94 protein-coding genes and 3 tRNA genes are annotated in these 92,053 nt (G+C 69.9%); 37 read left to right on the forward strand and 60 right to left on the reverse strand.

Annotation, left to right across the window (positions count from 1 at the left end; translation table 11 throughout):
* Window positions 1–378: 378 nt before the first annotated feature.
* Window positions 379–1,140, reverse strand: coding sequence for a TetR/AcrR family transcriptional regulator (locus CQ047_RS09845; RefSeq protein WP_105674726.1), 762 nt, complete (start codon window positions 1,138–1,140; stop codon window positions 379–381).
* Window positions 1,141–1,215: 75 nt separating this feature from the next.
* On the opposite strand from CQ047_RS09845, the gene CQ047_RS09850 reads away from it, so the two are divergent.
* The 4 genes from CQ047_RS09850 to hrpB all read left to right on the forward strand — a co-directional run bounded on the left by CQ047_RS09850 (window position 1,216) and on the right by hrpB (window position 6,518).
* Window positions 1,216–1,611, forward strand: coding sequence for a VOC family protein (locus tag CQ047_RS09850; RefSeq protein ID WP_105674728.1), 396 nt, complete (start codon window positions 1,216–1,218; stop codon window positions 1,609–1,611).
* A gap of 69 nt (window positions 1,612–1,680) precedes the next feature.
* Window positions 1,681–2,109: a MarR family winged helix-turn-helix transcriptional regulator gene (locus CQ047_RS09855; RefSeq protein WP_105674730.1), complete on the forward strand. Its 429-nt coding sequence runs from the start codon at window positions 1,681–1,683 to the stop codon at window positions 2,107–2,109.
* A 187-nt stretch (window positions 2,110–2,296) separates the two neighbouring features.
* Complete coding sequence (locus CQ047_RS09860; protein WP_105674732.1) at window positions 2,297–3,877, forward strand: SPFH domain-containing protein; 1,581 nt, start codon at window positions 2,297–2,299, stop codon at window positions 3,875–3,877.
* Between the two features lie 85 nt (window positions 3,878–3,962).
* Window positions 3,963–6,518, forward strand: coding sequence for an ATP-dependent helicase HrpB (gene hrpB / locus CQ047_RS09865; protein ID WP_105674734.1), 2,556 nt, complete (start codon window positions 3,963–3,965; stop codon window positions 6,516–6,518).
* A gap of 13 nt (window positions 6,519–6,531) precedes the next feature.
* Here the strand turns inward: hrpB and CQ047_RS09870 are convergent, their stop codons facing one another.
* The 5 genes from CQ047_RS09870 to CQ047_RS09890 all read right to left on the reverse strand — a co-directional run bounded on the left by CQ047_RS09870 (window position 6,532) and on the right by CQ047_RS09890 (window position 11,188).
* Window positions 6,532–7,266 carry an ABC transporter permease gene (locus CQ047_RS09870; RefSeq protein ID WP_181155897.1) on the reverse strand — a complete coding sequence of 245 codons (735 nt, stop codon included), beginning with the start codon at window positions 7,264–7,266 and terminating at the stop codon, window positions 6,532–6,534.
* Complete coding sequence (locus tag CQ047_RS09875; RefSeq protein ID WP_219844608.1) at window positions 7,263–8,024, reverse strand: ABC transporter ATP-binding protein; 762 nt, start codon at window positions 8,022–8,024, stop codon at window positions 7,263–7,265. The genes CQ047_RS09870 and CQ047_RS09875 overlap by 4 nt, the downstream gene beginning before the upstream one ends.
* 127 nt (window positions 8,025–8,151) lie before the next feature.
* Window positions 8,152–8,748, reverse strand: a complete 597-nt coding sequence (locus CQ047_RS09880; RefSeq protein ID WP_105674738.1) for a TetR family transcriptional regulator — start codon at window positions 8,746–8,748, stop codon at window positions 8,152–8,154.
* Window positions 8,749–8,881: 133 nt separating this feature from the next.
* Window positions 8,882–9,637: an AAA family ATPase gene (locus CQ047_RS09885; RefSeq protein WP_105674740.1), complete on the reverse strand. Its 756-nt coding sequence runs from the start codon at window positions 9,635–9,637 to the stop codon at window positions 8,882–8,884.
* 54 nt (window positions 9,638–9,691) lie between these two features.
* On the reverse strand, window positions 9,692–11,188 hold the full coding sequence (locus tag CQ047_RS09890) for an L-serine ammonia-lyase, iron-sulfur-dependent, subunit alpha (protein WP_105674742.1): 1,497 nt from the start codon (window positions 11,186–11,188) through the stop codon (window positions 9,692–9,694).
* Between the two features lie 174 nt (window positions 11,189–11,362).
* On the opposite strand from CQ047_RS09890, the gene CQ047_RS09895 reads away from it, so the two are divergent.
* Window positions 11,363–11,920, forward strand: a complete 558-nt coding sequence (locus CQ047_RS09895; RefSeq protein WP_105674744.1) for a Dps family protein — start codon at window positions 11,363–11,365, stop codon at window positions 11,918–11,920.
* Window positions 11,921–11,978: 58 nt separating this feature from the next.
* Window positions 11,979–12,281, forward strand: a complete 303-nt coding sequence (locus CQ047_RS09900) for a hypothetical protein (protein WP_105674746.1) — start codon at window positions 11,979–11,981, stop codon at window positions 12,279–12,281.
* Between the two features lie 18 nt (window positions 12,282–12,299).
* Here the strand turns inward: CQ047_RS09900 and CQ047_RS09905 are convergent, their stop codons facing one another.
* Entirely contained in the window at window positions 12,300–12,647 is a 348-nt protein-coding gene (locus CQ047_RS09905; RefSeq protein WP_105674748.1) for an ATP-dependent DNA ligase, read from the reverse strand.
* Window positions 12,648–12,725: 78 nt separating this feature from the next.
* Between CQ047_RS09905 and CQ047_RS09910 the strand changes: the two genes are divergently transcribed.
* The 3 genes from CQ047_RS09910 (at window position 12,726) to CQ047_RS09920 (ending at window position 14,125) form a co-directional block, all read left to right on the forward strand.
* Entirely contained in the window at window positions 12,726–13,058 is a 333-nt protein-coding gene (locus tag CQ047_RS09910) for a hypothetical protein (RefSeq protein ID WP_105674750.1), read from the forward strand.
* Between the two features lie 69 nt (window positions 13,059–13,127).
* A complete protein-coding gene (locus CQ047_RS09915) occupies window positions 13,128–13,643 on the forward strand; it encodes an FHA domain-containing protein (protein WP_105674752.1) in 516 nt (171 codons plus the stop codon).
* A gap of 68 nt (window positions 13,644–13,711) precedes the next feature.
* Entirely contained in the window at window positions 13,712–14,125 is a 414-nt protein-coding gene (locus CQ047_RS09920) for a CBS domain-containing protein (RefSeq protein ID WP_105674754.1), read from the forward strand.
* Window positions 14,126–14,222: 97 nt separating this feature from the next.
* On the opposite strand, the gene CQ047_RS09925 is transcribed toward CQ047_RS09920, so the two are convergent.
* Complete coding sequence (locus CQ047_RS09925; protein WP_105674889.1) at window positions 14,223–15,953, reverse strand: L-aspartate oxidase; 1,731 nt, start codon at window positions 15,951–15,953, stop codon at window positions 14,223–14,225.
* A gap of 77 nt (window positions 15,954–16,030) precedes the next feature.
* Here CQ047_RS09925 and CQ047_RS09930 point away from each other — a divergent pair, with 77 nt between their 5' ends.
* Entirely contained in the window at window positions 16,031–16,960 is a 930-nt protein-coding gene (locus tag CQ047_RS09930) for a LysR family transcriptional regulator (RefSeq protein ID WP_105674891.1), read from the forward strand.
* Window positions 16,961–17,136: 176 nt separating this feature from the next.
* On the opposite strand, the gene CQ047_RS09935 is transcribed toward CQ047_RS09930, so the two are convergent.
* From CQ047_RS09935 to CQ047_RS09970, 8 genes are all read right to left on the reverse strand, one after another.
* On the reverse strand, window positions 17,137–20,490 hold the full coding sequence (locus tag CQ047_RS09935) for an ATP-binding protein (protein ID WP_105674893.1): 3,354 nt from the start codon (window positions 20,488–20,490) through the stop codon (window positions 17,137–17,139).
* Window positions 20,487–21,149 carry a DUF4194 domain-containing protein gene (locus CQ047_RS09940; protein WP_105674756.1) on the reverse strand — a complete coding sequence of 221 codons (663 nt, stop codon included), beginning with the start codon at window positions 21,147–21,149 and terminating at the stop codon, window positions 20,487–20,489. The genes CQ047_RS09935 and CQ047_RS09940 overlap by 4 nt, the downstream gene beginning before the upstream one ends.
* Entirely contained in the window at window positions 21,142–22,605 is a 1,464-nt protein-coding gene (locus CQ047_RS09945; RefSeq protein WP_105674758.1) for a DUF3375 domain-containing protein, read from the reverse strand. Before CQ047_RS09945 ends, CQ047_RS09940 begins: the two co-directional genes overlap by 8 nt.
* Before the next feature lie 40 nt (window positions 22,606–22,645).
* Window positions 22,646–22,885 (reverse strand): toxin, encoded by a 240-nt coding sequence (locus tag CQ047_RS09950; RefSeq protein ID WP_105674760.1) that lies wholly within the window; start codon window positions 22,883–22,885, stop codon window positions 22,646–22,648.
* Window positions 22,882–23,145, reverse strand: a complete 264-nt coding sequence (locus tag CQ047_RS09955) for a ribbon-helix-helix protein, CopG family (RefSeq protein WP_105674762.1) — start codon at window positions 23,143–23,145, stop codon at window positions 22,882–22,884. Before CQ047_RS09955 ends, CQ047_RS09950 begins: the two co-directional genes overlap by 4 nt.
* Before the next feature lie 91 nt (window positions 23,146–23,236).
* Entirely contained in the window at window positions 23,237–23,533 is a 297-nt protein-coding gene (locus tag CQ047_RS09960) for a hypothetical protein (RefSeq protein WP_105674764.1), read from the reverse strand.
* Window positions 23,534–23,679: 146 nt separating this feature from the next.
* Window positions 23,680–23,752 (reverse strand) — tRNA-Arg (locus CQ047_RS09965).
* 64 nt (window positions 23,753–23,816) lie between these two features.
* Complete coding sequence (locus CQ047_RS09970; RefSeq protein WP_105674766.1) at window positions 23,817–24,434, reverse strand: asparagine synthase; 618 nt, start codon at window positions 24,432–24,434, stop codon at window positions 23,817–23,819.
* A gap of 134 nt (window positions 24,435–24,568) precedes the next feature.
* Between CQ047_RS09970 and CQ047_RS09975 the strand changes: the two genes are divergently transcribed.
* Window positions 24,569–25,408 carry an SDR family oxidoreductase gene (locus CQ047_RS09975; RefSeq protein WP_105674768.1) on the forward strand — a complete coding sequence of 280 codons (840 nt, stop codon included), beginning with the start codon at window positions 24,569–24,571 and terminating at the stop codon, window positions 25,406–25,408.
* 1 nt (window position 25,409) lies between these two features.
* Here the strand turns inward: CQ047_RS09975 and CQ047_RS09980 are convergent, their stop codons facing one another.
* The 9 genes from CQ047_RS09980 to CQ047_RS10020 all read right to left on the reverse strand — a co-directional run bounded on the left by CQ047_RS09980 (window position 25,410) and on the right by CQ047_RS10020 (window position 33,522).
* Entirely contained in the window at window positions 25,410–26,267 is an 858-nt protein-coding gene (locus CQ047_RS09980; protein ID WP_258132584.1) for a hypothetical protein, read from the reverse strand.
* 5 nt (window positions 26,268–26,272) lie between these two features.
* Window positions 26,273–26,518 carry a hypothetical protein gene (locus tag CQ047_RS09985; protein WP_146114312.1) on the reverse strand — a complete coding sequence of 82 codons (246 nt, stop codon included), beginning with the start codon at window positions 26,516–26,518 and terminating at the stop codon, window positions 26,273–26,275.
* 74 nt (window positions 26,519–26,592) lie between these two features.
* Complete coding sequence (locus tag CQ047_RS09990; RefSeq protein ID WP_105674774.1) at window positions 26,593–28,830, reverse strand: cation-translocating P-type ATPase; 2,238 nt, start codon at window positions 28,828–28,830, stop codon at window positions 26,593–26,595.
* A gap of 9 nt (window positions 28,831–28,839) precedes the next feature.
* Window positions 28,840–29,049 (reverse strand): heavy-metal-associated domain-containing protein, encoded by a 210-nt coding sequence (locus tag CQ047_RS09995; protein ID WP_181155899.1) that lies wholly within the window; start codon window positions 29,047–29,049, stop codon window positions 28,840–28,842.
* Between the two features lie 103 nt (window positions 29,050–29,152).
* Window positions 29,153–29,809, reverse strand: a complete 657-nt coding sequence (locus tag CQ047_RS10000; RefSeq protein ID WP_105674776.1) for a GntR family transcriptional regulator — start codon at window positions 29,807–29,809, stop codon at window positions 29,153–29,155.
* A gap of 131 nt (window positions 29,810–29,940) precedes the next feature.
* Window positions 29,941–30,582, reverse strand: a complete 642-nt coding sequence (locus tag CQ047_RS10005) for an NADPH-dependent F420 reductase (RefSeq protein WP_105674778.1) — start codon at window positions 30,580–30,582, stop codon at window positions 29,941–29,943.
* Between the two features lie 38 nt (window positions 30,583–30,620).
* Complete coding sequence (locus CQ047_RS10010; RefSeq protein WP_105674780.1) at window positions 30,621–31,550, reverse strand: GNAT family N-acetyltransferase; 930 nt, start codon at window positions 31,548–31,550, stop codon at window positions 30,621–30,623.
* A gap of 56 nt (window positions 31,551–31,606) precedes the next feature.
* On the reverse strand, window positions 31,607–32,131 hold the full coding sequence (locus CQ047_RS10015; RefSeq protein ID WP_105674782.1) for a hypothetical protein: 525 nt from the start codon (window positions 32,129–32,131) through the stop codon (window positions 31,607–31,609).
* A 152-nt stretch (window positions 32,132–32,283) separates the two neighbouring features.
* Complete coding sequence (locus CQ047_RS10020) at window positions 32,284–33,522, reverse strand: low temperature requirement protein A (protein WP_219844609.1); 1,239 nt, start codon at window positions 33,520–33,522, stop codon at window positions 32,284–32,286.
* Between the two features lie 254 nt (window positions 33,523–33,776).
* Between CQ047_RS10020 and CQ047_RS10025 the strand changes: the two genes are divergently transcribed.
* On the forward strand, window positions 33,777–34,127 hold the full coding sequence (locus CQ047_RS10025) for a hypothetical protein (protein WP_105674783.1): 351 nt from the start codon (window positions 33,777–33,779) through the stop codon (window positions 34,125–34,127).
* A gap of 67 nt (window positions 34,128–34,194) precedes the next feature.
* Here the strand turns inward: CQ047_RS10025 and sufU are convergent, their stop codons facing one another.
* Both sufU and CQ047_RS10035 read right to left on the reverse strand, forming a co-directional pair.
* On the reverse strand, window positions 34,195–34,629 hold the full coding sequence (gene sufU / locus CQ047_RS10030; RefSeq protein ID WP_105674785.1) for a Fe-S cluster assembly sulfur transfer protein SufU: 435 nt from the start codon (window positions 34,627–34,629) through the stop codon (window positions 34,195–34,197).
* Window positions 34,626–35,918, reverse strand: coding sequence for an aminotransferase class V-fold PLP-dependent enzyme (locus CQ047_RS10035; protein ID WP_105674787.1), 1,293 nt, complete (start codon window positions 35,916–35,918; stop codon window positions 34,626–34,628). The genes sufU and CQ047_RS10035 overlap by 4 nt, the downstream gene beginning before the upstream one ends.
* A gap of 126 nt (window positions 35,919–36,044) precedes the next feature.
* On the opposite strand from CQ047_RS10035, the gene CQ047_RS10040 reads away from it, so the two are divergent.
* The 3 genes from CQ047_RS10040 to CQ047_RS10050 all read left to right on the forward strand — a co-directional run bounded on the left by CQ047_RS10040 (window position 36,045) and on the right by CQ047_RS10050 (window position 38,139).
* Window positions 36,045–36,926: an RNA polymerase sigma-70 factor gene (locus tag CQ047_RS10040; RefSeq protein WP_105674789.1), complete on the forward strand. Its 882-nt coding sequence runs from the start codon at window positions 36,045–36,047 to the stop codon at window positions 36,924–36,926.
* Window positions 36,923–37,306 carry a hypothetical protein gene (locus tag CQ047_RS10045; RefSeq protein WP_146114313.1) on the forward strand — a complete coding sequence of 128 codons (384 nt, stop codon included), beginning with the start codon at window positions 36,923–36,925 and terminating at the stop codon, window positions 37,304–37,306. Before CQ047_RS10040 ends, CQ047_RS10045 begins: the two co-directional genes overlap by 4 nt.
* Window positions 37,307–37,383: 77 nt before the next feature.
* Complete coding sequence (locus tag CQ047_RS10050) at window positions 37,384–38,139, forward strand: SDR family oxidoreductase (RefSeq protein ID WP_105674793.1); 756 nt, start codon at window positions 37,384–37,386, stop codon at window positions 38,137–38,139.
* Window positions 38,140–38,146: 7 nt separating this feature from the next.
* On the opposite strand, the gene CQ047_RS10055 is transcribed toward CQ047_RS10050, so the two are convergent.
* Entirely contained in the window at window positions 38,147–38,527 is a 381-nt protein-coding gene (locus CQ047_RS10055; RefSeq protein ID WP_105674795.1) for a helix-turn-helix domain-containing protein, read from the reverse strand.
* 87 nt (window positions 38,528–38,614) lie between these two features.
* On the opposite strand from CQ047_RS10055, the gene CQ047_RS10060 reads away from it, so the two are divergent.
* The 8 genes from CQ047_RS10060 (at window position 38,615) to CQ047_RS10095 (ending at window position 47,711) form a co-directional block, all read left to right on the forward strand.
* Window positions 38,615–39,007: a nuclear transport factor 2 family protein gene (locus CQ047_RS10060; protein ID WP_105674797.1), complete on the forward strand. Its 393-nt coding sequence runs from the start codon at window positions 38,615–38,617 to the stop codon at window positions 39,005–39,007.
* Between the two features lie 71 nt (window positions 39,008–39,078).
* Window positions 39,079–39,726 (forward strand): LysE family translocator, encoded by a 648-nt coding sequence (locus CQ047_RS10065; RefSeq protein WP_105674799.1) that lies wholly within the window; start codon window positions 39,079–39,081, stop codon window positions 39,724–39,726.
* Window positions 39,727–39,827: 101 nt separating this feature from the next.
* Entirely contained in the window at window positions 39,828–41,300 is a 1,473-nt protein-coding gene (locus CQ047_RS10070) for a pyridoxal-dependent decarboxylase (RefSeq protein WP_181155900.1), read from the forward strand.
* Window positions 41,297–42,625, forward strand: a complete 1,329-nt coding sequence (locus CQ047_RS10075) for a lysine N(6)-hydroxylase/L-ornithine N(5)-oxygenase family protein (protein WP_105674801.1) — start codon at window positions 41,297–41,299, stop codon at window positions 42,623–42,625. The genes CQ047_RS10070 and CQ047_RS10075 overlap by 4 nt, the downstream gene beginning before the upstream one ends.
* Window positions 42,622–43,203, forward strand: coding sequence for a GNAT family N-acetyltransferase (locus CQ047_RS10080; protein ID WP_105674803.1), 582 nt, complete (start codon window positions 42,622–42,624; stop codon window positions 43,201–43,203). The genes CQ047_RS10075 and CQ047_RS10080 overlap by 4 nt, the downstream gene beginning before the upstream one ends.
* A complete protein-coding gene (locus CQ047_RS10085) occupies window positions 43,200–44,990 on the forward strand; it encodes an IucA/IucC family siderophore biosynthesis protein (RefSeq protein ID WP_105674805.1) in 1,791 nt (596 codons plus the stop codon). The genes CQ047_RS10080 and CQ047_RS10085 overlap by 4 nt, the downstream gene beginning before the upstream one ends.
* A 4-nt stretch (window positions 44,991–44,994) precedes the next feature.
* A complete protein-coding gene (locus CQ047_RS10090; protein ID WP_105674807.1) occupies window positions 44,995–47,097 on the forward strand; it encodes a penicillin acylase family protein in 2,103 nt (700 codons plus the stop codon).
* Window positions 47,094–47,711, forward strand: coding sequence for a GNAT family N-acetyltransferase (locus CQ047_RS10095; RefSeq protein ID WP_105674809.1), 618 nt, complete (start codon window positions 47,094–47,096; stop codon window positions 47,709–47,711). The genes CQ047_RS10090 and CQ047_RS10095 overlap by 4 nt, the downstream gene beginning before the upstream one ends.
* Window positions 47,712–47,717: 6 nt before the next feature.
* Here CQ047_RS10095 and CQ047_RS10100 read toward each other — a convergent pair whose 3' ends face one another.
* Window positions 47,718–48,581, reverse strand: coding sequence for an AraC family transcriptional regulator (locus tag CQ047_RS10100; RefSeq protein WP_105674811.1), 864 nt, complete (start codon window positions 48,579–48,581; stop codon window positions 47,718–47,720).
* Window positions 48,582–48,706: 125 nt separating this feature from the next.
* Between CQ047_RS10100 and CQ047_RS10105 the strand changes: the two genes are divergently transcribed.
* On the forward strand, window positions 48,707–49,642 hold the full coding sequence (locus CQ047_RS10105; protein WP_105674813.1) for an NAD(P)-dependent oxidoreductase: 936 nt from the start codon (window positions 48,707–48,709) through the stop codon (window positions 49,640–49,642).
* A 130-nt stretch (window positions 49,643–49,772) separates the two neighbouring features.
* Window positions 49,773–50,594 (forward strand): hypothetical protein, encoded by an 822-nt coding sequence (locus tag CQ047_RS10110; protein ID WP_105674815.1) that lies wholly within the window; start codon window positions 49,773–49,775, stop codon window positions 50,592–50,594.
* Window positions 50,595–50,598: 4 nt separating this feature from the next.
* On the opposite strand, the gene CQ047_RS10115 is transcribed toward CQ047_RS10110, so the two are convergent.
* The 3 genes from CQ047_RS10115 to CQ047_RS10125 all read right to left on the reverse strand — a co-directional run bounded on the left by CQ047_RS10115 (window position 50,599) and on the right by CQ047_RS10125 (window position 53,028).
* The gene (locus CQ047_RS10115; protein WP_105674817.1) at window positions 50,599–50,736 is read right to left on the reverse strand and encodes a methionine/alanine import family NSS transporter small subunit; all 138 of its coding nucleotides are present in this window, start codon (window positions 50,734–50,736) and stop codon (window positions 50,599–50,601) included.
* Window positions 50,733–52,349: a sodium-dependent transporter gene (locus CQ047_RS10120; protein ID WP_105674819.1), complete on the reverse strand. Its 1,617-nt coding sequence runs from the start codon at window positions 52,347–52,349 to the stop codon at window positions 50,733–50,735. The genes CQ047_RS10115 and CQ047_RS10120 overlap by 4 nt, the downstream gene beginning before the upstream one ends.
* 76 nt (window positions 52,350–52,425) lie before the next feature.
* Window positions 52,426–53,028, reverse strand: coding sequence for a TetR/AcrR family transcriptional regulator C-terminal domain-containing protein (locus CQ047_RS10125; protein WP_105674821.1), 603 nt, complete (start codon window positions 53,026–53,028; stop codon window positions 52,426–52,428).
* Window positions 53,029–53,219: 191 nt separating this feature from the next.
* Here CQ047_RS10125 and CQ047_RS10130 point away from each other — a divergent pair, with 191 nt between their 5' ends.
* The 3 genes from CQ047_RS10130 to CQ047_RS10140 all read left to right on the forward strand — a co-directional run bounded on the left by CQ047_RS10130 (window position 53,220) and on the right by CQ047_RS10140 (window position 56,555).
* Window positions 53,220–54,470 carry an MFS transporter gene (locus CQ047_RS10130; RefSeq protein WP_105674823.1) on the forward strand — a complete coding sequence of 417 codons (1,251 nt, stop codon included), beginning with the start codon at window positions 53,220–53,222 and terminating at the stop codon, window positions 54,468–54,470.
* Window positions 54,467–56,098, forward strand: a complete 1,632-nt coding sequence (locus tag CQ047_RS10135) for an amidohydrolase (RefSeq protein ID WP_105674825.1) — start codon at window positions 54,467–54,469, stop codon at window positions 56,096–56,098. The genes CQ047_RS10130 and CQ047_RS10135 overlap by 4 nt, the downstream gene beginning before the upstream one ends.
* Before the next feature lie 61 nt (window positions 56,099–56,159).
* Complete coding sequence (locus CQ047_RS10140) at window positions 56,160–56,555, forward strand: VOC family protein (protein WP_105674827.1); 396 nt, start codon at window positions 56,160–56,162, stop codon at window positions 56,553–56,555.
* A gap of 9 nt (window positions 56,556–56,564) precedes the next feature.
* On the opposite strand, the gene ppsA is transcribed toward CQ047_RS10140, so the two are convergent.
* The 4 genes from ppsA to CQ047_RS10160 form a co-directional block, all read right to left on the reverse strand.
* Window positions 56,565–58,940: a phosphoenolpyruvate synthase gene (gene ppsA / locus CQ047_RS10145; protein WP_105674829.1), complete on the reverse strand. Its 2,376-nt coding sequence runs from the start codon at window positions 58,938–58,940 to the stop codon at window positions 56,565–56,567.
* A 125-nt stretch (window positions 58,941–59,065) separates the two neighbouring features.
* Window positions 59,066–59,917 (reverse strand): pyruvate, water dikinase regulatory protein, encoded by an 852-nt coding sequence (locus tag CQ047_RS10150; protein WP_105674831.1) that lies wholly within the window; start codon window positions 59,915–59,917, stop codon window positions 59,066–59,068.
* 233 nt (window positions 59,918–60,150) lie between these two features.
* Window positions 60,151–60,663, reverse strand: coding sequence for a GNAT family N-acetyltransferase (locus CQ047_RS10155; protein ID WP_105674834.1), 513 nt, complete (start codon window positions 60,661–60,663; stop codon window positions 60,151–60,153).
* Between the two features lie 161 nt (window positions 60,664–60,824).
* Window positions 60,825–60,913: transfer RNA gene (locus CQ047_RS10160), tRNA-Ser, on the reverse strand.
* Between the two features lie 174 nt (window positions 60,914–61,087).
* On the opposite strand from CQ047_RS10160, the gene CQ047_RS10165 reads away from it, so the two are divergent.
* A complete protein-coding gene (locus CQ047_RS10165; RefSeq protein WP_105674836.1) occupies window positions 61,088–61,930 on the forward strand; it encodes a peptidoglycan-binding protein in 843 nt (280 codons plus the stop codon).
* 105 nt (window positions 61,931–62,035) lie between these two features.
* Here CQ047_RS10165 and CQ047_RS10170 read toward each other — a convergent pair whose 3' ends face one another.
* Window positions 62,036–64,324 (reverse strand): glycoside hydrolase family 3 C-terminal domain-containing protein, encoded by a 2,289-nt coding sequence (locus tag CQ047_RS10170; RefSeq protein ID WP_105674838.1) that lies wholly within the window; start codon window positions 64,322–64,324, stop codon window positions 62,036–62,038.
* A gap of 95 nt (window positions 64,325–64,419) precedes the next feature.
* Between CQ047_RS10170 and CQ047_RS10175 the strand changes: the two genes are divergently transcribed.
* Window positions 64,420–64,992 carry a TetR/AcrR family transcriptional regulator gene (locus CQ047_RS10175; RefSeq protein WP_105674840.1) on the forward strand — a complete coding sequence of 191 codons (573 nt, stop codon included), beginning with the start codon at window positions 64,420–64,422 and terminating at the stop codon, window positions 64,990–64,992.
* Between the two features lie 114 nt (window positions 64,993–65,106).
* Here the strand turns inward: CQ047_RS10175 and CQ047_RS18685 are convergent, their stop codons facing one another.
* The 6 genes from CQ047_RS18685 to serS form a co-directional block, all read right to left on the reverse strand.
* Window positions 65,107–65,592 (reverse strand): hypothetical protein, encoded by a 486-nt coding sequence (locus CQ047_RS18685; protein WP_146114314.1) that lies wholly within the window; start codon window positions 65,590–65,592, stop codon window positions 65,107–65,109.
* A gap of 110 nt (window positions 65,593–65,702) precedes the next feature.
* A complete protein-coding gene (locus CQ047_RS10180; RefSeq protein ID WP_181155901.1) occupies window positions 65,703–66,170 on the reverse strand; it encodes a peptidoglycan-binding protein in 468 nt (155 codons plus the stop codon).
* Between the two features lie 146 nt (window positions 66,171–66,316).
* Complete coding sequence (locus tag CQ047_RS10185) at window positions 66,317–67,564, reverse strand: LCP family protein (protein WP_105674844.1); 1,248 nt, start codon at window positions 67,562–67,564, stop codon at window positions 66,317–66,319.
* Window positions 67,565–67,731: 167 nt separating this feature from the next.
* Window positions 67,732–67,816 (reverse strand) — tRNA-Ser (locus CQ047_RS10190).
* A 42-nt stretch (window positions 67,817–67,858) separates the two neighbouring features.
* Window positions 67,859–68,680 (reverse strand): HAD family hydrolase, encoded by an 822-nt coding sequence (locus CQ047_RS10195; protein WP_105674845.1) that lies wholly within the window; start codon window positions 68,678–68,680, stop codon window positions 67,859–67,861.
* Complete coding sequence (gene serS, locus CQ047_RS10200; RefSeq protein WP_105674847.1) at window positions 68,677–69,948, reverse strand: serine--tRNA ligase; 1,272 nt, start codon at window positions 69,946–69,948, stop codon at window positions 68,677–68,679. The genes CQ047_RS10195 and serS overlap by 4 nt, the downstream gene beginning before the upstream one ends.
* Before the next feature lie 113 nt (window positions 69,949–70,061).
* On the opposite strand from serS, the gene CQ047_RS10205 reads away from it, so the two are divergent.
* Window positions 70,062–70,442: a nuclear transport factor 2 family protein gene (locus CQ047_RS10205; RefSeq protein WP_105674849.1), complete on the forward strand. Its 381-nt coding sequence runs from the start codon at window positions 70,062–70,064 to the stop codon at window positions 70,440–70,442.
* Window positions 70,443–70,474: 32 nt separating this feature from the next.
* On the opposite strand, the gene CQ047_RS10210 is transcribed toward CQ047_RS10205, so the two are convergent.
* On the reverse strand, window positions 70,475–70,990 hold the full coding sequence (locus CQ047_RS10210) for an RNA polymerase sigma factor (protein ID WP_105674851.1): 516 nt from the start codon (window positions 70,988–70,990) through the stop codon (window positions 70,475–70,477).
* Between the two features lie 62 nt (window positions 70,991–71,052).
* Between CQ047_RS10210 and CQ047_RS10215 the strand changes: the two genes are divergently transcribed.
* Entirely contained in the window at window positions 71,053–72,051 is a 999-nt protein-coding gene (locus CQ047_RS10215; protein ID WP_105674853.1) for a diacylglycerol kinase family protein, read from the forward strand.
* Between the two features lie 73 nt (window positions 72,052–72,124).
* Here the strand turns inward: CQ047_RS10215 and CQ047_RS10220 are convergent, their stop codons facing one another.
* The 3 genes from CQ047_RS10220 to CQ047_RS18855 form a co-directional block, all read right to left on the reverse strand.
* Entirely contained in the window at window positions 72,125–72,862 is a 738-nt protein-coding gene (locus tag CQ047_RS10220) for a hypothetical protein (RefSeq protein ID WP_105674855.1), read from the reverse strand.
* 66 nt (window positions 72,863–72,928) lie between these two features.
* Complete coding sequence (gene cls / locus CQ047_RS10225) at window positions 72,929–74,389, reverse strand: cardiolipin synthase (protein ID WP_105674857.1); 1,461 nt, start codon at window positions 74,387–74,389, stop codon at window positions 72,929–72,931.
* Between the two features lie 98 nt (window positions 74,390–74,487).
* Window positions 74,488–74,661, reverse strand: coding sequence for a hypothetical protein (locus CQ047_RS18855; RefSeq protein WP_181155902.1), 174 nt, complete (start codon window positions 74,659–74,661; stop codon window positions 74,488–74,490).
* A gap of 112 nt (window positions 74,662–74,773) precedes the next feature.
* Between CQ047_RS18855 and CQ047_RS10230 the strand changes: the two genes are divergently transcribed.
* Window positions 74,774–75,889 carry a DUF4192 family protein gene (locus CQ047_RS10230; protein WP_105674859.1) on the forward strand — a complete coding sequence of 372 codons (1,116 nt, stop codon included), beginning with the start codon at window positions 74,774–74,776 and terminating at the stop codon, window positions 75,887–75,889.
* Here CQ047_RS10230 and lysS read toward each other — a convergent pair.
* Window positions 75,882–77,408 (reverse strand): lysine--tRNA ligase, encoded by a 1,527-nt coding sequence (lysS, locus tag CQ047_RS10235; RefSeq protein WP_105674861.1) that lies wholly within the window; start codon window positions 77,406–77,408, stop codon window positions 75,882–75,884. The two genes, CQ047_RS10230 and lysS, sit on opposite strands and share 8 nt — an antisense overlap.
* An 80-nt stretch (window positions 77,409–77,488) precedes the next feature.
* Here lysS and CQ047_RS10240 point away from each other — a divergent pair, with 80 nt between their 5' ends.
* Window positions 77,489–79,345: a DUF2207 domain-containing protein gene (locus CQ047_RS10240; RefSeq protein ID WP_105674863.1), complete on the forward strand. Its 1,857-nt coding sequence runs from the start codon at window positions 77,489–77,491 to the stop codon at window positions 79,343–79,345.
* Window positions 79,346–79,492: 147 nt separating this feature from the next.
* On the opposite strand, the gene CQ047_RS10245 is transcribed toward CQ047_RS10240, so the two are convergent.
* The 10 genes from CQ047_RS10245 to hpt all read right to left on the reverse strand — a co-directional run bounded on the left by CQ047_RS10245 (window position 79,493) and on the right by hpt (window position 88,298).
* The gene (locus CQ047_RS10245; RefSeq protein ID WP_105674865.1) at window positions 79,493–80,197 is read right to left on the reverse strand and encodes a DUF2520 domain-containing protein; all 705 of its coding nucleotides are present in this window, start codon (window positions 80,195–80,197) and stop codon (window positions 79,493–79,495) included.
* Window positions 80,190–82,280, reverse strand: a complete 2,091-nt coding sequence (locus CQ047_RS19190; protein WP_308737044.1) for a PH domain-containing protein — start codon at window positions 82,278–82,280, stop codon at window positions 80,190–80,192. The genes CQ047_RS10245 and CQ047_RS19190 overlap by 8 nt, the downstream gene beginning before the upstream one ends.
* Window positions 82,277–82,873 carry a PH domain-containing protein gene (locus tag CQ047_RS10255; protein WP_105674867.1) on the reverse strand — a complete coding sequence of 199 codons (597 nt, stop codon included), beginning with the start codon at window positions 82,871–82,873 and terminating at the stop codon, window positions 82,277–82,279. The genes CQ047_RS19190 and CQ047_RS10255 overlap by 4 nt, the downstream gene beginning before the upstream one ends.
* A complete protein-coding gene (locus CQ047_RS10260; RefSeq protein ID WP_105674869.1) occupies window positions 82,809–83,306 on the reverse strand; it encodes a DUF3180 domain-containing protein in 498 nt (165 codons plus the stop codon). Before CQ047_RS10260 ends, CQ047_RS10255 begins: the two co-directional genes overlap by 65 nt.
* A complete protein-coding gene (gene folK / locus CQ047_RS10265; protein ID WP_105674871.1) occupies window positions 83,303–83,842 on the reverse strand; it encodes a 2-amino-4-hydroxy-6-hydroxymethyldihydropteridine diphosphokinase in 540 nt (179 codons plus the stop codon). Before folK ends, CQ047_RS10260 begins: the two co-directional genes overlap by 4 nt.
* Window positions 83,839–84,234, reverse strand: coding sequence for a dihydroneopterin aldolase (gene folB / locus CQ047_RS10270; protein WP_105674873.1), 396 nt, complete (start codon window positions 84,232–84,234; stop codon window positions 83,839–83,841). Before folB ends, folK begins: the two co-directional genes overlap by 4 nt.
* A 6-nt stretch (window positions 84,235–84,240) precedes the next feature.
* Window positions 84,241–85,038: a dihydropteroate synthase gene (gene folP, locus CQ047_RS10275; protein WP_105674875.1), complete on the reverse strand. Its 798-nt coding sequence runs from the start codon at window positions 85,036–85,038 to the stop codon at window positions 84,241–84,243.
* Window positions 85,035–85,625, reverse strand: coding sequence for a GTP cyclohydrolase I (gene folE, locus CQ047_RS10280; protein WP_105674901.1), 591 nt, complete (start codon window positions 85,623–85,625; stop codon window positions 85,035–85,037). Before folE ends, folP begins: the two co-directional genes overlap by 4 nt.
* Window positions 85,626–85,627: 2 nt before the next feature.
* Window positions 85,628–87,628 (reverse strand): ATP-dependent zinc metalloprotease FtsH, encoded by a 2,001-nt coding sequence (gene ftsH / locus CQ047_RS10285; protein WP_105674877.1) that lies wholly within the window; start codon window positions 87,626–87,628, stop codon window positions 85,628–85,630.
* Window positions 87,629–87,746: 118 nt separating this feature from the next.
* Complete coding sequence (gene hpt, locus CQ047_RS10290) at window positions 87,747–88,298, reverse strand: hypoxanthine phosphoribosyltransferase (RefSeq protein ID WP_105674879.1); 552 nt, start codon at window positions 88,296–88,298, stop codon at window positions 87,747–87,749.
* A 193-nt stretch (window positions 88,299–88,491) separates the two neighbouring features.
* On the opposite strand from hpt, the gene CQ047_RS10295 reads away from it, so the two are divergent.
* Entirely contained in the window at window positions 88,492–89,079 is a 588-nt protein-coding gene (locus CQ047_RS10295; protein WP_105674881.1) for a DUF937 domain-containing protein, read from the forward strand.
* A gap of 125 nt (window positions 89,080–89,204) precedes the next feature.
* On the opposite strand, the gene tilS is transcribed toward CQ047_RS10295, so the two are convergent.
* A complete protein-coding gene (gene tilS / locus CQ047_RS10300) occupies window positions 89,205–90,197 on the reverse strand; it encodes a tRNA lysidine(34) synthetase TilS (RefSeq protein WP_105674883.1) in 993 nt (330 codons plus the stop codon).
* 76 nt (window positions 90,198–90,273) lie between these two features.
* On the opposite strand from tilS, the gene CQ047_RS10305 reads away from it, so the two are divergent.
* Both CQ047_RS10305 and CQ047_RS10310 read left to right on the forward strand, forming a co-directional pair.
* Window positions 90,274–90,936 carry a TMEM175 family protein gene (locus CQ047_RS10305; protein ID WP_223587154.1) on the forward strand — a complete coding sequence of 221 codons (663 nt, stop codon included), beginning with the start codon at window positions 90,274–90,276 and terminating at the stop codon, window positions 90,934–90,936.
* An 87-nt stretch (window positions 90,937–91,023) separates the two neighbouring features.
* Entirely contained in the window at window positions 91,024–91,515 is a 492-nt protein-coding gene (locus CQ047_RS10310) for an inorganic diphosphatase (protein WP_060926386.1), read from the forward strand.
* 111 nt (window positions 91,516–91,626) lie between these two features.
* On the opposite strand, the gene CQ047_RS10315 is transcribed toward CQ047_RS10310, so the two are convergent.
* The coding region (locus tag CQ047_RS10315) for a M23 family metallopeptidase (RefSeq protein ID WP_146114315.1) at window positions 91,627–92,053 on the reverse strand (427 nt) is incomplete at its 5' end.

Consider the following 92,053-nt stretch of genomic DNA (forward strand, 5'->3'; position numbering starts at 1 on the left):
ACTCACGGTAGGTTGAACGAGGTGTATCAAAGGTCCGCCTGCTGGCAACATGCGCCCGGCGACGGGTCCACCGCTGCGACACGCCCTGGCGGACGACAACCTCAACGAGAACGTGCCACGTCAGTGCGACGACATGCCAACTCGGCGAGACCGTGCCTTTCCCGGTGAGATCGGACAGCCCTCACCTCTCACAGATTTCCGTGATCAAACCGTTGCATTCGTTACCTCGCCGTTATAGAGTGATCGCACGGTGAATGTTTGCTGTGGCATCCACCTCATGTGATTGCAGGACCTCTTGGTGCAAGGGACAAGGGCCGGTCGGAAGCCTCTCCGATCGGCCCTTACTGCGTCCGGTCACGCCGCGACGGATCCGCCTCGTCAGCCGGCGTCGATGAGCGCAGCGAGTCCGTCGAGTGTCCGCGTGAGACCGAACCGCCAGGCCCGCCCGGCATCCCACGCGCTCCCCTGCGCCTCACCCGCGGCCGCTCCGATGCGCGCAGCCCGGGGATAGACCGCGGGGTCGAACGCACGTGCGAGCAGGGGCTGGTTGGCGGCCCACCACTCGGCGTCGGTGAGGGCCGTGTCGGTCGTCGCGCGATCGGCGTCGTGAGCCGCGCGACAGTGCGACTGCACGAACCCGAGCAGGTAGGCGAGAGCCGCATCGACGTCGACGTCGGAGAGACCGGCACCGTCGAACGCCGACAGCTCGTGCTCGTACTTCGCCATCACGCCGGGTCCAAGCGGAGGGCGGCTGAGCGCGGCGACCTCGGTCAGCCACGGATGCGCGGCCAGCAGCATCCGGTTGGACTCCGCCACCGCCTCGAGCCGCTCGCGCCACGACTGCGCACCCCAGTCCGGACGCTCCATCGACAGGTAGAGGGCGTCGACCATGAGGTCGAGCAGCTCCGGCTTTCCGGGGACGTAGGTGTACACCGACATCGTCGACACCCCGACCCGTTCGGCGACGGCGCGCATCGTGACGGCCGCGAGCCCTTCGTCGTCGGCGAGAGCCAGCGCCGCCGCGACGATCTTCGCCGCGGTGATCGACCGGGCCGGCCCCTTGCGCGGTTCGATCGGCTGACCCCACAGGAGGGCGAGCGTCCTGCTCGGCTCACCGGATCCGGTGCGTTCTGACGTCACGGGAATGATCTTGCCACGTCTGCGTTGTACCAGCTACATTGTACGCCGTACAACGTTACCGAAAGGGAGATCCCCATGCAGATCACCTCGTCCGCTCTCTCGCTCAACGTCCCCGACGTCGAGGCCTCCGCCGCCTGGGCGCAGAAGCACCTGGGCTTCTCGGTCGCCATGTCGGCCGACGGGTTCAGCTCCCTCAGCCACCCGCAGGCCGGCTTCCACCTCATCTACCTGCGCACCGGACTCTCCACCTTCAGGCCCGCATCGCAGGCGGGATCGGCATCCGGCCTGCTCGTCGTCTTCACCGTCGACGACATCGACGCGGACTACGCGCGGCTGCGCGAGACGGGCGTCGACATCGTGACACCCATCGAGACCGAGCCGTGGGGAGAGCGTTATTTCCAGATGGCCGACCCGAACGGCGTGATCTATCAGCTCGTGCAGTGGATGACTCCCGAGCACGACCAGGGCTGACCGACCGGGCCGGCCGGACCCTTCCGGTCGGCCCCGCCCGTGTCGGCGGCTCCCAGTACGCTGTTCTCCATGACCGATCGCAAACTCGCTCTCGAGGCATGGGAGAGCCTGTTCCGCGCGCAGCACGAACTGTTCGACGAGATGGTCCAGGACTTCGACGACGCCCACCTCACCCAGGCCGAGTACGACGTGCTGCTCACGGTCACCCGCTCCCCCGAGATGACCTCGCGGCTGCGCGACGTCACGGGCAACATGCTGATCAGTCAGCCCAGCGTCTCCCGTCTGGTGGACCGCATGGTCACCCGCGGGCTCATCGCCAAGTGCCCCGACCCCGACGACGGCCGCGGAGCCCTCATCAGGGCGACGGATGCCGGCGCCAGGGCGTTCCGCGCCCTCGCGACGGTGCACGGCCGCTCGATCGCCGACCGCATGTCGCGCCTCGACGACGACGAGCTCCGCACCCTCCGCGACCTCGCCGAGAAGCTGCGCCGGCGCTGACCTCCTGAGCCGCGCGCACCCGCACGCTTCTTCTCGCCGAACGCCCGACCTCTCGCCGAACGCGCGACGCTTAGACTGAACGACCCTTCAGCGGCCCCCGCGCATTTCTGGCAGGGTGGAACCGAGTGCCGACATCTCCGCGTCGGCATCGCAGACCACCCCCGAGGGGGGCAAAGGGAGGTCATCCATGGAGATCGCCGGAATCGTCGGCATCCTCATCATCGTCGGGATCGCGGTCGTCATCGTCGTCGTCCTGCTCCTGATTCTGCTGCTGTTCGCACGCAGCTGGATCAAGGTCGCCAGGGCTGACGAGGCTCTCGTCATCTCCGGGCGCAAACAGAAGGTGCAACGCGCCATCATCTCGGCCGACGGATCGAGCCGCGCCGAGATGGAGGAGTCCCCCGTCACGGTCATCGTGAACGGCAAGTCGCTCGTCAACCCGATCACGCAGCGCCACGAGATCATCTCCCTGCGCTCGCGGCAGGTGTCGCTCAACGCCGAGGCGCAGTCGCTCGACAGCGTCACCCTCAACGTCGATGGCGTCGCGATCGTGAAGATCGGCTCCGACCCGCTGTACGTGCGCCGCGCCGCCGAGCGCTTCGCCTCGCAGGACAAGGCGATCGAGCAGTTCACCACCGAGCAGCTCGAGGGCGCCCTGCGCGGCATCGTCGCCACGCTCTCGGTCGTCGAGCTCATGCGCGAGCGCAAGAAGTTCTCCGACCAGATCGCCGCCGACGTCTCGCAGGAGCTCGCCGAGCAGGGCCTCATCCTCGACTCGTTCCAGATCAAGGGCATCACCGACAAGGTCGGCTACATCCAGTCGCTGGGCGCCCCCGAGATCCAGGCGAAGCGACAGGCTGCGGAGATCTCGCAGACCAACGCCGACCGTGCGATCAACCAGAAGAACATCGCCAACCAGGAAGCGAACCTGATCGAGCAGACCGCGCTCGACACCAACACCGCGAACGCGAACGCCGGAATCGGCCGGGCCCGCGCCGAGGCCGAGCAGGCCGAGAACCTCACGCGCGCGCAGACCGAGCAGGCGGTGCTCCAGCAGCAGGCCGAGAACAAGCAGGCCCAGCTGGACGCCGACGTCAAGCGCGTCGCCGACGCGCAGCGGTACGAGGCGGAGACCCGCGCACAGGCCGAGCTGTACACGCGCGAGCGTGCGGCGGAGGCCGCGGCGATCGAGCAGGTCAAGCAGGCAGAGGCCCGCACCCGCATCGCCGAGCAGCAGGCCCAGGCCGACCAGGCGAAGGCCGCCGGTGAGGCTGCGGCCGCGATCGCCCGTGCGACCGGTGAGGCCGACGCGCTGCGCGCCCAGGCCGAGGCGGAGTCCCAGGCTCGTCGCCTGCGCGCCAACGCCGAGGCCGACGCGATCCGCGCCGAGGGTGAGGCGCGCGCGGCAGCCGTCGAGGCCGAGGCGAAGGCCATCGCGTCGAACCAGGACGCGTTCCTCTCGCAGCGCGTGCTCGAGACCCTCCCCGCGATCATGGCCGAGTTCGCAAAGGGCTACGCCACGATCGGCAACGTGTCGATCATCGGCGGTTCCGGAGACGGCGCATCGGATCTCGTCGGCGCCGACAGCGCCAAGGCGCTGAAGTCGGTCTTCGACAGCGTCAGCGCGGCGACCGGACTCGACCTCGCGTCGATCATCCAGGGTCAGGCCGTCGGACGCGGGATCGGCGCCGGCGTCGCCGCGGCCGCCCCCGCGCCCGCCAAGCGCGAGCCGAAGCCGACCACTCCTCCGCCTCCCGCAGCGGAGTAGTCGAGCAGACACGCAGAAGAGCGGATGCCGCGGCCGGTTCGGTCGCGGCATCCGTCGTCTTCCCGGCGATGCCTAGACTCGGAGGATGACGGAGACGCGCGACTTCGACCTCGCCGCTCTCGGCGCAGGTCTTTCGTTTTCCGCCGGTCTTCCTGCCGTCTCCTCCGCTCTCGACGAGAGCACCGCGGTGGTCGTCAGCGCCCCTCCCGGCACCGGTAAGACCACGCTCGTGCCGCCGCTGCTGGCGAACCGCTCCGCGGGGCGCGTGATCGTCACCCAGCCGCGCCGGGTCGCCGCCCGCTCCGCCGCCCGACGGCTCGCACAGCTCGACGGCACGGCCCTCGGCGGCCGAGTCGGGTTCACGGTGCGCGGCGAGCGCCAGGCCGGGCGGGACACGCGCGTCGAGTTCGTCACCGCCGGAGTGCTGCTGCGGCGGATGCTGGACGACCCCGGCCTCGACGGCGTCGACGCCGTGATCATCGACGAGGTGCACGAGCGCGCGCTGGAGACGGACCTCCTGATCGGCCTGCTCTCCGAGGTCCGCGAGCTCCGAGACGACCTCGTGCTCGTCGCCATGTCGGCCACGCTCGACGCCAACCGCATCGCCGCGGTCATCGGAGCGGACGCCGCGCCCGCACCGGTGGTCGATCACGACGTCCCCGCCTTCCCCCTCACCGAGCGCTGGGCTCCGAGCCCGACCCCGCGTCTCGACGATCGCGGGGTGACATGGGCCTTCCTCGATCACGTCGCACGCACCACTGCATCCGCGGCTCGGGACCTGACCCGTGACGACTCGACAGCCGACGTGCTGGTGTTCGCCCCCGGCGCCCGCGAGGTGTCCGAGATCGCTCGACGCCTCAGAGACGCCGGTGGCGGGTTCGACGTGCGGGAGCTGCACGGGCAGCTGCGCGCGAGCGAGCAGGATGCCGTGATCCGCGGTCGCCGCCCGGAGGAGCCGCCGCGCATCATCGTCACCACCTCGCTCGCGGAGTCCTCGCTCACGGTTCCCGGTGTGCGTCTCGTCGTCGACAGCTGCCTGTCCCGCCATCCGCAGCGCGACGCCTCGCGCGGGATGACCGGACTTGTCACGGCGGCGGCATCCAGGGCGACCTGCGTGCAGCGCGCCGGACGCGCGAACCGCCAGGGCCCGGGGACCGTGATCCGCTGCGTCGACGAACGCACGTACGCGGCAGCTCCCGCTCGCCCGGCCCCGGAGATCGCGACGAGCGATCTCGCCGATGCCGCGCTGCTGCTCAGCTGCTGGGGCGCGCCGGGCGGGTCGGGCCTGCGTCTGATCGACCCGCCGCCCGCCGATGCTCTGGACGATGCGCTGTCCGTGCTGCGCGGGCTCGGCGCGATCGACGACGACGGCCGCGCCACCGACGACGGCCGCGCGCTCGCCCGCATCCCGGCCGATCCGCGGCTCGCCCGCGCCCTCCGCGACGGCGGCCCCCTGGTCGGCGGCCGGCTCGCCGCCGAGGTCGTCGCGCTGCTGGGCGGCGACGTGCGCATCGCGGACTCCGACGTCGCCAGGGCGCTCATCGACCTCCGCGGAGCCCGCGGTCCGGAGGCCCGGAGGTGGAGCAACGACGTAGATCGCCTGCAGCGTCTGGTCGCCCCGGCGCCTGATGCCCGCTCCGGACTCGACGGCGCCGGACTCGTCGTCGCCCTGGCCTTCCCCGAGCGGATCGCCCGCCGCGTCGAGCGGACGGCCGAGGGCGCGACGTACCTGCTGGCATCCGGCACCCGCGCCGGGCTGCGCGGCCCCCTGGCATCGGCCGAGTGGCTGGCTGTGGCCGACGTCACGCGCGCGACCGGACGCGCAGCCGCGGGATCCGGCGCCATCGTGCGATCCGCCGCCGTGCTCAGCGAACAGCAGCGTGACGAGGCCGCGAGCCATCTGCTGACCGACCGCGTCGAGGCGGAGTTCGTCGGCGGTCGGGTGCAGGCCCGCCGCGAACGCCGCGTCGGAGCGATCGTGCTCTCCTCCTCCCCGGTGCGCGCGTCGGCGGAGGCCGGGCGCGAGGCGGTCCGTCGGGCGATCGGACGAGACGGTCTGAGCATGTTCACCTGGTCGGATGCCGCCGACGGACTGCGCCGCCGCCTGGCGCTGCTGCATCGCGAGTGCGGGTCGCCCTGGCCTGCCGTCTCCGACGCCGCTCTGCTCGCCACGCTCGACGGGTGGTTCGCGCCGGAGCTCGACGCCTTGGCCGGCGGCGCCCCGACCGCGAGAGTGGACCTGGCCCCCGCCCTCCGCCGCCTGCTGCCCTGGCCGGAGGCCGCGCGGCTGGATGAACTCGCGCCGGAGCGTCTCGAGGTGCCTACCGGATCCCGCATCCGCATCGCCTACCCGCCCATCGACGACCCCGGCGCACGTCCCGTCGTCGCCGTGAAGCTGCAGGAGTGCTTCGGATGGGCCGAGACCCCGCGGCTCGCCGACGGCAGGGTTCCCGTGCTCTTCCACCTGCTCTCCCCCGCCGGACGCCCGCTCGCGGTGACCGACGACCTCGCGTCGTTCTGGTCCGGTCCCTATGCGCAGGTGCGTGCGGAGATGCGCGGGCGCTATCCCAAGCATCCGTGGCCCGAAGACCCGTGGGATGCCGCGCCGACCAGGCATACCAAGAACCGCGCCGCGCGGTGAGACCGCCGGGGCCTCAGCGCGTGCGCCGCCGCAACGTCAGCGCCGCCAGCACCAGCGCGCCCACCGCGAATGCCGCGACCACGAGCAGCGGCCCGTACACGTCCCACCCCTCGTCACCGGCCGTGACCGCGCCGATCGCATCGATCGCATAGCTCAACGGCAGCCAGTCCGAGATCGCGTGCAGCACGTCGGGCATCTGATCCCTCGGCATGAAGAGTCCACCGAGGATGATCTGCGGGAACACGAGCAGCGGCATGAACTGCACCGCCTGGAACTCCGTCTGCGCGAAGGCGCTCGCGAGCAGTCCGAGCGCGGTACCGAGCAGTGCGTCGACCACGGCGACGAGTCCGAGCTGCCACAGCGGACCCTCGACGTCGAGTCCGCACACCCCGACCGCGAACGACACCGTGATCACGGCCTGCAGCACCGCCATGAGACCGAACGCGAGCGCGTAGCCGAGGATGAAGTCGGCCTTGCCGAGGGGCGTCGTCATGAGCCTCTCGAGGGTGCCCGACCGACGCTCCCGCAGCGTCGTGATCGAGGTGATCAGGAACATCACGATGAACGGGAACAGCGCGAGGATCGCCCCGCCGAAGCGGTCGAAGACGCCGTCCTGGTCGCTGAACAGCCAGGCGAACAGCCCGACCAGCAGGCTCGGCGCGATCAGCATCAGCGCGATGGAGCGCGGATCGTGTCGCAGCTGCCCGAGCACGCGGGCGGCGGTGGCGAGCATCCGTCGGCCGTTCACTCCGACACCTCCCTGCGGCTGCGGCGACCCGACCCGTGGGCTGCACGGTCCCTCTCGATCAGGGCGAGGAACGCGGCCTCCGGATCGGACGTTCCGGTGTCGTCAAGCAGCGCCCGCGGGGTCGTGTCGGCGATGATGCGGCCGTCTCGCATGAGCAGCAGCCGGTCGCAGCGCAGCGCCTCGTCCATGACGTGACTCGACACGATCATCGTCACGCCGCGATCGGCCAGTGCGCGGAACAGACCCCAGAGCTCGGCCCGGAGGACGGGGTCGAGGCCCACGGTCGGCTCGTCCAGCACGACGAGCTCCGGAGCGCCGATCAGCGCCATCGCGAGAGACACCCGCGTGGACTGCCCACCACTGAGGGACTCGACGAGCTGCCCCGCCTGATCGCGGAGACCGACCTCGTCGATGACGCGGTCGACGTCTCCCTTCGGCGCCCTCAGCAGCGCCGCGAGGTACGACAGGTTCTGCCGCACGGTCAGATCCCCGTAGACCGCGGCCCCCTGCGTCCCATAGGCGACGCGGTTCCGAAGGCGTGCCGAGCCACCGGCCGCGCCGAGCACGGAGACCTCACCCGAGGCGATCCGCTGCACGCCGACGATCGATCTCATCAGCGTCGTCTTGCCGCACCCCGACGGACCGAGGAGCCCCGTGATCTCTCCGCGCGGGATCGTCAGGTCGATGCCGTCGAACACGCGCGTCCGCCCCCGCCGCACCCGCAGCTGAGTGATCTCGACCGCCGAGTTATTCATCATGTGATGAATTATGCGCTCGGGCGCCGCCGAGGTCAATGGATGTCGTCGACAACGGCGCGGGGCCACAGCATCCGCTCACTGCCGGAAGGGATAGCCAAGAGAGGGGGATGCCGCGGCATCCGTCGCGTCAGTCGAAGAGGTACCGCTGCACCGTCGGTGCGACCCTGGCGACGAGCTCGTCGATCGGCGCCGCCGTCAGCGCGGGGAGCTTCACGACGTAGCGGGCGATGAGGAGCCCCGCCACCTGGGAGGCGACGAGGCTGGCGCGCAGCTGCGCATCGTCGACGCCGAGGGTCTTGGCGATGCGTCCGATCAGCTCGCGCGAGAGGAACCCCGCCAGCAGCGGCGTCGTGAGCTTGCTGCCGATCGCGGTGCGGATGAGCATGACCCCGCGGCGGCGGATCTCCGGCTGTTCGAACGAGTCCAGCAGGTAGCGGATGAGCCGCTCCCCCACCTCGTCCTGCGGGCCGGCGAGGATCGCGGGCACGTCGATGTCGGGCCGGAGCGGGATGCCGACGGCCTCGGCGAACAGATCGGCCTTGGTGCCGAAGTAGTGGTGCACGAGCGCGGAGTCCACCCCGGCGCGCGCGGCGATCGACCGGATCGTGGAGCCGTCGTATCCGTGCTCGCCGAACTCGTCGACCGCCGCCCCGATGATCCGCTCCCGCGAGTCCGTTCCTCCGCGGGGTCGCCCGCGGCGCCGCGGCGCTCTCGACTCGGTCATGCTCGACAGCCTACGACCCCGGTCACCGCGCTCCACCGCCCCGCCGTCGGCACCTGCGTTCAGGTGACCGCGCCCCGCCGTCGGCACCTGCGCTCAGGTGACCGCGCCCCGCGGCCCGCCGCCGCGCATGCGCTCAGGCGAGGAGGTGCCGCAGGTAGCGCTCCGGCGAGTCGAGGAACGACCGCCAGTGGTTCACGAGCTCGAGGTCGTTCCACGCGGCGGGGCGGATGCCCCAGTCACCGACCTCGAGGATCTGCGCACCGGGCAGGGCGGCGAGCACCGGCGAGTGCGTGGCGCACAGCACCTGACCGCCATCGTCGACGATGCGCTGGAGCACGGCGATGAGCGCGAGCGTCGACCGGAACGACAGCGCCGCCTCGGGCTCGTCGAGACAGTAGAAGCCGGGCTCGTCGAAGCGGCTCTCCAGGATCGCGAGGAACGACTCGCCGTGGCTCATCTCATGGAACGGGACGTCGGGACCCCTCGTCGACGGATTCTCTTCGAGGTACGTGTAGAACGAGTGCATCGTCTCGGCCCGCAGGAAGAAGCCCCAGCGGTTGGCCCCCACGCCGCGCTGCAGTCGGATCCAGTCCGACAGCGGCGACTCGGTCGGGCGGGTGCTGTGCATGGCCTGACGGGAACCACCCTCGGGCGAGAGCCCGTAGGCCACGGCGACCCCCTCGACGATGGTCGACTTGCCGCTGCCGTTCTCGCCCACCAGGAACGTCACTCCTGGAGCGAGGTCGATGCCGTCACGCAGCACCTGCGCGACGGCGGGGATGCTGGTCGGCCACTGCCGGCTCGGCGCCGGAGCGTCGTCGGCGGGGCGCACCGCCACCACCGGCTGCTCGCGGCGACGCCTGCTGCCGGCCTTCCAGATCGACTCCATGCCACCTCCTCCGAGGAGGCTACCCGGAGCCGCTGACATGAGACGGGGACGCCGTCAGCACTCGATGACGTTGACCGCGAGGCCGCCTTCGCTGGTCTCCTTGTACTTCGTCGACATGTCGAGTCCGGTCTGGCGCATGGTCTCGACGACGGCATCCAGGGAGACGTAGTGGCTGCCGTCGCCGCGCAGGGCGAGGCGGGTCGCGGTGACGGCGGTCGACGCCGCGATCGCGTTGCGCTCGATGCAGGGGATCTGCACGAGGCCCCCGATGGGGTCGCACGTGAGCCCGAGATGGTGCTCCATCGCGATCTCCGCGGCGTTCTCGATCTGCCGGTTGGTGCCGCCCATGACGGCGGTGAGCCCGCCGGCGGCCATGGCGCACGCCGATCCGACCTCGGCCTGGCATCCGCCCTCCGCTCCGGAGATCGACGCGTTCGCCTTGAACAGCGACCCCAGAGCGGTCGCGGTGAGCAGGAAGCGGCGGATGCCACGGCGGCGGTTCGCCTCGGCGACGGCGGCAGGGTCTTCGATCGCGCCGACCGCGACGAGCGACGCCTCCGCGCCGAAGCCGAGCAGGGCGCTGCCGACGAGCTCGCCGTAGGGGGTCACCGCGTTGCCCGCGCCGAGACCCGAGTCAGCGAGGAAGCGCCACCAGTACATCGCGACGGCGGGCAGGATGCCTGCCGCACCGTTCGTCGGGGCCGTGACCACGCGTCCGCCGGCGGCGTTCTCCTCGTTCACCGCGAGAGCGAAGGCGCCCAGCCATTCGCCCGGGAGCTCCCGGTGGCCGTCGGCCTCCGAGGCGTCGAGCTGCGCGCGGATCGTCCCAGCGCGACGCTTCACCTTGAGGATGCCGGGGAGGACGCCGTCGGCGTGCAGCCCTGCGTCGACGCATGCGGCCATCGCGTCCCAGATCGCGTCCAGCCCCGCGGCGACCTCCTCCTCGCTGCGCATGGCGGTCTCGTTGAGACGCGCGAGCTCGGCGATCGTGAGCCCGTTCTCGTCGCACAGCGCGAGGAGGGACGCGGCATCCGCATACGAGTACGGCAGGGCGGCGGTGGAGAGCTTCGCCTCCTCGCCGTCGCGGCGGATGAAGCCGCCGCCGATCGAGTAGTAGGTCTCCTCCGCGACGGTGCCGCCGTCGGCATCCCAGGCCGTGATGGTCATGGCGTTCGGGTGACCAGGGAGGCGCGTGCGGGGCGCGAAGACGATGTCGTCCTTGCTGAACGCCACCTCGTGCGTGCCGTTCAGGCGGAGCGACGCCCCCGCGGGGAAGTCGGTCCACGCCGAGCGGACGTCGGCGGGGTCGCAGGTCTCCGGGGCGAGTCCGCGGAGACCGGCGACGACGGCATCCGGCGTCCCGTGACCGATGCCGGTGGCGCCGAGCGAGCCGTAGAGCGTGCTGCCGACCCTGGTGACGCGGTCGATCGCGTCGGTCGCTCCGAGCCGCCCGGCGAACTCGAGAGCCGCCCGCATCGGGCCGACCGTATGGGAGCTCGAGGGCCCCACTCCGATGGAGAACAGGTCGAAGGCCGAGACGTACGCAGTCACCGTCTCAGCCTACGCCCCGTGCCCTCGGCGGCGGCGTGTCTCCGCGATCCCGACGCGCGTGTACCTCCCCCGGTCGACGCGCGCAAGGCCGTTCCTCTCACCGGCATCCGCACCTAGCGTGAGCCGTTCACGGACGACGAGACGACAGACCACCACGAAGGGACGGCGACGCACATGAGCGCTGCAGACATCAAAAAGACCGGCAAGACCGCGACGAGATCGCCGCGGTCGTCCACCGCGCGGCGCACGGTGAAGGAGGGAGCCGAGTCGGCGTTCACCGCCTCGGCCGCGCTGACGGACGACCTCCAGCGCGTCCTCGTCGATCTCATCGAGCTCGCGAGCCAGGGCAAGCAGCTGCACTGGAACGTCGTCGGCAGGAACTTCCGCGACACGCACCTGCAGCTCGACGAGATCATCGATGCGGCGCGCGGCTTCGCCGACACGATCGCCGAGCGGATGCGGGCGCTGCACGCGCTCCCCGACGGGAGGAGCGCCGTCGTGGCGAAGAGCACCACGCTCGCCGACGCGCCGCAGGGGGAGATCCTCACCAGCGACGCCATCGATCTGATGACCGCCCGGCTCGACGCGGTCGCCGCGACCTGCCGCGATGTGCACGACGAGGTCGACGAGGAGGATCCGACGAGCGCCGACATGCTGCACGCGATCCTCGAGAGGGTCGAGCAGCTCTCCTGGATGGTCAGCGCGGAGAACCGCACTCCGAAGACGAAGTGACGACGTGCCGGCGGCGGCTGTCACCCGCCGCCTCCGGGCATCGGCGATACTGGGCGGTATGGGCAGGCTGAAGTACGACGGCACCTCGGGGCCGATCCCGATCGACGATGTCACTCTCGCGCACGTGAAGATCGTCATCTCGACGAAGCTGCGGCGCCAGGAGAGCTTCATGCTCACCTGGAGCCCGGAGGGCGACGGGCCGGACGCGCGCATGACCATCTGGATCCATCCGGCGATCCCCCTGCAGTTCGGCTACGACCATGCCGAGATCCCCGCGCTGGATCCGTCGCGCGTGACGGCCATGATGAATCGGCTCAACGCCTCGGGCGAGCTCAACCTCGATCAGCTCGATCTCCCCTGACCCCGCGCCCGCTGCGCCTCAGATCGGCGGAGTGACCGGCACCTCGCCCGACCCCGGCTCCGAGCCGGCCTCCGCAGGCTCCGGCACCAGGTAGAGGCCGCTCGGCGCGTTGGCGGTGAACGCGAGAGCCTCGATCCAGGCCCGGTTGATCGACGGCTGCCTGCTGCCGAAGTACTTGAACACCAGGGCGCTGCCCGGCTGGATCCACACGGTCGTCCGCCCGCCGCCCACGCTCGCGTCCTCACGCCAGCTGAACGGGAACGGCTCGCCCCGACGCAGCTTCGCCGTGATCACCAGCTGAAGGTGCGTGAGGGCGCGATCCTCGATCTCGGTCTTCACATCGCCCTCGTAGACGAACTTGCCCATCCGCTGTTCTCCTCGACTCGATGACAGAGGCCCGACGAATGCTGTCGGACCAAACCCTCTCTGCGTAGCGTAGAACGCATGGGCATGTTCTATTACGGCAACGCCGACGATCCGATCCACATCGACGACCTCGCCCTGGCGCACCTCAAGGTGGTCGTGGCGACCAAGCTCCGTCGCAACGAGAGCTTCACCCTGTCGTGGGCGCACCCGGAGGGCGACGTCCCCGGTCGCTCGACGATCTGGCTGCATCCGTCGATCCCGCTGCGGTTCGTGTTCGACGATCCCACTCCCCCTCCGCTGCAGCCGGAGTGGATCGCGGCGATGGCGAACTCCGCGAACTCCTCCGGCGGGATCGTCCTCGTCACGGCCGACATGATCTCCAGCGAAGACGGGATCACTGCGGAGGACTGAAGTCAACCCCCTGCGCCACAGCATCCGCGCCTGCCTAGCCTGAGGGCCGACACGGAGGAGGTGCGGTCCATGGACGCACGAGACGACCGCGGTGCAGACGACGCCGGCATTCCCGACGACGAGGGGTACGTTCCCACGACCACCCACGCGGAGTGGGGAGCAGGGTCGCCGCGCCTGCGCATCACCCGCGACGACGACCGCGCCGAGTACGCGATCGAGTCCGACCTGGTGCGGATCGGCTCGGCCGACGACAGCGACCTGCGCCTCGCCGACACCGAGCCGCTGCACGCCACCATCACGCACGACGAGCGCGACGAGTACGTCCTCGAGCTGCACGGGGAGGGCGAGATGAACGCGAGCCCCGGCACGGATGCCACGCACGGAGGCGCCCGCACGGAGACGCTCCGCACCGGAGCCCGGTTCACCGCCGGACCGTGGACCCTCGTGTTCGCCCGCGAGGAGTTCGCCGACCACGGACGCCCGTATGGAGGGCGAGAGGGCGGCGAGTACTCCGATCAGCCCGTGCAGCCCCCGCGGCCGGACTACTCGGACGGCCCGCAGCGGGAGCCGCGCACCGACGCCTGACACGGCATCCGCGGATCACGGCGCATCGCAGGACATCAGGACGAACGATCGAGACGAGAGGGAAGACGATGACCACCGCACGAGAGATCATGACCCCCAGCCCGCGCTGCATCGGCGAGAACGACTCGCTGCAGATCGCCGCGACACTGATGGCGCAGCTGGATGTCGGCGCGCTGCCGATCTGCGGGGAGGACAGCAGGCTGAAGGGGATGCTCACCGACCGCGACATCGTCGTCGGCGCGATCGCCGCAGGCCTCGACCCGGACACCACGCCCGCCGGTGCGCTCGCCAAGGGCAAGCCCGTGACGGTCGCCGCCGACGATGACGTGCGTGTGGCCCTCGACCTCATGCGGGAGCATCAGATCCGCCGTCTTCCCGTGATCGAGGATCACCTGCTGGTCGGCATCCTGAGCCAGGCGGACGTGGCGCTGTCGCTGTCGGCGGCCGCGACCGGCGCGACCGTCGCCGACATCAGCCGCTGACGTCTCGCCCGCTCCGAGCTCGCTCCGGTCGCGAAAGATCCCGCTCCGGGGGTACCTGAGCGGGATCTTTCGCGACGGGAGCTGGCGGCGCGCTGGACTACTCGACGAGCTTGCCCTTCGTGTCGACCTCGCGCATCAGCTCGGCGATCTCGGCGGGGATCGGCGGGATCTCCTCGCGCGTGATGCCGTCGCGAGGGCTCCAGACGAGGTTGACCTGCAGCGTCGGGTCGGTGTCGGGGAAGTCGCTGCGGTTGTGGCATCCGCGGGTCTCGCGACGCTCCAGCGCGGCCTCCAACGTCGCGCGCGCCGCCAGCGCCGAGGCCTTGAGGTCGAAGGCGTGAGCGAGGTCCTGGAACCCGGCGATGTCGGGGTGGATGCCGACGTCCTCCATGCGCCCCTCGATGAGGTCGAGCTCCGCGAGTCCGGTGCGGAGCCCCTCCTCCGAGCGGACCACCCCGGCGTAGGCGGTCATGGTGTCGCGGATCGCGCGCTGCAGGGCGCGCACGTTCTCCCGCCCGTCCGCGGCGAGGAGGTCGTCGATCTCGGCCCGGGCCTGCGCCACGGCATCCGCCGAGCGGCGCTGGGCGTCGAGGCCTGCGGCGTGCGCCATCGCGGCCTGTCCAACGATCCGCCCGTACACGAGCAGCTCGATGAGCGAGTTGCCGCCGAGGCGGTTCGCTCCGTGCAGACCGCTGGAGGCCTCGCCGATCGCGTACAGCCCGTCGACGTCGGTCTGGTGATCCTCCGGCCGCACCCACACGCCGCCCATGGAGTAGTGGGCCGTCGGGGCGATCTCGATCGGGTCGGTCGTGATGTCGAGCATCTGCAGCTCCATCATCGTCTGGTAGACCCGGGGCAGCCTCGTCATGATCGTCTCGCGGGGCAGGTGCGAGACGTCGAGCCAGACGCCGCCGTTCTCGGTGCCCCGCCCCTCGGCGATCTCGGTGTACGCGGCGAGCGCGACACGGTCGCGGGTGGACAGCTCCATCCGCTCCGGGTCGTACTTCGGCATGAAGCGCTCGCCGAGCGCGTTGCGCAGGACACCGCCCTCGCCGCGGGCGGCCTCGGAGATGAGGGTGCCCGCCGCGTTCTCCGGCTCGATGATGCCGGACGGATGGAACTGCACGAGCTCGGGGTCGCGCAGCCGTGCGCCCGCGTCGACCGCGAGACGGAAGGAGTCTCCGGTGTTCTCGTCGCGGCGGGAGGAGGTGCGGCGCCAGATGCGGTTGTGTCCACCGGCGGCGAGGATCACGGCATCCGCGTGGATCAGGTACCGCGTGCCGTCGGCCTGGTCGAATCCGTAGGCGCCGAACACGACGTTGTCGCGCACGAGGAGCCGCGTGATGTAGACGCCGTCGAGGATCGGCACGTCGAGCTGCTCGGCCCGCCGCACGAGGGTGCGCTGGATCTCGAGGCCCGTGTAGTCGCCGGCGAAGGCGGTGCGTCGGAAGGTGTGCGCGCCGAAGAAGCGCTGCGAGATGCGCCCGTCGTCTTCACGGGCGAAGTCCATGCCCCAGCGCTCGAGGTCGCGGATGCCGCGCTCGGCGCCCTGGGTCACGATCTCGACCGTGTGCGGGTTGGCGAGCAGGTAGCTCTCCGTGATGGTGTCGGCGGCGTGCTGCTGCCAGCTGTCCTCGGCATCCATCGTGCCGAGGGCCGCGTTGATGCCGCCGGCGGCGAGCGATGTGTGCGCGTCGTTCCGCGGTCGTTTGCCGACGGCGACGACGTCGACGCCGTGCTCGGCGATCTCGATCGCCGCTCGCAGCCCCGATCCGCCCGTGCCGATGACGAGGACGGTGGTGGAGATCTGACGTTCGCGTGTGCTCATGTCGGCCACGCTAGTTAGGGTTGCCTAATAACTCCAATGCATAGTTCGAGTCAGAATCATGCGGCTAAGCTATGGCCATGAACCTGGAGCAGCTGCGCGGTTTCGTGGAGGTGGCCCGGCTCGGGCACTTCACCAGAGCCTCCGAGAGCCTGCACCTGGCGCAGCCCTCGCTGAGCCGGCAGATCTCCACTCTCGAGCGCGAGCTCGGGGCCGAGCTGTTCCACCGGGCACGCGGACACATCGCCCTCACCGCCGCCGGAGAGACCCTGCTCCCCCGGGCGCAGCGGATGCTCGCCGAGGCCGACGCCATCCGCGAGGAGATGGGCGAGCTGGCCGGGCTCCGCCGCGGACGCGTGCGCCTCGGGGCTCCGCCGACCCTGTGCATCAGCCTCGTCGCCGAGGCCCTCAGCGCGTTCCACTCCTCCTACCCCGACGTCGACCTCCATCTCACCGAGAGCGGCTCCCGCCTGCTCGTCGAGCAGCTGGCGGTAGGCGCTGTCGACATCGCCCTCATCACCGAGTCGACGGCGCAGCCCGTCCCGGGGGTGAGCCTCACCCGCACCCCCCTGCTCGCCGAGGAGCTGGTGGTCGTGTCATCCGCCGCCCATCCCCCGATCGCCGAGGACGCGGTGATCGACATCCACCGGCTGTCCACGCTGCCGCTCATCGTGTTCGACGACAGCTACTCCCTGCGGACGACGACGGATGCCGCCTTCCGCGCCGCCGACCTCACCCCGAACGTCGTGCTGGAGGGGGCGGAGATGGATGCCGTGCTCCGCTTCGTCGAGCGCGGAGTCGGCGTCGCCGTCGTGCCCGCCATGGTGCTGCTCGATCGACCCGAGCTGCGGTCGGTCCGCTTCGCGCACCCCTCGATGACGCGCACGATCAGCCTCGCCCACCGCTCGGATGTGACCCCTGCGCTCGCGGTGGCGGCGATGCGCCACGCGATCATCTCCACGGCGACCGAGGTCGCCCGCCGCGACCCCGCCATCACGAGCCTGCTCTAGCCGTCGCGGCCGTGCGGTCGGTGGGCCCGCACGGCCCGCTGTCCCGGCATCCGCGCACCCAGGCGCCCAATCGTCGCGAACGGCGGGTCCTCTCGCGGAGAATCCGCCATCCTCGACGACTCGACACCCCTCACGAGGCGCCCCTCGCCCGAGAGGCTTCAGCGCGAAACCCGGGGTCAGGCGTCTTCCGGGAGCCCGACCTTCGCCTTGGCCCAGGAGCGGCCCCTGGTGTCCTTGAGGATGTCGTACTCGACGTCGACGTGCGGCTCGATCGCGCTGTACTTGTCGTTCGGCGCGCCGATGACGAGCTGGAACCCGAGCCCGCGCCAGGCGCCGATCGCCCGCTTCGTGAAGTGCGCGTCGGCCTTGATGAGCGCCTCGTCCATGAACACCGGCGCGTAACGAGGACGCGGGGCGCCGGCGTCGCCGAGCTGGTAACGCAGCGCGGCGCCGACGATGAACGCCACGAGCTCCTGCGACTCGCCTCCGGACTTCTCCCCGATGTGGTCGTAGAGGGCGACGTGCTCTCGCGTGACGGCGTGGATGCGCTCGGCGCTCACCCGCACGTGGTTGCGCACGTCGATGAGCTCCGCGAAGTCCGGAGCGGTGCGCCGCATCCGCCCGATGAGACGGCTCATCCTGCGGTAGACGGCATCGCGCTCGGCATCCGTGGAGGCGGCCTCGATCAGCTGCCTGACCTCGCGGAGCTCCCTGAGGAATCGCTTGCGCGCCTCGGACTGGTTCTCCCGCGGCGCGATCTGCAGCCGGTGATCGTCGTCGTAGAAGGGCAGCTCGGCCATGATCCGGTTGATCGGCTCGATGCGGTCCTTGATCTCGCGACGGGAACGGGCGAGCGTGGAGTCGAGGCTCGTGAGGTCGTTGCCGGAGAGCTTGAGGAGACTGTCCCGCCACTCGATCTCGAGCTCGTGCAACCCGTTGGTCTGCAGCGCCTCCAGGATGCTCTCGAACTCCGCGACCGACTCGTCGGGGTCGGGGAGGATCGTGAGGTCGTTCCAGCGCTCCAGGAAGCCCGTCATGAGCCGGCGCATGCTCTCGCGCTGCTCGTCGTAGGCCTCCGCGGCGGCACGACGATCCTCGAGCAGACGCTGAGCGGCGGTGCGCAGGGCGGTGTCGAGGTGCGCGAGCCGCTGCGCGGCGGTCGGGCTCGCCGCGTCGACGAGCAGGAACCGGGAGTCGAGGAAGGACGCATGGCCGTCTTCCAGCGCGATGCCGCCGGCGTCGGCAGCATCGATGACGCTCTGGCAGGCGTCGACCTCGTCCGTGACCTGAGCCCAGTGCGCCTGCGCCTGCTCCAGGTCGCTCGTCAGCCGAGCCTCCTCCTGGCGGAGACGACCGGCGCGGACCTTCAGCTCATCGGCCTGCCGCGTGAGCTGCGCGATCTCGGGGTTGCCCTCGGTGACCTCCGCCTCGACGGCGAGCCAGCGCGTGCGCTCCGCCTCGACCGCGGCGACGTCGATCTGCTCCCAGGTGAGATCCTCGATCCTCGCGAACGCCTTCGAGCGCGCCTCGATCCGGTCGAGCGCGGTCTCGGCATCCTGCGCCGCCGACGCCGCATCCTCGTACCGGGAGGCGAGCTCCTGCAATTGCTCGTCGAGCTCGCGCAGCCGACGATCGTTCGTGAAGCCGAGCAGGTTGCCGCGGCCCTGCCCGCCGTGCGCGCCGCGGCTGCCCTGCGACACCTGCCCGGTGATCGTGAGCGCCTTCTGGTGGTCGCCGAGCTGCGTCGAGGAGTCGACGCAGGCGTACCCGAAGCGCTCCTGCAGACGCTGCTGCAGCCATCCGGTGAACGGGCTCTTCTGGTGGTCGAGGCGACCGGGGAGCGTCTTCGCGTCTGCGGCGCGCAGCTCGGCCAGCCCGGTGTGCACGCCCTCGTAGTTCAGCCGCTCCGGAGTGCGGATGCCGTTGATCGCCGCGCGGAAGCCGTCGAGCTGAGCGACGTCGATCAGGAGGGTCCTCGCGAAGCCGCCGAGGGCGAGGTTGAACGCCTCGCGCCAGGGCTCGAACTCGGTGCGCACCTCGACGAGCTCGCCGACGAAGGGCAGCTCGCTCGGATCGAGCCCGGCCGCCTCCGCCAGCATGTTGCGGGACTCGTCCAGGTGCGCGGGGATGCTGCTGCGCATCCGGCTCGTGCGGTCCCGCTCACCCTGCGCACGATCCAGCTCGGACTTCGCCGCGCGACGCGCGGTCTCGGCGTCGGCGAACTCGGCACGCAGGTCCCGCACCGACGTGCCGGGCCCCGCGCTGCGAGCTCCCTTCACGAGAGCCTCGAAGTCCGCCGCAGACGACACGTCGGCGCCGAGCTCCTTCGCGACGAGGTCGAAGCGCTCGCGCTCGCGGCGCACCTCCTCCAGGCGACGCTCGGCGACCCTGAGCTCACGCTGCGCCGTCTCCAGCCGGTCTCCGCCCGACTGGCGCAGCACGTCGAGAAGACCCTCGCGCTCCACGTCAGCCGCCTCGACGAGCGCGCGCTTCTCCCGGACGGAGAGCTGCAGCGAACGCGTGCGGTCGCCCAGCTCCGTCTCGACCTCGCGCAGCAGACCGAGGCGACGCTCGGCGATCCACAGTGCGGCGAGAGACGACGGCTCGGAGAACACGCCCACCTCGTCGATCACGCGCACGCGCTCTGCTGCCGCCGCGATCCGCTCCTTGATGCCGCGGATCGGCTCGAGCGCGCTCACCTGCTGCTTCGCGGTGAGCATGCGCGTCCGCGTGCTCTCGAGTTCGTCGAAGTGCGCGACCACGGCATCCGCCGTCGCCATCGTCTCCGGCTCTTCGAGCACGAGCTTCTTGTAGAGGTCGTCGACCGTGGTGATCTGCTGACCAGCCTGGATCCGCGCGAGGAGGCTGATCGCCTTCGCACCGGAGCCCGCGGCGCCGATGCCGAGCACGGCGTGCAGGCGCGCGGAGAACTCGCGATCGGTGGCGAGGGTCTCCAGCCCGGCGTCGCGGACGGCGGCGTCGGAGAGGCGCTGCGCCGCGGCCTGCTCCAGCCGCGCCAGATCGAACGGGCCGTTCACGGTGGCGCGCACGCGGACGGTGTCTTCGAGGACGCGCGCGTCGGCGGGGATGTACCACGCCCGCACCGCCGTGAACCGGGTCCCGTCGTGGTCGAGCCACGTCGTCGCGATCGCGCTCCAGGTGTCTTCGCCGTCTCCGCGGAGGACCCGCAGCTTCGTGCCGTCCTCCGTGCGGGACTCGTCGATCTTGCCTCGGCCGTAGGACAGGATGTTCCGCTGCTCGTCTCCGCGCGGGCGTCCGGTGACGCCGCCGTTCGATGCGCCGTTGAAGGGCGTCGTGTGCGGCATCATGAGCGCGATGTAGGCGTCCATCAGCGTGGACTTGCCCGATCCCGATCCACCGCAGAGCAGGGTCGCGTAGGGCGAGAACCGCACGCGGTGCGGTCCGCCGTCGTATCCGCCCCAGTTGATCAGCTGCAGGTCTTCGGCGACCCACTGCTGCCCCCGCGAACCGGCGGGGATGAGCCCGAAGAGCGTGTCCACCATCGTCATCGCGCGACGACCTCCTGCGATCGCAGCCATTCTCGAAGCTCCTTGAGCGTCTCCGCGCTGAGGACGACCTCGACGAGGGCGCTGATCCGGTAGCGCCCGCTGGTCTCCTCGTGCACGATGCCCTCTCGGTCGAGGCGGTCCAGGGCGTTCCTGATCGCCTTCTGCTGCCTGGCCGTGCTGCCCTCGACCTCGGTGAAGTAGCTCAGCACGGTCTGCTCGACGTCTTCGACATCGATGCGGACGGACGCCTCGCCCGCGGCCGACTCGCGCTGGTAGACCGTGCGCAGATGCACGAGCACCAGGGTCTCGGCGCGCGAGTACGGGGTGTCCTTGAGGAGGACGGGCATGTCGATCTCGTCGGAACGCAGCTGCTGCTTGTAGGCGAAACCGCGGCCGTGGTCGACGACCAGACGGAGGTACAGGTCGTTCAGGCGCGACTCGATCACCTGCTGGTGGTCGAGCAGCAGCGTCCACTCCCGGCGGTTGCGCTCGGCGGCGATGAACCGGCGCTGGAGGATGTGCACGAGCACCCGTCGGATCTCGGGATCGAGCGTTCCGCGGTCGCCCGGGAAGTGCTCCTCGATGTCGTCTTCCATCGCGATCGGGGAGATGAACGGATCATCGACCGGCGCCGCCGTCTCGAAGTCTTCGTCAGTCATGTGCTTCTTCCTTCGTGGTGCGCGCCGTGACCGCACCGAACGCGAACCGTCGCGTGGTGCCGTCCGGACGCAGGGCGACGACCACCGACACGTCGTCGCCCTCGCTCATGCCGTTGCGGTGGGCGATCTCGAGGAGGCCGAGGAGGTCGACGGGGCGACGGGTGTCGTCTGCGGCGTGCGCGAACGCCGTGCCGAGGTCGAACTCCTCCCCGAGGCCGGCGACGTACTCCTCCAGCTCCGCGTACCGCGGCCCGCCCCAGGCCCTGGTGTCGGCGTCGACGAACTCGACGTCGACGGCATCCGCGAGCGGAGCCGGCGCTCCGGGCGGGCGGACATCGCTCGAGGTCTGCCGGAGGTGGCCGAGATCGACGAGCGGCATGCTGCGCACCGGCTCGGCGACGGACCCCGCACCGCTCCATGCGTGGAGGCCGGCGATGACGTCGCGCAGAAGGTCGTCGATCTGGCGGTCCCGCAGGGGGTCGTAGGTCTTCACCTGTCCTGTGATGACGTGGGATGCGCGGCGCTGCGCCGCCAGCACCTCCTCGACGCCCAGCTCGACCCGTCGGCCGATCGCGTCGAGCTCGGCGCGACGGCTCCCGTCGAGCATCCGCGCGAACGGCTGCCGGAGCAGGGTGTGGAGCTGGTCATTGAGCGCGTCGATGCGCTCCGGGTCGCCGATCAGCCGCAGCGCGCCGGAGAAGGCGCGCCCCTCGGGGGTCGACTGCATGACGTCCTGCGCACGCTGCAGGTACTCGCGGAGCACCTCGCCCGTCGGCCGTTCGTCACGGCGCAGATGGGCAACGACGTCGCGCTGCATCGCCTTGAGCGACTCCGCCACGCGGGTGAAGTCGGCCGGCAGCTCGCGCGCCAGGTGGAGGACGTTCTCAGCCTCTTCGAGCAGTTCCTCGTCGTCGAGGGGGTCGGCATGGCCGGACTCCTCGATCCGCGCGATCTCCGCGTCGAGCAGGGCCCGCTCCTCGTGGAGGCGGGCGAGACGACGTGCGGGGTCGGCCTCGGCACTGTCGGCCAGGTGCTCGACAGCCTCGAGGAGGGTCCGCACACGGGAGTTGGAGACGCGAGTGCGTCCGCCGCCCGTTCGCCCGGCGATCTCCAGCGCCTCCACCGCGTGTGCGGAGAGACGGTACACCTCGACGTCGTCGTCGATCTGCTGCACGAGCCAGCCCAGGCGGACCCAGTGCCGGCACACGTCGCGACCGCTGCCCGCAGGAACCCGGCGGTCGTCTTCGTCGTAGCCCGCCGCCCTCAGCTCATCGAGCACCTCGGTCAGCTCGGCATGGGCTTCGGCGATCGGGACGGAGGCGCGATCCGCCGTGAACAGGATCGAGAGGGAGGCGACGACGAACGGCGCGAATCGGCCGTGGAGAAGGTCGAGGGTCGGCGTGCTGAACGCCGTGACAGCGCGGGAGTACGCGGCCTCGGCTCGGGATGCAGTCACACCTTCGAGATTATCCTGAGCGGCGGACGGCGACCGCACCTCACGGAAGCAGGTCGAGCATCTGAGGCCGCGCCTTCATCGCGTGAATGACGAGTTCATTGCCGCTGTCGAATACGAGGACCACGGTTTCCAGCAGTCTCCCCTGGGTATCGAACCCGAGCCTCAGCTGGCGGGATGGCGTGTCCTCGTCAAGATCTTCGATCCACAGAGGCCAGGATGCCGCCTGCCGCGCGTCGCCCTCCAAGATGCCGTGCTTGCGCGCCGAATCGTGGATGTTCACGCAGCGTATGCGGCGAGCGCAGCCCGAATCAGCTCAGACCGAGTCGTGTGGTGCCGTGCCGCACTCGCATCCAGCTCAGCGAGCTCCTCGCTCGTCAACCGTAGCGCGACGACCTGCGACGGTTCAGCCCCCCGGCCGGGTCGTCCCCGCCCGCGCTTCTTCAGCTCGGCGACGTCATACCCGGCTTCTGCTTCTGCGGCCCAGTCGGAGATCTGCTGCTCTGTGACGGGAGCCCCGTTGATCGTCTCACCTGCGCTCATAAGATAAGCGTAATACGAAACTCACGCGTGAACCAGACCCGCCACTGCCACCTGCAGGCCCCGGCGACAGAACAGTCGGCAGTGCGAGCGACTACCGCTCTTCCCCTGATGCGGGCGCTCTCTCCCGGGCGAACTGACGCGTCACCTCCACGGTGCCGAAGACGAGGGTCAGCACGAAGATGAGATCGAAGATCACGGCGACGACCGTGAATGAGATCCTCTCCGTGTCCGTCTGAGCGATCTCGCCGAACGACCCCAACACGGCGACGACGGTGAAGCACGCGGCGATCGCGCCGAGAGGCACAAGAGTCACGACTCCCCACACGATGCGTCGCGCCGCCGTGCGCGGCGGTCGGCGCAGACCCGCATGGAAGAGACCGGAGGACACGCTGCCGATACTATCGGCCGTCCTCTGTCGGATGACGGCCGCAGACGGCGCTCCCGCCGCTCGAACCGTGGGACTCACAGCGCCCGTTAACGCAGAAACGGCCCCCGCCGAAGCGGAAGCCGTCTCATCACTGTCTCAACACAGTGTGCGCCCGAAGGGACTCGAACCCCTAACCTTCTGATCCGTAGTCAGATGCTCTATCCATTGAGCTACGGGCGCCCAGCCCGCTCAGCGGGCCGTGGAACAGCCTACAACAGTCTCCGCCGGAAAGCGAAACGGGGCCTCAGTCGCCCTTCGACGCCCCCTTGGAGGCCTTCGCGGACTCCTTCTCGGCCGCCTTCTGCTGCTTCTTCCTGCGCTTCTCCTTGGCCCGCTGCTCCGAGGACAGCGCCTGCAGATCGACGAGCCTCAGCGCCTGCATCCGCGCCTCGCGCATGCGCTCGTAGTCCGGGTCCTGGTCGGGGCGCATGCCCTCCACCTTGAGGCGACGATCGAGGTTGTGGCGCACGTCGGCCCACGCGGCCTTGCGTGCCTCCTCGACGATCACGCCGAGCTCTTCGGGGTCTTCCATCATCTCGCGCAGCTTCGCGGCGACGCCGTGCGACTGCTTGGCTCTGCGCTTGAGGTTGCGCACATCGCGATCGCGATAGTCATGGGTGCCGACCGGGTCGGAATGACGGCCGCGAGCACGCTTGCGGAGGGCGTTCAGCGCCTTCTCCGACTCCTCGGCCTCCTCGGCCATCGCGCGGAGGGCCTCACGGGTGTCGGCGATGTACTTCTCGGTGTCGAACACGCCGTCCTCGGCGATCGTCCCGACGAGGATGTGGTTCTTCACGGCGAGGCGCGCGGCAGAGGTCGCGATCGCGACGCCCTCAGCGATGGCATCCGCAGTTCGTCCCACCGCAACCTCCTCTCTCACGAGCGTAGCGGTTCCCCTCCCCCGGCTGGTCGGTCAGAATGGATCACGATCAGGAACTCCCCGCCTGCGACGAAGCACGAGGGCGCACACCCGGAAACGCGCCAGGAGGAGGATGCATGCAGCGTCTCGCCCTTGCCGGAAGCACGACCGTCATCACCGGCGCCGCCAGCGGGATGGGCGCCGACATCGCGCGCCTGCTGGCCGCCTCCGGCGCGCATCTCGCGCTCATCGACCACAACGCGGAGGCGCTGGATGCCGTCGCCGTCGAACTCGCCGGCACGACCGTCACCACGCACGTCGTCGATCTCCGCGACGACGACGCCGTGCTCGCGGCATCCGCCGACATCGTCGACGCCCACCCTCGGATCAACGCGCTGATCACCTGCGCCGGATCGTCGATGCTCGGCAGCCTCGAGCAGCTGACGATGGAGGAGATGCGCTGGCTCGTCGACGTGAACCTCTGGGGCACGGTGTCGATCACGAAGGCCCTGCTGCCGGCGCTCAGGGCGGCGCCGGCCGCGCACATCACGCATCTCGCCAGCGTGTACGCACTGGCAGCGCCGGCGGGGCGCATCCCGTACTCGCTGAGCAAGTTCGCCGTCCGCGGTTTCTCCGAGGCCCTGCGGCACGAACTGGAGGGCACGTCGGTCACCGTCGGGGCGGTGTACCCCGCTGGCGTCCGCACGGGCATCATCCTGCACGGTCGCTATGCGGCCGCGATCGACCCGGCGGTGGCGGCGAGGGCGGCCTCGGCGCAGGCGGCCATGTACCACACCGAGCCTGCGGATGCCGCGGCGCAGATCGTCCGCGCGACCGAGCGGCGCCGCGCGCGCACGATGGTGGGCAGGGAGGCCGGGCTCATCGACGTGCTCGTGCGCCTCGCGCCGCGCTCCTACTGGAAGGCGATGCGGCGGCCGCTCCGCGAGGCGATCGACACGACGACCCCGATCTCCTGACTCAGCGGACCGCGCCGACCCAGATCCCCGACGCCCAGGCCTGCTGGTCGGCGTCGCATCCGACCGCTCCGGGGAAGCCGCGGACTGCGGCCATGCAGTTCGCGAGGAACTCCGGGTCGCTGCCGAACATGGTCTGATACGTCGATGACGAGGTCAGCGCACCCCACACCTGGAACTGGTAGATGTGCGCGAGTTCGTGCGCCATGGCCCAGTTCAAGCGGTCGGCGCTCCAGCCGACGATGCCGGCGCTGTACTTGATGTAGCCGTTGCTGTTGGCGCACGCCGCCGCGCTCCCGCCCGCGCACGAGGTCGACTCGTACAGACCGACCCCGGCACCGCCGACCCGGTCGAGCGCCGCGCGCACCCGCGCATAGCCGTCCGGCCCGCTCGACGACCATGCCGGCCCCCCTGGTCCGCTCCGGGCCGACTGGGCCGCCTGCCACGTCGCCACGTCGCCCGTCACCTTCGCCGTGAGCGCATGCACCGTGGCGGTCGCGGCCTGCACGACCGCGGGGTCCTTGCGCTCGGCCAGCACGGACTGCTGCGCCGACAGCGCCGAGGCCCTGGTCGCCGAGGTGTCGATCTTGCCCTCAGCGCCGCTCAGCGCCGAGGTCAGCGCGGCGACCTCCGTGGTGAACGCGGGCCTGACGGCGAGCACGGCCGCCCTGTCCGCAGCATCCTTCTCCGCGGCATCGATCAACCCGTGCAGGTGGTCGGAGCGCCCCTGGGCGTCGTCCAGCGACGCCACGACGGCTCGCAGCTGGGCGACGGTCTCCGCCCGCTCCGCATCGAGGGCGTTCGCCCGTCCGACGACGCCCGCGGCGACGACGACCGCGAGGGCCGCCGTGACCGCCAGCATCCGCCTCACTGCAGGAACCCCGTGACGTCGGAGAGCTGCGCGTCCTGCTCGGCGATCTGCGACTGCAGAGCCGCCAGCTTCTCGGACAGCCCGTGGTTCGCGGCCCGCAGCTCGGCGACCTCCCCGCGAGCATCCTCGACGGCGGTCTTGGCCTCCTGCAGAGCCGCTACGCGCTGCTGATCCGCGGACACGACGACGACTCCGCCGCCGATCACCAGCAGCCCCCCGACGACCACCGCGATACTCCGCATCTCGCTCCCCAGAACGCATGACTTCCGGAAAGAATCCGTGTAGCGCTAAATATAGCTCCGCGCCTGGGGCGCTCCTAGACCGTTCTCATCCCGGGCGCGGCGCTGCGGAACCGACGCAGCCGGAGGCTGTTCAGCACCACGAACACGCTGGAGAACGCCATGGCGGCACCCGCGAGCATCGGGTTGAGCAGACCGAGAGCCGCGAGCGGGAGCGCCGCGACGTTGTACGCGAGCGCCCAGAACAGGTTGCCGCGGATCGTGCCCAGCGTGCGGCGCGCGAGCCGGATGGCGTCGACCGCTCCCCACAGGTCGCCCCGCACGAGCGTCAGATCGGATGCCTCGATGGCGGCGTCCGTTCCCGTTCCCATGGCGATGCCGAGGTCGGACGAGGCGAGAGCCGCGGCGTCGTTCACGCCGTCGCCCACCATCGCGACGACCCTGCCCTGCGCCTGCAGCGCGGCGACCTCGGCGACCTTGCCCTCGGGGAGCACGCCGGCGCGCACCTCGTCGATGCCCACCTGTGCGGCGACCTGCCTCGCGGCCGTCTCGTTGTCGCCCGTGAGCAGCACGGGGGTGAGGCCGAGGCCCCGCAGAGCCGCGATCGCGTCGGCGCTGCTGGGCCTGACCTGATCGGCGACGACGAGGATGCCGCGCACCGCACCGTCCCACGCGACGGCCACGGCCGTGCGCGCCTCGGACTCCGCACGCCCGAACGCCGCGGCGAGATCGGCCGGGAGATGCAGCGCCCAGTCGGCGAGCAGCGACGGGCGCCCCGCGATCACGGCGTGCGTGTCGACGACCCCCGAGACCCCTCGACCCTGCGCGTTCTGGAAGTCGGACACGGAGGGGAGGTCGCCGAACTGCTCGACCGCAGCGCGCACGATGGCCTGCCCGATCGGGTGCTCGGATGCCTCCTCGACGGCGGCCGCCAGCCGCAGCAGCTGCAGACGGTCTTCGCCGGCTGCGGGGACGACATCGAGCAGGGTCATGCGTCCGCTGGTCACCGTGCCGGTCTTGTCGAGCACGATCGTGTCGACTCGGCGCGTGGACTCCAGCACCTCGGGGCCCTTGATGAGCACGCCGAGCTGGGCTCCTCGCCCCGTGCCGACGAGGAGCGCCATGGGCGTCGCGAGACCGAGCGCACAGGGGCACGCGATGATGAGGACGGCGACGGCGGCGGTGAACGCCGCAGCGGCACCGCCTCCTGCGAGGAGCCACACGGCGAGGGTCACCGCGGCGATCGCGAACACGATCGGCACGAACACGGCCGACAGGCGATCGGCGAGGCGCTGCGCCTCCGCCTTGCCCGACTGCGCCTCCTCGACGAGCTGCGCCATGCGAGCAAGCTGCGTGTCGGAGCCGATGCGCGTGGCCGTGACGAGCAGGCGGCCGCCCACGTTGACCGTGGCGCCGGTGACAGTGTCGCCCGGCGTCACCTCGACGGGGACCGACTCGCCGGTGAGCGTCGAGGCGTCCACGGCCGACGAGCCGTCCCGCACGATGCCGTCGGTTGCGATCTTCTCACCAGGGCGCACGACGAACACGTCTCCGACGAGGAGCTGAGACAGCGGCATCCGCGTCTCGACACCGTCTCGGAGGATCGCGACGTCCTTCGCACCCAGCTCTCCGAGTGCCCGCAGGGCGGCGCCCGCGCGGCGCTTCGACCGCTGCTCGAGGAACCTCCCGAGCAGCAGGAACATCGTCACTCCGGCGGCGACCTCGAGGTAGATGCTGCCGAGCCCGTCGCCGCGCTCGATCGTGAACCGGAACGGGTGGGTCATCCCCCACATGCCCGCAGTGCCGAAGAACAGCGCGTACAGCGACCAGAGGTAGGCGGCTGTGACGCCGACCGAGATCAGGGTGTCCATCGTCACGGCGCGGTGGCGGGCGTTCAGCCAGGTCGCGCGGTGGAAGGGCCAGGCGGCCCAGGTGACGACGGGGGTGGCCAGCACGAGCGACGCCCACTGCCAGCCGGGGAACTGCAGCGGCTCGACCATCGCGAGGACGATCACGGGGATCGCCAGCGCCGCGGCGACGATCAGGCGCAGACGCAGGAGCCGATACGCGGCATCGGGCTCACCGTCTTCCTCCTCCCGCGGGAGCGCGGCGGAGTAGCCGGTGCGCACGACCTCGGAGATGAGGTCGTCGACGTCGATGCCCGGAGCGGCCTCGACGTGCGCCTTCTCGGTCGCATAGTTGACGGATGCCGTGACCCCGTCGATGCGATTGAGCCGCTTCTCGATGCGCGACGCGCACGACGCGCACGTCATGCCGCCGATCTCGAGATCGTAGGTCGCTCCTGCGCCTGCCATGATCGCCCCTCAGGCGCGCGCGGCGCGGTAGCCGGCCTCGTCGACCGCGGCCAGGACGGCCGCGTCATCGAGCGCGGAATCGGAGGTCACGACGAGCGTGCCCGATGCGGCGCTGACCTCGATGCCCGTCACTCCGTCGAGCTTGGCGACCTCGCTCCGCACCGAGCCCTCGCAGTGCCCGCAGGTCATCCCGGTGACGGCGTAGGTGGTGGTGTTCATGATGTGCTTCCTCTCGGCAGTGTCCCGAAGGTCGGAACCTATACCCCCTAGGGGTATCTGCCTATCGACAACGATACGCCCGAACCGGCTATTCCCGCAAAGCTCAGATCGCGTAAGCGACGTTCCCGAGACGCGCCTCTGCGGCCGCCTGGCCGGACGCCAGATGCTCCGGAACGAGTCGCCGGAGAGCCTCGACGTCACGCGCAGCCACCGCGTCGAGGAGGACCCGGTGCTCTTCGGCCATGGCCAGCAGATCGTCGTGCTGACCGAACAGCCACCTCAGACGCGTGACGAAGACCCCGATGAGCTCGGCGAGCATCGAGTTGCCTGCGAGGTCGGCGGCGACGCCGTGGAAGTGCGCTGCCGCGATGCGGGCGGCCTCGGCGTCGCCCGTCTGCGCCGCGAGGAGCTCGGTCTCGTAGGCGGCGCGCAGCCGGGAGAGCCCCTCGTCGTCGTGGCGCTGCGCCGCGAAGACGAAGATCAGGGTCTCGATGGCCTCACGGACCTCGCCGAACTCCTGGATGTCCTGGTGGGTGAACTCGCGCACCACGGCCCACGTGCGCGGCCTCGAGACGACGATCCCCTCGGCGACCAGAGCACGGATCGCCTCGCGGACAGGCAGCCGCGAGACGTCGAGCTCGGCGGCGATGTCGCGTTCCACGAGCCGTGCTCCCGGCACCCGCCGCCCCAGGATGATGTCGTCGCGCAGCACGCTCGCCACTCGCACCGACTCGAGTTCGCCGGCCCCCGCCTCCGTCATGCTCGAATTCTCTCACCATGCGGAAGCCGACAGCAATCTGGTATTCCAACGGCACGCATGGATCTCCCGCCCGGACACGAAGAAGGGGAGCGGATGCCGCAGCATCCGCTCCCCTTCGCGCCGCCGCCCGCTCAGGGCAGGCGGTTCGCGATCGCCAGGTTCGCCCGCAGCTCATCGGCGTTCTGCCGGACGACATACGCCGGACGGTCGCGCTCGACCCGCCAGGACTCGCTGAGCGGACCGACATTCACCGCGTCGAATCCGATCTCGTCGTAGAAGCGCGTGACGAAGGCGACCGCCTCCGCGTCGTCTCCGGCCACGGCGAGCGCACGGCGGTTCTCCGAGCCCGCCGGAGCGCCGTCGGACGTGATGTCCGCCGCGAAGATGTGGTTGAAGGCCTTCACGACCTTCGACGTCGGCAGGTGCCGCTGGACGATCTCGGATGTCGTCGTCTCACCCTTGTCGAGCGCCTCGATGCGCCCGTCGCGCTCGAAGTAGTAGTTGTTGGTGTCGAGCACGACCTTGCCGGCGAGAGGCTCGACGGGGATCTGGTCGATGGCGCGCAGCGGCACCGTCACGACGACCGCGTCACCCGCCTCGCCCGCTTCGACCGCCGTTCCGGCCTTCGCACGCGGACCGAGCTCCGCGACGAGGTCGGCCAGCGTCTCAGGTCCCCGCGAGTTGGCGATCACGACGTCGTACCCGTGAGCCACCGCGACGCGCGCGATCTGACTGCCGATGTGTCCTGCACCGATGATTCCGAGAGTTGTCATGCAGGGGGAAACCTCGCGCCCCTCCACGTATTCCCGTCTCAGAGATCAAGGAAATACGACTCCTCGACGCGTCGGTACCCCAGCCGCTCGTAGAGCTCGATCGCGCCGGTGTTGAAGCCGAAGACGTGCAGTCCGACCGAGTCGGCCCCGAACGCCCGAGCCTCCCGCTCGACGGCGAGCATGAGCGCCCGCCCGTATCCCCTGCGCCGCTGGTCGGCCGCCACCTCGATGTCGAGCACGAAGGCGTGCGGGCGGTCATCACGCAGGCGCGCGCCGATCCACAGGACCCCGACCTCGACCCCGTCGACGGATGCCGTGAAGAACGACTGGCCCGCCGAGTCGAGCCCGTCGGGGAGCTCGAGCTGCATCTGGCGGTGGGACTCGGCGACCGCTTCCTCGGGGGTGTAGCGCCCGGAGTCGACGAGGTCGCCGGCGAACGCCGCCTCCGAGGCGTCCGCGTATCCGGGGAAGCGCTCGGCCGTCATCGGCGCGACCACGACGTCGTCTTCGGCTGCGCGCTCTGGCAGGGGTTCGAGGACCATCTGGATCGAGGCGAGGGCGAATCCCCTCCCGGCGATGAGGGCGTGGCCGGCCTCGTCCTGCGGAAAGAGCCCGGTGCTGAGCCGTGTGGCGCCCTGCTGACGGGCGATGGCCACGATCTCCGCGAACAGCTCGTCAGCGGAGAACACGTCCTCGACCGCGAGCTCGAGGACGAAGAGCTTCTCCCCCGCCAGCGCCAGCCACAGCGTGCCGAGCTCGCGAGCGCCCTCGGTGATGACGAGGACGCGGGCGGCCGGCGAGTCGACGCCCTCGGGGAGCACCTCCGCGAACACGCGCGCGGCGTACTCGACGGCATCCGCTCCGACCCGGTAGCCCGAACGCCGGGAGCGCTCCACGAGCCGCGCCTCGGCAGCAGCGCTCCACTCGTCGAACCGGTCGGCGGGCAGAGGAGCGAGCTGGATCGACATGACTCCATCATGTCGTCTGTCAGCCGTCTTCGGTCCCCGTGCCGGTCGGGCGTCGGCTACCGATTGACGAGCGGGTTCCCGATGGCGGGAACCTCCACCATCTCACCCTTGGTCACGGAGTCCGCGTACCCGCCATCGGCGTTCTTCTCCGAGAGGATCAGCACCACGCCTCGGATCCGCTTCGTCGTCGACTTCACGACGATGCGCGGCTCGGTGTACCCACCGCCTCCGTGCGTGTAGAAGGTGCAGCCGTTGTCGTCGGACGAGATCTTGACCTTCTTGCTCGTGCCGTCGGTGAAGAAGATCTTCGCGTCGAGCTGCGCGTTCTCACCGTCGCCCTTGCCCAGGACCGGGCAGTTGTCGGTGACCGCGTTGTAGACCCGGAAGGAGTACGCGCTCGTCCACTGGAGGTATCCCCACGCAGTGGCCTTGCCGTCCGGCGACTTCTCGAAGGTCGTCTCCACACGGAAGCTCGTCTTGATCTCGCTGGCCGAGGCCGGCGCCACGATCCCCAGCGACAGGATGCCTCCGAGCGCGAGCCCTGCGGCGACGATCCTCGCCGTTCGTGCGCGTTCCTTCATGTCTTCCCCCTCATGCGTGTGACGACCCGACGAATCGCGAGCCCGAGCCCCATCATCCGCTCAGAAGATCGCCGCGTCGATGGGGAGGAGTGCCCATCGGGAGTCACTCCCGTTCGCGATGAGTGACGTGGCTGTCGTGCGCGCTCCGGACGTCAGCTCGACGCGCGAGCCCCCTCCTCCACCACCGCGGCGAGCTGCGCGTCGAGCGTGCGCCACGCCCCCAGTTCGAAGGAGAGCACGATCGTGACCGGGGAGATCACGACGACCAGCAGGCACGCCCACAGCGGCCAGCCGATGGCCGCGAGGAGCACGGCGACGACGGGAAGAGCGATCACCGTCGCCTGCAGCGGAGTGTTCGTCGGCATCGCGGAGACCAGCCAGGCGTGCAGCAGGTAGAGCGTGACCATGAAGATCAGCACGGGCACCGCGATCGAGGAGATCGCGACGAGGGTGCTCACGTGGTAGTGCTCGTCGTAGACGTAGCCGATGACGTGCAGCCCCGCGCCGACCGCGGCGATCGCCGCGAACAGCAGGATGTGCCCATACCCCCATACGAGAGCCTTCGACCGGCGGACCGCAAGGATGGGCGCGCTCGGCACGAGGAAGTAGACCCACCACAGCGCGAACGCCATCAGGACGCCGAGGCCGACGACCATGATCGACGAGACCGTCCAGCCCTCCGCCGCCGTGATCGACTGCGCCGCCGCGAGGGTGCCGAAGACCGTCTCCCCGAGAGCGATGATCGTGAGCAGGGCGTACCGCTCGGCGATGTGGTGCGGATGCCACGGCGTCGCTCCGCCCCCGTAGTGGGCGCCCTTCGCCTCCGCGAGGATCGGGCTCGACCAGTCGATCGCGAGCACCACGATCGCGGCGAGGACGAAGCCCAGCGGATCGAGCGGGAGGAAGATCAGCAGCACCCATCCGATCTGCGCGATGCCGATCGACACGGCGTAGGTCTTCGCGACCGCGCGGTACTTCGGGTTGCCCTGGGCCGCTCTGAGCCACTGCGCGATCACGGCGACGCGCATCACCACGTAGCCGGCGACCATGACCTCGTTCTGCACGGGCTGCCCGCGCTCGATCGACGCGAACATCGTCGGCAGGCCGATCGCGAGCACGATCACTCCCGCCATCTGCACCATCGTGAGCACGCGGAACAGCCAGTCGTCCGTGTCGAACGCCGACGCGAACCAGGAGTAGTTGATCCAGGCCCAGATGATCGCGACCATCGCGAACGCGAACGCGCCGATCCCGGCGAGGATGTCGCCGTGAGCGATGGACGATGCGAGCGCGTTGCCCGCGACGCCGAAGGCCGCGACGAAGGTGAGGTCGAACAGCAGCTCCAGCGGCGTCGCCGCGCGATGCGACTCGGTGGAGTCGCGCCCCGTCATGCGCCTCAGACCGTGTCGGTAGTAGCTCGGTGTGGACAAGATGAAACCCCCAGATGCCCCAGTGTGTGGGAACACGATACTGCGACTCCGGACGCCGGGTCACACGGAGCCGCGCTGTCCAGTCCGCCGCAGGGCGCGGGTAGGCGAACTGGCCTGCATCGCCACCCCCTCGTCCACCCACTACCTGACTACCATCGGTCACAGACTGACCAGCATCAGTCTTAGGAGACCACGAAGAAGAGGATTGAACACACATGGGCGTTTCCGTCTACTACTCGCTTGCCCGTGAACGCCCGCTCACGCCCGACGAAGCGCATGCTCTCAACACCGCATTCGACGGTGCGACACTGCCGAGCGGCACCGAGCCGCTGGCGTTCTACGAAGAACCCGAGACCGTCGTGAGCACCGACGACTGGGAGCTTTCCGGCTCGAGCAAGCTCCCGTCCAACCACTTCACAGCGCCGCGTGCGGTCAAGAAGTTGCTACGAGGTCTTTCCGCCGCCAGGCGCGCCGTCCCGGACGCCGACTGGTCAGTGCAGCTCGACGACGAACCAGTGGCATGGAACACCGAGACCACGGAGTACGACCTCAACCCCTCACGCTGACGAACGCGCACCCTCTGCGACGTCGATGCGGTGCCGGGGAAGAGGCTCCCGTATCATGTCCGGCTCCTCAGCTCTTGGCGAGTGCATCCTCCGCGGCGACCCAGGCGAGCATCGCGCACTTGACCCTGGCGACGTACTTCGAGACGCCGCCGAGCGCCGCGGCGTCGCCGAGCAGCTCCTCGTCGGGGAGGATCTTTCCGCGGGAGCGCATCGCCTCGCGGAAGGAGGCGATGCGCGTCTCCAGGTCGTCGACCGTCAGCCCCTCGGCGAGCTCGGACAGCAGGGACGCGGATGCCTGCGAGATCGCGCAGCCGTGCCCCTCCCAGGCGATCGCCTCGACCGAGCCGTCGGCTGCCCGATGCACCTGCAGGGTGATCTCGTCGCCGCAGGTGGGGTTGAGCTGGTGCGACTGCGCCGCGATCTCGCCGCGCAGCCCGAAGCCGTGCGGGGTGCGCGAATGGTCGAGGATCAGCTCCTGGTACAGGTTCTGCAGGTCGCTCATGCGCCCCTCCGGAAGAAATCGATGGCGCCGGCCGCGCCCGCGATGACGGCGTCGATCTCGGCATCCGTCGTGTAGAGATAGGTGCTCGCCCTCGTCGACGAGGTGATGCCGAGGCGGCGGTGCAGCGGCTGCGCGCAGTGGTGGCCCACGCGCACCGCGATGCCGAGGTCGTCGAGGTACTGCCCGACATCGTGCGAGTGGATGCCGGCCACGTCGAAGCTCGCGAGACCCACGCGCGGCAGGTCGATCCCGGCGCCGAGGACGCGCACGCCCTCGATCGCGCTCAGCCCCTCGACGAGACGCGCACCGAAGGCGGCCTCGTGCGCGGCGATGCGATCCATGCCCACCTCGGAGAGGTAGTCGACGGCCGCGGCGAGCGCGATCGCCTGCGAGACGCGCTGCGTGCCGGCCTCGAAGCGCTGCGGCGGCGGCAGGTACTCGGCCTCGGTCGTCGTGACCGTCGTGATCATGGAGCCGCCGGTGAGGAACGGGGGCATGGCCTCCAGCAGCTCCCGACGTCCGTACAGCGCGCCGATGCCGGTCGGCCCGAGCATCTTGTGCCCGGAGAGCACGGCGAAGTCGACGTCGAGCGCCTTCACGTCGAGCGGCAGGTGGGGCGCCGACTGGCAGGCGTCGAGGAGCACGAGCGCGCCGACGGCCCTGGCGAGCACGACGAGCCTGTCCACGGGGTTGATCACGCCGAGCACGTTCGAGACGTGTGTGAAGGCGACGATCCTCGTGCGCTCGGTGATGAGCTCGGCGGCGACATCGAGCCGCAGCGCGCCGTCGTCGTCGAGCGGGACGACCTTGAGCGTCGCTCCCGTGCGCGCGGCGAGCTCCTGCCACGGGATGAGGTTGGCGTGGTGCTCCATCTCGGTCGTGACGATCTCATCGCCCGCCCGCAGGCGCACGCGCTCCGCGGCCGCTCCCCCGCGTCCGAGCGAGGCGTTCGAGATCGAGTACGCGACGAGGTTGATCGCCTCGGTGGCGTTGGAGGTCCACACGATCTCGTCGTCGGAGGCCCCGACGAACCGGGCCACGGTGGCGCGGGCGTCTTCGAACAGCTCCGTCGCCTCGGCCGCGAGGGTGTGCGCGCCGCGGTGCACGGCGGAGTTCATGGTCGACGCGAACTCGCGCTCCGCGTCGAGCACCGCGAACGGCCGTTGCGAGGTCGCTCCGGAGTCGAGGTAGGCGAGCGGGTGCCCGTTCACCTCGGACTGCAGAATCGGGAAGTCGGCGCGCAGTCGCTGCACCTCGGCCTCGGTCAGCGGGGCGATCGATCCGGTCATCCTTCTAGCTTCTCACCTGGCGCTGTGTGCGAGGGTCGTGTCACGGATGCCGGGAGTATCCGGTCAGAGCTGACGAGGAGTGCGCACGACCGGCGGGCGTACCCTGGATCGACGAAACGAGGGGCGATGGCGGAGGGCGATCTGGACGAGGCCGTCACCGTGTTCGACGCCCAGCGACGGCGACTGTTCGGCATCGCGTATCGGATGCTGGGGACGGTGGCCGACGCCGAGGATATGGTGCAGGAGACCTGGATCCGCTGGCAGGGCGCCGATCGCTCCGGCATCCGGGAGCCGGGGGCGTTCCTCGCGACGATCATCACCAGGCTCTCGATCAACGCCCTGCAGTCGGCGCACGCGCGTCGGGAGACGTACATCGGACCGTGGCTGCCCGAACCGGTGAACACGGACGACGACCCGACTCTCGGGGCCGAGACGGGCGAGGCGCTGCAGTACGCCGTGCTGATCCTGCTCGAGAAGCTCAGCCCGACCGAGCGGGCGGCCTATGTGCTGCGGGAGGCGTTCGACTACCCGTATCCGCGCATCGCGGAGATCATCGCGACGTCCGCCGTCAACGCGCGTCAGCTGGTGAGCAGGGCGCGCGCCCACCTCTCCTCCGCCCGGAGGACGACGGCGAGCGCGCACGAGCAGCGCCGTCTGCTCGAGGCCTTCGTCACGGCCGCCCAGCGCGGCGACGTGGACGCGCTGGAGAGCCTTCTCGCGGAAGACGTCGTGAGCCGCACCGACGGCAACGGCGCGAAGCTCGCCGCACGCATCCCCGTCGCGGGACGCAGCAGGGTGGCGGCGTTCATCGCCGCGTTCTCCGGGCACTTCTGGACCGGCAAGCGGGTCGGCTGGGTCGAGGTGAACGGCCAGCCTGCCGCCACCCTCGCCGTCGACGGCGATGTCACCACCCTCGTGACGATCACGGCGGGCCCCGATGGCATCGAGCAGCTGCTCTGGGTCATGGCCCCCGACAAGCTCCGCAACGCGGAGCCGACCAGGGCATGACCTCACGGCGAACTCCGGCGTGGTGGCGGCGTCGCAGCCGGGACGCACCGGATGCCGAGTTGATGCAGAACTTGGCGACGGCTATCGGTGACGGCGACGCGACGAGCATCCGAGACCTGCTCGCCGCCGACGTCACCCTGATCGTGGACGACGGTCCGACGGGGACAGGCGGGGAGATCGCCGGCCGCGACGCTGTGGCGGGCGCGCTGCTCGTCTGCTCGACGGACGTCGCCGTCGTCGGGATCAACGGAGCGCCGGGGCTCGTCGCGCGCCGAGACGGACGGGCCGTGGCGGCCGTGTGCGCGTCGGCTCGACGCGGTCTTCTCGTATCGGTGTGGTCGGTGCGCGATCCGGAGAAGCTGCGACGATTGCGCGGCTGAACCTGTCACACCCGCGGGCGGCATCCGGTCACAGCTGGGGAGCGCACCATTCGGTGCGTCGCAGAGAAAGGCTGGACATGGCAAAGATCGTCGTCATCGGGGGCACAGGACTCATCGGGTCCAAGGTCGTCTCGAAGCTCACCGCGCACGGCCACGAGGCGGTCGCCGCCTCTCCGGGCACCGGCGTCGACTCGATCACCGGCGAGGGGCTCGCCGAGGCGCTGGACGGCGCCGACGTGGTCGTCGACGTCACGAACTCCCCGTCGTTCGAGAAGGATGCGGTGCGGGAGTTCTTCACGACCTCGACCGCGAACCTCCTCGCCGCGGAGAAGGCCGCGGGGGTCGGCCACCACGTCGCCCTGACCATCGTCGGCACCGACCGTCCGCAGGACATCGACTACTTCCACGCGAAGGCGGCGCAGGAGGCCCTCATCGCCGAATCGGGGGTCCCGTACTCGTTCGTGCACGCGACGCAGTTCTTCGAGTTCATCGGCAGCATCGCGGCCACCGTCGCGGCGGGCGCCGAGGTGCGGCTGCCCGGCGCGCTGATCCAGCCCATCGCGGCGGAGGACGTCGCGACGGCCGTCGCCCGCACCGCCGTCGGAGCCCCGTTGAACGGCGGCATCGAGATCGCGGGCCCTGAGGTGTTCCCGATGGACGAGTTCATCCGTCGAGGGCTCGCGTTCCGCGGAGACGACCGCGTCGTCGTGCAGGATCCGGATGCGCAGTACTTCGGGGCGCACATCGAGGAGCGCACCCTGCTCCCCGTCGAAGGCGCGCAGATCTTCCCGACGACGCTCGCGGAGTGGCTGCCGGAGAACCCGCCGCGCTGATCGCGGCTCAGCGGTCGCCGAGCACCCGCTCGTCGACCGCTTCGTCGTAGCGGTCCTGCGCCGCGAGCACGTCGTCGACGTGCGACTCCGCCCACACCTGCAGCGCCTGCAGCGGCTCGTGGAGGGTCGCGCCCAGCGGGGTGAGCGCGTAGCGGACGTGGCCGTCGTCGTCGGTCGTCCGCTCGATCATCCCGTCGCGCTCCAGCGCCCGCAGCGTATCGACGAGCACCTTCTTCGCGATGCCCTCGACCCGTCGATGAAGCTCGCCGAACCGCAGCGGCTGCTCGTGCAGGAGCACGACGATCATGGCCGTCCACTTGTTGGCGATGCGCGCGAGCGAGGTGCGAGAGGGGCATCGGGCCGAGAAGACGGTCCAGTCGGTGGGCATCCGCCGCTCCGTTCGGTGACGTTGAGGTGACCAGCCCTCGCTGGAGAAGCTGGATGCCCAGAGTAACGGGCCACAGGGAGGTTCATCATGTCGGCAATCGACGTCGTCGGACAGTACGGGGCGGCCATGGCCGCCGGAGACATGGAGGCGCTCGCAGCGACCTTCGGGGCGGATGCCGTGTGGCATCAGCCGGGATCGAACCAGCTGTCGGGAGATCACGTCGGTCCCGCGGCCATCGTCGCCCACCTGGGCCGGTTCATGCAGCTCAGCGGCGGGACGTTCGCCCTGGAGCCGGAATCGGTGACGGAGAGCGGCGACCTCGTCTCCATGACCGTGCGGTTCCGCGCGCGACGCGACGGGCAGGACGACCTCGATCAGCACGGCGTCGACGTGTTCCGCGTCGCGGGCGACCGGATCGTCGAGGTGTGGTTGATGAGCGAGGACCAGGCCGCGGAAGACCGCTTCTGGGACGCAGCCTGACCGAGAGCGGGCGGCCGATCGGGCCGCCCGCTCTCTCCCCCGAACGACGCGAGAGGCTCTAGGCTCTCCTCATGTTCAGCGCCGAGACCCTCACGAGCTTCATCATCGCGGCGTTCATCATGGTCGTCATCCCGGGGCCCACGGTGCTGTTCACGATCGGACGCGCGATGGCGCTCGGCCGACTCGGCGGCTTCCTCAGCATCCTGGGCACCGCGCTCGGGTCGCTGCTCCTGGTCGGCGCCGTCGCTCTCGGCGTCGGGACGATCATCGCCCAGTCGGTCGTGTTGTTCACGATCGTCAAGGTGCTCGGCGCCGGCTACCTCGTGTTCCTCGGCATCCAGGCGATCAGGCATCGGAAGGATGCGGCGGGCGCCATCACCGGCGTGCAGCCGCGGAGGTCGAAGATCCGCGTGCTCGTCGAGGGCTTCGTGGTCGGAGTGAGCAACCCCAAGTCGATCGCGTTCTTCCTCGCGATCCTTCCGCAGTTCGTCGATCTGCACACGGGCTCGGTGCCTCTCCAGCTCTTCGTGCTCGGTGCGATCACCGTCGCGATCGGGGTCTCCTGCGATGCGATCTGGGTGCTGCTCGCGAGCGCGGCCCGCGACTGGTTCGGCCGCTCTCCGCGCCGACTCGAGGCGATGGGCGCCACGGGAGGCGGCCTCATGATCGCCCTCGGGGCCTTCCTCCTGGTGTGGAGCGAGAAGCCCGCGACCACCTGAGCGCTCGCGTCCTCGTCGTCGCCGTCAGTGTGCGACGATTTATGACTGCGTCCATAAACTTCCTTATGTAGGATAGGCAATCCTAACTAAGGAGTCGATTCGTGCCTGAGCTGCTCACCTCGTCCACCGCCGATGTCTACCGCTCGCTGATCGCCCGCACCACCTCGCGGGTCGCCGACAGATTCGCCGAGACCGCGCAGCCCGCGTCGGGTGCATCCCGCGTCGAACTGCAACAGCTCGTGGATGCCGTCGAACTCACCGGATCGGGCATCGGCACCCCCTCCGCGATCCGGGAGATCGACGAGCTGTTCCTCGCCCACGCGGTGTGGTTCCACCACCCGATGTACGCGGCCCACCTGAACTGCCCCGTCGCGCTCCCCGCCGTCGCGGCGGAGTCGGTCCTCGCGGCCGTGAACACCTCGGTCGACACCTACGACCAGTCCGCCGTCGGCACGCTGATGGAACGGCGCCTCATCGAACTCGCGACCGGCTGGGCCGGGTTCTCCGCGGGCGACGGGGTCTTCACCTCCGGCGGCACCCAGTCGAACCTGCACGCCCTCTTCCTCGCGAGGGAGGCCGCGCTGGCCGTGCTCTCCTCCCCCCGCTCCGAGGCGATCCCGCGACTGGTCGTCTTCGCCACGGCATCCAGCCACTTCAGCGTCGGCAAGTCCGCGTTGCTGCTCGGACTCGCGGAAGACGCGGTGATCGAGGTCGCCGACGACGGTGAGGGACGGATGCTGCCCTCCGCCCTCGACGCTGCCCTCACCGCGGCGAGCGCCGCCGACCGCGTGCCGATGGCGGTCGTCGCGACGGCCGGGACCACCGACCGCGGCGTCATCGACCCGCTCGCGCTCCTCGCCGACGTCTGCGAGACCCACGGCGTGTGGATGCACGTGGATGCCGCGTACGGCGGCGGCCTGCTCGTCTCGCCGCGTCGCCGGCACCTGCTCGACGGCATCGAGCGGGCGCGGTCGGTGACCGTGGACTTCCACAAGAGCTTCTTCCAGCCGGTGTCGTCGAGCGCGATCCTCGTCAGCGAGCCGCGCGATCTCGCCGCCGGCGCATGGCACGCCGACTATCTGAACCCCGTCGAGAACGAGGAGCCCAACCAGGTCGACAAGTCCCTGCAGACGACGCGCCGCTTCGACGCGCTGAAGCTGTGGGTGACGCTCCGCGCGATGGGCGCCGACGGCGTCGGCGCCCTCTTCGACGAGGTGATCGACCTCGCGGCATCCGTCGGGGATCTCGTCGAGGCCGACCCCGACCTCGAGCTCGTCGGTCGCACGCAGCTGAGCACGGTGCTCTTCCGCGTCCGCCCGGACGGTGCCAGCCCGGCTGCGCAGGACGCGCTCGTCGCCGGTGTGCGCCGCGTGCTGTTCGAGTCCGGCCGCGCGCTCGTCGCGAAGACCGTGATCGACGGCCGCCCCTGCCTGAAGCTCACCCTGCTGAATCCCGAGACCACCCTCGACGACGTGCGGGCGATCCTCGGCATGGTGAAGGATGCCGCGGCGGCGCTCGCGGGGATGTCCGCCGATCTCGACGTCGCCCTCGTCGGAGCGGAGGCATCGGCATGAGCGCGCACGTGCACGACATCGTCGGCGTCGGCATCGGCCCCTTCAACCTCGGCCTGGCGTGCCTGGCGGATCCGCTCGGGCTGGACGCCGTGTTCCTCGACCGCGCCGACGGCTTCCGGTGGCACCACGGCATGATGATCGAGGGCGCGACGATCCAGGTGCCGTTCCTCGCCGATCTCGTGACGATGGCCGACCCGACCTCGCCGTTCTCCTTCCTCAACTGGCTGAAGCAGTCGGGCAGGCTGTACCCCTTCTACATCCGCGAGAGCTTCTACGCACTGCGCGCCGAGTACGACGCCTACTGCCGCTGGGCGGCCGCACAGCTCCCCCAGCTGCAGTGGAACAACGAGGTCGTCGCCGTCGAGCACGATGCGGCCGACGATGTCTACGTCGTCCGCGCGATGCGCACCGACACGGGCGAGGAGCGCACGCTGCGCGCCAGGCACGTCGTCGTCGGCGTAGGGACCAGGCCCCGGGTGCCGCAGGCGCTGCGCGACGTCTCGGGTCATGCCGTGCACAGCTCGGAGTACCTGGAGAACCGCGACGCGCTCAGGGCCACCGACTCGATCACGGTCGTGGGCAGCGGCCAGTCCGCAGCCGAGATCTACCGCGACCTTCTGGAGGGCGCCCGCGACGGCGGATACCGGCTGGACTGGATCACCCGTTCGCCGCGGTTCTTCCCGATGGAGTACACGAAGCTCACGCTGGAGATGACCTCCCCCGAGTACACCGACCACTTCCACTCGCTCCCCATCGCCCTGCGTCAGCACCTGGGGCGCGAGCAGCGGAGCCTGTACAAGGGCATCTCCGCCGACCTCATCGACGACATCTACGACACCCTCTACCGGCTCAGCGCCGACGGGCCGGTGCCGACCACGCTGCTCACCGACACCGAGGTGACGGCGGCGTCGTGGGACGGCACCCGGCACCACCTCACGCTGCAGCACGGACAGCTCGGCGAGGAGCACGAGCGGGAAACCGCGTCGCTGGTGCTCGCGACCGGATACTCGGCCGAGACGCCGCCGTTCCTCTCCGGCATCGCGGACCGCCTCGACTGGGATGCGCTGGGCAGGCTCGACGTCGCACGCGACTACAGCGTCGACGGCGGCCGCGGGCGCGTCTTCGTGCAGAACGGCGAGGAGCACACCCACGGCCTCACCGCGCCCGACCTCGGCTTCGGGGCGTGGCGCAACTCGTCGATCCTCGCCTCGATCACGGGGCGCGAGGTCTACCCGATCGAGCGCCGCATCGCGTTCCAGGACTTCGGCATCCCCGCGGATGCCGGACGCGCGCCGGCGCTCCACGCGGGGGAGGTCGCACGATGAGCGTCGCGACGGACCTCGACATCACCCTGATCCCCGCCGACCCGCGGCGCGACGCCGTCGTGCTGCAGAGCTGGCTGTCCGATCCGCACTCCGCGTTCTGGGGGATGACCGCTCTGGATGCCGCGCAGGTCGAGGAGTACCTCGCCTCCGTGACGACCGCGCCGGGACAGCAGGCCTGGCTGGGGCTGATCGACGGTGCACCCGCGTTCTACGCCGAGACCTACGACCCCGCCCGCGTGCTGCTGACCGAGGTGCACGTGGCGGCGCCGGGAGACCTCGGCATGCACGTCCTCATCTCCCCGCCTGGAGCCGTCACGCGGCACGGTCTGACCGACGCCGTGTTCGCCGCGGTCATGACGTGGTGCTTCGACGGACTCGGTGCGACGCGGGTGGTGGTCGAGCCCGACGTCCGCAACGAGAGGATCCGTGCGAAGAACGTGCGGGCCGGCTTCCAGGAGCTCGGCGAGGTCGTCGTCGACGAGGGCGGTCACCTCAAGGCCGCGATGCTGTCCACCTGCACGCGGGAGGCCTTCGCGGCATCCGCGCTCACCCGCCTCGATCGAGAGGAGCGCGCATGATCGCGCCCGCCGACCATCTGACCCCCGACGCCCTCGAGCGCGCGCAGCGCCACCTCGTGGCGAAGGCCATCGCGGAGTTCGCCCACGAGCGGCTCATCTCCCCGGAGCGCCGCGACGACGGCGGCTGGCGCCTCACGGTTCCCCTGGGCGACGCCGAGTACCTGTTCGACGCCGTCCGTGCAGAGCTCGACCACTGGATTGTGGATGAGGACAGCATCCGCCGTCTCGTCCGCGGGACGGCGACGGATCTCGACGCCCAGCAGCTGATCCTGGAGCTGCAGCCGCAGCTGGGCCTCTCCGACGAGCTGCTGCCGCTCTACCTCGAGGAGATCGCCTCCACGCTGGCCGGCTCGATGTTCAAGATCGCGCAGGGCGGTCCGACGGCGGATGCTCTGGCCGACGCCGACTTCCAGACCGTCGAGGCGGCGATGACCGAGGGCCACCCCGGGTTCGTCGCCAACAACGGGCGCATCGGCTTCGGCGTCTCCGACCATGCGGCGTTCGCCCCGGAGGCAGGACGCCCGTTCCGTCTGGTGTGGACGGCCGCGCGCCGCTCCTCCTCTCACCTCGCGCTCGGCGCCGGGATCGATGAGGAGCAGCTGCTGTCGGGCGAGCTGAGCGCCGCGGAGCGCGACCGGTTCGCAACGCGTCTGCGCGACCTCGGCGAGGACCCGGCGGACTTCCACCTGCTGCCGGTGCATCCGTGGCAGTGGGAGAACCGCGTCGCGATCACCTTCGCCCCCGACCTCGCCCGCCGCGATCTCGTGCTCATCGGGGAGAGCGACGACGAGTACCGCGCCCAGCAGTCCGTGCGGACGATGTTCAACACCTCCCACCCGCACCGTCACTACGTGAAGACCGCTCTCGCTGTGCAGAACATGGGCTTCCTCCGCGGCCTCTCCCCCGCCTACATGCGCGTCACGCCGGCGATCAACGACTGGGTCGCCGAGCTCGCAGCGGGCGACGACACCCTGCGGGACGCGGGCTTCCGGGTGCTGCGCGAGCGCGCGTCGATCGGATACACGGGCGACGTCTACCACCGCACGGCGGAGCCGTCGGCGCATCGGAAGATGCTCGCGGCCCTGTGGCGGGAGAGCCCCGTGCCCCTGGTCTCCGGTTCGCAGAGGCTGGCCACCCTCGCTTCGCTCCTGCACCGCGACGGAGAGGGCCGCTCCGTCGTCGGCGCACTCGTCCGCGCCTCCGGCATCCCCGCGGCGGAGTGGGTCCGCAGCGCGCTGCGCGCCTACCTGCGTCCGGTCGTGCACTGCCTGCTCGCGCACGACCTCGCCTTCATGCCCCACGGCGAGAACCTCATCCTGATCCTCGACGAGCACGTGCCGACCGGGGTGTTCATGAAGGACATCGGCGAGGAGGTGGCGCTGCTCTCCGCGCGCACGCTGCCGGAGGATGTGCGCAGGATCGTCTCCCCCGTCGATGACGAGGAGAAGGCGCTCGCGATCTTCACCGATGTCTTCGACGGCGTGCTGCGCCATCTGGCCGGGATCCTCCACGTCGACGGGGTGCTCCCGGAGATCGAGTTCTGGCGGCTCGTCGCGGAGACGGTCGACGAGCACGCCGCCGAGCATCCGCACCTGGACTCCCTGGTCGATCTGCGTGCGGACTCGTTCGCGCACTCCTGCCTGAACCGGCTGCAGCTGCGCAACACCCTGCGGATGGTGGACCTCGCCGATCAGTCCTCGTCGCTGATGTACGCAGGGCGGCTGGAGAACCCCATCGGCCGTGCGCGCATCCCGCAGCCCGCTGCACGGGAGACCGTGGGAGGCTGAGCGGATGGCAGAGGTGTTCCGGGACGACCTCGGCATCCCGCACATCCGGGCGACGGACGTGCGGGATCTCGCCGAGGCGCAGGGTGAGGTCACCGCGCGTGACCGCGGCTGGCAGATCGAGGTCGACCGTCTGCGAGCGGCGGGGCGTCTCTCCGAGCTCATCGGGGAGGCGGGCGTCGTGTGGGACGTCTTCGCCCGACGAGCGCGGCTCGACGAGACCGCGCGGCGCGCGTTCGACGCACTCGGTGAGGAGGATCGCGCCTTCGTGAGCGCCTACGCCGGGGGCGTGCGCCGAGGGATGGATGCCGCAGGCTCCCGCGCGGCGGAGTTCCGCGTGCTCGACGAGACGTTCGGCGACACCCGGCCGCTCACCGCCTGGGACGACCACGATCCGCTCGGCGTGCTGCACGTCGCGCACGCGCTGTTCTCGACGTTCCCGCACGTGCTGTGGCGCGAGCGGGTCGCGCTGGCGCTCGGCGACGAGTGGGCCGACCTCTTCGCCGGCGACTCCGGTGAGGAGACGACCCCGACGGCGGGCAGCAACGCCTGGGCGCTGCACGGATCGCGCACCGCCAGCGGGATGCCGCTGCTCGCGGGCGACCCACACCGGATCTTCGAGCTCCCCGGCGTGTATCAGCAGGTCAGGCTCGCGTGCGACGAGTTCGACGTGATCGGGCTCGCCTTCCCCGGCGTCCCTGGCGTGCCGCATTTCGGTCACACCGGCGACGCCGCCTGGGGCATCACGAACGCGATCGCGCACAGCGTGGACGTGTTCGAGGAGCGTCTGCGGACCGTGCAGGGCGGGTACGAGGCGCTCGGACCCCGCGGGTGGGAGCCCGTCGAGGTGCTCAGGTCGCTGATCGCGGTGCGCGGAGGCGACACGATCGAGGTCGAGTCGCTGGAGACGGCTCGCGGCTGCATCGTGACCGATCCGCATCCGCACGACGGCGGGCTGCGGGCCTGGAGCATCCGGCATCCCGCGCGGACGAACGCCGATCTCGGGGCCGGAGCGCTCCTGCCGCTGCTGCGGGCGCGCACGGCTCAGGACGTGATCTCGGCCTTCGGCCACTGGGTCGATCCCGTCAATCGCGTGCTCGCCGCAGACCGCGGAGGCGACGTGCTGTCGGCCACGGTCGGGACCGTTCCCCGACGCGAGAGGGACGAACGCCGACGCGCGCACTCCGCCGCGTCCGTCGCTCCCGCCCCCGACCGCGACCGGGTCGGCGCCGTCGTCGTGCGCGATGTCGCCGTGGACGCGAACGAGCGCCCGTCCGCCGCGGCGATCGACCTCGGCTGGGCGTACCCGTCGTCTCATCGGGCGTCGCGCATCGCCCGTCTTCTCGCCGACCTCGCCCCGCGCACCCCCGCGGACTTCGAGCCGATCTGGGGCGACACCGCATCGGGGTCGACGGCGCCGCTGCGCGCTCTGCTCCCCTCTCCCGACGCCTCGCTCTCCCCCGCGGCCGTGCGAGTCCGCGACCTCATCACGGCATGGGAGGGGCGGATGGATGCGGGCTCCGAGGCGGCCGGCGCCTTCGGCGCCTGGCGCGACGCCCTGGTGCAGGAGGCGGCCGCGCATCCGGCCATGGCGCCGCTGCGGGAGCCGCACCCCTTCGGCGCGGTCTTCGACCCGTGGATGGGCGTCGAAGGACAGGTCGCCGCGGTGCTCCCCCGGCTGCTCCAGCATCCGGCCCTGCGCGACGACGCTCCGGCTCTGGTGCGGCGGGCTCTGGAGAGGGCGGCGGACGCCGGCACCTGGGGATCGACGCACCGGATGCTGCCGACGCACGTCCTCGCGGATGTCCCCCGCGCCACGGCCCCGGTCGCGGGTCTCGACATCGAGCTGTCCGGAGACGGGGACGCCGTGCGCTGCACCGGATCGACCCCCGGGCTCACCGACCGCGCCTGGCGGGGCTCCGTCGCCCGGTGGGCATGGGACCTCGCCGACCGCGAGCAGAGCCTGTGGAGCGTGCCGTTCGGCGCCGCGGGCGCCCCCGACTCCCCGCACTTCTCCGATCAGCTCCGCGACTGGGCCGCCGTCCACCCCACGAGGGTCGTCACCGACTGGGCGGCGCTGCACGCCGACACCCCGACAGGAGCATCATGACCGCCATCCGCACCTCCCGCCTGGCGAGCGGTCCGGCGGGCGCAGTCGTGCACACGACGGACTCGCCCGCTCTCGGGCGCCTGGAGTTCACGGTGCTCGATCCGGTGGCCGAGCTCGACCTGCTGCACGACTGGGTCACCCGCCCCGCCTCGCGCTTCTGGGGGCTCTCCGAGCTTCCGCGAGAGGAGCTGCGCGACCTCTACCTCTTCGTCGACGGACTGCCGAGCCACCACGCGTTCCTCGTGCGCCGCGACGGGCTTCCGATCGTGCTCCTGCAGACGTACGAGCCTGAGAACGATCCGCTCGGCGAGGTCTACGACGCCCTCCCCGGAGACGCCGGCCTCCACTTCCTGCTCGGTGACCGCGGCGCACCCGTCGCGGGGTTCACCTCGCTCGTCGCCGAAGCGATGGCGGAGTTCCTGTTCGCCGGCCCTGACGTCGACCGCCTCGTGATCGAGCCCGACGTGCGCAACGAGCGCGCCGTCGCACGGGCGGTGAAGTCCGGCTTCGAGCTCGGCCCGCACGTCGACCTGCCGACCAAGACCGGACAGCTCGCCTTCCTCACCCGCGAGCGCTGGGAGAGCCTGCACGCGGAGCGCGCGGCGATCAGCTGATCGCCGTCACTCCGGTTCGACGGCCAGCCACAACTCGCAGGTGGCGTGCGTCCCGGTGAACTCCAGGTAGCGGACGATCGAGGGGCCGGGGCGCAGCCGCCACGGGTGGGACGGGAACCACTCGGTCGCGGTCGCCGCCCACAGGCTCTGCAGGGTGTCGGGGAACGGACCGGTCGCCGAGAAGACGGCCCAGGCTCCGCCCTCGACGCGCACGACGTCGAGGGCGTCCGGCACCGCGGTGGTCGGCGCCAGGGACACTCCGTGCAGGTAGGTCAGCGTCGTCCCGTCGGGGGCATCCGGCTCGATGTCGCCGGTCACCGCGAGGATGCCGGAGGGCTCGGCGTCGTTCAGCCCCTTGAGCCGCACGTGCTCCTCGGGTGCGATGGCGGCGATGTGCTGTTGGATGTGCGGGTTGACGCCCTCGTGGATGAGCGGCACGCGTGCGGCGTGGCCGACGAGCACGAGTTCGGGCAGGGTGATGACGGTGACGTCCATGGGGACGCTCCCTTCTACGCTCAGGCGGAACCGGAGCATGGGTTGTGTGCGGAGAGGACCCCCGTCTCGTCGCGCCTCCGCCGGGCCGATGCCGTGCACGGCGCGGAACGCCCGGCCGAACGCCTCGACCGAGCCGTAGCCGTGTCGAACCGCGACGTCCAGGACGTTCGGCGCCCCGCCGACAAGTTCCGCGGCGGCGAGCGTCATGCGCCGGCGCCGGACGTACTCCGACAGGGGCATTCCGGCGAGCGCCGAGAACATCCGGCGCAGGTGGTACTCGGTGGTTCCCTGCGCGCGGGCGAACCCGGCGACGTCGACCTCGGCCGCGGCATCCCGCTCCACGAGATCGACCAGTGCGTTGAGTGCTCCGATCATAGGGTCCTCCTTTCCTGTCCAGCATCCCTTCCGGCGGCGGGCTCGCACCCGATCGTTCCGGTCCGATCCGATCATGCCCGCACCGGGCCCCGCGCGCGATGTGCTTTCCTGGTGAGGGAGGCGCCATGAAGATCCTTGTCCCGAACACCATCGAGCTGCAGCTCGGATCCGATGCGGAGGTCGTGGTCTACGACGTATCCGCGGACATCCCCGCAGAGCATAGGGATGCCGAGGTGCTGGTCACCTGGCAGAACCCGGGGCGCCAGCTCGACCACGCCGTGCGGGATCTGCCGGAGCTGCGGCTCGTGCAGACGCTGGCTGCGGGGCCGGATGCCGTGCTCGCCGCCGGATTCGCCGCGGACGTGCGGATCTGCTCCGGGCGCTCCCTGCACGACGGCCCCGTCGCCGAGCACGCTCTCGCGCTGATCCTCGGGGCGGTGCGCCGACTCGACCTGCTCCACGACGCGCAGCGCGAACGGCGGTGGGACGCGGACTTCATCTCCGCCCAGAGCGCCGCGGAGACCCGCTCCGCGTACACCCTCGCCGGATCCCGCGTGACGATCTGGGGCTTCGGCTCGATCGCCGCACGACTCGCCCCCATGCTCGGTCTGCTCGGCGCCGACGTGCGCGGCATCGCCCGCAGCTCCGGCATCCGGTCCGGGTTCGAGGTGCGCGCGGAGGCGGACGCCGCCGAGGTGCTGGCCGAGACCGACGTCCTCGTCTCCCTCGTCCCCGCCTCTCCCGAGACCGCCGACCTCTTCGACGCCGCGGTGTTCGGGATGCTGCGGCCGGGGGCCGTGTTCGTGAACGTCGGCCGCGGCGCCACCGTCGACGAGGACGCCCTGATCGACGCACTGGCGACGGGTCGGCTCCGCACCGCCGCGATCGACGTGATGAAGACCGAGCCCCTCGACGCGGAGTCCCCGCTGTGGACGACGCCGAACCTCGTGATCACCCCGCACGTCGCAGGCAACAGGCCCGTCGGCGCGAGCGCGCTCATCGACGAGAACGTCGCACGGCTCATCGCGGGCGAGGAGCTGAGGAACCAGGTCCGCCCCTGATCTCAAGGTTCCGAGAACCACTGGCATGCTGGATCCTGTGCACGACGATACAGACGACCATCCCGGGGCGACGGAAGAAGAGGTCCTTCGCGCACGCTCCGCTGCGACAGCCGCCGAAGGCTTGAGACGCATGGTCGAGACCACGGCGAAGATCTTCGAAGCCGTGACCGTGGAGTATGCGTCGATGCAACGCGCGGCAGAGACCATCATCCGCACCTTCGCCGAGCAGGTGGCGCCAGTCATCGATGCGTACGCGAGACCCGATCTCAGCGCTCTCGTCTCGACGTTGGGGACGGTCGTCGAGCAGCTGGCGAAGTATCTCCCCCCGAACTGGCGCGGTGCAGACATACCCGATCTCACCCTCGTGCAGAGCATCGCCGAGGACGAGGGCATCGCGTTGATCCACGTGCCCAGAGCATCCACCGTCACCTCTCTCCTCGCGGCGCCGAACGCTTCGGCCAGGCGCGCTCTTCTGGAAGAGCGGAGCGAGAGCATCGCGTCAGACTGCTGGGCCATCGCGAATGGCATGACCACAGCTCGGGGTCGCTCCCACGGCGTGTTCCTCGCTCACGCGATCGACGCACTGAACGCCGGACATGTCGAGGCATCTCAAGCGCTCTCTACGAACATCATCGACACCCTGGGGAGCGAGTATGTCGTCCCCGCGACCTTCGGGCACAAATGGGCGACGATCATGAGTCGGAACACCAGGAAGATGCGACTCGCCGCGTCTCTGCGCACGTCTCTCGTGCTCCTGCCCTTGGCATCGGCGTACGTGTCCTACGCGCCAGGTGACGAGTCGCCGACGGAGTTCAGCCGCCACGCGACCTCGCACGGGGTATCGCCACAGCAGTACACGCCGGCGAACGCGGTCATCGCGCTGATGTGCGCGGCTTCCCTGCTGCGTTGGCTCGAAGAGGACCTCGAGGCGTTCGGCCCCGTCGGCGACTGACCGCCTACAGCTCGACGGGCGGGGCCTCCGGCTCGCTCTCGGCGACCTCGGGGTGGCGGGCGAGGTTCACGATCGCGGCGATGAGGCCGCCCCAGACCGTGACCATGGCGATGATCATCATGACGACGGCTGCGGCGCTCATGCGACCGCTCCCCTCTGCTCGGGCTGCGCGTGCGCGGCGGTCTCCTGATCGGGGTCGTAGTGCTCGACCGCGAGGAACTCGTCGTAGTCGGGGTCGTCCTTCGCGTGCGAGCGCTGACCCCACGGCAGCAGGGCGAGACCGAAGGCGAGCACCACCAGCGCGATCACCATGCCCCACCCGAAGATGCCGAGGAACCACGCGGGGTACCCGCTGTAGGGGTTCGCGATCTTGTCGATCAGTCCCGTGACGAAGAGGTATCCGAGCACGACCGGTGCGAGCACGCCGACCAGCAGCATCCACACCCGTCCGACGGGAAAGCTCGACCGCCGGTTCAGGTGATCCTTGAGCGCGGGGAGCCTGTGCAGCATCCAGGCGACGACGATCACGGCGACGAGGGCCACCGCCATGATCCCGAAGGCGTTGACGAAGGCATCCGTCGTGTCCAGGACCGAGAGCGCGGTCGTCGTCGAGAAGAGGGCCATCGAGATGACCGCCAGCGGGATCGACACGGTGAGCGTCGTGCGGATGCGGCTCCACCCCAGCTTGTCCTGCAGGGCGGCGACGATCACCTCCAGGATCGAGATCAGCGACGTCACCCCCGCGAACACGAGCGCCCCGAAGAACAGCACGCCGATGATCGATCCGCCGGCCGCCTGCGACACGATCGTGGGGAACGCGATGAACGCCAGTCCGATGCCCGACGAGGCGACACCGGAGACGTCGGTGCCCTGTGCCTGGGCCATGAAGCCGAGCGCCGCGAACACGCCGATGCCGGCGAGGATCTCGAAGCCCGAGTTCGCGAAGGCGACCACCAGCCCCGACCCGGTGAGGTCGGTCTTGCGCTTCAGATAGGACGAGTAGGTCACCATGATGCCGAACGCCACGGAGAGCGAGAAGAAGATGTGCCCGTATGCCGAGGCCCACACCGCGGGATCGGCGAGCGCCTCCCAGTCGGGTGTGAAGAACGCGTTCAACCCGTCGAGGGCGCCGGGCAGGAAGAGCGACTGCACCACGAGCACCGCGAACATCACGGTCAGCAGCGGCATGAGGATCATGTTCGCGCGCCCGATGCCCTTCTTGACGCCGAGGCACATGATCACGATCACGGCCAGCCAGACCACGACGAGGGGAAGACCGACCTGCGGCACGAACTCGGTGGAGACGCCCGTCTTCGCGACGTCCGCCGACTGCAGGAAATCGGAGAAGAAGAAGTCGTTCTCGTTGCCCGGGCCCCAGGTGAGCTGTGCGGAGAACCACGTGTACATCGCCGACCACGCGATGATGACGGCGTAGTAGACGGAGATCACGACGCAGATCAGGACCTGCCACCAGCCGAGCGTCTCGGCGGAGCGGTGCAGGCGCCGGAAGGCGAGCGGCGCCGACCCGCGGAAGCGGTGGCCGATCGCGTAGTCGAAGAACAGCAGGGGGATGCCGGCGGTCAGCAGGGCGCACAGATAGGGGATGAGGAACGCGCCTCCGCCGCCCTCGTACGCGACGTAGGGGAAGCGCCAGATGTTGCCGAGGCCGACGGCCGATCCGATCGCGGAGAGGATGAAGACGTTCCGCGAGCCGAACGCCTCGCGCTTGTGGGTCTGCGTCGCTGCGGTGGGCATGCGGGCGAGACTACCCGAGATGACGGACGGATGCCGGGGGCGAGCCGCGACCTCGATGAACCGGTGCGGCTCGGGTCTATGCGGCCAGCCGCGCGCGCAGCGAGTCGAGCAGCACCGAGACGCCCAGCTCGAAGGTGCGGTCGGAACGGGCCTCGCCGCGCTCTGCTCCGTCGAGGAGACGCCCGAGGGTGCGGGTCTCCCCCTCCGGCTGCCAGATGTCATCGGGGGAGGCGAGGTCGAGTCCGAAGCCGATGGCGAAGGCATCGATGAGGGCGATGATCGCGAGGATCTCGTCTTCGGGGAATCCTCCGTCGACGAGCACCGTCGCGAGCTCGTCGTAGGCGGCGATCACCGAGGGGTGGGTGATCGTCTTGCCGATGAGCAGGGGCACGAGCTGCGGGTGGTCGGCGTACATGCGGCGCTGTGTGCGGAGCACGTCGACCAGATAGTCGTCCCATGCGTCGCCCGACGGCTCGACCCGGTATCCGATGATGAGGCGCCCGCGCATGAGCTCGACGATGCCGTCCATGCCGTCGACGTGGTTGTAGAGCGACGACGGCCGCACGCCGAGGCTCCGGGCGATGGCGTTGACGCCGAACGGCTCTCCGGCACGCGACAGGGCGAGTCCGGCATCGCCGATGATCTCGGCCGACAGCAGCGGCGTGGTCGGTCTCGGCATGGTTCCTCATTCCCAGGAGATCGTCACGTGCTCGCAACACAGGGTCTTCCCTGCGACATCTCCTCTGTGCATAATAATGAACACCATTCGTTTACGAACACCATTCGTTTATGCGTGGCATGCCCCACCCGCGCATCCCGCCTCACCCGACACCCGCGCACACCGCCGTGCGCCCGCCCTTGGAGTCCTCCATGACCGTTCCCGATCTCCGCACTCGAGTCCCCCTCCGCCTGCCGACCGCCACCGCCACCTTCGCCATCGGCATCGCCGGCTACCTCGGCGTCAACCTCTCCCCCTACATGATCACCGCGGCGCAGACCGCCCTCGGCATCGACGTGCTCGCGGCCAGCTGGCTCGTGACGGCCACTCTGCTGCTCACCGCCGTCTCCGGGCTCTCGATCGCACCGCTGTGCGCCGGCATCCACCGCCGCACGGTCGCGCGCACCGGCCTCGCCCTCGCCGTCCTGGGCTTCGGCGCGGCGGCGTTCCTGCCCGGCCTCGTGCTTCCGGGTCTCCTCGCCGGCGGCATCGGCGCCGGCGGTGCGGTCGCCGCATCCGGTGCGGCGCTGGCCGCGTTCCGCAACCCCGACCGCGTCGCCGGGTTCAACGGCCTCGCCAACCGCGGAGTCATCACCGTCGTGCTCGCCGTCATCCCGCTGATCGGTCTCGCCCCCATCGACGTGTTCGGCGCTCTGGCGCTGTTCAGCCTGATCGGCCTGCTCGTGTCGGCGTGGCTGCCGGCGGCGCCCGTCATCGCACCGCAGGCCGCGGCCGCCGTGGCGGAGGCCATGCCGATCGACATCCCCGAGACCGGCGCGGTCAGGGTGTCTCCTGCGCGGTCGCGCCTCGTGACGATCGCGGGCTTCGGCCTGCTCGTGACGTTCGCGCTCTGGGCCGCCAGCGAGGACTCGCTGTGGGCGATGGCCGGGGTCATGGGCGCCGAGCAGACCGGCCTCACCCCCGAGGGGCTCGGCATCGCCCTCAGCGGCGCGACCGCCGGAGGACTCCTCGGCTCCCTGCTGCTCATGATCGTCGGCGACAAGCTCGGCCGGGCGGTGCCGCTCGTGATCCTGCTCGTCCTCGGCGGGGCGCTGAAGATCGTCGAGGGCTTCACCACCGATCCGACGGCGTTCATCGTCGTCTTCATCGCCTGGAACACCGTGTACGCGGTCGCGTTCATGTACTTCGTCTCGACCTCGGCCGCCCTCGACGCCGACGGCCGCTGGTCCGGGCCGCTCCTCGCCGTCTATCTCGTCGGCTCCGCCCTGACCCCGGTGATCGGCGCCGCGCTGGTCAGCGTGCTCGGCTATGAGGGCTTCGCGATCGCGCTCGGCATTGCGAGCTTCGTCCTCGCCGTTCCCGCCGGGGCGATCGCCCTGCTGTCCACGCGCCTCGAGCGCACCGCCACCACCGTCGTCGCCCACGAGGAGATCCCCGCATGACCCGCACTGAGCGACCAGAGGGAGTCGAAGTGACCCGCACGCTGTACCGCAACGCCCGCTTCTTCACCGCCGCCGACGACGCGCAGTGGGCCGACGCCGTCGTCGTGGAGGACGGCAGGTTCGTCTTCGTGGGCGCGGAGGCGGATGCTCCGGCATCCGATGCGGTCGTCGATCTCGACGGGCGGGCGGTGGTGCCCGGATTCACCGATGCGCACACCCACCTGCTCATGATGGGCAGCGCGCTCGGACAGGTCGGCCTCACCGACGCGCGCACCCTGGAGGAGATCCAGGAGCGCCTGCGAGCGGCCCGCGCGCAGGCTGAGGGCGAGCTGTACGGTCGCGGCTGGCTGTTCGACGCGATCGAGGGCGGCCAGCCGACCGCCGCGATGATCGACGCCGCCGTCTCCGACATCCCCGTCTTCCTCGACGCCAACGACTACCACTCGTGCTGGGTGAACAGCGCCGCCCTGGCGAGGCTCGGCATCACGCGCGACACCCCCGATCCCATCGGCGGGCGCATCGAGAGGGATGCCGCGGGCGACGCCACCGGGATGCTGTACGAGACCGCGGCCCAGCAGTTCGCCTGGACGCACCGCGACGCCACGACCACCGACGCGCAGCGCGACGCCGACGTCGAGCGGGTCGTCGCCGCCTACCTGGAGTCCGGCGTCACCGGAGCCGTAGACATGGCGTTCGATGAGCTCGGTCTCGCCGCACTCGGCCGCGCGGCCGCGCGGGGGGCCCTACCGCTGCGGATCGACGCGCACTGGTTCGTCGCCAACACGGGAGACGACGCCGCGAACCTCGCCCAGGTCGCACGGGCGGCCGAGCTCGCCGCCGCTCCGCAGGCCGGGGTGCGTGTGCGGGGCATCAAGCTCGTGCTCGACGGCACGATCGACGCGTGCACGGCGGCGATGAAGAGCCCCTACGCCGACGGGTCGAACGCCGACGCGATCTGGCCGGCCGAGCGGCTGTTCCCCGTCGTCGCGGCGGCGGATGCGGCCGGCCTGCAGATCGCGATGCACGCGATCGGCGACGCCGCGAGCACGCTCGCACTCGACGCGATCGAGCACGCCGTCGCGCAGAACGGAGACCGCCCCCGACGCCATCGCATCGAGCACCTGGAGTATGCGGCCCCCGGCACAGCCGAACGCATGGCGAGGCTCGGAGTGACCGCGTCGATGCAGCCGGTGCACGCCGACCCCGCGATCTTCGCGAACTGGGCCGCCCAGCTCGGCGATGATCGCGTCGACCGCGCGTTCGCGTGGCCCGAGTACGAGGATGCCGGCGCGCTCCTCGCCTTCTCGACGGATGCGCCCACCGCGCCGCACGAGGCTCTCGCGAACATGTACGTCGCGGCGACCAGGGCGTCAGCGCTGGACCCGTCGGCGCCCGCGGTGCATCCGCAGTTCGCGCTGCCCTTGGAGCGGGCGATCGCGCATGCGACGCGGGATGCCGCGGCATCCGTGGGCGACGGCGCCTGGCGCGGAACGATCGCGGTCGGGCAGGCCGCCGACTTCGCGGTGCTCGACGTCGATCCGTTCGTAGAGGGGGCGGCCTCGCTGCTCGGGGCTCACGTCGTGCTCACCGTGATCGCCGGCGTGGAGGAGTACTCCGCGGCGGAGTGATCGGCGATGCCCGTCGGCCCGGCCTCTGGACAGGCCGCGCCGACGGGCGCATGCTGAACGCATGACCGCCTTCCAGACCACGCACGCGTTCAGCGGGTTCAGCGTCGACGACATCGACGCGGCCCGTTCCTTCTACGGCGAGACCCTGGGACTCGACGTGTCGACGAACGCCATGGGGTTCCTCGACATCCGTCTGCCCCAGGGCGGCTCGATCCTCGTGTACGCCAAGCCGAACCACACGCCCGCGAGCTTCACGATCCTCAACTTCCCGGTCGACGACGTCGAGGCCGCGGTCGACGAGCTCAACGCCCGCGGTGTCGTGACGAAGATCTACGTCGACCCCGACTTCGGCACCGACGCGAAGGGCATCGCGCACGGCGGACCCGGCCGCGGACCCGACATCGCGTGGTTCACCGACCCCGCAGGGAACGTGCTCTCGGTGCTCGCCGCGAGCTGAGCCCCGCGCCTACGCGTTCAGCCTCGCGAGCCGCAGCCAGGTCTCGACCACGGTGTCGGGGTTGAGGGACATCGACTCGATCCCCTCGCCGACGAGCCACTCGGCGAGGTCGGGGTGGTCGCTCGGGCCCTGCCCGCAGATGCCGACGTACTTGCCCGCCCTGCGGCACGCCTCGATCGCCATCGACAGCATCTTCAGCACCGCGGGGTCGCGCTCGTCGAAGGTCGCCGCGACGAGCCCGGAGTCGCGGTCGAGGCCGAGCGTGAGCTGGGTCATGTCGTTCGAGCCGATCGAGAAGCCGTCGAAGTACTCGAGGAACTCGTCGGCGAGCACGGCGTTCGACGGCAGCTCGCACATCATGATGACGCGCAGTCCGTTCTCGCCGCGGCGCAGGCCGTTCTCGGCGAGCAGCTCGGTGACGGCCGCCGCCTCGCCCAGCGTGCGCACGAAGGGCACCATGATCTCGACGTTCGTGAGGCCCATCTCGTCGCGCACGAATCGCAGCGCTTCGCACTCCATGTCGAAGCACTCGCGGAAGTCCGCCGAGATGTAGCGGGATGCGCCGCGGTAGCCGATCATCGGATTCTCCTCGTGCGGCTCGTAGATCTCGCCGCCGATGAGGTTCGCGTACTCGTTGGACTTGAAGTCGCTCAGTCGCACGATCACGGGTTCGGGCGCGAAGGCCGCGGCGAGCATCGAGACGCCCTCCGCGACGCGCTTCACGAAGTACTCCCGCGGAGAGTCGTAGGCGGCGATGCGCTCGGCGATGTCGGCCTTCAGCTCGGCGGGGAGCGTGTCGTGATCGAGCAGCGCCCGAGGGTGGATGCCGATCTGCCGGTTGATCACGAACTCGAGACGGGCCAGCCCCACGCCCTTGTTGGGCAGCTTCGAGAAGGCGAAGGCCTGGTCCGGGGTGCCGACGTTGAGCATGATCTTGACGGGGCTCGCGGGCATCTCGTCGAGGTGGGTGACGACCTCCTCGAAACCGAGGATGCCGGAGTAGACGAAGCCCTCGTCCCCCTCGGCGCAGGAGACGGTCACCTCCTGCCCGTCGCGCAGCGCGGAGGTGGCGTCCCCCGTGCCGACGACGGCGGGGATGCCGAGCTCGCGCGCGATGATCGCCGCGTGACAGGTGCGGCCGCCGCGGTTGGTGACGATCGCGGAGGCGCGCTTCATGATCGGCTCCCAGTCGGGATCGGTCATGTCGGCGACGAGGACGTCGCCGGGGCGGAACTCGTCCATCTGATCCAGCGAGGTCATCACCCGCACGGGACCCGCGCCGATCTTCTGCCCGATGGCGCGCCCCACCGTGATCGCGGTGCCGGGGGCGTTGAGCACGAAGCGCCGCGTCACGTTGCCGTCGGTGCGGCTCACGACCGTCTCCGGCCGTGCCTGCAGGATGTAGAGCTTTCCGTCGATGCCGTCCTTGCCCCACTCGATGTCCATCGGGCGGCCGTAGTGCTCCTCGATGACGAGCGCCTGGCGCCCGAGCTCCTCGACCTCGGCATCCGTGATGCTGAACCGCGCGCGCTCCGCGACCGGCACGTCGGTGAAGACGGTGCTCGCGCCCACCTGGGTCGCATCGGCGTAGACCATCTTCACGGCCTTCTCCCCCACCGACCGCTTCAGGATCGCCGGGCGCCCGTCGCGCAGGGCCGGCTTGTAGGCGTAGAACTCGTCCGGGTTCACCGCGCCCTGCACGACGGCCTCGCCGAGCCCGTATGAGCTGGTGATGAACACGGCCCGGTCGAAGCCCGACTCGGTGTCGACGGTGAAGAGCACGCCGGATGCGCCCACGTCGCTTCGCACCATCCGCTGGATGCCGGCGGACAGCGCCACGTCGTGGTGGTCGAATCCGTGGTGCACCCGGTACGCGATCGCGCGGTCGTTGTAGAGGGAGGCGAAGACGCTGCGGATCGCGGCGAGGATGTTGTCGATGCCGCTGATGTTGAGGAACGTCTCCTGCTGACCGGCGAACGACGCGTCGGGGAGGTCCTCCGCGGTGGCGCTGGAGCGCACAGCCCAGGAGACGGAGTCGGGCTGCGGGTCGGACGCTACGAGGGTCGCGTACGCCTCGCGGATGTCGGACTCGAACGCCGCGGGGAGCGGCTGGCTCTCGATCCACTCGCGCACGTTCGCGCCGACGCGCGCGAGCTCGGCGACATCATCGACGTCGAGGGACTCGACCGTCGAGCGGATGCGGTCGTAGAGCCCGTCCGCCGCGAGGAAGTCCCGGTACGCATCGGCGGTGGTCGCGAAGCCGCCGGGGACGCTCACACCCGCGCCCGACAGGTTCGAGACCATCTCGCCCAGCGAGGCGTTCTTGCCGCCGACCTGAGCGACGTCGTTCATGCCGATCTGCGTGAACCAGAGGATGGTGGTCATGGTGTTCTTCTTTCGGGTCGGAACCTAGTCGTCGAGCGAGCGATGGTCGGTGAGCGAGCGATGGTCGTTGAGCGAGCGAAGCGAGACGAAACGCAGAGACGAAACGCAGAGACGAGACGAGCTGTTCAGCTCCGCAGCCTCATGGACTGCATGATCACGGCGGACATCTCCTCCACGGACTTCGTGGAGGAGTTCAGGAAGGGCACGCGGTTGCGGCGGTAGAGATCCTCGGCCCGGCGGATCTCGAGGGTGCACTGGGCGAGGCTCGAGTACGTGCTGTCGGGGCGGCGCTCATGCCGGACCTGGCTGAGCCGGAGGGGCGTCGTGGTGAGGCCGAAGCACTTCGACGCGTACTTCGCGACCGTGCGCGGAAGACCGTCTGCGGGGTAGTCGTCGTCCGTCAGCGGATAGTTCGCGACGAGGAGCCCGTACTGCAGTGCCAGGTACATCGTCGTGGGCGTCTTGCCGCAGCGCGACGGCGCGATGATGATGACGTCGGCGATGTCGAGGGCGCGCATGCTCTGTCCGTCGTCGTGCTCGATGGCGTACTCGACGGCGCGCATCCTGGCGAAGTAGCGCTCCATGTCGCCCACCCCGTGGAACTGGCCGAGCTGCTCGGATGCCGTGCTCCCGAGGCTCGTCTCCAGCTCGCGCAGGTGCCCGCCGAGGAGGTCGATCATCACTCCGCCCGCATCGGCGAGCGCGGCGAGGATCTGCGCGGACTTCACGGTGGTGAAGATGATCGGCTCCTCGCCGTCTCCGCGCTTCGCTCTGATGTCGGCGGCGACGTTGTCTGCACCGTCGATGGAGTCGACGAACGGCACGGTGTGGCGCCGGAAGGTCACCGCGGGGAAGTTCGCCAGCAGCGCGTTGCCCAGCGTCTCCGCGGTGATGCCCGTGCTGTCCGAGACGAAGTACGCGTCGCGGGAAGAGGTGCCGTCGCCGTGCAGCGCAAGACCGGGCCGCGGAGTGGTCATCGGGCGCACCTCACTGTGATCGGATCGGGATGCCACAACCGTATGAAAGAAGTGCACCCCACGATCACCGATCCGCGAGTTAAGAACAGCAGAAATTGCCACTACGGCATGTGCCGCTCCGCCCGCATCGCTCGCACGCTCCGCAGACGCCGGGTGCGCGGAAGGTGCGCACCGTCGTCACTCCGCGAATCCGATGCAGGATGCCTGCGGCATCCGCCACCCGCGCCGTCCGCTCAGGGGACGAGCGGTTCCAGGGTCTTCGCGAGCTGGTGGTCGGCGTAGGGCGACGAGGAGAAGCGCTCGACGGTCTCGTACCCGAGTCGACGATAGAGGCGATGCGCCTCGGCGAGGTCGTCGCGCACCGTCAGTCGCAGTGTGCGGATGCCGCGACGCGCGCTGATCGACTCGATCTCGGCGAGCAGCGCCTGTCCGACGCCGCGTCCTCGTGCGGTGCCGTCGACGAACACCCGCGTGAGTTCCCCGACTCCCTGCTCGATCACCCTCATGCCACCGCAGCCGACCGCGCGGCCCCCGTCTCGGGCGACGAGCAGGAACCCCTCGTCGCCGCAGAGGTCGTCGCTCGGTTCGTCGAGCATCGCCGCCGTCACCTCAGCGGCGGTCGCCGGCCGCCCCCAGTACCGGCCGACGATGTCGATGAAGAAGCGCTCCAGAATCGCGCGCCCTTCCGGAGACCGGGGATCCACGAGAGCCAGGGTCAGCGGCGCATCCGAGTATCCAGAAGTCATGACGGTCCTCTCGGCGATCAACGCCTGCCCGGCCGCGTGCCGTGCACAACCCTCGCTCGCTCCTGTCGCACACCCCGGAGCAGGGATCCACACGCGCGGATCATCGGAGCGAGAACGTCGACAGCGTCTCGAAAGACGGGCTCTGACCAGGGAATCTACTGCGGAGACGAGGGGATTTGAACCCCTGGTCCCCGTGAGGGGACTCCACCTTAGCAGGGTGGTGCACTCGGCCGGACTATGCGACGTCTCCAGGCATCCGAGCCGAAGACGCGGATGCACCCTGCAATCATAACGGGTCGGACGTGCAGTCACGAATCGGGTCTCCGTGGCCGTGGAACAACCCGGATGCCGTCGCCGATGTATCACCGACGGTCCAGCGCGCTCCTTCCCTGGGAGAGATCTTTCGCCGACGAAGGAGAAGACGATGAACGTCGCACCATGGAGCACGATCGGACCTGGCGCTGACTGGGCGCCGGTGCGGAGCATCCAGTACTTCCTATGCGTCCACGGCCACACCGTGGTCGTAGACGGCGTCTACGGGCCGCAGACCGCGGCGGCAGTGTCCGCCCGGCAGGCCGCCGTCGGGCTGCCCTCCGACGGCGTGGTCGGGCCGCAGACCTGGCCCCACCTCTACGTCGCCAGCCAGCAGGGCGATCACGGAGACGCGGTGCGCGCCGTGCAGCAGTTCGGGCTCGTTCCCTCCCCCGGGCTTGACCCGCTGGTGGTCGACGGCGACTTCGGTCCGCTCACCGCCGACCGCGTGCGCCAGTTCCAGTGGGCGTGGGGGCTCGGGCAAGACGGCGCCGCCGGCTACGAGACCTGGTCGTTCCTGAGCGCGCTCGTCCCGGGCGCCGATCTCTGGCCACTCGTGAAGGTGGGGGCGACGCAGGACTCGAACTGGCGGGTGCTGGCCGCCCAGCATCTGCTGCGGCATCGCGGAGCGACGATCTCCGCCGACGGTGTCTTCGGACCCCTCAGCGGTGCAGCGATCCAGGCGTTCCAGCAGACGCTGCGGGCGACCTTCATCAGCACGACGGTCGGCCTCCTCGACTGGCCGGCACTGATCGACACCGTCTCGCTCGGCGCGACCGGGGAGGTGGTGCGCGCCGTGCAGACGCTGCTCCCTGCGCCGCTCGCCGTCGACGGCTCGTTCGGTCCGCAGACGGATGCCGCGGTGCGCAGCTTCCAGACGATGTTCGCTCCCCCAGCGGACGGCGTCGTGGGACCGGAGACCTGGCAGGCGCTGACGCTGCCGAAGTTCGACTGACACGGGGTCGATGCCGGCATCCATCGTCCGCCCTCCGTACATGCCGGCGCCCCTCCTCTGCAGATGCACAGGAGGGGCGCCGGTCGGGCAGCGACGGTGCGCGGGTCAGCCCTGCGGCACCGCGCCCGCGTTCGCCGCGGCGAGCAGCTGCTCGACCTGCTCGTAGGTCACGTCGATGCCGGGGAAGCCGACCAGGCGACCGATCGGGAACGACGCCATCATCTTCTGCATCGCCTCGTCATTGGGCATCATCGACGCGGCCGAGGAGTCGGCGCCGGTCAGCTCGCCCATGAAGCCGCCGAGCGCACCCATCACGATGGGACCTGCGACCGGGTGCGCCACGACGTCGCCGATCGACGAGTTCATCGTGAGAGGCAGCACGACGGCGTCGCCCTCCACCGCCACGGCGACCGTGGAGCGGATGTCGCGGCTGGACGCCGCCACCTCGACGGTGTACTCGCCGCCCTCGACGACGAAGCGGTCGACGCGGATGTCCCAGTACGCGAGGTCCTCTCGGCGCACGACGACCTCGACGGTGCGGCTCTCGCCCGCAGCGAGTTCGACGGAGGAGAACGCCTTGAGCTCGCGCGGCGCACGCTGCGCGATCGACCCCGCCAGCGACACGTACACCTGCACGACCTCGCGGCCGTCGCGGTCACCCGTGTTCGTCAGCGCGAACGACACGGCGATGTCGCCCGCCTCGGTGACGGATGCCGTCGCCTCTCCGTACGCGAACGTCGTGTACGACAGGCCGAAGCCGAACGGGAAGGTCACCTCGAGCCCCTTGGCGTCGTACCAGCGGTACCCGACGAGCAGCCCCTCGCCGTAGCGGACGTGGCCGAACTCGCCGGGGAAGTTGCCGTAGGAGGGATTGTCCTCGAGACGCACGGGCACCGTCTCGGTGAGCTTGCCCGAGGGGTTCACGGTTCCGTAGAGGACATCGGCGACAGCGCTGCCTCCGGCCTGTCCGAGCAGCCAGCTCTCGACGATCGCGGGCACCCGGTCAGCGAAGGGCAGCGCCACGACACCGCCGTTGGACAGCACGACGACCGTGTTCGCGTTCACCTCGAGCACGGCATCCAGCAGAGCGAGCTGCGCGGCGGGGAGGTCGATGTGCTCACGGTCGAAGCCCTCCGACTCCTCCGCGGCGGGCAGCCCGAGGAAGACGACCGCGACCTCGGCCGACGACGCGGCGGACACGGCCTCGGCGCGCAGCTCCTCAGCCGAGCGCCCCGACGCCGCGATCGCCCCGCCCTCGACCGCGAAACCGGGAGCGTACGACACGGCATCGCCGGCGACGGCGCGAAGAGCGTCGAGAGCGGCATCCACCCGAGTGGGGTTGATGAGCGAGGAACCCGCGCCCTGGAAGCGGGGCTCGGCGGCGAACGCCCCGATGACGGCGACCTTCTGCGAAGGGGTCAGCGGCAGAACGCCGCCGTCGTTCTTGAGCAGCACGATCGAGCGACCAGCGGCCTCACGGGCGAGCGCGTGGTGGGCGTCGACATCCAGCGGGCCAGCGACGACCGGGCGCCGCTCCGACTTGCGCACCAGATCGATCGCGCGGGACGCCGCGGTGTCGAGCACGCTCTCTGCGAGCTCCCCCCCGCGCACGGCGGCGACGAGCTGGGCATCCGTGCGCCCGCCCGATGCGGGCATCTCCAGGTCGAGGCCGGCGGCGACCCCGGCGACGCGGTCGTTCACGGCGCCCCAGTCGGAGACGACGAGTCCGTCGAAGCCCCACTCGTCGCGGAGCACGCTGGTGAGGAGCCACGGGTCCTCAGAGGTCCAGACGCCGTTGAGGCGGTTGTACGAGCACATCACGGTCCACGGCGCCGCGTCCTTGACCACGCGCTCGAAACCGCGCAGGTAGATCTCGCGCAGGGGGCGGGGGTCGACGTCTGAGCTCGACCGCATCCGGTCGAACTCCTGGTTGTTGGCGGCGAAGTGCTTGAGCGACGTGCCGACGCCCTGCGACTGCACACCGCGCACCGAGGCCGCACCGAGCACGCCGGAAACGATCGGATCCTCGGAGAAGTACTCGAAGTTGCGTCCGCACAGCGGAGAGCGCTTGATGTTGATGCCGGGGCCGAGCACGACCGCGACGTCTTCGATCGCGGCCTCGACGCCGATCGCCGCACCGACGCGCTCGATGAGCTCAGGGTCCCACGACGAGCCGATGCCCACCGCCGGGGGGAAGCAGGTCGCGGGAACGCTGCTCGCGAGACCGAGGTGATCCGTGCCGCCCGCCTGCTTGCGGAGCCCGTGGGGGCCGTCCGTCATCATGATCGACGGGATGCCCGCGCGATCGATGGCCTTGGTTGTCCAGAAGTCCGCGCCGCTGGTGAGCGACGCCTTCTCCTCGAGGGTGAGGTCGGATGCCGGGTTATCGGTCATGAGGGTTCCTTTCACAGGCGACGGCGATGTCCTGCGAAAACCATACGACAGTCAGGATTCGATATCAAACGTTGTTCAGGTTTACCCTCGGATGCATGGCACGACGAGGTTCATACGCGAAGGGCGTGGCGCGCCGCGAGGAGATCCTGGAGAGCGCCCTCGAGGTGATCGGCCGCAGGGGGTATCAGAACGCCTCCCTCAAGCAGATCGCGGAGGTGGTCGGGGTGACCCCCGCCGCGCTCCTGCACTACTTCGGGTCGAAGGAGGAGCTCTTCACCGCCGTCCTCCGCAAACGCGACGAGCACGACGGCATGGATCCGCGCTTCGCCGACGACGCCGACCCCCGAGACGGACTCATCGACGTCATCCGCCACAACACCGAGGTGCCCGGCCTCGTCGAGCTCTTCTCACGGCTCGCGGTGGATGCCGTCGACCCGGAGCATCCTGCCCACGCGTACTTCCTCGACCGGAGCGAGCGGCTGCGGGAGGCGGTCGCCGCCGGGTTCCACCGCGACACCACGCGCGAGCCGGCCCTCGACCCCGACACCATGGCTCGGGTGCTGCAGGCGGTCGCCGACGGCCTGCAGCTGCAGTGGATGATCGATCCGAGTGTCGACATGGCCGACATCGTCGAACGTCTCATCGACGCTCTCGCGCCGCGGCGCTGAGGTTGCCTCGCATGTCTTCCGCCTCATCGGACCGGGCCGTAATATGCCAATGGATTGCTCACCGCTCGACGGCGATGAGCAATCCATTGTGAATCTTCGCTCAGGGAGAGTCCCCTACGGCACGTAGTACATCGTCGCCCACCACACATTGGCGTTACGGGTCGTTCCCAGGTTGTGGCACCCATTCCCTTCCCGGTAGAACTTGACGGTTCCGGCACTGCTCGCCATTTCGGCCGCAGTCGCGACCCAGAGCGAAGCATTGTACAACTTGACGGATGCTGCGTTGTTTCTGATCTTCTGCCCGTATCCCGCTGATCCCGAATTCGTCAGATTGAACTTGTCGTTGATCCACCACTCACCAAAGTTCTGCCCGCTGTAGTAGCGAGAAGCACCGGTGCAGTTAGGTGAGTAGTAGATCTCGAACGCCGGGGTGACAGCCGCTGCAGCTACTTGCGAAGCGGAAGCATCCGGGATCGACCTCTCCTGCGTTCTCGAAGTCGCGTCAGGGCCTCCCGTGGACGCCACGGCAGGAGTCGAGATAGCAGCGAGGCCGATGAACAGCACTGCTGCGCTGGCAATTGCAGTGAGACGACGTGTCATTCTCATTGAGGACCTTCTCTAGTCATGTTGTGGTTATGTTCTGCCAAGTACCGTCGCCGGTACGTGATAGCGCGGCCCGACCGAGTCGAACGGGGGCGCGCGTCGGGTTCTCACCAGACGGTGTTGCTGATCTGACTCGCAGGGGAGCACGCGTAATTGATGCTGTTCTTGAACTTCATGCGGCTCTGAGTATTCGGTCCGTAGATCCCATCCGCGACGACGCCGATGGCCTGCTGCACCTGGATCAGTGCGTTCCGGGTCGCCGGGCCGAAGTCGCCGTCCGTCGCGAGGTTCTTGCCGTAGCAGGAGTTCAGTGCGACCTGCAGCCAGGCGACACCGTCGTTCTTGTTTCCTGAGCGGAGGGTGCAGCTCTTCGAGGTCCCGTACGTCGGCACTGTCGCGAACTCGTTGGCGTTGTTGGTCAGCCGAAACGCGGTGGACCGGTTGCAGTCCGCGGTCTTGACGATGATCGATGCGTGAGCATCCGCGGCCGATGCGGGAGCCGCCAGGGCGATGCTTCCGGCGACCATCACGAAAGCGCTCGCCAGGGCGACCGCGACCTTCTTCACTGGGCTCATGTTGTCTCTGCGTCCAATCTCTATAGCTTCCATGAAGACGCTATGAGGATCGGCGGACGACTGTCTGTAGGCACTTCGGGGGACACGCGCCCCCGTCGCTCCCCCGCGCCGGCACCCACGAACCGGACTCGAGAAAGCTGAAGGCCTCAGTTCACCTTGCCGTTGGAGCAGGTCGTCTGCGCCGCGGAGTTGCCCTTGATGGTGTCTGGCAGCGCGACGACGTTCTCCGGCGTCGCGTTCGGGTCCGGCGTCGCGCTCGGGTCGACAGGCGTCTGCGTGGGGCCGGGATCGGTGACGATCACTCCCTCACGATCGGAGTTCTGGTGGGTGACCTGCAGCTGCGCGTTCGCGTTGATCGCGTCCCACATCGCCTGAGCAGCCGACTTGTTCGGGACGACGCGGTTCTTGTCATCCGGATCGGTGTTCGTCGGATACTGCAGGAAGACGATGTCTTCGTACTTGACGGACTTGAGCGCCAGCGCGATCTGAACGATCTTCATCGGGTCCGCGAGGGACTCGCTCGGCTCGAGGTTGTCGATCGCGGTCGTCGCGAGCTTCAACATCACCGGGACGTTGCCCAGCGTCTCGCCGCTGATGAGCTTCTTCGCGAGGTTCGTCATGTACTGCTGCTGGTTGCCGATGCGACCGAGGTCGCTCCCATCGCCGACACCGTGCCGCGTCCGAAGGAACTGCAGCGCTTGCAGGCCCTGCAGCGTGTGCGTCCCCGCGGGAAGGTTGAGGCTCGTGTACTTGTCTCGGATGGGCGAGGCGAGGCAGACATCGACGCCGCCGATCGCGTTGGTGATCTCGATGACTCCACCGAAGGTGACGGATGCCGCGAACTGGACTTCCTGTCCGGTCAACTCCGAGATCGTCTTCACGACGCAGTTCAGTCCGCCGTCGGTGTAGGAGGTGTTGATCTGCTGCTTGCTCATCTCCGAATGAGTCTTGCCCGCGGCATCCTCGCACTGCGGGATGCGAACCATGAGGTCGCGCGGGAAACTGACGACCGTGACTCGGCGCGGTGCGTCCGACACGTGCACGAGGAGGTTCACGTCGTTGAGCGTGCCCTCGGAGTCCTTGCCGGTGCAGCGGGCGCCGAAGTACTGCTTGTAGGCGTCCTCGCAGGTGTCGACGCCCGTGAGCACCAGGTTGAAGCCGCCCTCGTAGGCGCCGATGTCCGGCGGAAGCTCCTTCTGCCCCTCCAGCTCGACGGCGTTCGCGCTGACCGTGCTCGTGAGGTCGTAGATCACGTAACCCGCCACAGCGATGCCGCTGACGAGCACGACCGAGAGGCCGATCGCGATGAACGTCAGAAGCTGGCTGATCGGCCCTGGCGTGCGCAACTGCCCGTGGCGTGCGATGGTACGACGGCGTCGGGTGCTCTTACTCACTCGGGGCCTTTCGGTTCTGGGTGATGCTCGCCCTCCCCGGCGGCGCATCCCTCATGAAGCGGAGAGTAAGGGAACCGGTGGTCCGCCTTCGGCGGTCCTCCTCACGAATCCCACTCAGCCAATCGGTGGCTGAGCGGCCACCCTTCGGGCGACCTCACAGCCACCAGCGGAGGGTAAGGGATTCGAACCCTTGAGACATTTCTGCCCACTGGTTTTCAAGACCAGCTCCATCGGCCGCTCGGACAACCCTCCCGACAGACGAATCTGCCGACAAGCCGTGAGTCTAGCCGAGTTCTATTCTCCGGCGTTGACCTGGGCGGGGGCTGGAAGCGTGTTCAGGGCGCGTGCCAGCCCTCCGTCGATCACGTCCAGGGTCACCTCGCCCGCGGCATCCTTCACTTCTGCGGGCGCCTGTCCCATCGCCACCGCACGCCCGCCGACCGACTGCGACCAGGTGAACATGCCGATGTCGTTCCGGCCGTCACCCGCGACCAGCACCCGCTCGCCGTCGAAGCCGAGCTCGCCGCGCACACGCTCGAGCGCCGTGCCCTTGTCGACGCCGTTCGGAGCGATGTCGAGCCAGGCGGTCCAGCCGATCGCGTAGGACACCTCGTTGAGGCCGGCATCCGCGACCAGCCGGTGGAAGTCCTCTTCGTCGTGCCCCGGCGAGACGACGACGATGCGCGACACAGGCTCGTCCGCGAGCTCCTCGAACGTGACCTGTCGTCCGCCGTCGAGCGTCCAGTCGTCCAGCTGCTGCGTGTACAGGCGCTGTCCTGACCCGAGCTCCACCATGTAGCGCGCCTCGGGGAGGCGATCCTGGAGCAACGCGAGGACGGGCGACGGATCGAAGGTCTCCACGTTCCATCTGATCCATTCGCCGTCGACCATGCGCATGGTGACCGCGCCGTTCGAGCACACCACGAACTCCGGGGTCAACCCCAGCTCCTCGACGTAGCGTCGGGTCGCCATCCAGCTGCGACCAGTGGCGATCGTGACCTCATGACCGGCGTCGCGCAGACGGGCGACGGCCTCGGGCACGCCGGGGCTCATCGTCTCGTCCTGCAGCAGGATGGTTCCATCGACGTCGAGGCCGATGAGCCAGGGAGCGGTCACGCCACGGGCTCCAGCACTTCGAGGCCGCCCAGGTAAGGCCTGAGCACTTCGGGCACACGCACCGAGCCGTCGGCCTGCTGGTGCGTCTCGAGGATCGCGACGATCCAGCGCGTCGTGGCGAGGGTGCCGTTCAGTGTGGCCACCGGAGCCGTCTTGGCACCGTCCTCCGGACGGTGGCGGACGTCGAGACGCCGCGCCTGGAAGGTCGTGCAGTTCGACGTCGAGGTGAGCTCGCGGAAGGCACCCTGCGTGGGCACCCATGCCTCGATGTCGTACTTGCGCGCCGCGCTCGATCCGAGATCGCCGGCAGCCACGTCGATCACCCGGTAGGCGAGGCCGAGCGAGGTCAGCATCTCCTCCTGGAGCGCCACGAGGCGAAGGTGCTCGGCCTCGGCATCCTCAGGGGTCGTGTAGACGAACATCTCCAGCTTGTTGAACTGGTGCACGCGGATGATGCCGCGGGTGTCCTTCCCGTATGAACCTGCCTCACGGCGGTAGCAGGTCGACCATCCTGCGTAGCGGAGGGCGCCCTTCGACAGATCGACGATCTCGTCCTTGTGGTAGCCGGCGAGAGCGACCTCGCTGGTACCCACCAGATAGAGGTCGTCGTCCTTGTCGAGGTGGTACACCTCATCGGCGTGAGCGCCGAGGAATCCGGTGCCCTGCATGATCTCCGGACGCACGAGCGTCGGGGTGATCAGCGGCACGAAGTCGTTCTGCAGCGCCTTGTCGAGCGCGAGGTTCATCAGCGCGATCTCCAGACGCGCTCCGACGCCGCGCAGGAAGTAGAAGCGCGAGCCGGAGACCTTGACGCCGCGCTCCATGTCGATGGCCCCGAGGATCTCGCCGATCTCGAGGTGGTCGCGGGGCTCGAAGTCGAAGGCGGGCACCTCGCCGACGCGGCGCAGCTCGACGAAGTCGGCCTCGCCGCCGGCGGGCACGCCGTCGATCACGACGTTCTCGATGCGCGCGAGCGCAGCGGATGCCGCCTCAGCCGCCTCGTTGGCGACGACCTGCGCCTGCTTGACACGATCGGACAGGTCCTTCACCTGCGCGACGAGAGCGGCCTTCTCGTCCTTGGGCGCCTTCGCCACCTGCTTGCCGAACGCGTTCTGCTCCGCGCGCAGATCCTCGAACGCGGAAAGCGCCGCGCGGCGCGATCGATCGGCCTCGAGAGCCGCATCCACGGTCGACTGGTCGTTTCCACGGGCAGCCTGTGAGCGGCGGACGATCTCGGGATTGTCACGAAGAAGAGCGAGGTCGATCATCCACCAATTCTACGGGTGCGATTCCGGGCGCCTCGCCTGTCACAACTCCGCCCGTTCGTCGTCTTCCCCCGTAGAGACCTGCACCCGGCCGGTCTCGCACGAAAGGACACCCCGTGACCACTTCCGTCACCGCCCTCGATCAGCTCAACCTCGCGTTCGCCGAGCGCTTCAACGCCCGTGACCTCGACGGCCTCATGGCCCTCAACGCTCCCGGCGTCGTCTTCGTGCCCGCGCCGGGCCAGCCGGTCACCGGCGACGCCGCCGTGCGCGGAGCCCTCGAGCAGTTCCTGGGGCTGAACCTGCCGATCACCATGACCGTCCGCCGCGCCTTCGAGGCCGGTGGCGTGGGTCTCGCCGTCGCCGACTGGACCATCACCGGCACCGGCCCCGACGGATCCGAGATCGCTCTCGCCGGCACGACGGCTGACGTCGCCGTGTACGACGAGGAGCACGGCTGGCGCTACGCCGTCGACAACCCCTTCGGCACGGTCTGAACGGATGCTGAGGGGCCGGCGTCACCGGCCCCTCAGTCAGCCTCCATACCCGATCTCCGGCACGCGGTCAGAGCCTTGCGCGCGCGGGAGATGCGCTGGCGGGCGGTCGCCGGCGCGATGCCCAGGCGCTCCGCGACCTGGGCCGTGGTGAGGCCGTCGACCGCTGTCAGCAGGAGCGGCTCCCTGAGCGTCTCCGGAAGCGCGTGCAGCGCGGCGAGCGCACCGTCGAGGAAGGTCCGGATCTCGACGGTCCCCGCCACGTCGGCGTCATCCGGGGTGTCCTCATCGAGAGGCGCGTCCGGCCGCCGGGCCCGCAGCCGCGCCAGGTCGATCGCGGCGTTGCGGGCGATGGTGTCCAGCCACGAGCACATCTGCCCGGGCTCCGGTCGCTCCAGGTGCTCGATTCCCCTCCAGGCACGGAGGAGGGTGAGCTGGGCGACGTCGTCGGCATCGTCGACGGGGACGCCCAGGGAGATGCTCCGTCGCCGCAGGCGCTCGGGCTCCCCCTCGATCATGCTGGTCAGCAGCGTGCGACGCGCATCGTCCATCCCGGTCCTCCGCCTCTCCGGTCGCGGCGAGGGCGGCCGATCGTCGGGATTAGAGTAGCGCCATGACGAAGCGCTCTTCCGCACGCCGCCAGGCCGCACTCGTCTACAACCCCATCAAGGTCGACGAGAAGCGCCTCCGCGCGACCGTCCGCGACCTGTCGAGGGACCTCGGGTGGGAGCATCCGGCCTTCTACCCCACGACCGTCGAGGATGCCGGCCAGGGGGCGACGGCCCAGGCGCTGGCGCGCGGCGTCGACGTCGTCCTCGTCGCAGGCGGCGACGGCACGGTGCGAGCGGTCGCCGAGGCGATCGCGAACACGGGCGTGCCGCTCGCGATCCTCCCGAGCGGCACGGGGAACCTCCTCGCCAGGAATCTGGGGCTGCCGCTCGCCGACCCGGCGGAGATGGTGCGCGCCGCCCTCGGGGAGAACCGGCATCCCATCGACATCGGCTGGGCCAGGGTCACCAGAGCCGACGGCGAGGAGACCGAGCATGCGTTCGTCGTGCTCGCGGGGATCGGGCTCGACGCCGACATGATCGCGAACACCCGTGCAGATCTGAAGAAGTCCGTCGGGTGGATCGCCTACGTCGACGGAGCTGCACGCTCGCTCGCGACGGCAGAGCCCTTCCGCGCGGTGTTCCAGGTGGATGACGGACGGCTGCACACGACGAAGGTGCAGAGCATCCTGTTCGCCAACTGCGGCACTCTCCCCGCCGGCATCGCGCTGATCCCCGACGCGTCGATCACCGACGGCACGCTCGACATCGCGGTCATCCAGCCCAGCGGCGCGTTCGGCTGGCTCGGGGTCTGGCGCAAGATCTGGTGGGACAACTCCGTGCTCCGCCGGTTCCGCGCGGGCCGACGAGTGCTCGAGCGGCGGGGCAAGGACGCGTCCGTGCACTACTTCAGCGGGATCGCCGCCGAGGCCGCCGCCGCGACACCCATCCCGATCGAGCTGGACGGCGACGAGTTCGGCGAGGCGGCGAGGATCACCTGCCGCGTCGACCCCGGCGCGCTTCTTCTCGCGCTCCCTGCCGGACACCCGATCCACGCGCTCTGACGGGCGCGCTCACGCAGCGCCATGCCGCGCCGCGCCGCGATCGAGGATGCCGCCGGTTCGCGCCGACCGTCGGTCAGCGCACGGACACGGTTCCGTCGAGCCCGCCGCCCGACAGGGTGAGCGTGAACGCGTCGTCGTCCACGGCGTCGTCGCCGAAGTCGAGGATGGTCGCGCGCGGCGCCATGTCCATGGTGCAGACCTGGGTGTCGTCCGTGACGAACGTGACGGTGCCGGCCGCACCGGAGCCTTCGAGGGAGTCGACGACCGGCGGGCAGCTCGACGAGCCCCACGTGAGCAGGACGAGTGCGCCGTCATCGATCCATCCCGCAGAAGGGGTGTAGTCGGTCGAGGAACCGGGGATGCCGGTCAGCGCCGCGTCGCCGTCGAGGTCGACGTCGTCGGTCACCGCGCCGTACGTCACGTTCAGAGTGATGTCCTTGGTCGGGTCGACGCCCTCCGGGAACGCACCGATGCTGGCACGGGGGGCGAGGTCGGCCGTGCAGGCCTTCTCCGTGGCCCCGTCGGACTGCACGTCCACGAGGGTGACCGTGACGGTCTGCCCCTGAGCGGAGACCTGATCGACCTGCGGGACACAGGTCGACGATCCCCTGGTCACGACGGCGAACATGCGCCCCTCGTCGAGCAGCGCGCCTTCGATGTCGTCGAGATCGTCGCCCGGTGCGGTCGATCCCGCAGACGGCGCCGAAGAGCTCGTCGGCGTGCTCGCCCCGGGCGTCGAGGTGCACCCCGCGACGAGCAGCGCGGCGGTGAGGACGGACAGGGCGGCGATGACACGAGTGGGGGACGTCATGCTGACAGGCTACCCGTCGTGATATTTCCCCCGTACCCCCTAGTTCCAGGGGGACTCTCGACGCCGCTACTGCAGGGCGGACGTGAGCCTGGCGAGGTTGTCGAGCACCGTCGAGCGGAGGGGCTGCTGCATCCATTCCTCCAGCGTGAGCTCGCGGCTCAGCGCGCGGTACTGGGCCTCGACCTCGCGCATCTCCGCGACGAATTCCTCGCCGCGCACGAGCATCGAGACCTCGAGGTTCAGACCGAAGGACCGCATGTCCATGTTGCTCGACCCGATGACGGCCACCTGGTCGTCGATCGTGAGGCTCTTGGTGTGCAGGATGTACGGCTTGCGGTACATCCAGATGCGCACCCCGGCCTTGAGGAGCACCTCGTAGTAGCTGCGCTGGGCGTGATAGACCATCGCCTGATCGCCCTCTTCGGAGACGAACAGCTCGACGTCGACGCCGCGATCGACCGCCGCCGTGACCGCGAGCAGCAGCGCCTCATCCGGCACGAAGTACGGGCTGACGATCATGATCTTCTCTTTGGCCGCGTAGAGCAGGCCGAGGAACAGCCGGAGGTTGTTCTCCACCTCGAACCCGGGTCCCGAGGGCACGACCTGGCAGTCGAGATCGCCCGAACCCGTCTCGGCGTGCGTGATGTCGATCTCCTGCAGCACCGTGTCGGTCTCGCTGTACCAGTCGCTTAGGAAGATGGCGTTCACGCTCAGCACCACCGGGCCGTCGATGCGCACCATCAGGTCGACCCAGTGCAGGCCGCGCTTGATGTTCTTGGGCAGGTTGTACGTCGAGTCGGTGACGTTCTGCGATCCGAGGAACGCCACACGGCCGTCGACCACGAGGAGCTTGCGGTGGTTGCGCAGATCAGGCCTCTGCATCTTGCCCTTGAGCGGCTGCACCGGCAGCATCAGATGCCAGTCGGCGCCCATCTCGTTGAGTCTCCGGATGGTCTGGCGGTACCGCGGCTTCCAGCGGTTCGCCCAGTGATCGAGGAGCACCCGCACCTGCACTCCGCGGGCCGCGACCTCCTCGAGCGCGCGGAAGAAGTTGTCGGTCGCCGCGTCGGACTGCAGGATGTAGAACTCGACGTGGACGTACTCCCGGGCGAGACGGATCTCGTCGGCCATCGCGTCGAGCGACTCCTGGTACTCCGAGATCAGGTGCGCGCCGTTGTCTCCGGAGATCGGCAGCGCCCCGAGAGCCTGGTTCATCTCGACGAGGGGCGGGAACCAGCTGGGCGCATTCGGCCGGAGCGTGCCGAAGTGCAGCTGCTCGCTGGTCTCGTGGATGTACTCGTTGATCTGGTCCTGCTTGCGGCGGCGGGCACGAGGCAGCCGCGGGTTGCCGATGAGGAGGAAGAGGAACACGCCGATGAAGGGGATGAAGAACACCGCGAGCAGCCAGGCCATCGCCGCTGTGGGGCGCCTGTTGCGCGGGATGACGATGATCGCGGTGATGCGGATCGCGAGATCGAGCGCGACCAGGAAGGCGGCGACCCACCATCCCCATGCCTCGGCGCTCATGCACTGCCCTCTCGGCGAGTCGTCACTGCGGCGGACATCGCCTCAGTGGGCACCGCGGAGGGTGCTCGCTTCACAGTAGCCGATGCTGCGGACGTTGCTCAGGTGCGGGGCGGGAGTCCGCGCGCGGCGCGCTCTTCGGCCTCGATCTTCGCGTGCACCCGCCGCTCGGTGCGGTCGAACCGGAGGATGCCGCGGATCACGAAGTAGAAGACGGTGCACACGGCGATGGTCGGCAGAATCGACCAGGCAGCCGTGAGCCAGAAGTTCTCCATGCCCCCATGGTACGCGAGCCACTCTTCGCTCACATTCGAGGGTCCTCAGCTTTCTCATCCACAATGGCCTCTCCCGACGCCACGCGATGCTGCGGCCGAGCACACTCTGGGGATGACCACGATCCTCCGTGCATCCGATTCCGCCGAGTTCCTCGGCATCGTCCCCGTCCTCGCCGGCTTCACGCCCACGCGGAGCATCGTCCTGCTCCCGTTCATCGGAGCCAGAGCGTACGGCGCGATGCGCCTCGACCTCCCCGACGACGAGTCGGATCCGGCGACGTACGCCGCGGCCGCCATCGGCCTGGTCACGAGGGTGGATGGCGTGGACGGGGTGGCCATCGTCGTCTACCCGGACGACGGCCCTGCGCGAACCGGAGACGGGCTCGTGCTCCCGCTCGGTGTACAGGTCGACGAGCTCATCGGAAGCGCGGACGACGCCGGGCTGCGCATCGTGGACGCGCTGTGCGTCTGCGCGGGCGGGTGGGCGAGCTACCTCGACGACGACCCGGAGCTGGCGCCCACCGCTCCCTCCCCGACGGCGCCCCTGGTGGGAGACGTCTCCGGCGACCAGCTGGCGGGCGTCGATCTCCCCCGCGCAGACCTGGGCGAGAAGGAACGCGTCGGACGTGCCCTTCTCGACGTGGCCGAGATCCTCGACAGGGGGAAGCACGGCCCCCTGACCGGGCGGGAGAATCCGCAGGCGATCGCGGCGATCGCCATGCTCGAGGATCTCCCGGAGTTCTTCGAGCTCCTGCTGGACGCCCCGGAGCCTCAACCCGCGTTCGCCACCGCCGCGCTGCTGTGGTGCCTCGCTCGACCGGTCTTCCGTGACGTCGCTCTCACGCAGTGGGCGAGCGATCGGCGAGGGGGCGTGCGCACGCTGTCGGCGCAGCTGGCCTTCTCCGGCACCGGCCGGATGGTCCCCGACGACCTCACCGGCATCTTCCTCGGCCGCGGGCCGACACCCGACCCCGACCGGCTGCGTCTCGCGCTCGCAGTGGTGCGGCTGGCAGCCGCCAGAGCGCCGCGAGAGCTGCGCCCCGGGCCCCTCACGGCGGCGGCATGGCTGTCGTGGGCGCTCGGGCGCTCCACTCACGCGGCGCACTACCTCGATCTGGTGCGCAGCATCGATCCGCAGCACGGGCTCGCCGAACTGCTGAACGCGATCGTCTGCGACGGGCTCCTGCCCGAGTGGGCGTTCCGACGCGGAGCGGGGCGTCCTACTTGACCAGCGGGAACAGGATCGTCTCGCGGATGCCGAGACCGGTGATCGCCATGAGCAGGCGATCGATGCCCATGCCCATGCCACCGGACGGCGGCATGGCGTGCTCCAGGGCGCGCAGGAACTCCTCGTCGACCGGCATCGCCTCGACGTCGCCGCGCGCCGCGAGCTTCGCCTGCTCGACGAAGCGCTCGCGCTGGATCACAGGGTCGACAAGCTCGGAGTATCCCGTGGCGAGTTCGAATCCGCGGATGTACAGATCCCATTTCTCCACGACGCCGTCGATCGCGCGGTGCTCGCGCACGAGCGGCGACGTGTCGACGGGGAAGTCCATCACGAACGTCGGGCGCACGAGGTCGCCCTTCACGAAGTGCTCCCACAGCTCCTCGACGAGCTTGCCGTGCGTGGCCTGCGGAGGCAGGTCGACGCCACTGGCCTCGGCGAAGGCGATCAGATCCTCGACGGAGTCCTGCGGAGTGACCGTGCGACCGGATGCCGCAGAGAGCGACTCGTACATCGAGATGCGGTCCCACTCTCCGCCCAGGTCGTACTCGGTGCCGTCGGCCCACGTTACCGTCGTCGATCCGGCGACCGCGACGGCTGCGTTCTGCACGAGTTCCTGGGTGAGGGCGGCCATCTGGTTGTAGTCGCCGTACGCCTGGTACGCCTCGAGCATCGCGAACTCGGGGCTGTGCGTGGAGTCGGCGCCCTCGTTGCGGAAGTTGCGGTTGATCTCGTAGACCCGCTCGATGCCGCCGACGACGGCGCGCTTCAGGTAGAGCTCAGGGGCGATGCGCAGGTAGAGCTCGGTGTCGAAGGCGTTCGAGTGCGTGATGAACGGACGAGCGGAGGCCCCGCCGTGCTGCACCTGCAGCATGGGGGTCTCGACCTCGAGGTAGTCGTGTGACGTGAACGTCGCACGCAGGCTCGCGTTCACGGCCGCACGGGCGCGCACGGTGGTGCGGGCCTGCTCGCGGACGATCAGGTCGAGATAGCGGCTCCGGACACGACCCTCCTCACTGAGCTCGGAGTAGGCGTTCGGCAGCGGCAGGATCGCCTTCGAGGCGATGGACCAGTCGTCCGCCATGATCGACAGCTCTCCGCGGCGGCTGGAGATGACCTCTCCGTGCACGAACACGTGGTCGCCGAGGTCGACGTACTCCTTCCAGTCCGCGAGCGACTCCTCGCCGACGTTCGCGAGGGAGACCATCGCCTGGATGCGCGTGCCGTCGCCGGCCTGCAGCGTCGCGAAGCAGAGCTTGCCGGTGTTGCGGCTGAACACCACACGTCCGGCGACGCCGACGACGACGCCGGTCTCGGCGCCGGCCTCGAGCTCGCCGTACTCGGCACGCAGCGCGGGGATCGAGTGCGTCACGGGGACCCCGACCGGGAAGGCTCCACCGCCGGCATCCGCACGCTTCGCGATCAGGCGCTCACGCTTGGCGAGGCGCACCGCCTTCTGCTCATGGATGTCTTCGTCGTTGGTCGCAGGGTTCTGCTCGGGCGCGGCGGACGCGTCAGTCATGTGCGGGGCTCCTTGAAAGTCCCCTCCAGTTTACCGGCGCGCGGTCGCCTGCCCGCAGCCTCAGTCGATAGCCTCGGAACATGGCCGCACCCCGCCTCGCCCACGCCGCCGCTGTGATCGCCCTGGCGTTGGCAGGGCTGCTCTGGTCGATGCCCGCAACGGCCTCGGCATCCCCCTCCGCCGAGCGCGCCCCGGACGTGGCCGCCATGTCGATCCCGCAGTCGCTTCCCTCTGCAAGGGACGACGTCGACGACTTCTCCTATGCCTCCTGGGACACCCGGATGGAGCTCGGCATCGACGACGAGGGGCGCGCACGGCTGCATGCGACGGAGACCCTCACCGCGCGTTTTCCCGAGACCGACCAGAACCGGGGCATCGTCCGCGGGATCCCGATGACCTACGAGAACGCCGGGCTCGATCTCCGCATACTCTCCGTGACCGACGGCACGGGCGCAGACGTACCCTTCGAGACCGACGAGGACGACGGCGTGCTCTTCGTCCTCACCGGAGACGACTCCTACGTGCACGGCCTGACCACCTACGTCATCGAGTACGAGATGCGCGATGTGATCCTGCACCGCGCCGACGGGCGCGCCGACGAGTTCTACTGGGACCTGCTGCCGCTCGACAGCACGCAGCCGATCGAGTCGTTCCACGCGGAGATCGACCTCGATGAGGCGTTGACCTCGCAGCTCACGGGCAGTACGCGCTGCTACGTCGGCCGTTCGGGGTCGACCGATGAGTGCACGCTCGGCCGCGACGGCGGGCGGTTCACGGTCGAGACCGGAGCACTCGCAGCGGGCGAGGGCGTCACCGTGGCGATCGGCTTCGAACCGGGCGCCGTCGCACAGCCTTCGGCCAGGACCCCGAACCACACCACCGACACCGTCCCGGGCATCGCGGCGCTCGGAGCCGCGGGCCTCTCGGTCGGCAGCTGGTTCGCCGTGTCAGCCTTCACGCGATCGCGGCGCCGGGCGAGCGGCATCGTCGTCGCCCAGTACGACGTCCCAGACGCGCTGCCCCCGCTTCTCGCTGCGGCCATCGTCCCCGGCGCCAAGGACACCATCCCCGCGGAGATCGTGCATCTCGCCGTGCGCGGCACCCTGCGGATCGAGGAGGGCGCGCCCGACCCCGTACTGCGGAGACTGCCCGGCGCGCGAATCCCGGATCCGCTCGACGTCGACGCCCTCGACGCCCTGTTCTCCGATGCGGATGATGCCGGGGTGGTCGCGCTGCCGACGAGCAGCGAGACGTTCGCGGCGAGGATGACGGCGCTGACGGCATCGGGAGCGGAGGCCGCCAGCGCTCGGGGCCTCACCGCCAAGGCGCGCAGCCGCGGCGCCGTGATCCTGCAGTGGTGTGCGAACGGGGTTGCCGCAGTCGGCTTCGCGCTCGCGCTCTGGGGAGTGGTCAGTGGGCGGATCACGGCCGTGCCCGCCCTCGTGGCGATGTGCTTCGCCCTCTTCGTCGTGCTCGTGTCGAGCATCTACTCGTTCACACGGCACACGGTGCTGACCCCCGAAGGCGCCGAGAGGCACGAGTATCTGATGGGCGTGCGCGAGTTCATCCGCGTCGCCGAAGCCGATCGCCTCCGGATGCTGCAGTCCTACTCCGGCGCCGAGCGGCGGCAGGATGGCAGCGCGAACGTGATCGTCGTCTACGAGCGGCTCCTCCCCTACGCGATGCTGTTCGGCATGGAGCGCGAATGGGGCCAGGTGCTCGAATCCGTGTACGCCTACGAGCGGCACGGCGCCTCCTGGATCGGCGATCCCACCGCGCCGTTCGTGTACTCGCAGCTCTCCGCGTTCGCGGCGACGTCGCAGGCGGCCGCCTCGTACTCCGCACCGAGCGCGAGCGGATCCTCGAGCGCGGGAGGCTCCTTCGGCGGCGGCTTCTCGGGCGGAGGAGGCGGAGGAGGCTTCTCGGGAGGCCGCTGAGCGGCGGCCTCGGCCCTTCGGCGCGGCATCCGCCGCTCAGCGCGGCATACGTTCCTCGGCATGACGCACGTACTCCGCGCGTCATCCCTCGATGGTCAGCGCGATGTCCGTCAGCGCGCTGCGCGTACCGGGCTCACCGCAGAGGACTCAGATCAACGGAGACGGATCGGATGCCTCGCGCAGCGCCCGCTCCACGGTGGACTGCACCAGCGCCGAGAGGTATCCCCCGGGGTTCTCGATGCCGATCTCCCGGAGCCGTCCGGTCGACTGGCCGATGAGCGACCGCGAGAACTCCGTCACGGCGACGATCGCATCCGCGTACGCCTCACGGTCGGACTCACCGACCACGACCGGCTCGCACCCCATCTCGACGGCGAGCGCCTGCGCGATCGGGAGGACGGGAGCGGGCGCGGTCACGGCGGCATACCCCGCCTGCAGCTGCCGGAGGTCGATCGACGTCCCGGTGAACGTGATGGCCGGATGCACGGCGAGCGGGATCGCGCCGCGCTCGGCCGCGGGACGCAGCACCTCGATGCCGTAGGCCGGGTCGGTGTGCAGGACCAGCTGACCGATCTGCCAGCCGCCGAGCTCGGCGATCCCCGCGACGAGGGCGGGAAGCTGATCGTGCGGCACTGCGATCACCACGAGCTCGCTGCGGCGGACCACGTCGAGCGCATCGAGTACCGGGACGCCGGGGAGCACCGCCGACGCGCGTTCGTCGTCGGAGCCACTCGTCATCCCGGTCACCGCGTGACCGGCACCGGCGAGCGCCGCGCCGATCACCGGTCCGACTCGCCCGGCGCCGATGATCCCGACGCCGAGGCGTCCGTCGCGGCGCAGGGGGTCACTCATCGGTCGATGCGGGCGGGACGACGGGCGGGGCCGGCGGGACGGACGGAGCCGGCGAAGCGACGTCCTCCGGCGCAACCGGAGCCCCGGACGGAGCGACGTATGCCGGCGGAACCGGAGCGACCGGAGGAACCCGCGGCGCCGCGTACGTCGGCGGAGCAACCGGCGGCGCCGGGGGGACCGCATACGTCGGCGGAACCGGGGCCGTCGCGGTCGCGGGCGGAGGCACCGGGGTGCCCGACGTGGTCGACGGGGTGCCGGGGTACACGTACGGCGGCGGAACCGGAGCCGTACCGGGCGGAACCGGCGGCGCCGGGGTCGTCGAAGACGCCACGGGAGCGCCGGGGATGTACGGCGGCGGTGTCGGCGGCATCCCGGAACCCGCTGGTGCGTACGCGGGCGGGGCGGCAACAGCATCGGGAGCGTGCTCTCCCCAGCGGTGGCTGTGATCGCGGGAGGCGGCGAGCACGGCCGCCCGGCTCACGCCGTTGATGAGGTCGAGCGCATCGGCCCTCTCGAGACCCGACAGCAGGCCGGTGATCGGCCCCTGCACGGAGTGCACCTGGGCGCCGGAGACACGCTGCGCGCGGTCGATCGGCCCCTGCGACAGCGAGACGCCCTGCAGTCGGGCCAACGGGAAGATCGCGAGCTTGCGCCAGACCGTTCCTCTGCGCAGCAGCAGACCGAAGTCCGTGACCGCGTACCCGTGCCGCTTCCACGACACCGGTCGACGCCACCAGGCGCGGGCGGGCATGGTGCGGTACGGGTCACCGGCCACCGGGCCGAGGATGCCGTGCTCCCAGACCAGCGGGATGTCGGCGACGGGGGCGTCGGGGAGGATCAGCCCGAGCACCCGCTCGACGTCGGCTCGCTTGCCCACGGGGAGCACGATGTTGAACTGCTGCGCGCTGCCCGACTGCTGCTGCGCCGCGCTCTTGCCGCCCATGCGGTTGATCTTGATCGTCCACCAGCCGAACGGGCGCCACAGCAGCGACTGCGACACCTCGACCGCGAAGATGCGGCCGGGCGGCAGCGTCTCGGTGACCGTGGTGAGCAGGCCGTAGGTGATGCGCACGCCGTCGGGCGTGGGGGCGATCGAATAGCGCAGCGACTTGGAGATCTGCGCCCAGGTGATGCCGACCACGGCGATCACCATGGGGATGCCGATGCCCAATCCCACGCCGAGCCCGATGACCGAGGTGATCGGCTGCCCGTCGATGAGGCCGCCGATGAAGATGCCGCCGGTCGCGACGAGCAGGATGATGACGAAGAACGCCACCCACAGCAGGCTCGAGATGAGCTGCGAGCCGACGAGACGACCGGTCGGGATCTTCACGACGCTCTCGGGAGCGACGTCGGCGAGGTCGACACCGGCGATCAGTCCGGTGACGCCGTGGTTCACCGATCCGACGAACTGGGCGCGAGCCGACGACGGAGCCGCCGCGGCATCCGCCACCGGGCGTCCGGACGCGGCGTCCACGGCTGCCTGCCTCGCCGCACGTGCACCGGAGGCGAGACGCAGGATGTCGCTGCGCACCGACTCCGCTCGGGTGGTCGCGAGGTACTCGAGGTCGACGTTCGCATCGGTGCCGGCGCCGACGACCTCGAGCTTCGCGAGGCCGATGATGCGGGCGGGGAACGGGCGGGTCAGGTTCACGCCCTGCACGCGGTCGAGCGGCGCCCTGCGGTGCGAGCGGAAGATGATGCCCTTGCGCACCTCGACGTGGTCGCCGGTGATGCGGAACTGCTGGAATCGCCAGATCACCCAGAAGATCGCCATGAGCACGACCACCAGGGCGAGGACGGACAGCAGCGCGATGATCGCCAGGTTGTTCGACAGCACCCAGTCGACGGGGTCGCCGCCGTTGTACTGGTCGTAGTGCGCGTCGGGCTCGAAGAGGTCGATCACCCAGGTGATGAGCCTGTCGCGCAGGTTCGCGATCAGGAAGCCGCCGATGATGAGAAGCGCCAGCCCGCCCTTGAAGAGCGGGGTGAGCGGGTGCATCCGATGCCACTCGCCGTCGGCGAGGGAGTCGCTCGCTGCGGGGCCCTTGGTCTGCGCCTGGGCGGGGAACTGCTCGCTCACAGGCCGGTCCGGCGGGTCTCGGCCACCTCGATGAGCGTGTCGCGGAGTGCCTCCGCCGCCGCCTGCGTGAGGCCGGGGATCTGCACGCCCGTGGTCGCCGCAGCCGTGACCATCTTCAACTGCGAGATCCCGAAGGCGCGGTCGAGCGGTCCCTGCGTGATGTCGACGAGCTGCATGCGCCCGTAGGGCACCGCGATCATCCGCTGCCACAGGATGCCCTTGCGGAACACGATGTCGTCGTCGCGCAGCATGTAGCCGATCGCCCGCGCCTGCCTCGGCAGGATGATGAGCGTGATGAGGGTGATGACGACGATCACCGCTCCGGGGATGAGCGCCCAGAGCTGTCCGAGGACGAACGCCAGCACGAGAGCGGCGATCACCACGATGGCGATGAAGATCAGGTTCTGCACGATCTGCGACACGACGTAGCGCGGGGAGATCTGGTGCCACACGCCGTCGAGCTCCAGCCGCGACTCGCTGCGTGTCGTGCGCAGCGCCGTGTAGGTGCCCTGGTCGAGGGCGCCGCCGTCAGTGACTGCCGCCGAACTCAGGGGAGCCGGGATCAGGGGAGGGTTCTCGGGGTTCTGAGTCATCAGGATCCTTCGGAAGAGTGCAGAACTGTTCGGCGATGAGCGAGGCGATCACGAGCACGACCGCGCTCGCGATCAGGGCGATCATCGCCACAGTCGACCCTACCTGTGGATCTATCGGACGGGACAGGAGGAACACCAGCAGTCCGGCGCCGAATCCGGCCATGATCGCGCCGAGCAGGCTCGATGCACGGGCCAGGGTCACGGCGCGCGTCGCACGGAACGGATCGATGCGGACGCCCGTCCGCACGCTCCGGCGCACCGGCCACGCCAGCGCGAGCGCCGCGGCGCCGACGATCACGAGGAGGACGGGCAGCAGCAGAGACGGGGTGAAGGTCACCCTCCCCATCGCGGTGAGCAGCTGGTCGACGAGGAACCCCGCCCCCGCGCCGACGAGCGCGAGCACGACGAGGACGCCGGCGGAGGTGCGCCTCATGCGCTCCCCTGCCTGCGCAGCGTGGCGGCGAGGTCGGCGATGCGTCCGTGGCCGGAGAGCACGGCGTCGGGATCGAGATCGAGCCAGGGGTCGAGCACGAACAGCCGCTCGGCGGCGCGAGGATGCGGCAGCTGGAGGTTCGGCTCGTCGGAGGACTCGTCGCCGTAGGCGATCAGGTCGAGGTCGAGCGTGCGGTCGCCCCAGCGCACCTGGCGCTCGCGCCCGTTCTCGTCTTCGATCGCGTGCAGCATGCCGAGCAGGATGCTCGGGGCGAGACGGGTCGTGACCAGCGCTACGGCGTTGACGTAGCCCGGCGCTTCGGGGTCGGGGCCGTCCAGGGTCAGGGCGACCGTCTCGTGCAGAGGAGACAGGCGCACGTCGCTCACCAGAGGCAGTCGCGCGATCCGCTCCGCCGCCTTCCTGATGGTGCCCTCGCGGTCGCCCAGGTTCGCGCCGAAGGCGACGACGGCGACGGCATCCGCCCTCCCCTCGCGGGGGACGGTGATGTCGGGCGGGATGGTGAGGTTGCGGCTCATGATGCGGAGAACTCCACGGCGGATTCGGGGCGGGACCGGCGGACGGTCACCGAGACGTCGGAGAACGTGAGCGGGATGGGAGCGTGCGGCTTGTGCACGGTGACGGTCGCGAACAGGACCCGCGGATCCTCGAGCGCGACGTCGGCGATGCGAGCGGCGAGGGTCTCGATGAGGTTCACGGGCTCGCCGGCGACGACGGCGGCGATCTTCTCGGCGAGCTCTCCGTAGTGCACGGTGTCGGCGACGTCGTCGGATGCCGCGGCCGGCCCCAGCGGCAGGTTCAGTCGCACGTCGATGGTGAACTCCTGTCCGTCCCGGCGCTCGTGCTCGTAGACGCCGTGCCGGCCGAACACCGTGAGCCCGGTGAGGGCGATCTCGTCGATGGGGAACATGGGGGTCTATCCTTCCCAGGCGTGCGCGATCGCGAGCGCATCCCGCGTCGCGGCCACGTCGTGGACGCGCACCGCCCAGACGCCCGCGCGGGCCGCGAGGGCGCTCGTGACGGCGGTCGCGAGGTCTCGCCGCGTCTCCGTGATCGGCTCACCCTGGTCGAGGGTCTCAGCGAGGAACCTCTTGCGCGAGGTTCCGATGAGCACGCGGGGTCCGAGTGCGACGATCTCGTCGAGCCCGCGCAGCACGTCCCAATTCTGCTGGCCGGCCTTCGCGAAGCCGACGCCGGGGTCGATGATGAGGCGCGACGGCGCGATGCCGGATGCCGCGGCCTCCCCCATGCGCTCCTGGAGCTCTCCTGCCACCTCGCGCGCGACGCGGCGGTACTCGGCGTTGGCGTACATGTCCGCGGAGAACCCGCGCCAGTGTCCGATCGCGTAGTCGGCGCCGGACTCGGCGACGGCCGCGCGCATCTCCGGGTCGGCGAGCCCGCCGGAGACGTCGTTGACGATCCGCGCTCCCGCCCGCACCGCCGCAGCGGCGGTCGACGCATTGAGCGTGTCGATGCTCACGGGCGCACCCGCGGCGGTGAGCTGCTCGATGACCGGGATCACGCGCGCCTGCTCGACCTCCGGGGTCACGCGGTCGGCACCCGGTCGCGTCGATTCGCCGCCGACGTCGAGCACGGTCGCCCCCTCGGCGCGCAGACGCAGACCGTGCGCGACCGCCCGCTCGACGTCGAGGTAGCGTCCGCCGTCGCTGAACGAGTCCGGAGTGACGTTGACGATCCCCCAGATGCCGGTCATTCCGCGCCCCGGCCGATCAGGGCGATGAGCTCGGTGCGGGCCACGGCATCCGTGTACTCCCCGCGGGCCGCGATCGTGAGGGTCGTCGCCTCCGGCTGACGTCCGCCGCGCATCGTGACGCAGCCGTGGCTGGCGTCGAGGACGACGAGCACGCCACGGGTGTCGAGATGCTCGGCGATGGTGTCGGCGATCTGCTCGCCCAGCCGCTCCTGCACCTGGGGGCGGGCAGCGAGGATCTCGACCACCCGCACGAGGGCGCCGAGCCCGACGACCTGCTCTCCGGGGAGGTAGGCGATGTGCGCGTGCCCTGCGAACGGCAGCAGGTGGTGCTCGCAGACGGAGCGGAAACGGATGTCGCGCAGCAGCACGGCGCCAGAGGGCAGGGTGTCGGGCGCAGGCCCCCTCGTCACGCTGATCGTGCGCGCGAGGGGCTCGGCGGGGTCTTCTCCCACGCCTGCGAAGAACTCCGAGTACAGCTCCGCCATCCGCGACGGGGTCTGCTTGAGGCCCGGTCGGTCAGGATCCTCGCCGATCGCCTCGAGAAGCTCATGAGTGAGGCGTGCGACGCGTTCCCGGTCGACGGCCACGGTCACGCCGTCGCAGGTCGTGCGTGACCGGCACCTGCCGATCCCGGCTGCGTGCGAGGCGCAGCAGACGGCGCCTCGACGGATGCCGCGAGCGAGACGTCCTTCTTGGGCACCTCGATCGGCGGACGCTCCGACACGGGGCGATCGTCGCTCGACAGCCACAGCGGACGCTCGGGGAGCTTCTGCACCTCGGTGAAGATCTCCGCGATGCGGTTGTGGTCGAGAGTCTCCTCCTCGAGCAGCGCGAGGGCGAGCTTGTCGAGGATGTCGCGGTTCGCGCTGATCACCTGGTAGGCCTCGTTGTGCGCCTGCTCGATGAGGGCGCGCACCTCGGCGTCGACCCGCTGGGCGATCGTCTCGGAGTACTCGCGGCCACGGCCCATGTCGCGGCCGGCGAAGGGCTCGCCGCCCTCGGTGCCGAGCTTGACCGGGCCGAGCTCGGTCGTCATGCCGTACTCGAGCACCATCTTGCGGGCGATCGAGGTCGCCTTCTCGATGTCGTTCGAGGCGCCGGTGGTCGGGTCGTGGAACACGATCTCCTCGGCGACGCGACCGCCCATGGCGTAGGTCAGCTGATCCTGCAGCTCGTTGCGGGTGACGGAGTACTTGTCGTCCAGCGGCAGCACCATCGTGTAGCCGAGCGCCTTGCCGCGGGGCAGGATCGTGATCTTGGTGACGGGGTCGGTGTAGTTCATGGCCGCGGCTGCGAGGGCGTGGCCGCCCTCGTGGTACGCGGTGATGAGCTTCTCCTTGTCCTTCATCACGCGGGTGCGCCGCTGCGGACCGGCGATCACGCGGTCGATGGCCTCGTCGAGGGCACGGTTGTCGACCAGCTGCGCGTTCGAGCGGGCGGTCAGCAGAGCCGCCTCGTTCAGGACGTTGGCGAGGTCGGCTCCGGTGAAGCCGGGAGTCTTGCGGGCGACGACCTCGAGATCGACGCTCTGCGCGAGCGGCTTGCCCTTGGCGTGCACCTCGAGGATGCGCTGGCGGCCCTTGAGGTCGGGGGCGTCGACGCCGATCTGGCGGTCGAAACGGCCGGGACGCAGGAGCGCGGGGTCGAGGATGTCGGGGCGGTTCGTCGCCGCGATCACGATGACGTTGGCGTTCGGGTCGAAGCCGTCCATCTCGACGAGCATCTGGTTGAGCGTCTGCTCGCGCTCGTCGTTTCCGCCGCCGAGTCCGGCGCCGCGGTGGCGTCCGACGGCGTCGATCTCGTCGATGAAGATGATGGCCGGGGAGTTCTCCTTGGCCACGTTGAACAGGTCGCGGACGCGGGATGCTCCGACGCCGACGAACATCTCGACGAAGTCCGAACCGGAGATCGAGTAGAAGGGGGCGCCTGCCTCGCCGGCGACGGCGCGGGCGAGCAGCGTCTTTCCGGTTCCGGGAGGGCCGTACAGCAGCACGCCCTTCGGGATGCGGGCGCCGATGGCCTGGAACTTGGCCGGGTCCTGCAGGAACTCCTTGATCTCGTGGAGCTCCTCGATCGCTTCGTCGGCGCCGGCGACGTCGGCGAAGGTGACCGTCGGGGTCTCCTTGTTGACGAGTTTGGCCTTGGACTTGCCGAACTGCATGACCTTGCCGCCGCCGCCCTGCATCGAGGAGAGCAGCCACCAGAACAGCAGGCCGAGCAGGAGCATCGGGATCAGGAGCGAGAGGAAGCCGTCGAACCAGCTGGCGCGCGGAACGGCGTCGTCGAAGCCCTTCTTCGGGTCGGCCTTGTCGATCGCGGCGACCACGTCTGCCGCGCGGGCGTCGACGTAGTAGAACTGCACCGACTCCGAGCCCTCGAACGGCTTCGAGAGCGTCATGTCGACGCGCTGATCGCCGTCGGTGTTGACCACCTCGGTGACGGTCTCGCCGGCGAGCAGCTTGAGACCCTCCTGCGTGGTGATCTGCTTCGGGGCGCCGAGGTTCGAGATCAGCAGGAAGCCGCCGAAGAGCAGCAGACCGATCAGGGCTACGTAGATCAGCGGATTCCGGGTGAGCTTCTTCACATCCATGATCGGATCAGCGTATCGCGCGAGCGCTTGGTGCCTGCTGTGCGTTCACCCACGGCGTACCGGCCTCCGCAGAGCACGGCTCGGCGGGGCAGTCGGCGCCATCGCGCCACGACGCCGGTCAGCTGTAGACGTGGGGCGCGAGCACCGCGACGTCGCGCAGGTTGCGGTAGCGCTCGTCGTAGTCGAGGCCGTATCCGACGACGAAGTCGGTGGGGATGTCGAAGCCCACGTACTTGCAGTCGATGACGACCTTCGCCGCCTCCGGCTTGCGCAGCAGGGCGAGCACCTCGATCGACTCGGCTCCGCGCGATCCGAAGTTCTCCAGCAGCCAGCTCAGGGTCAGTCCGGAGTCGATGATGTCCTCGACGATCAGGACGTGCTTGCCGTTCAGGTCGCTGTCGAGGTCCTTGCGGATCTGCACGACGCCGCTCGACTTCGTGCTGGCTCCGTAGCTCGACACCGCCATCCAGTCCATCGGCGCGTGGAACGGCAGCGCCCTGGCGAAGTCGGCCATGACCATCACCGCGCCCTTGAGCACGCCGACGAGGAGCAGATCCTTGCCCTCGTAGTCCACGGCGACCTTCGCTGCGAGCTCGTCGAGCTTGGCGATGATCTGCTCCTCAGTGACGAGGATCTGGGCAAGGTCGTCCTGGATGTCCGCGGCGCGCATGGATCGATTTTAGGTGAAGGGATCGGGTGTCGAGTCCAGTGGCATCCGATCCCGCGTCGCGCGGCCCTGCATCGACCGGGATCGGCCGCGGATTCCGGTCGTGATGTATCGGGTCGCGTATACCCGCACCCCGTTCTTCCGCACTACTGTGAGCCTTGAGACGGGCGGACGCCCACAGACGGAAGGATTCACCATGGCCCTCGACGACATCCTCGCGCAGGTCCCGATCGACGACATCGCGGAGAAGCTCGGGGTCTCCCCCGACGTCGCCAAGGCCGCCGTGGAGCAGGGCGGCGCCGTGCTGCTGAGCGGACTTGCGAAGAACGCCTCCACGGAGGAGGGCTCCTCCGCCATCGAGAACGCGCTGAAGCGTCACGAGGGCTCCGCCGGCGCGACCAAGGTCGATGACATCGACCAGGCGGACGGCGGCAAGATCGTGTCGCACATCCTCGGCGCCAAGCAGCAGGAGGTCACCGAGAAGCTCACGACCTCGAAGGAGACCGCCGGCATCGACTTCGGCAAGCTCCTGCCGATCCTCGCGCCGATCATCATGGGCCTGATCGCCAACGCCAACAAGGGCAAGGCGGAGACGTCGGATGCCGGCGCACAGCAGTCCGGCGGACTGGGCGACATCATCGGCGGTCTCCTCGGCGGTGGCGGCAACGGTGCGAGCACCGGCGGCATCGGCGACATCATCGGCGGTCTTCTTGGCGGCGGCAGCGGCTCGTCCGGCGGCGGCATCGGCGACCTGCTCGGCGGCCTCTTCGGCGGCAAGAAGTAGGACTCCCCTCCCCTCGCGCCCCGGTCGCCTGGCGGTCCGGGTCGCCGAGCGAGGGAACGCAGCGACAGAGACGAAACGCCTCACCCGACGTCGAACGTCAGGTGAGGCGTTTCGTCTGCGTCCGCTCAGCGACCGGATGCCGTGAACACGATGCGCCCGCCGACACGGGTGGCGGAGCATCCGGGCAGGTCGATGGGCCCCTGCCCTGACCAGTCCGTCGCGAGACGGGCGACCTCGACGGTCTGCGTGCGGGTGAGGCTCGCGCCGAACTCGCTGTCGACGACGAGGCGGATGATGCGGTTCCGCAGCGCGGCGGGGTTGGCCGCGAGCGCCGCGACGCTCACCGAGATGCCGGCCTCTGCGTGCTCGACGATGTCCTCGATCGTCTCGTGGATCATCTCGTCGAAGGCCTCTGCGTCCTCCCGCAGCTGCTCCGCGGTGCGCGCGAGGGCCTCGGCGATGCCTGGTCCGAGCTCGGACTCGAGAACCGGGAGCACGCGTTCCCGCACACGGACCCGGGCGAAGCGGCTCTCGGAGTTGTGCGGATCGTCCCAGAACTCGATGTCGGATGCCGTGCAGAACGCGCGCGTCGTCTCACGGCGCACACCGAGCAGCGGGCGGATCCAGCGCAGACCGTCGTCGTCCTCGCGCACCGGGGCCATGCCCTGCAGGCTGGTCGCCCCCGACCCTCTCGCGAGGCCGAGCAGCACGGTCTCCGCCTGGTCGTCGAGGGTGTGGCCGAGGAGCACAGCGGCAGCGGCGACGTCGGACGCGGCATCCCGCAGCACCCGATGACGCGCATCACGAGCCGCCGCCTCCGGCCCCCCTTCCTCGCCCACCTCGACCCTCACGACGAGCGGATCGAGACCGAGCCCCGCTGCGGTCTTCGCTGCGCGGAGGGCGACGGCATCCGACCCCTCCTGCAGTCCGTGGTCGACGGTGAGGGATGCGGCGCGCAGACCGAGCTTCGGCGCTTCGAAGCCGACGGCCGCGGCGAGCGCGAGCGAGTCGGCGCCGCCGGAGAGGGCGACGATGACCGTCGCTCCTTCAGGCAGCTCTGCGAGCGCGGTGCGCACGGCGAGGCGGATCTCGGCGACAGCGGGTGGGAGCGACGGCACTCCTCCACGCTAGGGCACGCACCCGGCATCCGCGCGTCCGTCTCCGCACGGGAAGCGCGCGGACTAGTCTGACGCCGTGGCAGATCACAGCGGCATGAGGACTTTCACGACCGAGCGGTTCAAGGCGTTCGTCGACGCGGTCGTCGCCATCGCGATGACGCTTCTCATCCTTCCCCTCATGGAATCGGTGTCGGAGGCGGCATCCGGGCACCTCGGCACGGCGGAGTTCCTGTCCGAGCACTCCGGCCAGCTGCTCAGCTTCGGGCTGAGCTTCCTCCTCATCGCGACGTTCTGGATGGGCCACCACCGGCAGTACCGCGACGTCGAGCTGATCACCGCGCCCCTGCTGTGGATCAATGTCGCCTGGATGGCCACGATCGTGTGGCTGCCTGTGCCCACCGCCATGATCGGCCAGATGGACACCGATCCGCTGCAGGCCGTGGTCTACATCGGAACGCTCATCATGACCCAGGTCACGACCCTCGCCGGCTGGATCTATCTGTCGCGCCACCCCGAGCTGACGACGGCGCCGGCAGACACGCTGCGTGCGGGGGTGATCGGCGATGTCACGGCGATCATCCTGTTCGCGGGGGCGCTCCTGATCGCGGTGCTCGCCTCCCCCAACGGCTACGTGGGGCTGTTCCTGCTGCTCCTGAGCGATCCCGTGAGTCGTCTGCTGAGCAGACTCTCGCGACGGCGCACTCCCCCGTCCTCCCCCGCGACGGGGACCGACGCCTAGACCCGAGCGGGCCCCGACTCCGCGTGAGCGCGCGGCCCGAGTAGGCTGGTCCGCGGCATCCAACCGTCTTTTCTGAGGAGCACACGCATGGGCGCACACGACGCCGTCATCGAGATCCCGCGCGGCAGCCGCGTGAAGTACGAGGTCGACCACGAAACCGGGCGAGTGCACCTCGACCGCGTGCTCTACACGACCTTCGGGTACCCGGCCGACTACGGCTACTTCGACAACACCCTCGGCGAGGACGGCGACCCGCTCGACGTGCTCGTGCTCCTCGACCATGCGATCTACCCCGGCGTCGTCGTCGAGGTCCGCCCCGTCGCCGTGCTCAAGATGAGCGACGAGGCCGGTGGCGACGACAAGCTGGTGGCGGTGCTGTCGAAGGACCCCCGCTGGGCGCACATCCAGGACATCGGCGACATCGCCGAGTACACGAAGAAGGAGATCGCGCACTTCTTCGAGCACTACAAGGACCTCGAGCCCAACAAGTGGGTCAAGGTCGACGAGTGGGGCGACGCCGCCGAGGCGCAGCGCATCCTCGACGAGGCGATCGTCCGTTTCGGCGAGCAGGGCCACTGACCCTCGACGTCTGAACGACTCGACGCCTGAACGAAGAGAAGACCCCCGGTTCCGCTCAGCGGCCGGGGGTCTTCTCTTCGTTTATGAGGTCTGCGCCTGTGAGGCGGGTGTTCAGACCGAGATGCCGCGCTGGGCGAGGAAGTCGATCGGGTTGACCGTGCCGCCGTTGATGTACACCTCGAAGTGCAGGTGGCAGCCCGCCGAGTTGCCGGTGTTGCCTGCGTAGGCGATGACCTGTCCGGCGCTGACCTGCTGGCCGCGGCCGACGGCGAAGCCGCCCGGCTTGATGTGCGCGTAGCCGGTGCCGACGCCGCCGCCGTGCTGGATGCGGATGTAGTTGCCGTAGCCGCCGTTGGGGCCGGCGAAGTCGACCGTCCCGGCGTGGGCCGCGTAGATCGCCGCGCCACAGCCGTTGGCGATGTCGACGCCGCGGTGGAAGGTCGAGCATCCGCTGCAGGGCGCAGGACGCGAGCCGTAGCCGGCGCTGCGGTGACCGCCGTGCGGGCGGACCCAGCCGCCGGTTCCAGGAGTTCCCCCG

It is taken from the genome of Microbacterium sp. MYb72 (assembly GCF_002979415.1).
Lineage (GTDB): Bacteria > Actinomycetota > Actinomycetes > Actinomycetales > Microbacteriaceae > Microbacterium > Microbacterium natoriense.

Excerpts from the sequence above, each read along its gene's own strand:
- CQ047_RS10020 (WP_219844609.1), bottom strand. The coding sequence starts at position 33,522 with ATGACGGGGCGCGACTCCACCGAGTCGCATCGCGCGGCGACGCCGCTG.
- CQ047_RS10060 (WP_105674797.1), top strand. The coding sequence starts at position 38,615 with ATGTCGGCAATCGACGTCGTCGGACAGTACGGGGCGGCCATGGCCGCC.
- CQ047_RS10095 (WP_105674809.1), top strand. The coding sequence starts at position 47,094 with ATGACCGCCATCCGCACCTCCCGCCTGGCGAGCGGTCCGGCGGGCGCA.
- CQ047_RS10175 (WP_105674840.1), top strand. The coding sequence starts at position 64,420 with ATGGCACGACGAGGTTCATACGCGAAGGGCGTGGCGCGCCGCGAGGAG.
- CQ047_RS10035 (WP_105674787.1), bottom strand. The coding sequence starts at position 35,918 with ATGACCGGATCGATCGCCCCGCTGACCGAGGCCGAGGTGCAGCGACTG.
- CQ047_RS10010 (WP_105674780.1), bottom strand. The coding sequence starts at position 31,550 with ATGTCGATCCAGCTCGCTCCTCTGCCCGCCGACCGGTTCGACGAGTGG.
- CQ047_RS09955 (WP_105674762.1), bottom strand. The coding sequence starts at position 23,145 with ATGAGCGCAGGTGAGACGATCAACGGGGCTCCCGTCACAGAGCAGCAG.
- CQ047_RS10005 (WP_105674778.1), bottom strand. The coding sequence starts at position 30,582 with ATGACAACTCTCGGAATCATCGGTGCAGGACACATCGGCAGTCAGATC.
- CQ047_RS09920 (WP_105674754.1), top strand. The coding sequence starts at position 13,712 with ATGACCACCGCACGAGAGATCATGACCCCCAGCCCGCGCTGCATCGGC.
- CQ047_RS09980 (WP_258132584.1), bottom strand. The coding sequence starts at position 26,267 with ATGCTGGCGGTCACGGCGGCCCTCGCGGTCGTCGTCGCCGCGGGCGTC.
- CQ047_RS10245 (WP_105674865.1), bottom strand. The coding sequence starts at position 80,197 with ATGAGTGACCCCCTGCGCCGCGACGGACGCCTCGGCGTCGGGATCATC.
- CQ047_RS09925 (WP_105674889.1), bottom strand. The coding sequence starts at position 15,953 with ATGAGCACACGCGAACGTCAGATCTCCACCACCGTCCTCGTCATCGGC.
- lysS (WP_105674861.1), bottom strand. The coding sequence starts at position 77,408 with ATGACTGACGCGTCCGCCGCGCCCGAGCAGAACCCTGCGACCAACGAC.
- CQ047_RS10165 (WP_105674836.1), top strand. The coding sequence starts at position 61,088 with ATGAACGTCGCACCATGGAGCACGATCGGACCTGGCGCTGACTGGGCG.
- CQ047_RS10015 (WP_105674782.1), bottom strand. The coding sequence starts at position 32,131 with ATGAAGGAACGCGCACGAACGGCGAGGATCGTCGCCGCAGGGCTCGCG.
- CQ047_RS09875 (WP_219844608.1), bottom strand. The coding sequence starts at position 8,024 with ATGATGAATAACTCGGCGGTCGAGATCACTCAGCTGCGGGTGCGGCGG.
- CQ047_RS10090 (WP_105674807.1), top strand. The coding sequence starts at position 44,995 with ATGGCAGAGGTGTTCCGGGACGACCTCGGCATCCCGCACATCCGGGCG.
- CQ047_RS10065 (WP_105674799.1), top strand. The coding sequence starts at position 39,079 with ATGTTCAGCGCCGAGACCCTCACGAGCTTCATCATCGCGGCGTTCATC.
- CQ047_RS09915 (WP_105674752.1), top strand. The coding sequence starts at position 13,128 with ATGGACGCACGAGACGACCGCGGTGCAGACGACGCCGGCATTCCCGAC.
- CQ047_RS10120 (WP_105674819.1), bottom strand. The coding sequence starts at position 52,349 with ATGCCCACCGCAGCGACGCAGACCCACAAGCGCGAGGCGTTCGGCTCG.
- CQ047_RS09910 (WP_105674750.1), top strand. The coding sequence starts at position 12,726 with ATGGGCATGTTCTATTACGGCAACGCCGACGATCCGATCCACATCGAC.
- CQ047_RS10080 (WP_105674803.1), top strand. The coding sequence starts at position 42,622 with ATGAGCGTCGCGACGGACCTCGACATCACCCTGATCCCCGCCGACCCG.
- CQ047_RS10220 (WP_105674855.1), bottom strand. The coding sequence starts at position 72,862 with ATGACGTCCCCCACTCGTGTCATCGCCGCCCTGTCCGTCCTCACCGCC.
- CQ047_RS09860 (WP_105674732.1), top strand. The coding sequence starts at position 2,297 with ATGGAGATCGCCGGAATCGTCGGCATCCTCATCATCGTCGGGATCGCG.
- CQ047_RS18685 (WP_146114314.1), bottom strand. The coding sequence starts at position 65,592 with ATGACACGTCGTCTCACTGCAATTGCCAGCGCAGCAGTGCTGTTCATC.
- CQ047_RS10115 (WP_105674817.1), bottom strand. The coding sequence starts at position 50,736 with ATGAGCGCCGCAGCCGTCGTCATGATGATCATCGCCATGGTCACGGTC.
- CQ047_RS10180 (WP_181155901.1), bottom strand. The coding sequence starts at position 66,170 with ATGAGCCCAGTGAAGAAGGTCGCGGTCGCCCTGGCGAGCGCTTTCGTG.
- ppsA (WP_105674829.1), bottom strand. The coding sequence starts at position 58,940 with ATGACCACCATCCTCTGGTTCACGCAGATCGGCATGAACGACGTCGCT.
- CQ047_RS10055 (WP_105674795.1), bottom strand. The coding sequence starts at position 38,527 with ATGCCCACCGACTGGACCGTCTTCTCGGCCCGATGCCCCTCTCGCACC.
- CQ047_RS10310 (WP_060926386.1), top strand. The coding sequence starts at position 91,024 with ATGGGCGCACACGACGCCGTCATCGAGATCCCGCGCGGCAGCCGCGTG.
- CQ047_RS10140 (WP_105674827.1), top strand. The coding sequence starts at position 56,160 with ATGACCGCCTTCCAGACCACGCACGCGTTCAGCGGGTTCAGCGTCGAC.
- CQ047_RS10075 (WP_105674801.1), top strand. The coding sequence starts at position 41,297 with ATGAGCGCGCACGTGCACGACATCGTCGGCGTCGGCATCGGCCCCTTC.
- CQ047_RS09990 (WP_105674774.1), bottom strand. The coding sequence starts at position 28,830 with ATGGCAGGCGCAGGAGCGACCTACGATCTCGAGATCGGCGGCATGACG.
- CQ047_RS10125 (WP_105674821.1), bottom strand. The coding sequence starts at position 53,028 with ATGCCGAGACCGACCACGCCGCTGCTGTCGGCCGAGATCATCGGCGAT.
- CQ047_RS09880 (WP_105674738.1), bottom strand. The coding sequence starts at position 8,748 with ATGACCGAGTCGAGAGCGCCGCGGCGCCGCGGGCGACCCCGCGGAGGA.
- CQ047_RS10260 (WP_105674869.1), bottom strand. The coding sequence starts at position 83,306 with ATGAGGCGCACCTCCGCCGGCGTCCTCGTCGTGCTCGCGCTCGTCGGC.
- CQ047_RS10255 (WP_105674867.1), bottom strand. The coding sequence starts at position 82,873 with ATGACTCAGAACCCCGAGAACCCTCCCCTGATCCCGGCTCCCCTGAGT.
- CQ047_RS10295 (WP_105674881.1), top strand. The coding sequence starts at position 88,492 with ATGGCCCTCGACGACATCCTCGCGCAGGTCCCGATCGACGACATCGCG.
- CQ047_RS18855 (WP_181155902.1), bottom strand. The coding sequence starts at position 74,661 with ATGGAGAACTTCTGGCTCACGGCTGCCTGGTCGATTCTGCCGACCATC.
- CQ047_RS10100 (WP_105674811.1), bottom strand. The coding sequence starts at position 48,581 with ATGATCGGAGCACTCAACGCACTGGTCGATCTCGTGGAGCGGGATGCC.
- hpt (WP_105674879.1), bottom strand. The coding sequence starts at position 88,298 with ATGCGCGCCGCGGACATCCAGGACGACCTTGCCCAGATCCTCGTCACT.
- CQ047_RS09850 (WP_105674728.1), top strand. The coding sequence starts at position 1,216 with ATGCAGATCACCTCGTCCGCTCTCTCGCTCAACGTCCCCGACGTCGAG.
- CQ047_RS09985 (WP_146114312.1), bottom strand. The coding sequence starts at position 26,518 with ATGCGGAGTATCGCGGTGGTCGTCGGGGGGCTGCTGGTGATCGGCGGC.
- CQ047_RS09855 (WP_105674730.1), top strand. The coding sequence starts at position 1,681 with ATGACCGATCGCAAACTCGCTCTCGAGGCATGGGAGAGCCTGTTCCGC.
- CQ047_RS10025 (WP_105674783.1), top strand. The coding sequence starts at position 33,777 with ATGGGCGTTTCCGTCTACTACTCGCTTGCCCGTGAACGCCCGCTCACG.
- CQ047_RS10040 (WP_105674789.1), top strand. The coding sequence starts at position 36,045 with ATGGCGGAGGGCGATCTGGACGAGGCCGTCACCGTGTTCGACGCCCAG.
- folP (WP_105674875.1), bottom strand. The coding sequence starts at position 85,038 with ATGACCGGCATCTGGGGGATCGTCAACGTCACTCCGGACTCGTTCAGC.
- folK (WP_105674871.1), bottom strand. The coding sequence starts at position 83,842 with ATGAGCCGCAACCTCACCATCCCGCCCGACATCACCGTCCCCCGCGAG.
- CQ047_RS10045 (WP_146114313.1), top strand. The coding sequence starts at position 36,923 with ATGACCTCACGGCGAACTCCGGCGTGGTGGCGGCGTCGCAGCCGGGAC.
- CQ047_RS10215 (WP_105674853.1), top strand. The coding sequence starts at position 71,053 with ATGACGAAGCGCTCTTCCGCACGCCGCCAGGCCGCACTCGTCTACAAC.
- CQ047_RS10050 (WP_105674793.1), top strand. The coding sequence starts at position 37,384 with ATGGCAAAGATCGTCGTCATCGGGGGCACAGGACTCATCGGGTCCAAG.
- CQ047_RS10135 (WP_105674825.1), top strand. The coding sequence starts at position 54,467 with ATGACCCGCACTGAGCGACCAGAGGGAGTCGAAGTGACCCGCACGCTG.
- CQ047_RS10110 (WP_105674815.1), top strand. The coding sequence starts at position 49,773 with ATGGTCGAGACCACGGCGAAGATCTTCGAAGCCGTGACCGTGGAGTAT.
- CQ047_RS10085 (WP_105674805.1), top strand. The coding sequence starts at position 43,200 with ATGATCGCGCCCGCCGACCATCTGACCCCCGACGCCCTCGAGCGCGCG.
- ftsH (WP_105674877.1), bottom strand. The coding sequence starts at position 87,628 with ATGGATGTGAAGAAGCTCACCCGGAATCCGCTGATCTACGTAGCCCTG.
- CQ047_RS09935 (WP_105674893.1), bottom strand. The coding sequence starts at position 20,490 with ATGACGATGGTGGACACGCTCTTCGGGCTCATCCCCGCCGGTTCGCGG.
- CQ047_RS09995 (WP_181155899.1), bottom strand. The coding sequence starts at position 29,049 with ATGAACACCACCACCTACGCCGTCACCGGGATGACCTGCGGGCACTGC.
- CQ047_RS10240 (WP_105674863.1), top strand. The coding sequence starts at position 77,489 with ATGGCCGCACCCCGCCTCGCCCACGCCGCCGCTGTGATCGCCCTGGCG.
- CQ047_RS10230 (WP_105674859.1), top strand. The coding sequence starts at position 74,774 with ATGACCACGATCCTCCGTGCATCCGATTCCGCCGAGTTCCTCGGCATC.
- CQ047_RS09895 (WP_105674744.1), top strand. The coding sequence starts at position 11,363 with ATGAGCGCTGCAGACATCAAAAAGACCGGCAAGACCGCGACGAGATCG.
- CQ047_RS10000 (WP_105674776.1), bottom strand. The coding sequence starts at position 29,809 with ATGACGGAGGCGGGGGCCGGCGAACTCGAGTCGGTGCGAGTGGCGAGC.
- CQ047_RS09940 (WP_105674756.1), bottom strand. The coding sequence starts at position 21,149 with ATGACTGACGAAGACTTCGAGACGGCGGCGCCGGTCGATGATCCGTTC.
- CQ047_RS10170 (WP_105674838.1), bottom strand. The coding sequence starts at position 64,324 with ATGACCGATAACCCGGCATCCGACCTCACCCTCGAGGAGAAGGCGTCG.
- CQ047_RS09930 (WP_105674891.1), top strand. The coding sequence starts at position 16,031 with ATGAACCTGGAGCAGCTGCGCGGTTTCGTGGAGGTGGCCCGGCTCGGG.
- hrpB (WP_105674734.1), top strand. The coding sequence starts at position 3,963 with ATGACGGAGACGCGCGACTTCGACCTCGCCGCTCTCGGCGCAGGTCTT.
- CQ047_RS09885 (WP_105674740.1), bottom strand. The coding sequence starts at position 9,637 with ATGGAGTCGATCTGGAAGGCCGGCAGCAGGCGTCGCCGCGAGCAGCCG.
- CQ047_RS10150 (WP_105674831.1), bottom strand. The coding sequence starts at position 59,917 with ATGACCACTCCGCGGCCCGGTCTTGCGCTGCACGGCGACGGCACCTCT.
- CQ047_RS09900 (WP_105674746.1), top strand. The coding sequence starts at position 11,979 with ATGGGCAGGCTGAAGTACGACGGCACCTCGGGGCCGATCCCGATCGAC.
- CQ047_RS10210 (WP_105674851.1), bottom strand. The coding sequence starts at position 70,990 with ATGGACGATGCGCGTCGCACGCTGCTGACCAGCATGATCGAGGGGGAG.
- folB (WP_105674873.1), bottom strand. The coding sequence starts at position 84,234 with ATGTTCCCCATCGACGAGATCGCCCTCACCGGGCTCACGGTGTTCGGC.
- CQ047_RS10105 (WP_105674813.1), top strand. The coding sequence starts at position 48,707 with ATGAAGATCCTTGTCCCGAACACCATCGAGCTGCAGCTCGGATCCGAT.
- cls (WP_105674857.1), bottom strand. The coding sequence starts at position 74,389 with ATGAGCGCCGAGGCATGGGGATGGTGGGTCGCCGCCTTCCTGGTCGCG.
- CQ047_RS09905 (WP_105674748.1), bottom strand. The coding sequence starts at position 12,647 with ATGGGCAAGTTCGTCTACGAGGGCGATGTGAAGACCGAGATCGAGGAT.
- CQ047_RS10130 (WP_105674823.1), top strand. The coding sequence starts at position 53,220 with ATGACCGTTCCCGATCTCCGCACTCGAGTCCCCCTCCGCCTGCCGACC.
- CQ047_RS10155 (WP_105674834.1), bottom strand. The coding sequence starts at position 60,663 with ATGACTTCTGGATACTCGGATGCGCCGCTGACCCTGGCTCTCGTGGAT.
- serS (WP_105674847.1), bottom strand. The coding sequence starts at position 69,948 with ATGATCGACCTCGCTCTTCTTCGTGACAATCCCGAGATCGTCCGCCGC.
- CQ047_RS09975 (WP_105674768.1), top strand. The coding sequence starts at position 24,569 with ATGCAGCGTCTCGCCCTTGCCGGAAGCACGACCGTCATCACCGGCGCC.
- sufU (WP_105674785.1), bottom strand. The coding sequence starts at position 34,629 with ATGAGCGACCTGCAGAACCTGTACCAGGAGCTGATCCTCGACCATTCG.